This is a genomic window from Brevibacillus centrosporus (assembly GCF_003710815.1).
GTDB lineage: Bacteria > Bacillota > Bacilli > Brevibacillales > Brevibacillaceae > Brevibacillus > Brevibacillus centrosporus.
This window is the reverse complement of record NZ_RHHP01000026.1, coordinates 55661-143444: the sequence shown is the minus strand read 5'-3', so window position 1 is coordinate 143444 and position 87784 is coordinate 55661. Positions and strand designations below refer to the sequence as shown.

Annotated in this window: 81 protein-coding genes, 1 pseudogene and 3 riboswitches (1 of these 85 only partly in view); of the genes and pseudogenes, 51 read left to right on the top strand and 31 right to left on the bottom strand. The window is 50.9% G+C overall.

What is annotated here, in order from left to right; genetic code table 11:
- Positions 1-49 precede the first annotated feature (49 nt).
- From EDM55_RS20645 to EDM55_RS20635, 3 genes are read right to left on the bottom strand one after another with little or no spacing between them, the layout of a single operon-like run.
- Complete coding sequence (locus EDM55_RS20645) at positions 50-1222, bottom strand: Ger(x)C family spore germination protein (protein WP_122961264.1); 1173 nt, start codon at positions 1220-1222, stop codon at positions 50-52.
- Complete coding sequence (locus tag EDM55_RS20640) at positions 1219-2601, bottom strand: spore germination protein (RefSeq protein WP_122961263.1); 1383 nt, start codon at positions 2599-2601, stop codon at positions 1219-1221. Before EDM55_RS20640 ends, EDM55_RS20645 begins: the two co-directional genes overlap by 4 nt.
- On the bottom strand, positions 2591-3691 hold the full coding sequence (locus EDM55_RS20635) for a GerAB/ArcD/ProY family transporter (RefSeq protein WP_122961262.1): 1101 nt from the start codon (positions 3689-3691) through the stop codon (positions 2591-2593). The genes EDM55_RS20640 and EDM55_RS20635 overlap by 11 nt, the downstream gene beginning before the upstream one ends.
- A 146-nt stretch (positions 3692-3837) precedes the next feature.
- Here EDM55_RS20635 and EDM55_RS20630 point away from each other — a divergent pair, with 146 nt between their 5' ends.
- The 5 genes from EDM55_RS20630 (at position 3838) to EDM55_RS20610 (ending at position 8171) form a co-directional block, all read left to right on the top strand.
- On the top strand, positions 3838-4926 hold the full coding sequence (locus tag EDM55_RS20630) for a quinone-dependent dihydroorotate dehydrogenase (protein ID WP_092273063.1): 1089 nt from the start codon (positions 3838-3840) through the stop codon (positions 4924-4926).
- A 211-nt stretch (positions 4927-5137) separates the two neighbouring features.
- Positions 5138-5335, top strand: a riboswitch (cobalamin riboswitch).
- A 142-nt stretch (positions 5336-5477) separates the two neighbouring features.
- On the top strand, positions 5478-6239 hold the full coding sequence (locus EDM55_RS20625) for an energy-coupling factor ABC transporter permease (RefSeq protein WP_122961270.1): 762 nt from the start codon (positions 5478-5480) through the stop codon (positions 6237-6239).
- Positions 6236-6520 (top strand): cobalt ECF transporter S component CbiN, encoded by a 285-nt coding sequence (locus tag EDM55_RS20620; RefSeq protein WP_122961261.1) that lies wholly within the window; start codon positions 6236-6238, stop codon positions 6518-6520. The genes EDM55_RS20625 and EDM55_RS20620 overlap by 4 nt, the downstream gene beginning before the upstream one ends.
- Positions 6517-7320: a cobalt ECF transporter T component CbiQ gene (cbiQ, locus tag EDM55_RS20615; RefSeq protein WP_122961260.1), complete on the top strand. Its 804-nt coding sequence runs from the start codon at positions 6517-6519 to the stop codon at positions 7318-7320. Before EDM55_RS20620 ends, cbiQ begins: the two co-directional genes overlap by 4 nt.
- Positions 7317-8171 (top strand): energy-coupling factor ABC transporter ATP-binding protein, encoded by an 855-nt coding sequence (locus EDM55_RS20610; protein WP_373863356.1) that lies wholly within the window; start codon positions 7317-7319, stop codon positions 8169-8171. The genes cbiQ and EDM55_RS20610 overlap by 4 nt, the downstream gene beginning before the upstream one ends.
- 485 nt (positions 8172-8656) lie before the next feature.
- Here EDM55_RS20610 and EDM55_RS20605 read toward each other — a convergent pair whose 3' ends face one another.
- The gene (locus tag EDM55_RS20605) at positions 8657-10603 is read right to left on the bottom strand and encodes a sigma 54-interacting transcriptional regulator (protein ID WP_170184477.1); all 1947 of its coding nucleotides are present in this window, start codon (positions 10601-10603) and stop codon (positions 8657-8659) included.
- Between the two features lie 188 nt (positions 10604-10791).
- On the opposite strand from EDM55_RS20605, the gene EDM55_RS20600 reads away from it, so the two are divergent.
- From EDM55_RS20600 to EDM55_RS20565, 8 genes are read left to right on the top strand one after another with little or no spacing between them, the layout of a single operon-like run.
- Positions 10792-11427 carry an RraA family protein gene (locus EDM55_RS20600; RefSeq protein ID WP_092273083.1) on the top strand — a complete coding sequence of 212 codons (636 nt, stop codon included), beginning with the start codon at positions 10792-10794 and terminating at the stop codon, positions 11425-11427.
- Positions 11428-11460: 33 nt separating this feature from the next.
- Entirely contained in the window at positions 11461-13008 is a 1548-nt protein-coding gene (locus EDM55_RS20595) for a glutathione ABC transporter substrate-binding protein (protein ID WP_092273087.1), read from the top strand.
- 17 nt (positions 13009-13025) lie between these two features.
- Complete coding sequence (locus tag EDM55_RS20590; RefSeq protein WP_092273090.1) at positions 13026-13835, top strand: carbon-nitrogen hydrolase family protein; 810 nt, start codon at positions 13026-13028, stop codon at positions 13833-13835.
- A 50-nt stretch (positions 13836-13885) separates the two neighbouring features.
- Positions 13886-14806: a nickel ABC transporter permease gene (nikB, locus tag EDM55_RS20585; protein WP_092273093.1), complete on the top strand. Its 921-nt coding sequence runs from the start codon at positions 13886-13888 to the stop codon at positions 14804-14806.
- Positions 14807-14821: 15 nt separating this feature from the next.
- On the top strand, positions 14822-15724 hold the full coding sequence (gene nikC / locus EDM55_RS20580) for a nickel transporter permease (protein ID WP_092273096.1): 903 nt from the start codon (positions 14822-14824) through the stop codon (positions 15722-15724).
- A 16-nt stretch (positions 15725-15740) separates the two neighbouring features.
- A complete protein-coding gene (locus EDM55_RS20575) occupies positions 15741-16739 on the top strand; it encodes an ABC transporter ATP-binding protein (RefSeq protein ID WP_092273099.1) in 999 nt (332 codons plus the stop codon).
- The gene (locus tag EDM55_RS20570) at positions 16720-17685 is read left to right on the top strand and encodes an ABC transporter ATP-binding protein (protein ID WP_092273102.1); all 966 of its coding nucleotides are present in this window, start codon (positions 16720-16722) and stop codon (positions 17683-17685) included. Before EDM55_RS20575 ends, EDM55_RS20570 begins: the two co-directional genes overlap by 20 nt.
- 19 nt (positions 17686-17704) lie before the next feature.
- Positions 17705-18454 (top strand): creatininase family protein, encoded by a 750-nt coding sequence (locus tag EDM55_RS20565; RefSeq protein WP_218033714.1) that lies wholly within the window; start codon positions 17705-17707, stop codon positions 18452-18454.
- 56 nt (positions 18455-18510) lie between these two features.
- Here EDM55_RS20565 and EDM55_RS20560 read toward each other — a convergent pair whose 3' ends face one another.
- On the bottom strand, positions 18511-18906 hold the full coding sequence (locus tag EDM55_RS20560; protein WP_307723957.1) for a TetR/AcrR family transcriptional regulator: 396 nt from the start codon (positions 18904-18906) through the stop codon (positions 18511-18513).
- Between the two features lie 154 nt (positions 18907-19060).
- On the opposite strand from EDM55_RS20560, the gene EDM55_RS31130 reads away from it, so the two are divergent.
- Together EDM55_RS31130 and EDM55_RS31125 are read left to right on the top strand one after the other, a co-directional pair.
- The gene (locus EDM55_RS31130; protein ID WP_307723956.1) at positions 19061-19300 is read left to right on the top strand and encodes an SDR family NAD(P)-dependent oxidoreductase; all 240 of its coding nucleotides are present in this window, start codon (positions 19061-19063) and stop codon (positions 19298-19300) included.
- Positions 19239-19403: an SDR family oxidoreductase gene (locus EDM55_RS31125; RefSeq protein WP_258957810.1), complete on the top strand. Its 165-nt coding sequence runs from the start codon at positions 19239-19241 to the stop codon at positions 19401-19403. Before EDM55_RS31130 ends, EDM55_RS31125 begins: the two co-directional genes overlap by 62 nt.
- Before the next feature lie 1361 nt (positions 19404-20764).
- Here EDM55_RS31125 and EDM55_RS20550 read toward each other — a convergent pair.
- The gene (locus EDM55_RS20550) at positions 20765-21283 is read right to left on the bottom strand and encodes a DUF3231 family protein (RefSeq protein ID WP_122961257.1); all 519 of its coding nucleotides are present in this window, start codon (positions 21281-21283) and stop codon (positions 20765-20767) included.
- Between the two features lie 282 nt (positions 21284-21565).
- On the bottom strand, positions 21566-22984 hold the full coding sequence (glnA, locus tag EDM55_RS20545; protein ID WP_092273134.1) for a type I glutamate--ammonia ligase: 1419 nt from the start codon (positions 22982-22984) through the stop codon (positions 21566-21568).
- 225 nt (positions 22985-23209) lie between these two features.
- Between glnA and panE the strand changes: the two genes are divergently transcribed.
- Genes panE through EDM55_RS20530 form a run of 3 tightly spaced genes read left to right on the top strand, consistent with a single transcriptional unit; the run spans position 23210 to position 26354 of the window.
- Positions 23210-24139, top strand: coding sequence for a 2-dehydropantoate 2-reductase (panE, locus tag EDM55_RS20540; RefSeq protein ID WP_122961256.1), 930 nt, complete (start codon positions 23210-23212; stop codon positions 24137-24139).
- A 49-nt stretch (positions 24140-24188) separates the two neighbouring features.
- Positions 24189-25124, top strand: a complete 936-nt coding sequence (locus tag EDM55_RS20535) for a 4-hydroxy-3-methylbut-2-enyl diphosphate reductase (RefSeq protein WP_092273140.1) — start codon at positions 24189-24191, stop codon at positions 25122-25124.
- A 9-nt stretch (positions 25125-25133) separates the two neighbouring features.
- Complete coding sequence (locus tag EDM55_RS20530; RefSeq protein ID WP_092273143.1) at positions 25134-26354, top strand: MFS transporter; 1221 nt, start codon at positions 25134-25136, stop codon at positions 26352-26354.
- Here EDM55_RS20530 and EDM55_RS20525 read toward each other — a convergent pair.
- Entirely contained in the window at positions 26344-26733 is a 390-nt protein-coding gene (locus EDM55_RS20525) for a cupredoxin domain-containing protein (protein ID WP_092273146.1), read from the bottom strand. The genes EDM55_RS20530 and EDM55_RS20525 overlap by 11 nt on opposite strands.
- Positions 26734-27065: 332 nt before the next feature.
- Between EDM55_RS20525 and EDM55_RS20520 the strand changes: the two genes are divergently transcribed.
- Both EDM55_RS20520 and EDM55_RS20515 read left to right on the top strand, forming a co-directional pair.
- Entirely contained in the window at positions 27066-28124 is a 1059-nt protein-coding gene (locus EDM55_RS20520; RefSeq protein WP_092273149.1) for an LLM class flavin-dependent oxidoreductase, read from the top strand.
- A 48-nt stretch (positions 28125-28172) separates the two neighbouring features.
- Complete coding sequence (locus EDM55_RS20515) at positions 28173-29132, top strand: ATP-grasp domain-containing protein (protein WP_092273153.1); 960 nt, start codon at positions 28173-28175, stop codon at positions 29130-29132.
- Between the two features lie 661 nt (positions 29133-29793).
- Here the strand turns inward: EDM55_RS20515 and EDM55_RS20510 are convergent.
- The gene (locus tag EDM55_RS20510; RefSeq protein ID WP_122961255.1) at positions 29794-30834 is read right to left on the bottom strand and encodes a zinc metalloprotease; all 1041 of its coding nucleotides are present in this window, start codon (positions 30832-30834) and stop codon (positions 29794-29796) included.
- A 394-nt stretch (positions 30835-31228) separates the two neighbouring features.
- On the opposite strand from EDM55_RS20510, the gene EDM55_RS20505 reads away from it, so the two are divergent.
- From EDM55_RS20505 to EDM55_RS20475, 6 genes are all read left to right on the top strand, one after another.
- Positions 31229-31504: a hypothetical protein gene (locus EDM55_RS20505; RefSeq protein WP_092273159.1), complete on the top strand. Its 276-nt coding sequence runs from the start codon at positions 31229-31231 to the stop codon at positions 31502-31504.
- 762 nt (positions 31505-32266) lie between these two features.
- Positions 32267-32608 carry a PadR family transcriptional regulator gene (locus EDM55_RS20495; RefSeq protein WP_092273165.1) on the top strand — a complete coding sequence of 114 codons (342 nt, stop codon included), beginning with the start codon at positions 32267-32269 and terminating at the stop codon, positions 32606-32608.
- A gap of 6 nt (positions 32609-32614) precedes the next feature.
- A complete protein-coding gene (locus tag EDM55_RS20490) occupies positions 32615-33298 on the top strand; it encodes a permease prefix domain 1-containing protein (RefSeq protein ID WP_092273168.1) in 684 nt (227 codons plus the stop codon).
- Complete coding sequence (locus tag EDM55_RS20485; RefSeq protein WP_122961254.1) at positions 33282-33830, top strand: DUF4825 domain-containing protein; 549 nt, start codon at positions 33282-33284, stop codon at positions 33828-33830. The genes EDM55_RS20490 and EDM55_RS20485 overlap by 17 nt, the downstream gene beginning before the upstream one ends.
- Positions 33831-33968: 138 nt before the next feature.
- Positions 33969-35045 (top strand): M42 family metallopeptidase, encoded by a 1077-nt coding sequence (locus EDM55_RS20480; protein ID WP_122961253.1) that lies wholly within the window; start codon positions 33969-33971, stop codon positions 35043-35045.
- A gap of 6 nt (positions 35046-35051) precedes the next feature.
- Positions 35052-36308: a GNAT family N-acetyltransferase gene (locus EDM55_RS20475; RefSeq protein WP_122961252.1), complete on the top strand. Its 1257-nt coding sequence runs from the start codon at positions 35052-35054 to the stop codon at positions 36306-36308.
- A gap of 68 nt (positions 36309-36376) precedes the next feature.
- Here EDM55_RS20475 and EDM55_RS20470 read toward each other — a convergent pair whose 3' ends face one another.
- The 3 genes from EDM55_RS20470 to EDM55_RS20460 form a co-directional block, all read right to left on the bottom strand.
- Positions 36377-37384: an inorganic phosphate transporter gene (locus EDM55_RS20470; protein WP_092273180.1), complete on the bottom strand. Its 1008-nt coding sequence runs from the start codon at positions 37382-37384 to the stop codon at positions 36377-36379.
- Positions 37385-37403: 19 nt separating this feature from the next.
- Positions 37404-38021: a DUF47 domain-containing protein gene (locus EDM55_RS20465; protein ID WP_092273183.1), complete on the bottom strand. Its 618-nt coding sequence runs from the start codon at positions 38019-38021 to the stop codon at positions 37404-37406.
- 75 nt (positions 38022-38096) lie between these two features.
- Complete coding sequence (locus tag EDM55_RS20460; protein ID WP_092273186.1) at positions 38097-38711, bottom strand: LysE/ArgO family amino acid transporter; 615 nt, start codon at positions 38709-38711, stop codon at positions 38097-38099.
- Between the two features lie 130 nt (positions 38712-38841).
- On the opposite strand from EDM55_RS20460, the gene pdxR reads away from it, so the two are divergent.
- On the top strand, positions 38842-40284 hold the full coding sequence (gene pdxR / locus EDM55_RS20455) for a MocR-like pyridoxine biosynthesis transcription factor PdxR (RefSeq protein WP_122961251.1): 1443 nt from the start codon (positions 38842-38844) through the stop codon (positions 40282-40284).
- Between the two features lie 55 nt (positions 40285-40339).
- Here pdxR and EDM55_RS20450 read toward each other — a convergent pair whose 3' ends face one another.
- From EDM55_RS20450 to EDM55_RS20420, 7 genes are all read right to left on the bottom strand, one after another.
- Positions 40340-40672 carry a spore coat protein gene (locus tag EDM55_RS20450; RefSeq protein ID WP_122923637.1) on the bottom strand — a complete coding sequence of 111 codons (333 nt, stop codon included), beginning with the start codon at positions 40670-40672 and terminating at the stop codon, positions 40340-40342.
- 13 nt (positions 40673-40685) lie between these two features.
- The gene (locus tag EDM55_RS20445; protein WP_122923636.1) at positions 40686-40994 is read right to left on the bottom strand and encodes a ferritin-like domain-containing protein; all 309 of its coding nucleotides are present in this window, start codon (positions 40992-40994) and stop codon (positions 40686-40688) included.
- Positions 40995-41119: 125 nt separating this feature from the next.
- Positions 41120-41932 (bottom strand): hypothetical protein, encoded by an 813-nt coding sequence (locus EDM55_RS20440; protein ID WP_092273199.1) that lies wholly within the window; start codon positions 41930-41932, stop codon positions 41120-41122.
- A gap of 66 nt (positions 41933-41998) precedes the next feature.
- On the bottom strand, positions 41999-42841 hold the full coding sequence (proC, locus tag EDM55_RS20435) for a pyrroline-5-carboxylate reductase (protein ID WP_122961250.1): 843 nt from the start codon (positions 42839-42841) through the stop codon (positions 41999-42001).
- 21 nt (positions 42842-42862) lie between these two features.
- Positions 42863-44167, bottom strand: coding sequence for a glutamate-5-semialdehyde dehydrogenase (locus EDM55_RS20430; protein ID WP_259676101.1), 1305 nt, complete (start codon positions 44165-44167; stop codon positions 42863-42865).
- A gap of 37 nt (positions 44168-44204) precedes the next feature.
- Positions 44205-45305: a glutamate 5-kinase gene (gene proB / locus EDM55_RS20425; protein ID WP_092273208.1), complete on the bottom strand. Its 1101-nt coding sequence runs from the start codon at positions 45303-45305 to the stop codon at positions 44205-44207.
- A gap of 367 nt (positions 45306-45672) precedes the next feature.
- The gene (locus tag EDM55_RS20420) at positions 45673-46275 is read right to left on the bottom strand and encodes a hypothetical protein (RefSeq protein ID WP_092273211.1); all 603 of its coding nucleotides are present in this window, start codon (positions 46273-46275) and stop codon (positions 45673-45675) included.
- 208 nt (positions 46276-46483) lie between these two features.
- Between EDM55_RS20420 and EDM55_RS20415 the strand changes: the two genes are divergently transcribed.
- The 7 genes from EDM55_RS20415 to EDM55_RS20385 all read left to right on the top strand — a co-directional run bounded on the left by EDM55_RS20415 (position 46484) and on the right by EDM55_RS20385 (position 56724).
- The gene (locus EDM55_RS20415) at positions 46484-46900 is read left to right on the top strand and encodes a hypothetical protein (RefSeq protein ID WP_092273214.1); all 417 of its coding nucleotides are present in this window, start codon (positions 46484-46486) and stop codon (positions 46898-46900) included.
- 303 nt (positions 46901-47203) lie between these two features.
- Complete coding sequence (locus EDM55_RS20410; protein WP_092273217.1) at positions 47204-47929, top strand: ABC transporter ATP-binding protein; 726 nt, start codon at positions 47204-47206, stop codon at positions 47927-47929.
- The gene (locus EDM55_RS20405) at positions 47922-49589 is read left to right on the top strand and encodes a putative ABC transporter permease subunit (RefSeq protein ID WP_122961248.1); all 1668 of its coding nucleotides are present in this window, start codon (positions 47922-47924) and stop codon (positions 49587-49589) included. Before EDM55_RS20410 ends, EDM55_RS20405 begins: the two co-directional genes overlap by 8 nt.
- Positions 49590-49909: 320 nt before the next feature.
- A complete protein-coding gene (locus EDM55_RS20400) occupies positions 49910-51025 on the top strand; it encodes an S-layer homology domain-containing protein (RefSeq protein WP_122961247.1) in 1116 nt (371 codons plus the stop codon).
- 239 nt (positions 51026-51264) lie between these two features.
- Complete coding sequence (locus EDM55_RS20395) at positions 51265-53673, top strand: 3-hydroxyacyl-CoA dehydrogenase/enoyl-CoA hydratase family protein (RefSeq protein WP_122961246.1); 2409 nt, start codon at positions 51265-51267, stop codon at positions 53671-53673.
- Between the two features lie 48 nt (positions 53674-53721).
- Positions 53722-54900: an acetyl-CoA C-acyltransferase gene (locus EDM55_RS20390; RefSeq protein ID WP_092273229.1), complete on the top strand. Its 1179-nt coding sequence runs from the start codon at positions 53722-53724 to the stop codon at positions 54898-54900.
- 45 nt (positions 54901-54945) lie between these two features.
- Entirely contained in the window at positions 54946-56724 is a 1779-nt protein-coding gene (locus EDM55_RS20385; protein ID WP_092273232.1) for an acyl-CoA dehydrogenase FadE, read from the top strand.
- Between the two features lie 54 nt (positions 56725-56778).
- Here EDM55_RS20385 and EDM55_RS31120 read toward each other — a convergent pair whose 3' ends face one another.
- The 4 genes and pseudogenes from EDM55_RS31120 to EDM55_RS20370 all read right to left on the bottom strand — a co-directional run bounded on the left by EDM55_RS31120 (position 56779) and on the right by EDM55_RS20370 (position 59869).
- Positions 56779-57015 carry a Ger(x)C family spore germination C-terminal domain-containing protein gene (locus EDM55_RS31120; RefSeq protein ID WP_246071150.1) on the bottom strand — a complete coding sequence of 79 codons (237 nt, stop codon included), beginning with the start codon at positions 57013-57015 and terminating at the stop codon, positions 56779-56781.
- Positions 56964-57551 carry a Ger(x)C family spore germination protein gene (locus EDM55_RS20380; RefSeq protein WP_246071151.1) on the bottom strand — a complete coding sequence of 196 codons (588 nt, stop codon included), beginning with the start codon at positions 57549-57551 and terminating at the stop codon, positions 56964-56966. The genes EDM55_RS31120 and EDM55_RS20380 overlap by 52 nt, the downstream gene beginning before the upstream one ends.
- A 2-nt stretch (positions 57552-57553) precedes the next feature.
- Positions 57554-58698, bottom strand: a pseudogene (locus EDM55_RS20375) (spore germination protein).
- Positions 58699-59011: 313 nt separating this feature from the next.
- Positions 59012-59869 carry an endospore germination permease gene (locus EDM55_RS20370; RefSeq protein WP_170184534.1) on the bottom strand — a complete coding sequence of 286 codons (858 nt, stop codon included), beginning with the start codon at positions 59867-59869 and terminating at the stop codon, positions 59012-59014.
- Between the two features lie 159 nt (positions 59870-60028).
- Between EDM55_RS20370 and EDM55_RS20365 the strand changes: the two genes are divergently transcribed.
- The 3 genes from EDM55_RS20365 to EDM55_RS20355 are packed head-to-tail and all read left to right on the top strand — an operon-like array spanning position 60029 to position 63779.
- Positions 60029-61570 carry a spore germination protein gene (locus EDM55_RS20365; protein ID WP_092273494.1) on the top strand — a complete coding sequence of 514 codons (1542 nt, stop codon included), beginning with the start codon at positions 60029-60031 and terminating at the stop codon, positions 61568-61570.
- Positions 61567-62667 carry a GerAB/ArcD/ProY family transporter gene (locus tag EDM55_RS20360; RefSeq protein WP_092273235.1) on the top strand — a complete coding sequence of 367 codons (1101 nt, stop codon included), beginning with the start codon at positions 61567-61569 and terminating at the stop codon, positions 62665-62667. The genes EDM55_RS20365 and EDM55_RS20360 overlap by 4 nt, the downstream gene beginning before the upstream one ends.
- Positions 62664-63779 (top strand): Ger(x)C family spore germination protein, encoded by a 1116-nt coding sequence (locus tag EDM55_RS20355; RefSeq protein WP_122961245.1) that lies wholly within the window; start codon positions 62664-62666, stop codon positions 63777-63779. Before EDM55_RS20360 ends, EDM55_RS20355 begins: the two co-directional genes overlap by 4 nt.
- Positions 63780-63830: 51 nt before the next feature.
- Here EDM55_RS20355 and mtnD read toward each other — a convergent pair whose 3' ends face one another.
- The 4 genes from mtnD to EDM55_RS20335 are packed head-to-tail and all read right to left on the bottom strand — an operon-like array spanning position 63831 to position 66902.
- A complete protein-coding gene (gene mtnD, locus EDM55_RS20350) occupies positions 63831-64343 on the bottom strand; it encodes an acireductone dioxygenase (RefSeq protein ID WP_092273241.1) in 513 nt (170 codons plus the stop codon).
- 13 nt (positions 64344-64356) lie between these two features.
- Positions 64357-65013 carry a methylthioribulose 1-phosphate dehydratase gene (locus EDM55_RS20345; protein WP_122961244.1) on the bottom strand — a complete coding sequence of 219 codons (657 nt, stop codon included), beginning with the start codon at positions 65011-65013 and terminating at the stop codon, positions 64357-64359.
- A 3-nt stretch (positions 65014-65016) separates the two neighbouring features.
- Positions 65017-65691, bottom strand: a complete 675-nt coding sequence (locus tag EDM55_RS20340; RefSeq protein ID WP_122961243.1) for a 2-hydroxy-3-keto-5-methylthiopentenyl-1-phosphate phosphatase — start codon at positions 65689-65691, stop codon at positions 65017-65019.
- Entirely contained in the window at positions 65688-66902 is a 1215-nt protein-coding gene (locus EDM55_RS20335) for a 2,3-diketo-5-methylthiopentyl-1-phosphate enolase (RefSeq protein WP_092273251.1), read from the bottom strand. The genes EDM55_RS20340 and EDM55_RS20335 overlap by 4 nt, the downstream gene beginning before the upstream one ends.
- Positions 66903-67060: 158 nt before the next feature.
- Positions 67061-67165: riboswitch (SAM riboswitch) on the bottom strand.
- 195 nt (positions 67166-67360) lie between these two features.
- On the opposite strand from EDM55_RS20335, the gene EDM55_RS20330 reads away from it, so the two are divergent.
- The 11 genes from EDM55_RS20330 to EDM55_RS20280 all read left to right on the top strand — a co-directional run bounded on the left by EDM55_RS20330 (position 67361) and on the right by EDM55_RS20280 (position 80869).
- A complete protein-coding gene (locus EDM55_RS20330) occupies positions 67361-67852 on the top strand; it encodes a sigma-70 family RNA polymerase sigma factor (protein ID WP_122961242.1) in 492 nt (163 codons plus the stop codon).
- Positions 67833-69023, top strand: a complete 1191-nt coding sequence (locus EDM55_RS20325) for an anti-sigma factor (RefSeq protein ID WP_122961241.1) — start codon at positions 67833-67835, stop codon at positions 69021-69023. Before EDM55_RS20330 ends, EDM55_RS20325 begins: the two co-directional genes overlap by 20 nt.
- 94 nt (positions 69024-69117) lie before the next feature.
- Positions 69118-69262: riboswitch (SAM riboswitch) on the top strand.
- A 216-nt stretch (positions 69263-69478) separates the two neighbouring features.
- Positions 69479-70708: an S-methyl-5-thioribose kinase gene (mtnK, locus tag EDM55_RS20320; RefSeq protein ID WP_092273255.1), complete on the top strand. Its 1230-nt coding sequence runs from the start codon at positions 69479-69481 to the stop codon at positions 70706-70708.
- Entirely contained in the window at positions 70705-71745 is a 1041-nt protein-coding gene (gene mtnA / locus EDM55_RS20315; protein WP_122961240.1) for an S-methyl-5-thioribose-1-phosphate isomerase, read from the top strand. Before mtnK ends, mtnA begins: the two co-directional genes overlap by 4 nt.
- Before the next feature lie 214 nt (positions 71746-71959).
- A complete protein-coding gene (locus EDM55_RS20310; RefSeq protein WP_092273261.1) occupies positions 71960-72757 on the top strand; it encodes an ABC transporter substrate-binding protein in 798 nt (265 codons plus the stop codon).
- A 307-nt stretch (positions 72758-73064) separates the two neighbouring features.
- Positions 73065-73628 carry a GNAT family N-acetyltransferase gene (locus EDM55_RS20305; RefSeq protein ID WP_122961239.1) on the top strand — a complete coding sequence of 188 codons (564 nt, stop codon included), beginning with the start codon at positions 73065-73067 and terminating at the stop codon, positions 73626-73628.
- Positions 73629-73868: 240 nt separating this feature from the next.
- On the top strand, positions 73869-75611 hold the full coding sequence (locus EDM55_RS20295; protein WP_122961237.1) for an ABC transporter ATP-binding protein: 1743 nt from the start codon (positions 73869-73871) through the stop codon (positions 75609-75611).
- Between the two features lie 21 nt (positions 75612-75632).
- Positions 75633-77729 carry an ABC transporter ATP-binding protein gene (locus tag EDM55_RS20290; RefSeq protein WP_122961236.1) on the top strand — a complete coding sequence of 699 codons (2097 nt, stop codon included), beginning with the start codon at positions 75633-75635 and terminating at the stop codon, positions 77727-77729.
- A gap of 41 nt (positions 77730-77770) precedes the next feature.
- Positions 77771-78949: an MFS transporter gene (locus EDM55_RS20285; protein ID WP_122961235.1), complete on the top strand. Its 1179-nt coding sequence runs from the start codon at positions 77771-77773 to the stop codon at positions 78947-78949.
- 147 nt (positions 78950-79096) lie between these two features.
- A complete protein-coding gene (locus tag EDM55_RS30400) occupies positions 79097-79261 on the top strand; it encodes a hypothetical protein (RefSeq protein ID WP_170184516.1) in 165 nt (54 codons plus the stop codon).
- A 120-nt stretch (positions 79262-79381) separates the two neighbouring features.
- Positions 79382-80869, top strand: coding sequence for a class I adenylate-forming enzyme family protein (locus EDM55_RS20280; protein ID WP_122961234.1), 1488 nt, complete (start codon positions 79382-79384; stop codon positions 80867-80869).
- Between the two features lie 74 nt (positions 80870-80943).
- Here the strand turns inward: EDM55_RS20280 and EDM55_RS20275 are convergent, their stop codons facing one another.
- The 3 genes from EDM55_RS20275 to sppA all read right to left on the bottom strand — a co-directional run bounded on the left by EDM55_RS20275 (position 80944) and on the right by sppA (position 83582).
- Positions 80944-81948: a CAP domain-containing protein gene (locus EDM55_RS20275; protein ID WP_122961233.1), complete on the bottom strand. Its 1005-nt coding sequence runs from the start codon at positions 81946-81948 to the stop codon at positions 80944-80946.
- A 117-nt stretch (positions 81949-82065) separates the two neighbouring features.
- A complete protein-coding gene (locus EDM55_RS20270) occupies positions 82066-82557 on the bottom strand; it encodes an RDD family protein (RefSeq protein WP_122961232.1) in 492 nt (163 codons plus the stop codon).
- Positions 82558-82610: 53 nt separating this feature from the next.
- Positions 82611-83582: a signal peptide peptidase SppA gene (sppA, locus tag EDM55_RS20265; protein ID WP_122961231.1), complete on the bottom strand. Its 972-nt coding sequence runs from the start codon at positions 83580-83582 to the stop codon at positions 82611-82613.
- Positions 83583-83877: 295 nt separating this feature from the next.
- Here sppA and EDM55_RS20260 point away from each other — a divergent pair, with 295 nt between their 5' ends.
- Positions 83878-85797, top strand: coding sequence for a heavy metal translocating P-type ATPase (locus EDM55_RS20260; RefSeq protein ID WP_122961230.1), 1920 nt, complete (start codon positions 83878-83880; stop codon positions 85795-85797).
- A gap of 161 nt (positions 85798-85958) precedes the next feature.
- On the top strand, positions 85959-86690 hold the full coding sequence (locus EDM55_RS20255) for an amino acid ABC transporter ATP-binding protein (protein WP_122961229.1): 732 nt from the start codon (positions 85959-85961) through the stop codon (positions 86688-86690).
- An 85-nt stretch (positions 86691-86775) separates the two neighbouring features.
- On the opposite strand, the gene EDM55_RS20250 is transcribed toward EDM55_RS20255, so the two are convergent.
- Positions 86776-87477 (bottom strand): polysaccharide deacetylase family protein, encoded by a 702-nt coding sequence (locus EDM55_RS20250; protein ID WP_122961228.1) that lies wholly within the window; start codon positions 87475-87477, stop codon positions 86776-86778.
- 140 nt (positions 87478-87617) lie between these two features.
- On the opposite strand from EDM55_RS20250, the gene EDM55_RS20245 reads away from it, so the two are divergent.
- Positions 87618-87784, top strand: partial view of a DUF2797 domain-containing protein gene (locus EDM55_RS20245; RefSeq protein WP_092273295.1) — the beginning only. It continues 646 nt past the right edge of the window; the window shows 167 of its 813 coding nt (coding positions 1-167); it begins with the start codon at positions 87618-87620; the stop codon falls past the right edge of the window.

The following is an 87784-nucleotide window of genomic DNA, read 5'->3' as shown; positions in this document are numbered from 1 at the left end:
TTAAAGGGGAGCATATCAGAACGAGGGCGGGCTGTTTTTACGTGACTGGTCATTTGGGCAGAAGATCATCCGGGTAAAACCAATTTTGCTTCATCTTGCCTGAGTCACTCAGGTACAAGTGAACCGTTACCCCGTCGAGGGCTTCTGCTGATATTTTGTTTTCGTGATTTTTGGCAAACTGCTTCCACGCTTCCACATCTCTTTTGTACAGGGTTTCTTCAAATCCGAATAAGTCTACCCCGCGTTCGACTCCCTTCAAAAAGGTCCCCCGGACTTGTTCGATCACTTCTTTTTCCGCAATTCGCTTGATCTTTTCGTTGGAGATTTCCCCCATTACTTCCCGTACAAAAGCTTTCATGTAGATATGGATATGAAAGGTAGGCTTGACGCCTTTTCGAACGGGGTGAACATCGAGGCGCACATTTTTAATCCGCAGCGTTGCTTGAGGCTTCCCGTTTTCACGGATAATGACCCCGGCAAATTCTGTGTGCGGATTCATCCAGCGCAGACCGAGCAAATCCGTATTGGGGAAGAAGCCCTCCCATTTCCCGCGATGAATGGTATGGATCCCGTCTACCGAGAGCCGGGAAACAAACTTGTTATTTTCCTTCCAGGATCGCTCGTATATCGTAATGTTCGGCAAGGCGATCGTACTGCTAGGGTTCCAGAAGCGCTCGATAAATTTGAAGTATTGGATGGGCTCTATAAAAGAGCGTTGCTTATAGACCTCCTCGGGCTGGTGCAGCAGGGAAATCAAAGGAGAAAAGCCTGTCAAGGCATGGTTGCTGAGGACATCCTGGAGAGGCTCCCGCGTCCCGAATACCCATTTCGTATAGCGCACCAGACCGTATCGATTCAAAAAATCATAGGAAGGCAGGATGTTTCTTTTCAACAGCCGCTCGTGATAGATAATAGAGGAAATGAAGCCCGCAAACATCGGCACCTGGGAGTTCTTTTGCAGGTTGTCCAGTGCGTTTTGCAGCGTTTCCCCTCGGCCGATCGAGACTACGGCAGGAGGAGAGACTCCCGTCGCTGCCCCCTCTTGCTTGGCGACACTGGCCAGATCGGATGATTGGGCGTAGATGACGTATTCGTTGTCGACGAAATCGATCCCAAAGGCTGACAGGTAAATCATATCTTGAATGGACTTCTGATCCCAGCAGCCGCTAAGTAGGGTGAGCAAGCAGGTGAGAAGGACGCTGGTGATCCATTTGCTCCTCAATTGACATCCCTTCCTTTTTTGGAGCTTCGCTGAAAGATGCTGATGAGCGGTCGGAACAAAACGAGAAACAGGGTAGACAGAAAGTTGGAAGACTTCAATAGCAGATAGGGCCTGCCGATAGAGGTCAGCGTCGATAGATAGTAAATGATCATGAGAATGCTGACGACAAACCCGTAAGTGCCAACGACTGCGGATAGCAAAAAGACAAAAAAACGGGCTACGGACACAGCGCCGCTCAACGATTGGTTGATCAATGTAAAGGAGGCGACGACCGTAAGCGACCCGATGAAGAGCATCGAGGGCGACGTAAAGCCGGCTCGGATCGACGCATCCCCGATAATCAAGGCCCCAATGAGAGCCAAAGTCTGTCCGACAGTCTTCGGTAGTCTGGCTCCGGCTTCCCGTAAAAACTCAAAGATGAACAGTACGCTCAGCAATTCCATCGGCGCTGAAAAAGGCAGACCTTTTCGCCCTTGGGTAATCGTCGCCAGCAGCTGAAAAGGAAACTCCTCGATGTTGTAAGCGGACAAGGCAATCCAAAAGCCGGGCAGAAAAACAGAGATCCAAATGCCGCCGAGACGCAGGATGCGTTCTAGCCATACATACCCGACCGGATATTGATCATCCTCAGGCGACTTGATGAGTTCAAGCAAAGTAACAGGGGCAATGATGGCAACGGGTGACCCATCGACCAAGACCACGGCTTTCCCCTCCATCAACATGAAGACCACAAAATCAGGGCGGCCGGAGTAGTCGACAAGAGGAAAGAGGGAGTAGGCCTGATCGCTGAGCTTTTGTTCCAAAATGGCACTGTTAATGACTTTTTTCGAACTGGAGCTAATCAGGCGGTCGCGGATTGTCTCTACGATGTCCGGTGGAGTTCCGTCCTTCATGTAGAGGAGTGCCACTTCCGATCGGGAACGAGTGCCGAGCGTCAAAAACTCACAGGCAAGAGAGAGTGTCCGCAGTCGTTTTCGGATGAGTGCGATGTTCGAGGAGAGGTCCTCGATAAAGCCATCGCGTGGTCCTTTGATAGACACCTCTGTATTTGCGTCTTCGGTCGAGCGTTGGGGACGGCTGGAGATATCCCAGGCAAAAGGAGGCAATTCACCTAGAAAAAGCAGCAGAACCCCGGCAAATAAACGATCTACCCATATATCCACATCACTGCTGAGAAAAGAAATGGGGAGCGCGCGCAGATCACCTTCCGACAAGCGGCTGTCGAGCTGCGGAATGACAACCTCCTGCATGTGATGAAGATCGACAAGTCCCTGGCAGTACACGAGGAGCATGGGTTGATTTTCTGCGGTTATGAAGCGAGTAATTATGACATCGCCACAGTGAGAAAACAGTCTCTCCAGGTGTTCCTCACGCGTCATGGTCAGCATTCCCCTCTCTTTTGCGATTCCACAAGGCAATGCCAGCGATTACGAGTGTAATAAGTACAGTGATGAGAAAGAAGAGAGGGTAGTACACTTTGGTTAAAAAAGTAACGAATTGCATGTCGCTAAAGGGGAGGCTGGTAAAGATAATCATGCTGATTCCTAATAGGACCAGCACGATGGCTCGAGCTTTAGGTGTATGTACCTCCAAAATCTCTGTCAGCAGCATCAGGCAGAGTGAAATGCGGACGAAGGAGCCCGACAGCCACTGAAAAATCGCAAAAAATTCCATGTTCTCGATGTCTTTGCCAATCGAGAGCAGACGCCATTGTTCAAAGGCAGGGAAGCGCTGCCGTGATGATTCGATTGGACCAAACTCAGCGATGGCTCCGGTAAGTGGGCTCAGCGTAAGGATAATGACGATGGCGATCATCGTGACGTAATGGCCGAGTCGCAGCGGCTTCCTCACGTGGTGCTGCAGCAAAAGAAGAAGGATTAGCTCAGAGAATCCTCCACCCGCATAGAGCATCCCATGCAGAATCGGGATAAAGCCGTCTTGAAAGACAGGCAGCAGCAAAGTGTAATCTTTTTTTGCCACGTTGCCGAAAGCAACGAAAAAGCCCAGCATTGCCACGAAAGGCAGCAGGATGGATGCAGTAATGCCTAGCGGCGCGATTCCTCCAAAGGCAGCGAGGATACAGATGCCCATTAAGACGAGAGCGGTAAACCACTCTGGAGTCCGTGGCAAATAATTTACCGTTGTCCACGTTTGCGTATCGATAAGATGTACGAGTGCCATCCCGTAAAGACAAATCAATAGGGGAATGAGAATGAGGTAGCTGACGAGCTTTCCACTCGTACGTCTAAGCCAATGATGCAAGGAGTGCTGGTGAAGACGTGTGTTTATGAAGGCGAGGATGCATGCCCACGCAGCAAAGGGAATGGAGGCGAGCAGGACACTCAGCCACGAATCACGTTTGGCAGCGCTGAGCATAAGCGGAATGACAGTGACGTGGTTGGTGATTCCAATCGTCAGCATCATCGTCATGATCGCCTGTTTGATTCCGATTTTCCCATCGACTCTCATATCGTTTCTTCTACACCTCCATAATGGGGGTACTGCTAGGATTTGCCTGCCCACTTGGAAATATGTATCACGGATAAAGGTTACCCCCCCTATGAAAATGTGGTATTCTACTATGAGGAAAAAACGGAGCGAGGAGTGCTACAACGATGTATCAGCTTATACGCCAGTATCTGTTTCAGCAGGACCCTGAAGAAATTCATGAAAAGACGATTCACGCCCTGAAGCTGGCAGAGGAATCCGCTCCAGGTAAAGCGCTCTTGAGAATGATCTATCAGCTGCGAGACAAACGACTGGAAACCAATCTGTGGGGACTGAAATTTCCCAACCCTGTTGGTCTGGCAGCAGGCTTTGACAAAAATGCAGAAGTCTATCACGCTCTCGGAGCACTTGGCTTCGGCTTTGTGGAGGTAGGAACCATTACCCCGCAGGGACAGCCGGGCAATCCAAGACCGAGGCTGTTCCGTCTGCCGGAGCATCAGGCTGTCATCAACCGAATGGGCTTTAACAATCATGGTGCCTACCATGCCTCTCAGCATTTGGTCGACTTCGCTTACTCAGATGTTCCGATCGGCATTAACATAGGAAAGAATAAGGTCACACCGAATGAAGAAGCTGCGAGTGACTACAGCAAATGCATGGACATGCTGTACGCGTACGGCCATTACTTCGTCATCAACATCAGCTCGCCGAATACACCGAATCTGCGCGACCTGCAGGAAACGGAAAGCTTGCGTGTGCTCGTGCGTGCCGTTCGGGAAAAGGCGGCGGAGCTGGAAGCGAGAGGCGTAAAGAAAAAGCCGGTGCTGTTGAAAGTGGCGCCCGATATGTCGGATGAGCAAATGCACGACGTCGTACATGCCGCGGTCGAAGAGGGGATTTCCGGCATCATCGCGACGAATACGACGCTGTCTCGTGAAGCGGTTATCAACCATCCGAACGCGGAGGAAGCAGGCGGCTTGAGTGGAAGACCGTTGACCGAGCGTTCTACGGCCTGGGTGAAGCAGATCTATCAGGAAATCGGAGACAAAGTACCGATCATTGGCGTTGGCGGCATTTACAACGGGGAAGATGCCTACAACAAGATTCGCGCCGGCGCAAGCCTCGTGCAGGTGTATACCGGGATGATTTATCAAGGGCCTGGCATCGCCAAGCAAATCAATAAGCAGCTGCTGAAGCTGATGGCGCGAGATGGATTTACGCATATCAGTGAAGTGGTCGGGGTAGATGCTAAATAAAAGTCTTTCTTTTACAAGGCAATCGGTGGTCCTCTCATAGGGGGCGCCGATTTTTTTGTTCAGATACCTAACCAGTAGTCGTACAATATGGCAGGAGTCGACTCTGTGGGTGCGAGGGCTTTAGCCAGGTGATCGAATCCATTGCCAATAGTTCTCTTTTTCAGTCACTTGCAGTATAATGTTGGTGGACATCTTGGTCATGTCCAGGAATTTCATATTGTCGGCATGAGGTGCCTGTATGTGCAAACACACATACGGGGTAACAGGGAATCGGGTGAAAGTCCCGAGCGGTCCCGCCACTGTAACCAAGGAGTTCTCTTCGATTAGAATCCACTCATAGAATGATGGGGAAGGACGAAGAGAGCAAGGATCTGGAAGCCAGGAGACCTACCTTACAGCCACACCCAGAAACCTTCGCGGAAAGGAGAGGTGAATACGAGGCAATAGGACTGCCAGGTCAGTCTATTGTTTTGTGTACGCGGATCTCGTCCACTTTGGGGATGAGTTTTTTTTTGCCAAAAAAGGATTGGAAAAAGGAGGGAAGTGTCATCATGAAACGTTCCAGGTTGGTTTCAAGCTGCTTGCTGATTGCTGGATTTATTCTTTACTTCATGTTCAATGAACCGCAGACCGGACACGCGATGCACATTATGGAGGGGTATTTGCCACTGTCTTGGGCCTTATTCTGGTGGGGCGTATTCCTGCCGTTTTTCATTTTCGGTTTGCGTTCGATCAATCGAATCGTAAAAGAGCATCCACAGATGAAGCTTTTGCTGGGGGTATCCGGAGCGTTTGCGTTTGTGCTGTCCGCACTGAAAATCCCGTCGGTGACGGGAAGCAGCTCTCATCCGACAGGAACAGGGCTTGGCGCGATCTTGTTCGGACCTTTGGCAATGACTGTGCTGGGCAGTATGGTTTTGCTGTTCCAAGCTTTGCTGCTGGCTCATGGTGGCTTAACGACACTAGGAGCAAATGCAGTCTCGATGGCGGTTGTGGGACCGATGGTGGCCTACGGAATCTATCGGCTGATTGCACGAAGCGGCAAGCAGCGTCTTGCCGTATTTGCAGCGGCGGCTTTGGCTGATTTGTCTACCTATGTAGTGACTTCGATTCAGCTTGCACTGGCGTTTCCTGCTGAATCGGGCGGTGTACTCGCTTCGTTTGCCAAGTTCGCAGGCATTTTTGCTGTGACTCAGGTGCCGCTTGCGATTAGTGAAGGCTTGCTTACCGTGCTTGTATGGAACTGGCTGCAAGCGTACAACGCAAAAGAGCTCGTGCAATTACGCTTATTGAAAGGGGAGGAATCACTGTGAAAAAAGGGATGAACTGGGTGCTGCTCCTCGGAGTAGTGGTATTGGCGGTGCTGCCGCTTCTGTTCATTAAAGATTCCGAGTTTGGGGGAGCGGACGGAGCAGCCGAAGAGGCGATCAAGGAAATCGCTCCAAACTATGAGCCGTGGTTCCAGCCGTTTATTGAACCGCCTGGAGGAGAAACGGAGAGCCTTTTGTTCGCGGTACAAGCTGCATTGGGGGCGGGGGTCGTTGGCTATGCAGTCGGTGTCTTTAAAGGGCGCACAGAAAATGGAAAGAAATGAACTGGCAGCAGCTTGATACCTTGTCCTACCAAAACAGGCTGAGGGATCTATCGCCTGAGCATAAGCTCCTGTTCGGGGGCGTGCTGCTTCTCCTAGTATTGACGGGACATGCACTGGTTCAGCTACTGGTCTTTCTGTGGATGGGCGTGTGGGTCATCGGTTATGCCCGCATCCCCGTGAAGGCCCATCTCCTGTTTCTGATCCTTCCGCTCTCTTTTTTTATCGCGGGTCTGCCTGCCATCCTGTTCGATCTGACGCAAAACAGGACAGGGGCTCCACCGGCAGATGCCGTGCTATCGTGGGAGGTTGGCTCCTATGTAATCTATGTGGGGCAAGCGTCTGTCAGTCGGGCTTTGGAGCTGTTCTATCGGGTTTTGGGCAGTCTCGCCTGTTTTTCGTTTTTGCTTTTCACGGTTCCTTTCGCGGAAATTTTGCAGGTCTTCCGCCGAATCGGTATGCCGGAGCTGGTTACGGATCTGCTGATGATCATGTATCGGTTTATTTTTGCCCTGCTGGACGCTTCCTTTCAGCTGTGGGTAGCGCAGCGGTCCCGTGGTGGGCACAGAGGATTTCGCGCGCTGGTGCGTGATGTCGGGATGGTGGCTACTCAGCTTTTTGTGAGGGCGATGAGAAAATACCAGTCTCTGTCCATGGGAATGGTAGCGAGAGGCTATTCTGACAGCTTCCACGTACAAAGCCTGCGCATACACACACGCTCGCCGCGCTACGAATGGGAGTCTATTCTCGGGTGCATCGCATTGGTGCTGCTAGAGTGTCTGACGGGAGGTTGGCGGTTTTGAAACGGTTATTGGAGTTTTCCAATCTGCAATACACCTATCCAGGTGGCCAGAAGCCGGTGCTGAACGGGGTGAGCTTTGGGATTCCGGCCGGGAAAAAATGTGCGCTGCTCGGACGAAACGGCTGTGGGAAATCCACGTTGTTTCTGCACGCAAACGGCATTCTTCAGCCCCAGCAAGGGCAACTATTCTGGAAGGGCACTCCGTTTGTGTACAAACGGTCCTTTTTGCAGGAAATGACGCAAAAGGTAGGGCTGGTTTTTCAAGACCCAGAGCATCAGCTGATTGCGAGCACCGTCACAGAGGACATTTCCTACGGCTTGTTTAATCGGAAGCTGCCCCTTGAGGTGATTCGGGAAAAGGTCGCGGGGGCGCTCGAGTCATTCAGATTGACCGAGCTTGCCGATGTTCCCATTCATCACTTGAGTCTGGGGCAAAAACGCCGACTCGCTTTGGCGGGAGTGATGGTCCTGGAGCCGGAGCTGCTGCTGCTCGATGAACCGACAGCCTATCTCGACCGCTATCAAACGAAAAACCTCATGCGCGAGCTGGATCAGATCCACAGAAGCGGTACGACGGTGTTGATGGCTACGCACGATATGGATATCGCTTTTGAATGGGCGGAATGGATTTGTGTGATGGATGGGGGCAGGCTCGTTTTTGCGGGAGAGCCGCAGGAGGTCTTGTCCCAAAAAGAGCTGCTGGAAAGCCTGCATCTCGGAATTCCCTTGGTCGCCGAAGTATGGGAGCTATTGCCCGCGTACTTGAAAAACGAGCTGGGAGCGGGAATCCCGCAATCCGTAGAGGAATTGAAAAGAAGACTGGAAGCCAAGCAGGAGGTCGCCTCGGTATAGAGGGCCTCCTGCTTTTTGATTGTCCGCGACCGTTTCAAAGCAGTGAACCAAAAAGATATGCTGCTTCCAGAAAGTTCAACCACATGACGGTGAGATCATATCGGCCGACTGTGGTGTGGGTTATGGTACTGTAATACCGAGAATCAAAAACTATAAAGGCTTCTAACGATGAAAGCGGTTCTCCATTTTTTCTAGTAATGAAAATAGGAAAGCACGTAGAAATAGTAAAGGCTAGCTCAGGAAAAGGGAGAAAACAGCGAGGGCATTAGGGACACAGCCCAGGCGGAATGGAAAAAACGGAACCTGCTTTTAGCGTCCACTTCTGAACATGCCTCTCTGAAACGACCACTTTGGACGCGAGTTCCGTTTTTGGAATGGAGCCGAACAGGGATGACCCCCATGCAAGTGTCCCTACTAACGGAGCGTTTTCTCCCTTTTCCGCCACTCCACCACAGCTTCATAAAACAGAGTATCCGTTCTGGAGATTAATACGAGATCCCCAGCTCCTTCAGCTTCCGATAAAAAGTAGTTCGCCCCATCCCCAGCTTGGAAGCGAGCATAGTCTTATCCCCATAATATTTATCGATGTACTGGGTCATGATGACGCGTTCTGCCGCGATCAAGCTCTCCCGATAGCTTTCATGCAGGTCAAACTCCAGCTTCTGGTCGCTCCCCCCAAGATCTGTAGAGCGGTCCTCCATGCACTCCCAGATGATCTCTCGACAGGTCTCATAATCCTGTACCTTCTGTGGCTCGCACAGGATAGAGAAGCGCTCCAAAATATTGTAAAGCTCGCGAATGTTCCCCGGATAGGTATACTTCTGCAGCTCTGCACACAACTTCTCGATGCAGGGCTCGATGTGATGATAGAGCTCCATGTTTTGATAGCGCAAAAACTGCTTGGTCAAAAGCGGGATATCCTCCAACCGATCGCGCAGCGGGGGAATTCGGAGCTTCAAAACGTTTAGCCGATAGTAGAGATCCGCCCGAAATTTCCCAGCTTTTACGAGAGGGAGCAGGTCCTCATTGGTAGCAGCGACGACCCGGATGTTAATCGGGATGACCTTGTACCCACCGACACGGACCACTTCCTTTTCCTGCAGAACGCGCAGCAGCCGGGCTTGAAAATGCAAGGAAATCGAGTTGATTTCATCGAGGAATACGGTCCCATTATGCGCGATCTCAAAAAGTCCCTTTTTCCCGTTTTTAGAAGCGCCCGTAAATGCTCCATCCTCGTAGCCAAACAGCTGACTTTCCAAGAGGGTTTCTGGCAGGGCCGCACAATTGATGGCGACGAAGGGCTGTGGTTTTCGGTCGCTGTGGTTGTGAATGCTCTGGGTAAGCAGCTCCTTTCCTGTTCCGGTTTCTCCGATGATCAGGATCGTAGAGTCGCTCAACGAGAACCTTTTTGCGCGCTCCAGGGTTTGTCTCATGATAGGTGTGGCACTGATGATATCGGCAAAATGCGCTCTGGCTACCTGGCCCTTGGCTTCATTCTCGAGCCGGTACTTTTGCTCGATATTTTGGATGTGTGTCATGTCTTGAAAGGTGAGGACGTTGCCGATTTTGACTTCCTTTTGATAGATACCACTTTTCGTCGTATTCAGCCGGGTTTGCTTGAATTTGATGATCTTGTCCTGAAATTCTTCCTCAGAGGCAAGCTCCTGCAGGGAAAGGGGAGAGACAGCGTCGGTTAAATCCTTGCCTACTAGATTTTCAGCAGGGAGCTGGAGGAGCTGGCGGGCGGAGTCATTGACGATCGTGATCTCGTCGCGACTATCCGTTGCGATGATCCCGTCACGTACGGAATTGATGATGGCCAGGAAGGCTTGATTGCGTTTTTCCTCTTCCCGTTTGAAATGGATGATTTCCAAAGCGCGCTCGATGGACTCGACTATGCTGTTCTCGGTGTAGATCAGCGTTCCGTGCATGCCGTATTGCTTGGCGTACCGGACCGCTAGTCCTGTACCAATCACGGAGCCTTCTTTTTCGGAAAATTCCCTTATTTTGAGCTGCAGCTCTGGCGGGGTGTTGTAGTTGATATATTCCAGCTTGATATTCAAAAGATCCTGCAGGGTAGAGAAGTCATAGCGTAAATCCGCAAGCTCTGCCATCGCGATCGCGATCCGGTGCGAATAAGGAATGGCTTGGTTGACGGCAGCCAGGATGTCGGAGGGCGTCAAATGCAAGTGAATGATCGGGATGCTGGTTTTGCCTACGAGCAGGGCTTCGATAAAGCGGCCGGTGATGATGATGTCAGTGTCGATCTTTTCGATCAAAGACAGGATGGAAGGCACTAAGCCTGGGGTATCGGCCTGATTGATTTCCAACAACTGCAAATGAACATTCAATTTGTGGGCGAGCTTCGCAGTGACACGCTTGGCGAGGTTAATAAAGTCTCCTTGTCCCACTATGGCGATCTTGGTTGTCATGCTGTTCCCTCCTGGTAGGAGATATGGCATTTGCAAATGTCTAATTGTACCTATTTTAGTACGTTTGTATCAAATATGGAACGGATCTGTCGCACTTATAAGAGAGTAAATAATATTTTCTGAATATTTAGGCCGCTGGCATGTTAGTTGCATTCCTCGATTCTAGCAAACGAAAGGGGGAGCTTATCTTGTTTACGGTAAAACCAAGAGTACAAGGGGTAACGAAAGAGGTTCTCGATCTTTATGAAACGGTCAGTCCATCGACGATCGGACATTTCACCGATTTTGGATTTCTGAATGGACTTACTCCACTGTTTCGCCCTATCCATTTGGTGGGCAATGCCGTGACGGTGCGAATTCCGCATATGGATGCGACAGCCATTCGGCATGCGCTGGATCTGGTAGAGCCGGGAGATGTCCTCGTGATCGATATGTCCGGTGACGAGAAGCGCGCATGCTGGGGGGAGTTTATGACGTATGCCGCGATGACCAAAAAAGTGGCGGGAGCCATCATCGCAGGGTGCGTAACAGATGTCCGCCCGATTATGGAATTAGGCTTCCCGGTCTTTTCGCTCGGGGTAAGTGCACTCACGACCCGTTCATTGGGAATTGAGGGAGAGGTCAATACGACGGTAAGTATTTGCGGGGTGGCCGTTCATCCGGGTGATTTGATCGTAGCCGATGACGATGGGGTATTTGTCGTCGGTCCCGAAAAGGCAAAAGAGTACGGCGAGCGGGCATTGGAAAAGCAGCAGAAGGAAGTGCAGATGCGAACAGAGCGAGGGTACGACAATCTTTTTACCTCACGAACAGCACGGACGTAAGCGCCATTCAAGATAAAAGGGGGAGATCTGGAGATGAAACAAAAGCGGTTTGGAAAATGGGCTGCACCTCTCGTATTGGCTGTCTCGCTATTGGTATCCGCCTGCGGCACGAGCGAAACATCCTCAGTCGGAGCGGAGGTAGAAGCGAAGGATTTGGTAGTAGGGCTGACGGGAGATCCGGTGAGTCTGGATCCGCATAATGCGACCGACACGATTTCCAGTCTGATTAACTATCAAATTCTGGATACGTTAGTGGCCTTCAACGACAAGATGGAGATCGTGCCCCGCCTGGCGGAGAGCTGGACGGTGTCAGAGGACGGGAAAACCTGGACGTTCAAGCTCAGACAGGGTGTTACTTTCCAGGACGGGACTCCTTTCAATGCCGAAGCGGTAAAAACGAACTTCGAACGACTAGCGGATAAAAGCAAGAAGCTGAGTCGGCGGGTTCTGATCGGCCAATTCATCGACAAAATCACGACCAATGGTGATTACGAGGTCGTCTTTCAGCTGAATACCCCGCAAGGACCTTTCTTAAATAACTTGGCAGTGACAGCAAGCGGAATCCTCAGTCCGAAATCGATCAAAGAAAACGAACAAGGAATCGCGAAAAACCCGGTAGGAACCGGTCCGTTCACTTTCAAGGAGTGGACGCCAGGAAACCAGGTGGTGCTGGAAGCAAACCAGCAGTATTGGGGCGGAAAGCCAGGAGTGAAATCCGTCACCTTTAAACCGGTTCCGGAAAATGCGGCACGCGTCATTATGCTGGAAACCGGCGAAGCTGACGTGATTGAGAAAGTACCCGCTTCGGAATTCGAGCGACTGAAGTCCAATGACGAGGTACAGGTCATCTCCAGACCGACCAACCGGGTGCTGTACATCGGGATCAATACGACCGTGGCTCCTTTTGACCAGGTAAAGGTACGTCAGGCTCTGAACTACGCGATTGACCGCGAGACATTGGTCAACAAGCTCTACGAAGGCCGAGTGAAGCTGGCAACAGCGTCCGTGGCTGCCCAAACGTTTGGCTACAGTGATGTCGGTGCCTATGCGTATGACGTGGAGAAGGCCAAACAGCTGCTGCAGGAAGCGGGTGTCAAGGAAGGAACCAAGCTCCGATTAATTCTGGCTGCAAACGTGATTCAGGACCGTCCGGCTGCCGAGTTCGTTCAAAACAGCTTGCAAAAAGTAGGCTTTGACGCAGAGCTGAAGATTCTCGAGTTGGGGTCCTATCTGGAAACGCTGAAGGATCCATCGACATATGAACTGTTTGTCCGCGGTGCGGCTGCTTCGACTGGAGATGCGGATTCCGTGCTGAGCGACGGTCTGTTATCCACGAGTGCCACCAACTACTCGCATTACGCCAATCCAAAGGTCGATGAATGGATCAAAGCAGGCTCGGCACAGACAAAGCCGGAGGAACGCCAAAAATCGTACGCTGAAGCGCTCAAGCTGATCAAGGAAGAAGCGCCGTGGATTTCCCTTCACGAGGATGTGGGGTATGTCGGCATACGGAAAAACGTAGAGGGCGTCGAGGTTCAGCCTACGTACATCTGGGACTTGCGCAAAGTGGTGAAAAAATAAGAGGAGAGTGAGCATTCATGTCCTTTCAAATCGTGATGGCCCAGCTGGGCTCGACGGATGACAAGCAGGTCAATCTGGAGAAGGCAGAAAAGGCGTTGAAAGAAGCGAAAGAGGTATACGGGGCAGATATGGTGGTCTTCCCCGAGGCGTATATGAGCTACTTCATCGTGGGTACGCCGCGAGAGGTGAAGCTAAACGACGCCGAGGCGATTGACGGACCTTTTGTAAACGCGATGTGCGAGCTGGCGCACAAGTACAGCGTGTGGATCGTCTTTGGCATGAGAGAGCGATCAGAAGACCCGGAGGATGACAGGGTGTATAACTCTGTCGTCCTGGCTGATTCGACGGGGAAGGTGGTCAGTACGTATCGGAAAACGCATTTGTACGATGCCTTCGGAGCAAAGGAGTCGTCCTCAATCAAGCCGGGGGACGCCTTGTTTCAGCCAGTGGAAACGCCTTTTGGCAAACTCGGCCTCTTGGTCTGCTACGAGCTGCGCTTTCCGGAAATTTCCCGCTATCAAGCCTTGCATGGTGCAGATATCCTGATCGTTCCTTCGGGTTGGGTGAAAGGACCAGTCAAGGAAAGGCATTGGGAGAGCCTGGTCACTGTGCGGGCATTGGAAAATACGGCGTATGTCGTCGCGTGCAATCAGGTAAACGAGCATTATATCGGGCAAAGTCTCGTCGTTGATCCGATGGGCGTAGTGCTGGCTCGCGGAGTGGAAACGGAAGGGCTGATCCCTTGTCGCGTCGATCTGGAAAGGGTGCAGGAGGTACGTGCGAAGCTGCCTTCCCATTTGCACCGTCAGCCGGAATTGTACGTCTGACGCACGGCTTGCTGTAAGAAGACCGAATCGAGAGAAAAGGAGGCGTCGAGTTGCTGGGCTATATCGCAAAACGTCTGCTGCAAATGATTCCAACCTTGATCGGTGTATCGATCCTCTGTTTTATCATCATTCATTCGGTGCCTGGTGATCCAGCCAATTTGATTGCAGGGGTGGATGCGACAGCGGAAGAGATCCAGATCGTAAAGGAACGCCTGGGGCTCGACCGCCCTTTGTATGAACAGTACGGAAGCTACGTGATGGGGCTGCTCCAAGGGGATATGGGCAAATCGCTGCGCTCGGATCGACCTGTAGCAGAAGAACTATTGACTCGTTTTCCCAGCACGATCATGCTGACGATGCTTTCTGTCGTCGTCATGGTCCTCGTCGGCCTTTTCGCAGGAATCATGTCTGCGATCAGGCCGAACAGCATGCGGGATAATGCGACGATGATGGTTTCTTTGTTCGGGATATCGATGCCGGTATTCTGGTCAGGAATCATGCTGATTCTGGTGTTTTCCTATTACCTGCAATGGTTGCCCTCGGGCGGCAGCACGCAGCTCAAGCATTACATCCTTCCGGCAATCGCGCTGGGCTTGTCTTCCTCCGCCGTTTTAGCGCGTTTGACTCGCTCCAGTATTCTGGAGGTCATTCATCAGGACTTTATTCGAACGGCACGTGCCAAAGGCGTCAGGGAAAAGCTGATCATCTACAAGCACACCTTGAAAAATGCGCTGATTCCCATCATCACGATTGTGGGTCTGGAGTTCGGACACCTGTTGGGTGGAGCTGTTTTGACAGAGACGGTATTTTCCATGAACGGAATCGGCCGCTACATCATCCAATCGATTCAGTTTCGGGATTATCCAGCCATACAAGGAAGCATTTTGTTCGTCGCTGCGATCTTCGTCATCGTGAACCTCGTAGTCGACTTATGCTATGGCGCGGTAGATCCACGGATTCGATACGATTAGAAGGAGGCAAAAGCGATGAGCGATACGGATGTCAGTGTACAGGTAGCTACCCAAGCAGCAGAAGTGTCCTATCAGCGGCGTTCGCCATGGGCCTCCATGCTGCGCCGATTTCGAAAAAACAAACGAGCACTCGTCGGTTTTTGGATGGTCGTGGTCTTTGTCGGGATTGCCGTTTTTGCACAAGCGATTGCCCCTTACGACCCGATCGAACAAAACATGGACGTGATCCTGCAGCCTCCTTCCGCCGACCATCTTTTTGGGACGGATGAATACGGTCGTGACATTTTGTCGCGGATTATTTATGGCTCGCAAATCTCGTTGATGATCGGGATTGTCGGCGTATTGATTTCCGTCGTCATTGGCGTAGGGCTGGGAACGGTCTCCGGCTATTTTGGCGGACGGACAGATATGTTCATCATGAGGATCATGGATATTTTCATGGCGTTTCCCAGCTTTCTTCTGGCGCTGGCTATCGTAAGCGTACTCGGACCGGGCATGGTGAATGTCATGATCGCCATCGGGATATTCTCGGTACCGACCTTCGCGCGGATTTCCCGCAGTGCGGTCATCTCGGTAAAGAACAAGGAGTTCATCGAAGCGGCCAAATCCATGGGAGCGAGCCATGCGAGAGTGATCTTTAAGCACGTGCTGCCAAATAGCGTGGCACCGATCATCGTCTTGTCTACCATGCGGATTGCAACCGCGATTCTTACAGCCTCGGGTCTCAGCTTTCTCGGAATGGGGGCACAGCCGCCGACACCCGAATGGGGAGCCATGCTCAGCACAGGTCGAGAGTATTTGCGAACAGCACCTCACGTGAGCACGATACCTGGATTGGCGATTATGTTCATGGTGCTCGCTTTCAATATGCTGGGAGACGGTCTGCGCGATGCGCTGGATCCGAAGATGAAGCTGTGAGGAGGGGGGATCAGCATTGGAGCGCAAACTGCTAGAGATCAAAGGTCTGAAGACGTACTTTTATACGGATGAAGGGGTAGTGGCTGCAGTCGATGGCGTGGACATCAGCATTCGCGCGGGAGAGACGGTAGGGATCGTGGGCGAGTCTGGCTCCGGTAAAAGCGTAACCTCCTTAACAGCGATGCGATTGACGCCGGGTAAGGTAGTGGAAGGTTCGATTACGTTTGACGGGAAAGAAATCCTGGGCTTGTCGGAAGAAGAGATGAGAGAGATTCGGGGAAACGAGATGGCCATGATTTTTCAAGAGCCGATGACTTCTCTGAACCCCGTATTTACGATAGGAGATCAGATCGGGGAAGCGGTCCGTATCCACCGGAACTACAGCAAAGCACAGGCACGAGCGCGGGCTGTGGAAATGCTCAAGCTTGTAGGGATTCCGCGGGCGGAGCAAATCGTCGACGAATACCCGCATCGTTTGTCAGGCGGGATGAGGCAGAGGGTAATGATTGCCATGGCGATGGCATGCGATCCCAAGCTGTTGATCGCAGATGAGCCTACAACGGCTTTGGATGTAACGATCCAGGCGCAAATCCTCGATTTGATGAGTGAACTGAAAGCCTCGAAGGGAACCGCGATTCTGCTCATTACACACGATCTGGGTGTCGTCGCGGAGATGTGTGACCGGGTGGTGGTCATGTACGACGGGAGAGTGGTGGAGGAGAGCGATGTCGTCACGCTGTTCACCCATCCGCGTCATCCGTACACGCAAGGTCTGATGAAGTCCATGCCTACGCTCGACTCAGAGGAGAAGCGGCTTTACTCCATCAAAGGAAGTGTCCCTGCCCAAGGAAGCCTGCGAATCGGGTGCAGCTTTGCTCCCCGTTGCGAGCACGCGATGGCCATTTGTCGGGAGCAGTCTCCTCCTCTGCAAGAGATCGAGCTGGGCCATTTTAGCCGTTGCTTTCTGCATGCATCAGCGGAGGGGAGGACAGGGCATGAACCAGCCGTTCATTGAAGTGAAGAATCTAAAAAAGTACTTCCCGATTAAAAAGGGCGTTTTCAGCCGTACTGCCGGGCATGTAAAGGCGGTAGACGGTGTCGATTTTTCTATTTACAAAGGGGAGACCCTCGGGTTGGTCGGAGAAAGCGGCTGCGGCAAATCAACGACGGGGAGATTGCTTCTGCAGCTTCTAGCGCCGACAGAAGGCGAGGTCAGATACGAGGGGAAAAACCTGGTAGGGATGAATACTTCTGAGCTGCGGAAAATGCGCAGGGATATGCAGATGGTTTTTCAGGACCCGTACGCCTCCCTCGATCCTCGGCTGACCGTAGGCGATATTATTGCCGAGCCGTTGGAGATTCATCAGATGGCGAGGGGAAAGGAAAAGGACCGCCGGATCGACGAGCTGTTGAATGTCGTAGGCCTTAGCAGCTACCATGCGAAGCGGTACAGCCACGAATTCAGCGGAGGCCAACGCCAAAGGATCGGGATCGCCCGTGCGCTGGCACTCAACCCCAAGCTGATTGTGGCAGATGAACCGGTCTCTGCATTGGACGTATCCATCCAGTCGCAGGTCATCAATCTGATGCAGGATCTACAGGAGCAGTTTGACTTGACCTATTTGTTCATCGCGCACGATCTCAGCGTCGTGAAGCACATCAGCAACCGGATCGGTGTGATGTATCTGGGGAGGATTGTGGAGCTGGCAGACAAACGCGAGCTGTTTGATTCCCCGCAGCATCCCTATACGCAGGCATTGCTATCGGCTGTGCCCACTCCCAATCCGTTAGCCAAGAAAGAGCGAATCGTTCTTCGCGGAGATGTGCCAAGCCCGGCCAATCCACCTGCGGGGTGCACGTTTCATCCGCGCTGCCCGGCAGTCATGGATAGATGCAAAACCGTGAAGCCAGTGTTTCAAAATCGGGACGGCCGCTTTGTCGCCTGTCACTTGTATGAATAGCAATAGGGGGAGATCTATCATGGCTGTTGCAACGAATCGAATGAAAGAAATGAGCTGGACGACGTTTCTGGAGCGTAAAAAGCAAACAGACTTGGTCATCATCCCAACAGGAGCTTGTGAGGTGTACGGCCCGCATTTGCCGATGGGCTCGGATATGCTTGTCGCCACGAAGCTTGCAGAGCTCGTCGCTGAGCGCGTGCACGCAATCATCGGACCCTCTTTGGAGGTAGGAGATTCTTCTGCGCTCGATGACTTTCCAGGGACGATTACGATTACACCAGATAGCTTCAAAGGCTATCTGAAAGATGTGGTAGACAGCCTGGTCAAATGGGGCTTTACTAACTTCCTGTTTATCAACGGGCATGCAGGGAATGTGGCGATGGTGAATCACGTCTCCCAAACGCTGAGGGGACGCCCTGAGCTGCGATGCGCGCAGATTGACTGCTGGCGTTTTATCAAGGCACAGGATCAAGGGATCGTAGAGTCGGGAGAAGTCGCGCACGGCCACGCCGGGGAAGCGGGAACGTCCGTCCTGCTTTACCTGTATCCGGAGCTAGTCGATCTGGTGCAGGCGGTAGATGAAGTGCCGAAGCAGAAGGATTCGTTCCCCGATGTGATCAAATACGCCCGGTACGGTACAAAGACAGAATTAGGGACGATTGGCTATCCCAGTCTGGCGAGTCGTGAAAAGGGAGAGGCGCTGATTCAGAGGTCAGTCGATCGCATTTCTCTTTTCTTGCATGAAACGTGGAATGTCTCTTACAAATGATGAGTGGAAAACAGAGAGCAGCCGTTTCTCGGGAACGAAACCGAGAGACGGCTGCTCTATTTAATAAACGGATTATCCGCATATGGCCCCAGAATAGCCACCCGCAAGAGCTGCGTAGCCATGTATTTGGACGTGTACGGCATGTCCTTTTCAGACAGAAAGACCTTGTACAGCTTGGCATTCTGCGAAATATGCTCAAACAGGTAGACAAAATTGTCGTGCGGCTGTTCGCTGTGAATGTCAAACGTCTCTTCCTTGGAATAGGAGAGGTTCATACTCTCCACGAGATCCAGCAGGATTTCCTGTGAGCTTTGCTCCAGCAGATCGAGTTTGTCGCGATAGTGCAGGTAAAAGGTGGCGCGATTTTGCGTCGCTCTTTTTGCAATGTCCTGAACGGTAATCTTTTCATAGCCTTGCTCATGAATCAATTCCACCAGCGCATCTCGGAGCATTTGCCGAGTACGCATCACGCATTTCGTCGACACAAACCTGCGATGTGACGATAAAACAACGGAATGCAGAGACGTGTTGGTTGCCTGAAAGTAGCCGATTGCTCTAATTATATGAACAAATGCAGGTATTTCTAGTCCGAACACCATTGCCATCATGGAGATGTCCGAGTGGAATAAAGTCACGGATATCAACCTCAACGGCTGCGTGATCGGGATGAAGTACGTGTTTTCGGAAATGCAAAAAGCGGGCGGCGGCTCTATCATGGCCGGGACCAGTCCGTATACGGCAGCCAAAGGTGCCCTGCGCGTCCTGTCCAAATCGGCTGCCGTCGATGGAGGAAGGAGGCGCGATTCCGTATTATCAAGCGCACACCCAGCTCCCTTATTTCGGTGAGCCGGAAGATATTGCGTATGGAGCCCTCTATTTGGCGTCCGACGAATCTCGCTTTATGACGGGTGCAGAGCTGGTGATCGATGGCGGCTGGACTGCCCTGTAAATAAAACGGATAGAACCGTTCCAGTTGAAAAAAGTTAATCCTTCCGATGTGGAAAGGATTGGCTTTCTGTATACGTTCGAGTAAAGCTGTGTTTTTCTTCATGAGAAACCACCCCTCCCTATATCTTCCAATATGGACAGTATAGGAGGAAGTGGAATCGAAGGGCAACCAATGCTTACGTATTTCATGTTGCTACAGGGAGATATTTTTGTGGATGAATTTCTTTTCATTTCTACTTAAAGAGGCTTCCCAGAAAATAAACCGGTACGTTTTTCTTGAGTACGTGGATGCTCCGCATATTGATCCCATTGTTTCGTACCGCAATTCGCACAGCGATATCTTCGGCGGTGTACCTGAACCATCAAGGTGTTGTTGTTTATGTAGTCTTGATAGGTATACACTCTCCTCTCATCCTTATGAAACTTTTGACACCCGCATGAATAGCATTGCGAGGGAGGGATAATACGTGGAACGGAATGCTCCATGACAAGTCATCTCCTCAGAATGGTACATATTATTTGTGAAATAAGTGCAAGTGTTATATTAATATCGTTAGTATAGCGCGGTAAAGTGTTAAATGTTTGAAAAGGTAAGGTGAAGCCGGAGCCTGGATTTCAGGCTTGGCCTTTGATGCACACGGATGAAAGACGATCCCAGCACTTATTATGAAAAAAATAGGTACCTGAGCACCCATGCAGTGCTATTTTTGCAAACAAATTCAATAGGTGGTGGTGATGCATTCAAGAGTATGATCCATATACATCAAAGAATCTTATTGGGAAGTGAAGGTATCGGCGCGTGACGGATTTTTTTGATATGTGGTGTCACACGAGACTACGAATCTCATCACAGGGTTGTTGGGAATAAACGACCCACCTTGTAGGGTTGCTACGAAGGTGGGTGTGGGGTTCGTTACTCCGTCTACGGCTCACTCTTCAGGGATTCAATCCAATCCGCATGACAGGAATCACACAAAAGTTCGTCGCGATCCTGTTTACCTTGGAAAAACGTGATTTGGCGGACGCTGTCTGTTTCTTGTTCACAGTAAAAACAGCGATATTTCACCAATTCAATCCCTCCTCGAATCGTTTCAAGAGTAACGATAGATATCTTCTCCATCTATATTGTTGCGTAATACATAAGGGTAATATTTGGTGGGTAACGCTTCCATTGCTCAACTACGAAGAAGTTCCTAAGCGCTATGAGGATGGAACGTGTAGAGCTACAGCAAAAGCATCATATGAATTATTATAAAAAACTTGGCCAGGCTCAGGTTCGATTTGTTGCTAACTTCCTTTCCTTTCGTGGAAATTCAAACCCCCCTCTAAGGAAGTGGGTCTTAGAGGGGGGAAGCCCTTAACTCAAGCGTGAACGAGCTCGGGGGTTTGTAAATGAAGTGGCGGTGGCACTAACCATCCTTTTTCCTTATTGATTCTTAGAAGTCTACCACCAAACTGAGCTTTTGCCGTGTGGAATTGACCAAACATCATCCCGATATCTTCTCGGATGGCTTGCCCCATGATTTGGCTACACGTTATCAAGCCAGCTGCAATATCTCTGGAAACACCAGCTGCAATTTCTGGGTCATTGAACCGGGCGCCAACCGGTATGCTCTCTAGGTTCGCGACAGGGCGTTCAGGTGGGGATGGAGGTAATCCAACGCTGTTAACCTTCAGAAGATCCTCTACCTGACGGATTTCCTGCCTCATACTTTGGGTAAGGTCTTCCAAAAAGTTTTTCAAGTCCTTATCACCAGTATGGTTGATGAACGTCTGATAACCTACAAGCAAGCCTTTCGTGGTAGAAAGATAACTCCATATACCGAAGACTTCACCGTAATGCATGGGTTCATTTTGAGGATTGCCACTTAAAATTCCCATTAACGTCCTCCCAGAATTCATTAATGTTGTAAGGTCCATGAGTTCTCCTTGCTTTTCATTTTGACCCATCTATCATTGTTCGTCGGGAGAAGAGAATTTAGTAAGGGAATTTCAAGCAACGTTTTCGTAAAAAAGTCAAGCGAGGGGCAAAAAAAGAAGCCAACTCTTCCATGGGAGAAGAGATTGGCTTTTTCCAATTGGAAAATTCTATATAGATGGAGGATGGAAACTTACTTCAGAACTGCCGCCGGCTAGAAGAAACCGGATGATACTGCTTGCTTCTTACAGATCGTAGTACAGCTCGTATTCTTTCGGATTCACGGTGCGCTCCACTTGTTGGATTTCTCCGCGCTTCAGAGAGATCCAGCCTTCGATCAGTTCTTTCGTGAATACGCCGCCTTCCAAGAGGAACTCATGGTCAGCTTCCAGAGCGAGCAATGCTTCTTCCAGAGAGCCTGGGGCGCTCTTGATTTCGTGCTTCTCAGCATCGGACAGGTCGTAGATGTTTTTATCCATAGGACCAAAGCCCATTTCGCGTGGGTCGAGCTTGCGCTTGATTCCGTCCAGACCAGCCATCAGCATGGCAGCGAATGCCAGGTAAGGGTTAGCAGTAGAGTCAGGCGTACGGAACTCGATACGGGATGCTTTTGGTGTAACAGCAGCTACCGGGATGCGGACTGCAGCAGAACGGTTACCTTTGGAGAAGACCAGATTTACTGGAGCTTCATAGCCAGGAACCAGACGTTTGAAAGAGTTGGTGCTTGGGTTGGTCAAAGCGATCAGGGCAGGTGCGTGGTGCAGAATGCCTCCGATGTAGTGCAGAGCAGTTTCGCTCAGGTTTGCGTAACCACCTTGCTCGTAGAAGAGAGGGGTGTCGCCGTTAAACAAGCTTTGGTGAACGTGCATGCCGGAACCGTTGTCGCCAACGATTGGCTTTGGCATGAAAGTAGCCGTTTTGCCATGTTTGGCAGCTACGTTGCGCACGATGTATTTGAACAGCAAGAGATTGTCAGCAGTACGAGTCAAAGTGTCGAAGCGGAAGTTGATCTCGCCTTGACCAGCAGTAGCTACTTCATGGTGATGACGCTCAACATACATACCCGCCTGGGTCATCAGGGTGCACATTTCGTTGCGGATGTCTGCTTGCGTATCTGTAGGCTGTACAGGGAAGTAACCGCCTTTGTTGCGAACTTTGTAGCCGAGGTTTTGTCCTTCTTTCCCTGTGTTCCAGAAAGCTTCCTCCGAATCGATATGGAAGAAGGAGCCGGATGGACCGGAATCATAGCGTACGGAGTCAAACAGGAAGAACTCGGACTCAGGACCAAAGTAAGCCGCTGTAGCTACACCCAGTTGTTGCAGATAAGCTTCTGCTTTCAGCGCGATGCCGCGTGGGTCGCGATCGTATGGAGTATAGTCAGGGTTTACGATGTTACATACGATGTTCAGCGTTTTCGCTTCTACGAAAGGATCGATGAAGGCAGTTGCCGGATCAGGCATCGCCACCATGTCGCTCTCTTCGATGGATTTGTAGCCAGTCAAGCTGGAGCCGTCGAAAGCAACACCGTTGCGGAAAGTTCCTTCGTCAACTGCGTAGGCAGGGACGGTGACGTGATGCTGGCGGCCGAGCATGTCGACGATGCGGAAGTCAACGTATTCGACTTTTTCAGTGTCAATGGTGGACAAGACAGATTTCATATCCAAGAGAAAACACTCCATTCACGAATTATTTTTATTTGAAGAAAAGTAAAGTTCGTTTTTTAATGTTATTTTATATTTGGAATTATACCGACTACCGACATCGTTCGTCAAGAGGTTTTCTAACGTTTTGTGTTAGAATTTCTAACATTATATTGCGGGGTTCAGAAAAGAGTTCCGTTTTTGTAGAATATAGACGAACTGTTTGATTAATAGTGGAGGGGATAGCGAATGAAAGTACTGGTCTTGGGCGCAGGTGGAATCGGGGGCTATTTCGGAGGAAGACTGGCAGAAAAAGGAGTAGATGTAACCTTTCTCGTTCGGGAGCGTAGATACAAGCAACTTGCGGAAAACGGACTTCGCCTCCAGAGCATCCATGGAGATTTCCATCTGGAGCGGCCGCAGTTAATGAAGTCAGGTGAGGAAGGTGGACCGTTTGATGTAGTCTTGTTATCCAACAAAGCCTATCACCTCGAAGAAAGCATCAACGACATCGCTCCTTACATCGGAGAGAAGACCGTAGTGATACCGCTCCTGAACGGAATAGCCCACATGGAACTGTTGTGGGAGCGCTTTGGCCGCGAGCGTGTACTGGGTGGCTTGTGCTTTATTGAAACGACTTTGAATGCGGATGGCGATGTCGTGCAGACGAGCGCAACCCACGAAACCGTCTTTGGGGAGTGGGAGGGTGGACTGAGCGAGCGTGTGGAGCAAATCGCGGAGGCGTTCAGTGGCATCAACGGTTCCATGCGGGCCAGTACCAACATCCAGCGCGACGCCTGGCAGAAATATTTGTTCATTACGACGATGTCCGGCATCACGACCTTGATGAATTCCGCTGTCGGTCCGATCCGCGATTCCTTATATGGAATGGAATTGACGCGCCAGCTGGCAGAGGAATGTGCCTCGGTCATTCGTGCGCTGGAAGCTCCGATCCGTCCAGACATCGTCGACAAGCAGATGGAGACGTTCCAAAAGCAGGGAGCTGCCATGAAGTCATCTATGCTCCGGGATATGGAGAAAGGCTTGGCGGTCGAAGGGGATCATTTGCAAGGCTATCTTTTGGAGCATGCAGAAAAACGGGGCTTGTCCACACCTCTGCTGAAGGTTGTTTACAATAATTTGAAGGTATATGAACAGAAGCGGAGTGCAGGCAAATAAGGTATAATAAGTGGGCATGACGTCATTTGAAAAATTAGGAGGGGTATAGATGGAAGTCATCAAGATTTCCCCCCGCGGATATTGCTACGGTGTCGTAGATGCCATGGTCTTGGCACTTCGGACAGCGCAAAACTTTGACCTTCCACGCCCGATTCACATTCTGGGCATGATCGTTCACAATGCTCATGTTGTGGAGGCGTTTGAAAAACAAGGAATCAAGACCTTGGATGGAGAGGACCGGCTCGCCCTGCTCGATCAGGTGAACGAGGGTACTATCATTTTTACGGCACACGGTGTTTCACCGGAGGTACGCAAAAAAGCGCGCGACAAGGGACTGACTGTCGTGGACGCGACTTGCCCGGACGTGACGAAAACACATGATCTGATACGTGAGAAAGTGGCAGACGGCTATCATGTCCTATACATTGGGAAAAAAGGACATCCCGAGCCAGAGGGAGCGATCGGCATCGCACCGGAAAAGGTTCACTTGGTGCAAAAGCTGGAGGATCTGGACGCTTTGGAGGTACCCACTGACAAGGTCATCGTGACCAACCAGACGACGATGAGTCAATGGGACGTGAAGCATCTCATGGATGCGATCGTCAAACGTTTTCCTCGCGTAGAGGTGCACAACGAAATTTGCCTGGCCACGCAGGTGCGCCAAGAAGCTGTCGCGGAGCAGGTAGGAGAAGCGCAGCTGTGCATCGTGGTCGGGGATCCGCGAAGCAACAACTCGAACCGCCTCGCGCAAGTGTCCGAGGAAATTGCCAGCGTGCCTTCCTATCGCATTGCGGATCTTTCGGAGCTGGATGTCGAGTGGTTGAAAGGCAAGCAGCGCGTAGCCGTTACTTCGGGAGCTTCCACACCTACGCCATTGACCAAGGAAGTCATTGCGTATTTGGAGCAGTTTGATGAAAGCAATCCGGAAACATGGGAGAAGAAACGTACCGTTAACATGGCGAAAATATTGCCGGCGGTGAAATAGGGGAGCGAAATGTCAGAATCTCTTTCTGGAAGATTTCTGGGTGGCGCTGGAGGCAGATACGTCAGCTTCTGCGCCCTCTACCTCTTTATTTACTACGGGTTCGGGGCGTTTTCTCCGCTCATTACCCAGTATTACAAATCCATTCATCTAACGGGTACCCAAATCGGAATGATCAGTGCGGTTGCACCTGTCGTTTCTATTGTTGCCCAGCCGATGTGGGGGATGATTTGTGACCGCTTCCAAATACGGAAGGCGGTTCTTTTGGGTACTCTCCTTGCTTCTGGCTTGGTGGGGCTTTTATTCACCGCTGTATCCACTTATGCTTTTGTCTTTCTTTTGTACATCCTGCTTTCCTTTTTTCAAAGTGCTATTATTCCGGTCTCGGACAGCTTGACCTTAAATTATACGAAAAAGCATCAGCTTCAATTTGGTGACATTCGGATGTGGGGAGCTGTTGGCTTCGCTCTTGCAGCTTTTGTTACCGGCCTTTTCGTGGAGCGGTGGGGGCCCTCTGTTCTGTTTATCTCGTATTGTCTGGCGCTGATCACGGCGCTTTTGTTTTTGATGCGTTTGCCGGGAGAAGTGACCGAATCTTCCCGCTTTACAGTCAGCATTTTTAAAGGCATGAAGCAGCTGCTGCGCATTCCACGGTTTTTGCTCTTCCTGCTGGCGTCTTTTTGCATGTTTGGTGCGGTCAATGCGAATAACATCTGGTTTTCTCTGTACTACCAGGAGATCGGTGGGACGGTGGCGGGTGTAGGCCTGGCTTTCCTGCTGTTTGCGGGGAGTGAAGCTCCGTTCATGAAGCTGGCGGGCTACTTTGTCCGAAGGTGGGGGATTGAAACGACCCTGCTGGGGGCTGCGATCTTTTCCGCCATTCGCTGGTTCTGGTACAGCTCAGCTCCCAGTACGACAGCTGTTCTGTTGATCTTTTTTATTCAAGGTGTTTCGGTGGGCTTCTACCTGGCGACAGCGGCGCAATTCGTGAGAGAAAACACGCCCGCTTCCCTACAGGTAACAGCACTCGCCGTTTTTTTCTCTGTGGGAAGCGGTTTGGGAACGATGCTCTGTAATCTCTTGGCGGGGTGGATCAAGGACGAGTTTTCCACGCTGGCCATCTACCTGTTTTTCGGAGTGGTGACCACGCTTGGCATCCTTCCGCTCCTCGTGATTCGCTTTGGTCCATGGAAACGGGTAGAGCAAGACGAAGGCGTGAGTGCTACTCAATGATCAGCTTGCCTTGATAGCCGGTCTCTGGATAGCCGGGGGAGTCGGACACAAAGGAATACTCCCCTTTTTTCTCCGCAGAAAATTGAAGCATGGTAGACTGAGTGGGCTTAAGCTCGGTCGAGGTGACATTGAGATCGCGGATCGCGAGGTTATGCGGGCGTGTGTCGGTGTTGACGATCATCAAAGAGACATGCTCTCCCTCTCGCACGGCGATCTGATTGGGTAAGAAGCCGGCACTGGAGATCGTCACGGTTTGTGTACGCTGTGCTGCTGCATAGGAAGTATGTAGTCGATATTCATGGTGTGTCCCGAGTAGCAAGATCGTCACCGCCAAAGCGATGAGGGGGTAACGCAACTGCCGGAACCGCAGACGAGACATAGTACTTCAGCTCCTTTTGCGGGCTATATTCCTGGGTGAATTATCTATTATCCTGTCCTCGTAAGGTTTTGGATAAACTGGAAAAATGCGCCGGCGCACTTTTGCCTTGTCAGAGGGAACGGGAAATAAAGAATAGAAAGTATAAAGAGAGTATATTGAAGTAATCCGCTTTTTATAGTAGGATTACTTTACTTTTACAGATAGGAATTATAAGATTCCTATCCAGTATAAGAGCAACTACGGCTCCGCCATAAGCTTGGCGCAGCCAAGTTTTCTAACTTTTTTACACAATATTCTCTGTTTTTACCCCGACGACAAAGGAGAAGAGGGCTATGAAGTACGGCTTTTGGTTACCGATTTTTGGTGGATGGCTCCGAAATGTAGAAGATGAAAAAATGCCGCCGACGTTTGAATACGCCAAGACGGTCATTCAAGCGGCAGAGCGATGGGGATACGATACGACTCTGATTGCGGAACTATACTTGAACGATATAAAAGGACCCGAGGCGGACTCGCTGGAAGCCTGGTCGACTGCTGCGGCATTGGCTGCAGTTACGGAAAAAATCGAAATCATGACAGCGGTACGCCCTGGATTTCACAATCCGGCAGTCGCTGCAAAAATGGCAGCTAACATCGATCGCATCAGCAATGGACGCTTCACTTTGAACGTCGTATCTGCATGGTGGGAAGAGGAAGCCCGTCAATACGGTGGCATTTTCACCGAGCACGATGAGCGCTATGAACGCACCATGGAATTCCTCGATGTGCTAAAAGGGCTGTGGACGGAGGAAACCTTCAGCTACCACGGCAAGTTCTACGATATTCAGGATGCCAAACTGGCGCCGAAGCCGGTTCAGCGCCCAAATCCGATCCTGTACGCAGGTGGAGAAAGCGAGCGCGGCAAGCAGGTCATTTCCGCTACATGCGACGCGTATGTGATGCATGGCGGGACTACGGAAGAAGTCGAACGCAAGATTCAAGACATGAAAGCGCGCCGCGAGCAGACGGACAAAGCGCCGTTCTCTTCTTTTGGGATGGCCGCCTACGTCATTTGCCGTCCGACCGAGGAAGAAGCGATGGAAGAGCTGGCACGTATCACGGATGTTAAAGAAAACAGCGGCTATGCAGGCTACCAGGACTTCATCAACAAGTCGCAGCTTGAGCAGCAGATTCAATTGCGTGATTATTCGGTATCGAACCGCGGCTTGCGTCCAAACCTGGTTGGTACACCACAGCAAATCGCTGAACGCATTTTGGCGTATGAAAAAGCGGGTGTAGACCTGCTGCTGCTCCAGTTCTCTCCACAGCTGGAAGAGATGGAGCGCTTCTCCAAAGAAGTCATGCCAGTAGTTGAAAGCTTGCGTGCCGAGGCAGCAGCTACTTTATCCTAGTCCATCCCGCCAGACGGGCAGTGAAACAGAAAAGAGGAGAAACGAACGATGAAAAAGATCTACGTCATCCATGAAAACAGCGAATGGACCGTTCATTTGACCAAGCGTCTGCAAGAGCTGGGATTGCCTTATGAGGAATGGCATCTGGACGAAGGCTCCGTTGATTTGACGGCAGAACCGCCAACTGGTGTGTTTTACAGCCGGATGAGTGCTTCGTCACATACACGCGACCACCGCTATGCACCTGAGTTGACCTCTGCTGTTTTGAACTGGCTGGAAAGCCATGGCCGCAAAGTGTTTAATGGGACGAGCGCTCTTCGTCTGGAAGTGAGCAAAGTTGCCCAATACCTCGCTTTGACAGGTCATGGAATCCGCACCCCTCGCACAATCGCGACGGTAGGCAAAGAGCAGCTGCTGAAAGCGGCAAAAGCATTTGAAGGACAATCCTTCATTACAAAGCACAATCGCGCCGGAAAAGGACTTGGCGTGCAGCTGTTCCACTCCCTGCAAGGGCTGGAGTCTTACGTGAACGGGCCGACCTTTGATGAGCCGGTGGATGGTATCACCCTCATTCAGGAATACATTTCTGCACCGCAGCCATTTATTACTCGCTGTGAGTTTGTAGGCGGGAAGTTCGTGTACGCTGTGCAAGTCGATACCTCCGAAGGCTTCGAGCTTTGCCCGGCGGACGCTTGCCAGATCGGCGACCTGTTCTGCCCAGTAGGAGAAGAGGTGCCGACCAAGCCGAAATTCCAGATCGTGAAAGACTTCCAGGATCCGATCATCGAGAAATATGAGAGCTTCCTGGCTGCGAATGGCATTCAGGTAGCAGGGATCGAGTTCATCCGCAACCAATCAGGCGAGATCTTTACGTATGACATCAACACCAACACCAACTACAATTCGGACGCAGAGGCTGCCGCTGGAATCTACGGCATGCTGGAAGTAGCCAAATTCCTGGGCCGCGAGCTGGCGAGTGTAGAGGAAGCGGAAAAGGTCGAGGCGTAAAAAATAGGAGAAGCACGGAAAGTCCCCTGAAATCAGAAATGAGCAGGGGGCTTTTTCTATAGATATGAATACCCTCTATCCTTTCAAATACTCGTCCGATAAAGAATATAGCTACAGTAAGAAAAAAGGATGAAAAGTCGATGGCATATCTTGTAGGAGTCCTCTTGTGGGTCGGGCTTATAGGTTTTTGCATTTATAACTGGTATTCAATTAATCCAAATAGCTTCATGTTTGAAATAGCTTACTTTTCCACCTGATTACAATGAACGAGAAAGTCACAGTAAACTGAATAACCTTTTTTTGTTTTCAAACCAGCGTTCGTGATTATACTACCTGCATCTATCCATAATGGATGTTCTCAGCAGAATCAAAACTAAAAAACCACCCATTTAAGCGAAATGGCATAGCAACTGACAAAAGTTTGCTATGCCATTTTTCCTTATTAAATAAGTCTTTATGCCTTTTGTTTCTGGAATTGGCAACTGAAGTGACACTAAAATAAAATTTCCATAGATTTATGGAAAATATAAATCTGTGCCGAATCAAAGTCTTTTTCGCGTCAATATTCATGTGTTTCGGGTGCAAAATTTGCACCCGAAAACCGAACCTGTTACATTTAAGGGTGGTTTTAATTTTGATGCTTTCTCTCCTGAAAAGTATATTAGTCTACTTTAATGCTTTTCTCGATGTCTTCTTCGTCAAAAAATCCGAAACTAACATGGCTATATTCTTCTGAGTTTTTCTTGTTCTCGAATAAGACGCCCTGGTCTCCGTTAATTGTATAATAATTGCCACTCTCGCCTTCTTTTAAATATAAGTAAATTTCCTGTTTTGCTGTAAATTCAGCTACTTCATCAGAATAAACCCTGTATCCATTAACTTCTCCAATGTCCTGATTAACCATAATCTCTTCATTTTTTAGCGCCTTGTTTCCTTTTAATACATCTTTCACCTTAAATGTTGTACTTGTTAATACATATTTTCGGTCTTCTTCATTAGTTAGTTTTGATTTGTTTTTAACTACTTTTGCTTTTACAACTAGATCAGCCTCTTCTGATAATTCGGTCAAATCGTCATATGTATTGGCCCAAGAATAATCAATCTCTGTTTCAACGTCTAATTCATCCCCAAGATATTCTTGTGGTACATTATACAACAATTTATACCTTGCATTTAATGGTTTAGTGTCAACACTTTGCGGAGAACTTGTCCGTTCTTGTCTGTCAACTACGGTTTCAGGGACCATTACAGAAAACTGCTGGGTTACCGTATTGTTGTGTTTGAGACCTAAACCGTGTCCAATCTCATGAGTTGCAACACCTAATTTACGACCGCTTGGGTAACTATCTGTAAAACTAGTATTTAAAAAAACTTCTGCACTGACAATGTAGCCTCTTGAATTTTTTCTTGTATAGCAAATCCCATCGTATGATGCACCCGTTTTATAAACCGTACCAGCATAGAATTTCCCTAGCTTGGATGTACTACTGATGGATAAGTTAGATAGTCGATCCCATTGATTTAAAGCATCAGTATAGATTTGGTCATAAGTTGAATCTCCAGTACTTACTGATATCTTCAAACTATCACTTCTCCAACTTCCATTAATAGGTGTGTCAGCGGCAAAAGCAGCATTGGAAACTGTGGTCAATATTAATAGAAACGTTCCACTTGTGATAACTGGTTTTAGTACCTTTAACATAAACACAACTCCTCTTGTATATGGGATTTTTTACAAATATTGTTATAATATATATTATTAAACAATAGTTGTCATTTTTTTATTTCTATATCTTGAATAGGCTACTGACGAAATTAATCAATTGACGGTTATGTTGCACGGTTGCACGGGAAACTTAGTTAGTATAAATCAAATATAGAAGTCATTTTTTGTACGAACTGAAGTGCAAAGGCCGTTGTTTTTACAATGAATTAATATTGAATAGCCACTTTTTTTATTTCTCCGTTATAAGAGGACTAATATACGATTATTCATAATTTTAACAGTTGAGCTAACATTTGTTAATTTTATGTATTTCTTGAAACATTAGCGAATTTCATCCGTCAAATGATTACAATGTTTGGAGGCGAAAATAATGAAGCTAACGTACAAGTTTTGGTTGCTCTTTATTATCATTACATGTTTCGCTTTCCTAATGTTTCCAGTTTTTAAGGTAACAGAAGAACAAGCTATTCAAATGGTAAAGGACGAATATGAGGATGTTCATTACGGACCAATTATCATTTCGTCCGTTAATCAAAAAGGCGCTTATTACGAAATTAAATGGACTCGTGAAAGTAACTGCGAAGGGGGGACTGTTAAAATTCATATCCTAACTCGCCAATTGGAAGCCGAGCATCGTATTTGTTAGAAAAGATGTGACGGTTAGAACTGCTTGGCGTAATAGTGAACGGGATCCTTGGTAGCTCGCTTCATTGGGTTATTTCGTTCTCGTATTTTAGTATAAAGAAAAGTTCAAACCTATGTTCATTACACTCGGCATACTTGTGTTGCTGTGTTTCGTTCTTGCGTATCCGCTGTTGTGATAAGTATCAGGTTGAGAATAAGAGTAGAGACCTTGATAGGTATAGTGTGCTTAGAGGTGATTGTGTGTCATGGTTAACATTCCACCGTTGTTAAAGATTTTCATGCTTAACTTCGTGGCTGGTATCGCGATTCAGATCGTAATCCCCATTTCCTATATACTCGTCTTTGGCTTTGGGGGTCCGGTATTAACATTATCTCCAGCAGAAGAACCCCCGTTTCGTCCGGAAACACCACCTCTACCTCCTATTGAGACGCAAGCAATTGGAATTTTTATAGTTATCTTGTATATCTGTTTACTCATTTTTGGGAACAGGTTGTTAATCTCTGACTCCCCGTATAAATTCGAATATCGTTTTGTTGCGATTATAGGCTTCGCAATAGGGTTTTTACTTTTCTTTGGGTACGTTACATAAATTTCAGTAGCAGGAGCGGTTCTTTGCTTCCGCTCCACCACCGTAGCTTCATAGACCCCTTAACAAACGACGCGGATGATTTTCCGCGTTATTTATTTGCTAGTTAAATTGTCACAAGCAGTACATTGTCACACATAGTAATATGTGATAAATTGAACCCAGAGGTGAACATGATGGGGGAAAGCAGTATCAGCAGTGACATGATACGCGGACATCTCGATGCGATCATTTTGCGCGTGTTGTCCGAAGGGGATAATTACGGCTACGAAATCATTAAGGCGATCGCCAAAAACAGCGATGGTCAGTACGAGCTGAAGGAACCGTCGCTCTATACCAGCTTGAAGCGGCTGGAAGCCCAAAAGCTGATCTCCTCCTACTGGGGGGACGAGACACAAGGGGGCAGGCGCAAATACTACAGGCTCACTGGGGAGGGCGCTGAGGCTTATGAAAAAGCACTTGCGGCCTGGAAAGTAGCCAGAGCGTTGATCGATCAACTCATGGAAAGGCAGGAATGAGTACATATGGACAAAATACAGCAGCATGTGGACCGCCTGTTTCGTCCTTATAAAGGAAGCAAGCAAGCTCAAGAGCTCAAGCAGGAGATTTTGAGCAATCTCCAGGCGCGGGTCGCTGATATGACGATGAGTGGAGTGAGCAGGGAAGCGGCAATAAGCAGCGCCATTGCCAATATCCCTTCTATTGCTCATCTGCTAGATGAAAAGCCGCGTGTTTTTCTGTATCGATTTTGGGTGGAGTGGGTTCAGCGAGTGCTCCTGTTTACTCTGATTGCATGGATCGTGACCATGCCGTTTCGGTTCGTAGGCAATGGGACGGGCAGCAACACGCTGCTTATGTTCATCGCCCTTGGAATCGGGATCGTATATGGGGGACTCCTGCTGCTCAAACGATACGATAGGAAAACAGGAGGGATGAACGTACAGGCGGCTTTGCGACTAAGAAAAATCGGTTGGCTGCTCTGGGTGCTTTTGATGGGGGTATCGCTGTTTTACACGACAGCTCTGCACTTTGGCAGCAATCTGTGGTTTTCTCGACCCATCCACATTTCGGGACCGTATCAATTTGCCAATGTCGCAATCGATTACTTGAAGCCTTTCGTCACCCTCCTGATTCCGCTTGCTCTTCACATGGTGCCAAAGCTGTTGATGAAATACGAAGTGGGGGAAGAGGATGGCTGCACGGAATAAAGTCATTGTGGCACTCGCGATGGTAGGCGTTCTGCTGCTCGTCTACATCCATTGCGTGCTCATACCAAACAAGCTGGAAAGAGAGCGCCGCTACGAGCTAGAACAGCAAAGCCCGCTGACTCATGATGTCAGCACCATTCTGCCCTACAAGAGCCAGTACATGGGGGACGCGTCCAATCTGACGAACCTCTATGCACACCTTCCGCTCAACGGGGTAAAAAGAACGTTTCAGCTGTATCCAGATGATTTGACGCTGGAGATCAACTATTTGGAGAAGGCCGCTGATGTCGGGGAGGAGCAGGTGAGCTCTGCGTTGCTCTACAACTCGATCGCTGCCTTTGCGTTGATCGATAATCTGCAGACGATTCGCTACCGTTTTCCTGATGCGATCTATCAGTTAACACGCGGGGATATGAATCAGCTCCTTCACGTAGATCTTGCAGCAGACCTCTTGGAACAGCAAACGTGGAAAAAAGAAGTGCAGGGACGAATTAAAGAATGGACGAAGGAGAGCTCTCGCTTTTGGCAGTGAGGGCTCTTTTTGCTTTCATTCACGATAGGGATTTACTTTTATCGATAAAAATATTTTGAAAAAGGAATCCTAGACAGTGTATAATGAATTTAGAAAATTCTAACCAATCTATGTGCAGGTAAGAAAGGGAGGATTTATTTGGATCAGCAGACCGCAATGATGAAGAAGCTGTCGGAGGTAGATGGGGTTGCAGGCGATGAATACGCCGTACGCGAGGTCATGAATCAATATTTGGAGGGAATCTCGGAGGAAATCGTGACCGATCATTTAGGCAGCGTGCTCGGGGTAAAAAAAGGGGTGGAAAACGGACCGAAAATTCTCCTTGCCGGTCACATGGACGAAGTAGGCTTTATGGTTTCCAGGATTACCAAGCAGGGCTTCCTCAAATTTCAACAGCTAGGGGGCTGGTGGCCGCATACACTGCTTTCCCAACGCGTAAAGATTCGGACGAAAAATGGCGATGTCATGGGTATTATCGGTTCAAAGCCACCTCATATTCTCACACCGGAGGAAAGGGAAAAAGTAATACCGCTCAAGGACTTGTATATCGATATTGGCGCGAAAGACAAGGAAGAAGCGGAGGAAATGGGCGTTCTGCCGGGTGATAGCATCGTGCCTTGCTCGGAATTTTTCACCATGGGAAAAGGAGATTTGTGGGTAGGAAAAGCCATCGACAACCGCATCGGGTGCGCGTTGGCCATTGAAGTGCTGGCTGATTTGCAGGACAAAGCGCATCCGAATGTGATCTATGCCGGGGCAACCGTCCAGGAAGAAGTCGGCTTGCGGGGAGCAGCGACGATGGCGAATCTGGTGGAGCCCGACATTGCCTTTGCCTTGGATGTAGGAGTCGCTTACGATACACCGGGGCTGGAGAGCCATGAAGGCCCGAGGGTGGGAGAAGGTCCGACTGTGGTGCTGCTCGACTCTTCCATGGTATCCCATGTCGGCTTGAGACGCTTAGTTGTAGAAACTGCCAAAGAAATCGGCGTTCCGCTGCAATTTGAAATATCGATGGGCGGAGGTACGGACGCAGGAAAATTTCATGTAAACGGGAAGGGGTGCCCATCCCTAGCGATTGGGTTTGCTACCCGTTACATTCACTCGCATCAGGCTGTAGCTTCCCGTTCCGATTTTATGGCTGCGAAAAAACTGCTGCTGGCGGTTATTGAAAAGCTGGACTGGGAAACCGTACGGAAGCTGCAAACGAAGGGGTAATTTCTGATGAATCGGAAGGTTATTCCAGTACCCGAAGCCGACTTTGACTCTCTTGTCACCCTGATTGGAAATGCCTACCCTGGTCTGAAGCTAAATACGGCGGACAGCATCCGGAGCTTTAAAGAAAGAATGCTAAAAACGTTGGCAGACGACTCTGGCTCGCGTATTTACGGCGTGTATGAAGAAGAGCAATTGTTGGGCACCATGCGCCTTTATGATTTTCAAATGAATCTGTTTGGGGTGTCGCTGCTCGCCGGAGGAGTCGGCATGGTGGCAGTAGACATGCTGCATAAAAAAGAAAAGGTAGCAAAGGACCTCGTCGAATCCTATCTCCGCCATTATTTGGACAAGGGGGCAGCGATGGCGCTCCTGTATCCGTTTCGCACCGACTTTTATAAAAAGATGGGCTTTGGCATGGGGACAAAAATGAGCAAGTATCGTATTCCCCCGGGTAATTTCCCGAAAGGCGCGGGGAAGGCCCATTTGTTCTTTGCCAAACCGGATGATAGTGGGGAGATCGCGGCTTGCTATCAGCGCTTTATGCGCACGGTAAACGGTCTTATAGAAAGATCGCGGGAGGAGCTCTCCCGGCTGGTGGAGCATCCAGATCACAGGACCGTCTGCTTTCGGAAGGACGGCAAGGTTCTGGGGTATATGGTGTACACATTCAAAAACATCAACGAAGAAAACATCATGCAAAACGATTTGATCATCAAGGAGTGGGTATACGAGACACCAGAAGCGCTGCAGGAAATGTGCAGCTTTCTGCACTCGCAATCCGATCAAATCAATCGCGTCGTCTTTTACACGCAGGACGAATACTTTCACTTTTTGTTTGATGATCCCCGCAATGAGACTTATCGAGTCCTGCCTCATGTTTATTTGGAAAGCAATACGCAAGGGGTCGGGGTCATGTATCGGATCTTATCCGTCAAGCGATTCTTTCAACAGGTTGCCCATCACTGCTTCGGGGGCCAGACACTGACGCTTGCGCTTACGGTGAGGGATACGTTTTTGCGGGAGAATCACGGCAGTCTGACGATTCGCTTTGAGGAGGGCTATCCGGTTATCACGGATGACGCTGCAGGCGATGTTGTGATGGAGGTGGATATCGCCGAGCTGTCGTCCCTGGTTATGGGAGCCGTTACTTTGAAAGGACTGCTCAAGCATGGTCTGGTGACGCTCTCGGACATGGCTTATGCGGATCAGCTGCATCAGCTGTTCCTCACCTCGGAAAAACCGATGTGCATGACGGCGTTTTAGAAGCGGGCAGGAGAAGAAAAAAGCACCGGATTCTTCATGAATCTGGTGCTTTTCTATGACGCTGCGTGTTAAAAGAACAGCTGCAAAATACTGTAGATGATCGCTGAGATCACAGCAGAGATCGGGAGGGTGATGAACCAGGTAATGACAATCCGTTTGGCGATTCCCCAGTTGACTCCCTTTAACCGCTTGGCTGCACCGACTCCCATGATCGCGGATGATATGACATGCGTGGAGCTTACCGGCAGGCCCAGCTGCGTAAACGTAAAGATGATGGAAGAAGAGGTAATGTCGGCTGTTGCTCCGTTAATGGGCTCGATTTTGGTGATTTTGCCGCCTACCGTTTTAATAATCCTCCAGCCGCCTACGGAGGTGCCCAGCCCCATGGAGATGGCACAGATGAGCTGAACCCAAAAGGGGATCGTATTCGCATCCGATTGAATATCGGCGGCTACCAGTGCAAAGACGATGATGCCCATCGCCTTTTGTGCGTCGTTTGTTCCGTGTGTGAAAGATTGGAGGGCAGCTGTGAGGATCTGAAAGTAACGGAAGCGTCGGTTGACCTTGGATGGAGGCGTCGGAATTTTACGGAACAGGAAGTAAAAGATATTCATAAGCAAGTAGCCACCAAGTAATGCGATGACCGGGGATAGAATGAGTGCCTCGAAGATTTCTCGAAAACCGCTCCAATTGATCGTGCTTCCACCCGCCGATATGAAAACGGCTCCGACAACAGAACCGATGAGCGCATGAGAGGAGCTGCTGGGAATCCCGTACCACCAGGTGACGAGATTCCAAAAGATCGAGGCCAGCAAAGCAGCGATTACGATCAGCACGCCGTATTCCAGCTTGGCTGGATCAGCGATTTTGCCCCCGATCGTCTTAGCGACACCTGTGAAGGCTAGCGCACCGATGAAGTTCATGACAGCTGCCATGACGATGGCGATGCGGGGTGGCAGCGCCTTGGTAGATACGGTCGTCGCAATCGCATTCGCCGTGTCATGAAAGCCGTTGATAAAGTCAAAGGAAACGGCTAACACAACGACGGCGACGATGAAGGGAAGGCTCGTGTGCATGGGCAGTGTCTCCTTGGATTTATGTATTGCTCATGATGACTGTCTCCATCGCGTCAGCGACGTCTTCACAGTGGTCCATGACTCCTTCCAGCACCTCGTAGATCTCTTTGAGCTGGATGATGTGAATGGGATCTGTAGAGGAATGGAAAAGCTCGCGAATGCTCCGGCGTACCAGCTCGTCTCCCGTACTTTCCAGATCGTTGATGCGGATGATGTACTCCCGCATCTCCGACAGCTTCTGATGACGCAGCAGATCCATGGCAAGCAAAATTTGCTGGGAAGAGTCTTCAATGATTTGTCCGAATTTCACCATCGTTTCGTCCGGCTCCATGATGTCGTACATGTACAGGCGGGACGAGCAGGTCTCCAATCCGTCCAGCACATCGTCGAGACGAACGGCCAGCTCCATGACATCTTCGCGTTCGATTGCGGTAATAAACGTTTTGTTGATTCGGATGATGATCTCGTGAATCAGCTTGTCTCCTTTGGACTCGTAATCCTTCATGGTCTCGGAAAAGGTCTTCAGCGTCTCCATGGACGAGATCTTATATTCATTGAAATAAACGGCTGATTCATGTACATTCTTGGCGATTTCATATAGGTCTTCCAGCAAGGCATCTGTCTTGGTAAAAAGCATGGCAAACCTCCGCTTATAAATCCAACTAGGAGTATTTTGTTTGGAGGAGGTGCGGATTATTCACCAGACAGACGTTTAGAAGAAAAAGATCGACCATGCCATGTAGAGGGCAACCGCCCACATGATGATGGCAGACACCTTGTTCAGGACACCCAGCAGCCTTCCGGAAGGATCCAAACGACCTGCCATGCGCCCGGCAAGACACAGGCTGCAGAACCAGAGGCACGAAACCATTATGCACGCGAGCGTAAATCCCCATTTATCCGCTCCGCTGTAAGAAAGAGAGCTGGTACCGATGACGCCGATTGTATCGAGGATCGCATGAGGGTTGAGCAGCGATACGGATGCGGCGAACATCACCTGGCGTTTGGGAGAAAAGCGCTTAGCCTCCCTGGAATCCACAGCGGGGCGAGTGCGCCATGTCAAATAGCCCATGTACAGCAAAAAGCACACCCCGACGATATAAAGAACCATTTTCAGCCATGCCACGCCCAGCACAACGAGCGAGACGCCAAATACGGCGAGTAAAATCAAAAGGGAATCACAGACAGCGGCAGTGACCACGACAGGCAGGGCGCGCCACAGCGAGGGCTGCATCGCTCCTTGATTGAACACAAATACATTTTGAGCGCCAAGCGGCAAAATAAGTCCGAACGAAAGGACCAGTCCATGCAAAATCGCTTCCAACACGTGATGTTCCTCCTTGATTCAATTCGCTTCGTTCATTATGACGGGGTCAAAGGAAAATGTCTTCAGCCAATTGGTTTACTCCTAGGCCAACCAATTTTGTACAATGGGGAAAAGGAAGGGGAGGAATAGCGTGCTGACGATGGATTGGAAGCCGGACAAAGCCGTAGACATCCCGATCTATTTGCAGATTGTGGCTTATATGAAAGGGAAAATCGCTTCAGGCGACTGGCCTGTTCACAGTAAATTACCGACGCAAAGAGCGCTCGCTTTGGCATTTGAAGTCAATCGCAGTACCGTTGTGACCGCGCTGGAGGAGCTGAAGGCAGAGGGATTGATTGAGTCGACTGTGGGCAGCGGGACGAGGGTGAGCAACAATACATGGTCGCTCCTAAAGCCTACGCCTCCTCCTGACTGGCTAGGCTACGTCAAGGCCAGCAGCCACCCGTCCAATACTCCGACGATTCAGGACATCAATCGATATGAGTCAGATCCAAGCTACATCCGCCTGGGTACAGGGGAGCTTTCCCCTCAGCTGCTGCCAATGGCGCAAATGGAAGAGATCCTGGCGAGTATGCGAGGGGAAATGGCCCAGCTCGGCTATGCAGAGCCAAAAGGGCTTTTGCCGCTGCGTCAGGAAATCAGCAAGTACTTGCGAACGCGAGGAATAGAGGCATCGCCAGCGTCGATCCTCGTGGTCTCAGGTGCGCTGCAGGCCCTGCAATTACTCTCGCAAGGAATCCTGCAGCAAGGCTCCACGATTCTGGTGGAACAGCCATCGTATTTGTACTCGCTTCCGCTGTTTCAGTCTTCCGGCATGCGACTGGTGGGGGTACAGATGGACCAAGAGGGGATTCGAAGGGACGCATTGGCCAAACAAAAGCATAACCACCATGCGGCGCTGCTTTACACGATTCCGACTTATCACAATCCTACGGGGATACTCATGACACAGCGCAGGAGAGAAGAAGTTCTGGCTGCCTGTATTCGGGAGCGCTTGCCGATTTTGGAGGACGATGTGTACGGGGAGCTGTGGTTCGATGAGCTGGGTCCGCTTCCGCTGAAATCGATGGATTCCAACGGTCAGGTGCTTTATTTGGGCAGCTTGTCCAAAACGCTGAGTCCGGGGCTTCGGATCGGCTGGATCGTCGGGCCAGAACCCGTCATTGAGCGCTTGGCAGATGTAAAAATGCAAACGGATTACGGGGCGAGCAGCCTGTCCGCTTGGGTAGCAGCCAAATGGCTATCTTCAGGGAAATACGCAGCGCATATGACGGCTATACGCCAAGCCCTGCGAGGCAGGAGAGATCATGTTCTCGAACTTTTGAATCGGTGGTTCTCCGAGCTGGCTGACTGGCAAGTTCCGACAGGGGGATTTTATATTTGGCTGCGCCTGCGCCGTCCCGGGTCGATGCGCGCGCTGTTCAACAAAGCACTCGCAGCAGGGATACTGCTCAACCCAGGCTATGTATACGATCAGTCCGACAGCCACCATTTGCGCCTATCTTACGCGTATGCAGATGAGGATCAGCTGGAACAGGCTCTGTTTATACTGGCGCGTTTGCTGCAAGAGTAAGTCAAGGGGCATCCAGTTTCGGATGCCCCTTGACTTACCGTGCCTCTGCTTTTGATCAATGATACGGAAACTGTGTAGAGTAACCGCTAAACTGCTGATAAGCCTGCTGCAGCTTTTGCTGCTCGGCTGCTTCCAGCTTGTACCAGCCCTTGCGGAACATCAGCTCGTAGGTTTCCCGGGCACTTTGATGCGTTTCATTCAGGATCTGCAGGAAATCCTGGTGCAGCTGCTGATGGCTCGCTTCCCACGCGGCAATATTTAGGCCGTCCGCCAAATATTTGCACGTAGCAAGACAATCGTTGAGATAGTCCCGGTCATTCATCTGCGGACCTTTTACTTGTGGCAGCTGCCCTGACTGCGGATTGGCGATCTGGTTTTGATTTGGCATCCGGATTCCTCCCTTATTGCATTTGGGGTTGCTGCTGCTGGGATTGGGTCTGTGGAATGGTCGACATGATCGTGGCGTTGTTGTTTTGCAAATGGGTCAGCAATTTTTGGTAGTGCATCTGGTGCATGCGTCCCACTTTGTCCAGGCATTGCTTGGCTTCTGGGTCCGTTGCCATCTGGGCAAAGGCATGCAGCTTTTTAAAGGCATCCAGCTCCCATGACAAGGCGTCCTTTATATAGCTCATGTCCTTTGTCGTAATGACTCGTGGCGGCTCGGGAATCGGAACTTGCTTCAAAGGCGCGGAAGACATGATGGTTTGCATCAGACTTCTCCTTTCATGTGGGGGATACACGTTTAGGATGATCAAGAGTCGCGGAAGTAACCGCTGTGGATTACAGGCAAAAAAAAAGACCCGGCTTTTTTGAGGCCCGATCGAAAGGATTCCTTTTATACACTGGCAAATTCCAGACCCGCAATCTTCAGGTCAATGCTTGCTGGTGCGATGTTGAGGCAGTAGCTGGCCTCATTGTACAAGGCTTGCTGGATGTCTTTGGCTAAAGCGGGGATGTCTGTTCCATAAGAGAGCTTTAGTGAAAGAGTCACTTGCAGGCGAGGCAAATCCTCAAAGGTGTACTCTGTCTTTTGAATGTGGTGGACCTCCTTAAAATACGTGCAGGTGCCTTCGACAATCTTGCGCAGAACCTGTGGGTGAATGACGATGCGACCACCTGTAAAAGGGGGATGCACCACGGTCGTTTCCCCGATGACTTCTTTTTTGGAAGAAAAAATTTGTTGAGCAGAAGCGACAAGACGCTGCAAGAAATCTTTTTCCACCTCAACGCGAGGGATGGGGATCACGTGCTTGCCCATCGTTTCCCGCACGTAACGGGCAGCCTCGATCTCTTGCGGAGGCTTGATGGACTCAATCGGAATATATTCGATGGGCGAAGTCAATTCCAGGGCTTCCACGATGCGTTCAATCATTCGGCGCGAAGTACCGAGGATGAGAATGCGATTGGGAAGGAGCTGCTGAAGCATGCGGCGAACGTCAGTAGCATGCTCCTCGTAATGGAAAATAGCCCGTTTCACTGCCTGGATTTTGGTCTTTTCGTATTTGGCGGAGGTCCCGGCCACCTTGCGACCTTGGTAAATAAGGATTCCGTCGTCAATGATGGCATCGATGTTCATTCGGTGAGCCAGCTCCAGAGCGCTGGAGCTTTTCCCTGTTCCGCTAGTTCCGTACAAGGCGTAGATTTCCATGGGATACCTCCTTCGTAGATGCAGTCCTGTCCTCCTAGTATACATGACGGGCTGGTCTGCAAAAAGCTATCGGTATTCGGCACCCATTTCCCGTGAACGTTCAGAAGCGCGGAGGATGGCGGAAGTAACAGCTTCCTGGAAGCGATACGATTCCAGCACTTCCATTCCAGCTTGGGTCGTCCCGCCAGGACTGGTTACTTTTTTGCGCAGGATAGCGGGATCTTCACGGGTGTCCATCAGCATGTGAGCTGCACCAAGCACCGTTTGCAGCGTCAGCTGACGAGTCATTTCACGATCCAGACCCGCTGTCGCGCCAGCGCCCATCATCGCCTCTACGAGGTAGTAGACATAAGCAGGGCCGCTACCGGATAGTCCTGTGACGATATCCAGCTCTTCTTCTGCGACGGAATAGACGGTACCGATCGCCTCAAAGAGATGGGTGGCGAGCTGAAGCTGTTCTTCTGTGACGGAATGGTTGGCCGCGATCCCCGTTGCAGACAAGCCGACTGCCGAGGAAGTATTGGGCATGGTTCGAATGATTGGGCAGTTGACGCCGAGCCATTCTGCGATCAGGGTGGTGGAGACGCCTGCGATGACGGAGATCACCAATTGACCTTCGTGGACGGCGCCGCGCAGTTCTTTGAGTGCTTCACCCGAATCTTTCGGTTTCATCGCCAGAATCAAGATGTCCGATGCGGAGATGACTTCAAATTTATCATGTGTCGTGTTCACGCCATATGTCCCGGCGAGGTGTTCCAGCCGCTCGGAGTTGCTCCGATTGGTCACATAGATGCGGTCAGAGGAGAGAAGCCCTTTTTTCAAGATACCGGACAGCATGGCCTCCACAATAGAGCCCGCGCCGAGAAAGCCAATCCGTCCTTCAATGGAACATGCTGCTTGTGTATTCATGGTTGATTCCCTCCTGTTGGACTAGCGGATCTGTCCGGTTCCACGTACGACGTATTTATACGAGGTCAAAGCAGGCAGGCCCATAGGACCACGAGCATGCAGCTTCTGGGTGCTGATGCCGATTTCTGCCCCAAACCCAAATTCACCACCATCAGTAAAGCGAGTCGAAGCATTGTGATAGACAGTAGTCGCGTCGACAGCCGCCAAAAAGCGCGACGCCGATTCACTGTCCTCGGTGATGATGGCCTCGGAATGTCCGGTACTGTGGCGGGCGATGTGTTCCAGAGCGTCCGTCAAGCTGCCGACCGTACGCACGGCCATGATGAGAGAAGAGTATTCCGTATCCCAATCCTGTTCGACTGCTTCTTTCAGCTCAGAAGCCAGCTCTGCATGTGCGGCTCTCGTCTGATCGCAGGCACGCAATTCTACGCCAGCTGCGAGCAGCTTTTGGAGCAGCGCCTTTTGCTCGGCAAGGGGCCAATTCCGATGCAGAAGCAGGGTCTCAGCGGCATTGCATACAGCTGGACGAGTCGTTTTGGCGTTGATCACGATCGCTTCTGCCATGTCGTACACAGCGTTGTAATCGACGAAGATGTGGCAGTTGCCGATGCCCGTTTCGAGTACAGGAACGCTGGATTTCTGCAGGACACGCTGGATGAGTCCAGCTCCTCCGCGAGGGATGATGACATCAATCAGACCGGTTGCTGTACACAAGATATCGACGGAAGCATGCTCTTCGTAAGGGAGGTATTGAACCGCCTCGAGGGGCAGATCACTTGCGGCCAAGGCTGTGCGAATACTGGCGGTCAGAGCCAGGTTGCTCTGAACAGCGCTGTAGCTGCCGCGAAGTACAATACTGTTTCCTGTTTTCAAAGCAATGGCAGCTGCATCGATCGTGACATTGGGACGAGCTTCGTAGACCATTCCGATGACGCCGAGAGGAACGCGGATTTGCTCCATGACGAGACCGTTTGGACGGGTCCAGCGATCCATGAGCTGACCGACTGGGTCGTCGAGCTTTATCAGCTGATGCAGCCCGCTGGCCAATTCCCCAATCCGTGCAGGTGTCAGGCGCAGGCGATCGAGGTAAGACTCAGGCTGACCATCGGCCACAGCTTTGGCGATGTCTTTTTCGTTTGCGGTGAGGATAGCGGACTGATCCGCCAGAAGCTGCTCTGCGATCAGGGAGAGAGCGTTGTCTTTTTCTGCGCGGCTCAGCATGGCCATTTGTCGAGAGGCCTGCTTTGCCAGTGATATTTGTTCCAGCACTTTTGTTTTCAAGCTTTCCATGGTTTCCCCAGCTCCTTTATTTTTTTCTTTCTGTATTACGCCTGGATCCAGCCAGGTCTCTCGTGTGTTTTCTTCAGATTGTCTCCGTCCATTGATCGCGGTGGATTACAGTACCGCTGCGTCGCGGTGAGCCAGCAGGCGATAAGTAATCGAGCAGCTCTTCTGCAGCAAAACGGCTGACCCCGCGACCGATTAAGGAACCGTCGCAGTACACCTCGATGACCTCGTTTTGTTCAAAGTCCCCAGCGACATCCCGCACACCGGCTAGGAGCAGGCTGCTTCTTTTTTTCAAAACGGCTTCCGCTGCGCCGCTGTCGATGGTGATTGAACCGCGGATCGGGGAGTGAAGAGCAATCCATTGCTTGCGCGTTGGCAAACCGCTGGCCGCTGGTGCTTCCGGGGAGTAACTGACATAGGTTCCGTTGCCCCCTCCATGGAGTACCTCGAGCAGATCGGAGGGTTGATTCAATTTTCCGATAAAGCTTGGGATCCCCAAGCCTTGTGCAGTCCTTGCGGCGATCAGCTTGGAGCGCATGCCGCCTGTTCCGAGCTGGGAGGCTCCGCCCGCGAGTGCTTCGACTTCCTCTGTCACTTCCGACAGCCAGGAAATGCGTTTGGCATCGGGATTGCATCGCGGATCCTTGTCATACAACCCGTCTGTGTCTGTGAGGATCAGATAGAGGTCGGCGTGAACGAGTCCAGCCACCAATGCGCCTAGCATATCGTTGTCCCCAAAGGTCAGCTCGGCTACGGAAACCGTGTCATTCTCGTTGATGATCGGCAGGATGTTTTTATCCAGCAGAAGCGACAGTGTTTGAAAAGCGTGCTGATAACGCTCGCGATGAGAAAAGTCGCTCCGGGTCAGGAGGATTTGTGCCACGCTGAAGCGGTGAGCAGCAAACATTTGGGTATAGGTTTGCATCAACAGACTTTGCCCGATGGCTGCAGCCGCTTGCTTGGCAGCGAGGGTACGGGGTCGTTGCTGATAGCCGAGACTTTGGTATCCGCTGGCGACAGCGCCCGAAGAGACCAGCACCACTTGATGTCCCGCTTCCCGAAGCGCACTCACAGCCGAAACGAGCAGTGTCATCTTGTTTCGATCGACACCGCCTTCTGTAGCTGCCAGAGAGCTGCTTCCCACTTTTACGACCAACCGCATTTTGCCCTTTTTCATTTCTCGTTCCTCCTGATTCGCAGACATTCATCGTTACAAAATAAAAAAAGCCCTTTCGTCTCTTTGATAAGGACGAAAGGGCATAGACCTCCGCGGTACCACCTTACTTGACGTTACAGGCGTGGATGCAAGCTCCAGCCATTGAACGTCCGGCTTTCTTTCTTTGATAACAGGTGAAAGAAACCTGTCCAGGTCGTCCCTGGATGCTCTGGGGTGGGTTCAAACCGATTCATGCGCGAAACCTCTCAGCCGGTGGATTTCACTCTCTGGACCTGAAGGGCGGTTTTACTGTTCCCCGTCATTGCCGATCACTATGTGCTTATTAATTTAATATTATTCGCTTGTTGCCACGGAAATGTCAAGGGGATTATTGAAATTGTTCACTGCCATATGCACCTGCTCTGGATTTGATCTCGTAGCGCTTTGTTTTCTCGTCGCGAACCAGCTGGTAGCGCAGAATGCGATCCGTCGCAAAGGCGGCAGGAGCCACATCCTCGATCGTGACTCGCAGCACGCCGTTCGTCTTTTCGACCGTCGTATTGCGGACAGAGATCAGGACGGGATAATCGGTTTTCGGGATCGCTACGTAGACTTTGTCTTTGGCGAGCTTGGTGGACATGTTATCATACATCGCTTCCGCAAGCGGCTTGCTCCAGAACTTGGAGAAATAGCCGACGATCTTGTCTTTGCTGTCAAAGCGTTTCGGCAGCTCCCGGTACGTGATGCCGTCTTCGTGGACAGCTTTTCCCTTGGCGTTGTCTGCGGCTGCGTAATAGACTTCCTCAAGTGCATGCTCTGCGCGATTCAAAAAGAGAACGACATCCATTTTGTTGTCACCCAGCTTTTGAATGGCGGATTGCTTGGGGGGCTTGCTCTGTGTTTTTGCCTTTTCCTCTTTGGAAGGCGAGGAGCATCCGACGAGAAGGCAAAGACACGAAAGAAGGTATATCCATTTTTTCCAGCTGTTCATAGGTGCATCCCCTTTTGTAACTGGCTTTTCCTTTAGCGTGCGTGCGATTGCCCAGGGATAGACGTGTAAACATTTTCCGCATCCAATAAGCGAAGCCGCTGCCTGATCGGGACAGGAAAAAAGGAAAGAGGATAGGGGTTGTCTCTGCGTGCGATTATGTCTATCATGAAGAGAGTTGTGCAGACCGAAATAATCGAGGTGGAAATATATGTTTGGATTTGGAAAAAAGGCAAAAAAGCCGGATGGAATTGATATCTTGATCATCAAGGCGGATGAAGCAAAAAACCGCAATATTTACCAGGTTGCATTTCCCAGCATTGTAGCGAACGACGTGCTCTCCATGCTGCAAAAATTGGAAAAATCAAAAGTGAACAAACCGGAGCTGTTGGGAGAGATTGGCGGTTTCCGCATCATTACGCATCTGGAAGCACTGACCAGCTTTGACGTTTTAGACGATGCCGACATTGAAGCACATCCTGTGCAAATCCAAGATTTTGCCAACACGCTGCTTCGTAGATTGGAAGCGTTGGATGAAAATGGAAGCATCGGCGACTCCGACGATCTCGCCTTTATTATGGGGGAGCTGACGATGCTGCGTGATGGCAGCTTTGTCCCGCAAACGTAGGAGAAGAACAGATTTAAGCTGAGCCAAATGAGCTGTCGGGAGATACCGGCGGCTCTTTTTTAACGTATAGGAATTTATAAACGATTACATTTATGAATTCCGGAGCGCATGAAAACTTTCCGCTAAAACGCGGTCGCTCCTCCTTGAACAAGCCTCGATAGAAGTTTTCTTATAACGCCCAGTGGTCCTGCTACCATCGAGCCGCGCGCAACCTTTCCTAGCTTTTGACCGTATAGTTAGAGGAATGCATGGAAGCATAAGGAAAAAGTCGATAAGCAGCCAAAGCTACAAAGGAGGGACAGGATGATTCAACTGCGAGGTGTGACGAAAAGCTACAACGGAACGATCAAAGCGGTCGATCAATTGAATTTGGACGTCCCAAAAGGAGAGATTTTTGGCTTTCTGGGGCCAAATGGAGCTGGAAAAACGACGACAATCAAAATGGTGACGGGGATCATTCGGCCGGATGCCGGTGAGATCACGATCAATGGCAAAAATATCGCGACAGATACCTTGGAGGCCAAACGGCAATTTGGCTATGTGCCCGACAGTCCAGATCTGTTTTTACGGTTAAAAGGGCTGGAGTACCTCAGATTCATGGCGGATATTTACGAAGTGCCGCAGCAGCTCCGAAAAGAACGGATTCAACAGCTGGCCAAGCGCTTTGACATGTCGGATGCGCTAGGTGATACGATCCAAAGCTACTCGCATGGCATGCGGCAAAAAATCATGATCATGGGTGTGCTGGTTCATCATCCGGAGGTCTGGATTTTGGATGAACCGCTGACAGGGCTGGATCCCAAGTCGTCCTTTACGTTAAAAGAAATGATGCGTGAACATGCGGATAGTGGGAGAACGGTCTTCTTTTCTACGCACGTTTTGGAGGTAGCGGAGAAGCTGTGCGACCGGGTCGCCATTATCAACAAAGGGAAGATTTTGTTCTGTGGAACGTTTCCAGAAATGCAGCAACATTTTCAGTCCAATCATTCTTTGGAAAGCTTGTTCCTGGAGTTGACCAAACATGAATAAAGTTCTGCTTCTCACCAAAATCATGCTGAAAAACGCGGGTTCCTCTTTGGGGTCCAAAAAGGGAAGCGGATGGAAGACCCTCCTGATCCTTCTGGCGATCGGGGTCGGCCTGATTCCGTTAATGGCGGCTTTGGTCGTCTTTGTAGCAGGTCTGTATGATGGATTGGCGCAGATCGGCCAGGAGGGGGCATTGCTCGGACTCGGCATAGCGGGCACCTCGCTTGCCATATTTCTGCTGGGCATTGTTTATGTCTTGAGCGTCTTTTACTTTTCACAGGATGTGGAGCATTTTCTACCAATGCCGATAGCTCCTGGAGAAATTCTCGGTGCGAAGTTTCTGGTCGCCCTCCTTTACGAGTATTTGACAGCGCTCACGATGATCGCACCTATCTTCATCACCTATGGAGTAAAAAGCGGCGGAGGCTTTCTCTACTATCTTTTCGCGCTGCTCGTATTCGTGGCGCTGCCAGTCATTCCGCTCACGCTTGCCATTTTGCTTGTCATGGTATTCATGCGCTATACGAATATCGGCAAATACAAGGATCGTTTTCGTTTGCTGGGCGGGCTCATCGCCATAGCGGGGGGACTCGGGTTTCAGGCTTTCGTTCAGCGTCAGACCAGTGGCACAGATAGCAGCGTCGAGCAGCTCCAGCAAATGATCGCAGCGGGAGAGCAAGGTCTATTGGGGATCGTGACAAAGCTTTTTCCAGCTAGCAAGCTGGGGGCACTCGCTATTCTGGAGAGCAGCACCTGGAGCGGCTTCGCTAATCTTCTCGGCTTTTTCGCCATAGCCGTCGCTGGACTGCTCTTGTTTTTATGGGTGGGAAATCGCCTGTATTTCTCGGGTGTGATGGGTATCAGCGAGTCAAGGGCAAAACGCAAGAAAATCGATGAAGCGGCGTTTCAAAAAGGGATCAGACCTAGATCGATGTGGCTGGCGTATGCGGATAAAGAATGGAAAGTTCTCTGGCGGACACCCGCATTTTTCATGAACTGTGCGCTGTCCAGCATTTTCTTTCCGCTATTCGGTTTAGTCCCTTTGCTCAGCCGTCAAGACAGTGCGGAACTTCTGGCATCACTGAGTGGTTGGCTGCAAGGCGGGCATATGGGGGGAATCAGCTTGGTCGTCGCTTTTTCGGCCTTTGTCGTAATGGCCAGCACGAATAGCACCTCGATCACGGCTATCACGCGGGAAGGGCAAGGCATCTTTCTGAGCAAAACCTTGCCGATTCCAGCCGGGCAGCTGCTCGTAGCCAAACTGATTCCGGGAACGCTGCTCAGTGTGATTAGCATGGCGCTCCTGGTGGCAGAGGCGGCGTGGTTTATCCAGCTGCCTTCGCTTTTTATCATTCTGGCTGTGGTCGTAGGTATTCCCGGTATCCTGTTTGTCAACTTGCTAGGGCTGATCCTCGATTTGCAAATGCCCAAGCTGGAGTGGGGCTCTGAGCAGGAAGCGGTCAAGCAAAACCTAAATCCGCTATTCTCCATGCTGATGGGGATGGTGACTGCAGCGCTTTGCATCGTGCTGGCCTTTTCGCTAGAAGCGTCCTTGCTTCAAATGGGCGTGGGACTTTTCGTCCTTTTCGTGCTGGCGGATCTCTTTCTGTTCCGGCTTTTGCTGAGAAAGGGTCCATCCTGGCTGGAAAAAATGGAGGGGTAAAAAAGACAGGTAGCTTGTAAGAAGCCGCTCTTCGCAACGAAGGGCGGTTTTTTGTACAGTAAGAATTTATAAGATTCTCAGCCAGTATAAGTGCAACTATGGCTCCACCGCAAAGCTTGGCGGAGCCAAGTTTTCTAATTTGCGAAAGGCTAAAACACAGGCTCTTTCCTTCCGATACAAAATAGGGGTGCAGGGTGAAAAAGGATCTGTGAAGAAAGAAATTAAGGATGGATTTGGAAGTTCATATTTGGCAGAATGAAGTGAATAGACTAAAAGGGAGCCAAATAAGAGGTCACTAGGGGAAGGAGTTAACCGCGGATATGAGAAAACATATCGTCATTGGAATTCTCATGGTTGTGCTACTGGCACAGAGTATGTTTGTAGGCAATGCGTCAGCGGCAACGGTGTTCACCGACATCAACGGCCACTGGGCGAAATCGTCTATCCAGGAGTTAGCGAGCATAGGCATCGTGAAAGGGAACGCGAAGCAGCTGTTTTACCCCAATAGCCCCATCTCACGTGGCGAGGCTATCGCGATGATGAATCGGGTTTACGAGTATGTCTACGGCCCGATCGCAAAGCCGGCTCGCAAACCCAACATCGATTACCGGTATCATCCGCGCTGGGAAATCGAGCAGCTGCTGACCAACATGAGTGCACAGCTGCAGATTGAGAGGGGAATAACCGGCGATTACGATCCAGGAGACAGAATGCTGTATTATCTGTACCTCTCCTCTCAGGGACAGCTGATCAAAAAGCCGGAGAAGCAAAACCAGGATTGGTGGCTCTCTGCTTCCGCACTCCAGCAGCCAATGTCTCGGGAAGAAGCGAGCGTCATTCTCTTCCACATGCTTACACCGCAAATTTACCGGTCTGCCAACATCCGTCCACAGGATGCAGCTTCATTCTTCACCAGCTACTATGAATGGAAGCAGGACAGCTACTACCGGGATACATACTCACCTTATGCCACAGCGATTCGCGGCTTCAACCTGTTCGCGTCACAGTCGGCATTCCAGCCTGAGAAAGCCCTGACGCGCGCAGAGTATGCGGTCGTCATGAAGCGCCTGCTCGACTATTACAAAACGCAGGCACTGCTTCAATTTGAGGCAAAAGGCAACCCGCAGCAGAAAGTGGCGACAACCTTCTTGCGGGCAGCAAATCTCGCCTTTGAAACCAAAAATCAAGCCAAACTGCTCAAATTCTACACGCCTGCCGCACTCACTAGCATGGGTAAGCTGCAGCGAGTACCTGCGATCGAAGAGCTCGTCAATGTGTCCGTCAAGTCTGATGATACGGACGCAAGAAAGCTTTGGCTAACAGCAGAGTATAAATACGGCTTGAACGGAAGCTATCAGGTCGAGTATCGACTGGATCCGGATCCGACGAGTACGTACGGTAGAAAAATAGCAGCAGTTGGAGCTGTTCAAAAGTAACGAGGGAGGGCATCCGCCAAGCGGGTGTCCTTTTTTCCGCGTCCACATAATTGCAAATGACAGAATTTTCGATTACAATAAAAATGAACCCCCACTGAATGAGCATTCATTCAATTGAATACATGAGACTCTGCTGACAGGAATATCTATGGAAAGGGAGAAGTTATAAGAATACTCTGCCTGTCTGAAAATTGGGTATATGCAGAAGCACTATTTTTTGTATGGAGGAGGATATGGAGATGGAACGCAAAATTCGCAAGGCGGCCGTTTTGGGTTCTGGCGTGATGGGAGCAGGCATTGCAGCGCACCTAGCCAACGTCGGGATTCCTACTTATTTGCTGGACATCGTACCGCGTGAATTGACGGCTGATGAGAGTAAAAAGGGGCTGGCACTGACAGACCCGGTTGTGAAAAACCGCATCGCCCAATCTGGCAAGGATCGGCTTTTGAAGGATAAACCGACCCCGTTCTACGATAAAAAGAGTCTCGATCTGATTACAGTAGGAAACTTCGAAGACCATTTGCCGCTCTTAGCCGAGGTGGATTGGATCATTGAAGTCGTGGTAGAAAACCTGGAAGTGAAGAAAAGTGTGTTCGCTCAGGTGGAAGCCCATCGAAAGCCAGGCACGATTATCACCTCCAATACGTCTGGAGTCTCCATCAATGAGATGGCAGCAGGCAGATCGGACGATTTTCGCAAGCACTTTTGCGGTACCCATTTCTTCAATCCGCCGCGTTATCTGAAGCTTTTGGAAATTATCCCGGGCGATGAGACAGACCCAGCCGTTGTGGATTTCCTGATGAGCTTTGGTGAGCGCGTTCTCGGAAAAGGGACCGTACTGTGTAAAGATACCCCCAATTTCATCGCCAATCGCATCGGTACATACGGGCTTCAAGTCTCGATTCACGAGCTCGTTCGCCTGGGGTTGGGCGTTGATGAGGTGGATGCTCTCACCGGCCCTGTGATTGGACGTCCGAAGAGCGCGACCTTCCGTACCTTGGATGTCGTCGGACTCGACACCTATGTGCATGTGGCAAACAATGTGAAGAACAAAAGCAGCGACGAGCAAGAAAGGGCAGTATTTGAAGTACCGCCGTTCGTCTTGCAAATGGTGGAGAAGCGCTGGATCGGTCAAAAAGCGGGCCAAGGCTTTTTCAAGCAAGTCAAGTCTGCGCAGGGCAAAGAAATTCAGGCGCTGGACATCCAAACGCTGGAGTATCGGCCCAGTGTCAAGCCGAAGTTCCCATCCCTCGATGCGGCGAAAACAGCCAAATCGCTGCCGGATAAGCTGAAGACGCTGGCGTACGGCAAGGACAAAGGCAGTGAATTCGTCTGGAACGTATTCAAAAAGGTCTTGCTGTACTCCGCAGAAAAAGCACATGAAATCGCAGATGACATCGTGGCAGTCGACCAAGCGATGAAATGGGGTTTTGGCTGGGAGTTGGGTCCGTTTGAAACGTGGGATGCGATCGGGGTAGAGAAATCGGTCGCCCGCATGAGAGAAGAAGGCGAGCAGATTCCGGCTCTCGTAGAAGAGCTGCTTGCGAGCGGCAAAACTTCCTTCTATCAAAAGAACGAGGGACGACTGGCAGCGTTCTTTGTTGGAGGCGTTTACAAAGATATCCCGCAGAAAAAAGAAGTCATTGACCTCGCGGCGCTGAAGGAGCAGGGCAAGCTCATTCGGAAAAATGCCGGGGCTGCGCTGGTGGATTTGGGAGACGGCGTGGCTTGCCTGGAATTCACCTCTCCGAACAATGCGCTTGGCATGGATGTTTTGCAAATGGCACATATCGCAGCAGAAGAAGTGCAGAAAAACTTCCTCGGCCTCGTCATCGCGAACCAAGGGAAAAACTTCTGCGTCGGGATGAATCTGGCGATGGCTCTGATGGAAGCACAGGACGAAAACTGGCTGGAGCTTGATATGCTGGTAACCAATTTCCACAAGGCAGCTCGCTCTCTGCGCTACATGCACCGTCCTGTAGTAGCCGCTCCCTATGCGATGACCTTGGGCGGCGGTGTAGAAGTGGTCTATCTGGCAGACAGAGTGCAGGCATCTGCGGAGACCTACCTCGGTTTGGTAGAGGTAGGAGTAGGGCTCTTGCCAGGAGGTGGCGGAACGAAGGAGATGCTGTTCCGCGCCATGGAAAACGTACCAGAGGGTGGCAGCATAGCAGTGGATTCTTTCCCGTTTGTCGCAAAAGCATTTGAAACCATTGCGATGGCAAAAGTATCGACCAGCGGCCAGGATGCGATCAACCTGGGCTATTTGCGACCAACGGATCGAATCAGCATCAATCCGGATCATCTGCTGTACGACGCCAAGCAGCTCGTGCTCGAGATGGATCGCGAAGGCTATACACCACCATCCCCACGCAAGATTCGCGTCATCGGGGAAACGGGCTACGCGACCCTTCGTCAGAACATTTACGCCATGAAAAAGAGTGGATATCTGTCCGACCACGATGAGTTGATCCTGAGCAAGATCGCGTATGTCATGTCTGGAGGCAGCTTGCCTGCGGGTACAGAAGTGACGGAGGACTATATTTTGGGGCTGGAAAAGCAGGCGTTTTTGGAATTGATCAAAACGCAAAAATCCCAGCAGCGGATGCAGCACATGCTGACCAAAAACAAACCTTTGCGCAACTAATCCCGGATAGGGCAGGTAGTTTGATAAGGCTGAAGGAGGCAAAATACGATGCGAGAAGCAGTGATCGTTGCAGGTGCCCGCACTGCCATTGGCAGAGCAAAGCGGGGCAGCTTAAAGGACGTACATCCGGTAGATATGGGGGGAGCGGTCGTCAGCGACTTGCTGCGCCGCGTTCCCCAGGTGAAGGCGGAGGATATCGAGGACGTCATCATGGGAACGGCTACACCGGAAGCAGAGCTAGGCATGAATATGGCGCGTCTCGTCAGTCTACGCGCAGGTCTGCCGACAAGTGTACCGGGTATTACCATCAACCGGTTTTGCTCATCCGGGTTGCAAAGTATTGCCTATGCCGCCCAGCAGATCATTTCCGGCGGTGCAGATATACTGGTGGCTGGTGGGATCGAAAGCATGAGTCTGATCCCGATGGTCGGGCACAAGGTCGCGCTCAATCCTACGTTGGTGGAGATGATGCCGGAAGCATACATGGGTATGGGCCATACGGCTGAGGAAGTAGCCAAACGGTACAACGTAACCAGAGAAGATCAGGATGCTTTTTCGGTGGTCAGCCATCAGCGAGCAGCGGCGGCGATTGCTTCTGGCAAGTTCCAGGAGGAGATCGTCCCGCTTACCGTTAAGCAGCATTCCTTTGATGCAGCAGGCAACCTGCAAATAAAAGAAAGCGTATTTCAGATCGACGAAGGTCCTCGCCCGGATACGTCCGTGGAAGCGCTGGCGAAGCTGAAGCCAGTGTTTCACGTCCAAGGGTCCGTAACGGCAGGAAACTCTTCGCAAACGAGTGACGGAGCTGCCGCGGTGCTGGTCATGTCCGCCGAGAAGGCTGAAGAGCTGGGAGCTTCGCCGATTGCCAAGTTCCGCTCCTTCACAGTAGGGGGAGTGGACCCTGACGTGATGGGAATTGGCCCGATCGTGGCGATCCCGAAAGCCCTGAAAATGGCTGGCCTCCGCCTCGAGGATATTGATCTCTTTGAACTGAACGAAGCGTTTGCTTCTCAGGCTGTAGCAGTCATTCGCGAGCTGGGGCTGGATCCGGAGAAGGTCAATGTCAATGGAGGAGCAATCGCTCTGGGTCATCCGATGGGGTGCACGGGAACGAAGCTGACGATCTCCATCTTGAACGAACTGAAGCGTCGGGGCGGCAAATACGGTGTCGTCACCATGTGTGTCGGCGGCGGTATGGGTGCGGCAGGCGTTTTCGAAATGCTGTAAATGATTCAATTACCCTAACATTTCATAAAGGAGCGGTCTTTGCAAATGGCAGATACAAAAGAATTGATCCGTGGTGGAAGCTTTCTGATTGATGCAGGTTCGGCAGATGATGTGTTTGTTCCAGAAGAGTATACCGAAGAGCAAAAGATGATCGCCAAGACGACTGAGGACTTCATCCACAACGAAGTGCGCCCGCATCTGGAAGAGCTGGAGAACCACCATTTTGATATCTCTGTACGTCTGTTGAAGGAAGCAGGAGAGCTGGGACTTTTAGCGGGCGATGTGCCTGAGAAATACGAGGGGCTCGGACTGGATAAGGTGAGCACCGCATTGGTGACGGAGAAGTTCGCGCTGGCTCGTGGATTTGCACTCAGCTATGGGGCGCACGTCGGAATTGGTTCTTTGCCGATCGTTTACTTCGGGAATGACGATCAAAAGCGGCGCTATCTGCCAGACCTCGCTTCTGGTGCTCGCATCGCTGCGTATTGCCTGACAGAGCCAGGCTCCGGCTCGGACGCTCTGGGGGCAAAAACGACGGCGACTCTGTCGGCTGACGGCACGCATTACCTTCTCAACGGTGAGAAGCAGTGGATTACGAATGCAGGCTTCGCGGACGTGTTCATCGTGTATGCGAAAGTCGATGGGGAGAAATTTACTGCCTTTATCGTAGAGCGGACATTCCCGGGTGTTTCCTTTGGTGCCGAAGAAAAGAAAATGGGAATCAAGAGCTCCTCGACCCGCACGGTTATTTTGCAAGACGTAGCCGTTCCAGTGGAAAACGTGCTGGGTGAAGTAGGCAGAGGTCATGTCATCGCTTTTAACATCTTGAACGTAGGACGCTACAAGCTGGCGGTCGGTGCAGTTGGTTCGGCGAAGCATGCTTTGAGCATCGCGACGAGCTATGCAAAAGATCGCAAGCAGTTCAAGACTCCGATCGCCAACTTTACCTTGATCAAAAACAAGCTGGCGAACATGGCGCTGAAAACCTATGCGGCGGAAAGCTCCGTATACCGCACTGTAGGGATGTTCGACACCGCTTTGAGCCGGTTGGGGGAAAAGGTAGACGAAGGCCAGGAAGTAGCGAAGGCGATCGCTGATTATGCGATTGAGTGCTCTATCAACAAAGTGTTCGCTACAGAGGTGCTGGACTACTGCGTGGATGAGGGCGTCCAGATCCACGGTGGATACGGCTTCATGTCCGAGTATGAAATTGAAAACATGTATCGCGATTCCCGGATTAACCGCATTTTCGAAGGAACCAATGAAATCAACCGCCTGCTGATCCCAGATACGCTGGTGAAAAAGGCGATGAAGGGCGAGCTGCCACTGCTGCAAGCGGCGGCGACTCTGCAGCAGGAGCTGATGAGCTATTATCCGCAGGAAATCGAGGATGCGCCATTGGCTGCCGAGAAGCACCTGCTCGATATGACGCGCAAAATCATCCTGATGGTGGCAGGCTCTGCGCTGATGAAGTACCAGCAAGCGATCTCCAAAGAGCAGGAGCTGCTGGCATTCGCGGCAGACATGCTGATCGAGCTGTACGCAATGGACAGCGTCGTGAAGCGTACGGAAAAAGCAATTGCAGCGGGCGGGCTGGAAAACGAACAGCAAAAGCTGGATCTGACTGTCGGGTATGTACAGGAGGCGTTTGATCGCGTAGAGGCTTGGGCAAAAGAAGCACTTGCCGCTATGGAAGAAGGAGACGACCTGCGTCTGCGACTGTCTATTTTGAAAAAGCTGACACGACGCACGCCAGTCAATACTGTACATCTGAAACGGGCGATTGCGGACCGCGTCATTGAAGCGGGCGGTTACGTCCTGTAGGCAGATGTAGTTGTGCAAAAGGAGCGGGGGACTATTCCCTCGCTCCTTCTTTAATTATTTTTGTTTGCGCTTTTGCTTGACCTTAGCCAGGCCGCCATTTTCGATCGAGACGTTGACGATCACTGATTCCAGGGATGCGGGCGTGAGTGGCAGGCGGTCTTGAACGGCGTATCGCTTCCATACCTGTGGATTCTTCCGGTAGAGGGTATGACCGAGCTGCAGCGTGTCGATGTTTTGCTTCAGCCCTTTCTCAAAAAGGCTTTTGATGTCCGTCGCGATCGTTTTTTCCACTTCTCTAGCGATTTCTTCCACAGGTCCGGTTTGGCCGAAATGTCCCCTGGATCGGTTAATTGCGAGTAGAGGACGGAAATGTGAAAAAGCGGTTTGGCATGGAAAAGCTCAACCATCGCTTCGTGTGTAGAGTAGGCCCACAGGGTGTAGCGAAACTCGTAGTAGCGGTCCATTTCATCCAAGACTTGATCCACCAGACCATGGCGGATCGCCTCCTCCGTAAACACGAGTGCCCTCATATGGCTCCAGGTCAAGCGTTGCTGGGAGGAGGGGTAAATCTGAAATACGGCAGTCAAAAAATTCTCTCCCTCTCCCTTTACGGTAGCCACTGTTTCCGGTGTTTGCTGCCCGCCTGCCTCCATTTTGGCGATATTGGTAAAGCTGAGGATTTGGGCGTGGACGATGACTTTGTTGTTTACATAGTCCACGCCGAGCGCATTGATGTAATTCATCGTCTCGATTTCCCGCGCATTCCAGCAGCCGCCCATAAGAAACGATGATAGCAATAGGACAATGACCAGGCGCAGGGGAAGCATGCCTATTCCTGCACCTCGTTTCGAGCAGGATCATCCAGCATTTGGGGGCGGCTTTCTACCTTGCGCCAAGGCGTACGAAATAGCATCCGAAGCAGGTCGGACCAGTAGGTTGGGGTGATCGGGCTCAAATAATACAAGCCAAAGGAACGCTTGTTCACGAAGTACAGAACAGTCCCCAAAAGAGCCATCATGTAGCCAAACATGCCGAGCAGCGAACAAATAAGGAGGATGATGATCCGCAAGATGCTGATCGTACCAACGACATGCTGGTTCGTCAGGGTAAAAGTAGCCATGACGGAGAGAGCGACGATCACGAGGCTTCCCGATGAGGTCAGTCCTGCAGAAATCGCTGCCTGACCGACAATGAGTCCGCCGACTACAGAGAGTGTTTGCCCGATCGCAAGCGGCAGGCGCAGCCCGGCTTCTTTAAACAGATCAAACAAGAGCACCATCAGCAGAACCTCCAGAGCAGCTGGCAGCGGAACGCCTTGGCGCGACATGATGATCGTCGCGATGAGCGTATACGGGAGCTGGTCGTGGTGGTAGTAACGAGCGCTACCCAGAAGCCAGGCAAGAACAAGGCCATGACTACGCTCACCATGCGAATGATACGAACAAACACGACCGTAAATACGGAGGTATTCGTGTCCTCTGCGGCGTTCAGCAGCATAGAGAAGTTGACGGGCCCGACCAGGGCGGTGGGAGAGCCGTCGATTAACACGGCAAACCGACCTTTGAGCAGAGCCGTGCATACGTAATCCGGTCTGCCTGTGTACTGGTATTCAGGGAGCAGTGTAAACGGGGTGCTTGATAGCTGTTCCTCCGCTTGAAGCCCGCTGATAATTCCTTTGCTGTGCAGCGAATCAATCTTGTCTTTGATTTCCTCCAAGAGCAGCGGGTCGATTTGATCCTTGAGATATAAAAGTCCGACACAAGTATGTGTATGGGTACCGATGATATACGGCACATATTTTAGCTGATACGTCTTCAAACGCTTGCGAATCAAAGCGAGATTGGTGCTGACTTCTTCCGTAAAGCCGTCGCGCGGACCGCGTATGGATACGTCGGAATTCGGTTCCTCAGGCTCGCGTTTGGGGGCACTGCCAGTCTCAATATAGTAGACAGCTTGGAGATTCTCAAAGAACAAAAGCAAATTTGGAGAGCTCGTCTATTTCCGTGGGATCCTTTGACCCCGAAACTGCTGGAGAGACCCCTTTCACCTTTTGAAATCTAGGATTCTTCATGATGTTTCCTCCTGTGAGCGAGGGCTGTCAGAAAAGCGAGCACGATGGAAAGAAACAAAGCGATCATGAATAAAGTGGGCAGAAAATAAGAAGAAAGCAGACGATAAAAAAGGATGTCACTCAACGGGAGCACAGTAATGACCGTAGAGAGGCTGAACAGGCCGAAGAGCCACCATTTGCGTCGTGGACCCTGGGGTATCATGAGCAATTCGACAATCAGGTAGTGAAAGAGCGATACACGAATAAACGCACCGCTGAACCACTGGAAAATACTGAGGAAATCCTAATGCTCGATATACAGTCCGATATTGACCAGTCGCCACTCTTCGTATGCGGGATAGCGCAATTTCGCAGCTTCCATAGGTCCGAACTCCACAACGGCGCCAATGGTAGCCCCAGTGTTAGCCCGATCATCGTAACTCCGAGCAGAATGATCTGCAGATAAGAAATTTTCGTCTTCAAATGGTGCTGCAGAAGAAGGAATAAAATCAGTTCAGCAAAGCCGCCTCCCGCGTAGAGCATGCCTTGTGACACCGGAGAGAAGCCATTTTCCATGATCGGCAAAAGGAAGCTGTAATCTTTGTGCTGGAAATTGGTGGTCATGACGAAAAAGCCCAAAACGACCACTACCGGCAGAAGGATGCTGGACATCATGGCAATGGACCGAATGTCCAGCAAGGCGTTCACTAGACAGAGGCTCGCAAAAATAATGGAGTGGACAAAAATGGGTGTCTCCGGAGCAAACGACAGGCTAATCCACGTTACCGTATCCTCCATCGTCACGGTGGCATTCAAAAAGCAATAGAGCGAGAGCAGAAGAGCAATCGGCACGTACACGACGGATCCAAATCGGTCCTTTATCCAACGTAGAAGGTGATCCTTCTGCGTTTTTTGATAGACAAAATAGAGGATTCCGATCCAGAGCAGATAAAGCGCACCTGACAGAAGGACAGAAATCCACGCGTCCCTTTTGGCTACATCTAGCATCATAGGGATGACGATGAAATGATTCATAAGACCGTTTGAGAGCATGAGGATGACGACCACTTGTGCGAAAGAAAAACCGTTTTTCATAATTCTCCTAGGTACCTGTTCATTTCCCTGACAGTATTTGCTTTGTCAAGAAAACTATGCAATATCTGCTGGAGGAGAGCACAGGCGGAATGCATATTATTGGGAAAAAACACCCACGATAACGAGAGCAAATCCAAATATCGCGAGGATCGTGGATACATGAGTCTGAAAGGATGGCTGGGCAGGAAACGGGCATTGGCTATGTTGGGAAAACGTCCAATCACGGGCTCCATCCAACCGATCTCTGACCGATTGGATGAGAATATTGCCATGCTCCAAACGATTTTTACGTTGACTCCAGATTTGATCATACGCACATTTGAGAGTAATTTCGCCGAGGGGCGAGTGGCGCTAGTATACTTGTCAGGTCTAGTCGACAAAAATTCCATCAACAATAACATGCTTCGCCCTCTACTGAATCCGACGTCAAACGCAGATACGAGCATTGTAGATTTACTTTCCGTAGGTGCGATATCAAATGCCTACGATATGGAAACAGTGGAAGCTGAGATTTTGCAGGGGAGCAGCGTTCTGCTGATCGAGGGGCGGACCGAAGCCTGTGTGGTAGAGACGCATGGTTGGCCACAGCGGGCAGTAGAAGACCCGCAGATGGAGGCGTCGCTAAAAGGGGCACACCAAGGTTTTGTTGAGACGGACATACAAAATATCGCCCTGATACGACGCTATCTCCCGAATCGGGAGCTGAAGATCAAGCAGCTCCGCGTGGGGGAGCGGGGGAAAACGAAGTTATCTATCATGTACATGGAAGACATCGCCAGCCCGGATGTTCTGAAGGAAATGGAGGATCGTATCAAGCTGCTGAACATCGATGCAGTCATCAATACAGGAGAACTGGCAGAGTTGATTGAGGACAACCCTTTTTCTCCTTTTCCGCAGCTTGTTACCACAGAGAGACCAGACTCCGTGGCGTCCCATTTGCTGCAAGGGCGAATTGCCGTTGTCGTAGACCGTTCTCCGAGTGTTTTAGTTGGTCCCGCCACTTTTGCCTCGTTTTTTCAAACGGTGGACGATTACAGTACAAGATGGCCAGTGGCAACCTTTATACGCTTGCTGCGGTATTTGGCCTTTCTGGTTGCTACTTTCTTGCCTGCTGTTTATATCGCTCTTGTTTCGTTCAACTACGAGGTCATACCTATTGATTTGATTTTGTCTGTGGGAGAGTCTAGAGAGCGTGTGCCTTTTCCGCCACTATTGGAGGCGATGCTGATGGAGCTGACGCTGGAAATGCTCAGAGAAGCGGGAGTACGGCTGCCGGCACCCATTGGCCAGACAGTCGGAATTGTCGGCGGTATCGTCATTGGTCAAGCAGTCGTTCAAGCAGGGGTCGTCAGCAATATCATGGTGATCGTTGTGGCGTTTACTGCGATCGCCTCGTTTATCATCCCGAACTATGATATGGCATCGGCATTGCGCTTGCTTCGCTTCGTGATGATGGGGCTGGCGGGTATGTTTGGGATTGTAGGAATTGTGATCGGCTTGATGACGATGATGGGACATATGATTTCACTGGAGTCTTTGGGTGTTCCTTATGGTAGTCCCCTGGCACCCACTCGTTACTCCGATTGGAAGGATCTGTTTGTCAGAGTGCCGCTTTGGAATATGAAAAACAGGCCGGTTAGCGCCAGAGCTCGCCAATTGAAGCGGCAGGGAGAGAATCGTCCCGAGGGGGATGGTAAATGAAAAAGTATGCGTATAACGAAATCACCGTCATGCAGTATATCTTTTTGATACATGGGGCGCAGGTAGGAATCGGAGTTTTAACTCTGCCGAGGGATCTAGCGAATATCGTCGGAACCGATGGGTGGATGTCTATCATACTTGGCTGGGCTGTGTCCGTGATGGTCAGTTTAATCCTGACCAAAGCGATGAGCAGATATCCGGAAATGACGATTATCGAGATTCTACAGCTGCTGTTAGGGAAATGGCTGGGAAAAGCAGTAGTCTTTTTGATCGTCCTGTACTGTATTCTCGCCTCTATGACTGTTTTTACTTATGCCGTCGCTCTGATTAATAATTGGCTGCTTCCTCAGACCCCAGCGTATATTGTGGTGCTGCTGTTCATTATACCGGCGCATCAAGTGATTCAAAGCGGCGTGCGCGTGCTTGGACGTTACTCCGAATTAGTCTTTTACTTTACTTTGTGGATGCCGCTTGTCCTATTGACGATGTGGAGAAATATGCACTGGCTCCACTTGCTGCCCGTTTTGAGAGAGGGCTGGGCACCCATTTTTCAAGGGGTCCCATCAACGATCCTGTCTTTTGTCGGCTTTGAGCTGTCTTTCTTTTTGTATCCTTTTTTGCAAAAAAAGCAGTATGCTGCCCTGGGGATCGTGACGGCAAATACTTTGTCCATGCTGGTGTATTTGTCAGTAACCCTCTTTTGCTTCGGGTTTTACAGCCCTGATGAAATCACTCAGTTCACCTGGCCTACTCTCGGTTTATGGAAGATCGTTGAATTTCGATTCCTCGAGCGGGTCGATATCCTTTTCTTAGCATCGTACATGTTTATCCTATCCACGACGGGTTTGCCGTACATGCTGTTCACTGTGTTTACCACCTCACAATTACTAGGAAAACAAGACCACAGAAAGCATCTCTATATCTTTTTGTTCCTCATCATCGTAGTTAGCTTTATTTATATGCCATCGTTCAGTGATATGCAGAAGCTGGTTAAGCTGTGGGGCAAGGTCGGCTTGGTGGTCGCGTATGCCTTCCCGGTAGTTCTAGCGGCTGCCGTGATGTTTATACGAAAAAAGCCTAAGGAGCAGGAAGCATGAGGAAGGTCCTGAACATTGGATTGGCGCTCTTTCTGTTACTTTCCTTGCCAGGATGTATGGATCGAATTGATCTGGAGGATGCTACGCTGACTTTGATGATTGGTTTGGATGTGAATGAAAAGAACGAGCTATTGTTTTACGCCTCCAGTCCGGTTTTCAGCAGGGAGGCACAGGTGAAGTCGGAAGAAAACGGTGTCAAAGCCCACTCGTTAAGGGAATCTCGGCAGCGGTTTGACGAAATGGTTTCCGGGGTGACCCTCTCGGGAAAAGTACAGTTGTTTGTCGTTGGCAGACGCCTTTTGCAAACGACGGATTGGTTTCAGCTCATGGATGTGGTCTATCGAGATGCTCGATTTAGTGTAAATGCCCGAATGATTGCCTATGACGGACCCGTACATGAACTGTTTCACATGCAGACAAAAGCGAAACCGCGAGTCGCTCTGCATTTGTTAAAGCTGGTAGATACCGCCAACCGCAGGAATATTACGGTGAAAACAAGTGTGCAGGAGCTTCATCGCCAAATTTACGAAAAAGGACTCACTCCAAGCATTACAAAGCTGAACAAGGTAAAAGAGGTACAGGTGGAAGGAACGGCATTATTGACGGAGAAAGGGGGATTTGCCACCGCTTTAACGGGCAGGGAGACTGCTTTTCTGCAGATGCTCCTGCAAGGGAAGAGAGGTGAAATCTCGATTAGCCTTCCTTATCCAGATTCTGATGGAGCAGAGAAGACCATTCAAAGACGCATCAGCTTCTTCGTCAAAGGATTATCGAAGAAGGTCAAAACCAGCTTTGTAGATGGCAGATTCCATTTTAATGTGGATATGAAATTAAGAGTATCGATCTCTGAGCGGATTTTCCCTTTTGATATGGACGAGGATTATAAAAAGATGGGAACAGTGTTGGAAAAAGAAATTCAGGCAGAGTATCAGGATCTGCTCCTCAAGTGTCAGAAACTGAAAATTGACCCCTTCGGCTTTGGACTGCATGCCCGCGCCTATGAGTATGACGAGTGGAAAAAAGTCCAGAATGAATGGACGCAGGCTTTTTCCCAGGCCAAGGTCAACATTGTCACGCACGTAGATATCAAAGGTAATGGAAACATCAAATAAGCATGAAAAAATCACCCCGGTCAAATGACAACGGGGTGATTTCCCTTTTTCTTAATAGATCGCTTCCCAGCCAGCTGGAGTCACGAACAGGCGGATGGCCTTGATTTTGCGATCGTCCATCAGGGTGAAGTAGTGACGGAAGTTTGGCGGAACGGAGATGAGATCACCTGGCGAAAGCTCAACGTCGAAGTATCGTCCGTCCTTCCCTTTGATCGCGAAGATGCCGTGACCGTCTACGCAGAAGCGGCACTCGTCGTCCGTATGATGGTGCTCGCCTTTAAATTTGACCAGAAGCTCGTCGAGATTAGGGGTCAAATCAGACAGGACGATGATGTCAGCAGTCAGGTAGCCGCGGCGCTCGCTGATTGCGTCGATCTGCGGCTTGAAGGTATCGAGGATTTCCTGTTTCTCCTCGTCAGTCGGGCTGTAGTTGTCGCGGTGCTTCGGATCCAGATTATCCAGTGCCCATTTTTCATAGATGATTTCTTGCGTATTCAGGAAGGAGATGACTTCCTCTGGAGCGCTGATGCGATCGTTGTTGTCGTGGAAACGAATTTGTGCCATTTTTAATTCCTCCTTAATTGTTGGGGGTATGGGACACGACTGCTTGTCGCAGCTGCAGCAAGCGGGCGTGGTACTCAAACAAGAATTCAAAGGCTTCCAGATGGCGTTTGGCTTCAAAGTCATTGCCGCCCCATGCGTATATGCCATGGTTGCGAATCAGGACGCCGGGTACATCAGGAGTGATGACCTTCTCGATAGCAGCAGCAAGGGTCGGAATATCAGCAAAGTTCTCAACAATCGGAACGGTGATGCTCGCATTTTCCGCCCAGATGCCGAGACCTTTGATCAGCTCCTGGCCCTGGATGGAGAAAGCACGCTGTCCAAAGTACAGCTCGGAAATCAGGTTGTTCCACACCGTATGAACGTGGAAGCAGGCACCTGCCTGTGGAAACTTCTTGTACACAACCGCGTGGATCAATGTCTCAGCGGAAGGCTTGAGTGAGGTCTCATCGACTGGTCGGGAATCGCTGTCCACGATCAAGTAGTCTTCCGGGGAGAGCTTGGTTTTGTCCTTGCCGCTGGCTGTTACGGCAAATTGCAGCGGGTCATTGGCAACCTTGATTGAAAGGTTGCCGCTCGTGCCCGGGAACCAGTCCCGGCGAGCAAATGTCAGCTTGGCGTCGTCCAAACGGCGAAAAGCGTCCAAGCGTTGTTCAAAAGTAGCAGACATGTTTCAGCTGACCTCCTGTTGATGTTTCAAATCTTGTAGGATGGCAATCACATCATGGAATGTGGCAAACGTGCGGTGTGGCAGATTCAGCTCCTCCGCCCTCTGGGCGAGGAACGAACGGGCAATTACAAAGTCGGCGATCTTGGCGCCAGCCAAATCGGTGATTGAATCCCCGATCACCACGCGGTAGTAGTCGGCAGGATCGTAGCGGCGAATGATCGTCGTTTTGCACATGCCACATCCATTGGAGCAGTGATCGTCACAGGAGTGCGGCCAGGTGATCGTGATCTTGTCGCCGGAAAAATCACTTCCGTTGCAATAGATCGGTACATCCTTCAGATCAAACGGAGCGAGGATCGGATCGACGAAGAAGTCGATGCCGCCGCTGGTCACCAGCCATTCGATGCCCTCTTCGCGGCAAAAGCGGACGAAATCCGCAAAGCCAGGGCGAATCGATGCTTCGCTGACGATGAAGTCAATAATTTCCTCGCGCAGAGAGGAGGGGAGCAGCTGGAACAGCTTTCCGACCCCTTCCTGCACGCTGATTTTTTGCGAAAGGATTTGTTCGGTCAAGGCTTCCCACTCGGGTGGAGCAAACTTGCGGACAATCGCCACGATGTTGTCTTTTTCCGTGATGGTTCCGTCAAAATCGCAGAAGAGAACGAGCTTTTTACTCATCGTCCGCCACCCCACTTTTCGAGCGCGACAGCCAGCTCAGAGGAACCCTCGGCCGCTTCCTGCAGCGTTTTACCAGCGGTCACTGCCAGGGTGGCGGCAACAAAAGCTTTTGCCCCTGCAGTCGCACCACCTGGGTGACCGTGAATTCCGCCACCTGCATTGACGATCTGATCGAGACCAAAGTCAGCGAACAGCTGCGGCACGAGTCCCGGATGAATACCGGCAGATGGGACTGGGAACGAACGACGGATGCCTTCGAGAGGTGCCGTCAAGTTTTCAGCCAGCTGCAGCGCCTCTGTCTTGTTCAGCGCAACGTTTCCGTATGGAGATGGGAAGAGCACTAGGTCAGCGCCAGCAATCCGCATCAGCTTCCCGAGCAAAAGCGGAGTCGCAATCCCGTAATCCGGCGATGGATAGTAAGCACCAGCCAAAGCTGGATGCGCCATGATCGGAACGTGTACATCTGGATCAGCTGCCAGGCGGTGCAAAGCGTCGAAGCCAAAAGCCAGGACATTGAACAGGAGGCAGTCGGCTCCAGCGTCAATGGCGCGCTTAGCTTTTTCATTCAGCTCGTTTACCGGACCTGTCAGGTTGGCCGCGTAGAGCACAGGCTTGCCGATTTCTGCTTCCGTTTCGATCGCGATCTGTTTAAACGCCTTGATTCTCTCCAGGAACGGAGCGCGTTCATCCGCAAAGAAAATTTCGTCATCTTTGACCAGATCTACGCCGCCCAATGCTTGTGCGCGAAACTGGGTTTTCAGATCATCAAAAGGCAGTCCCAGGCAGGACTTGAAAATGCTCATCAAGAGCGGACGGTTGTGGGCGTCCAGGCGATTGCGCAGCCCGTCAATGCCGTATTTTGGACCAGGGAACGTTCCCAAAAATGACTCAGGAAAGCCGACATCGACCAGCTTAATCTTGCCATCCATGGAGAGCTTCCCAAAAATGCCTGTCAACAAGGAAGGAATGTCGTTGGTAAAGTTGCGAGTCGGATAGCTGACGGTAATCAGGCCGCGCGTTTCTCCGTTCTCCAAGGTTTCCAGCGGAGTTGCGCTTACTGCTTCGCCCAGATATGGCTTTAGCTCGGCTTGTTTGGCCGCAGGCAATTCCGTCCAGGAACCGACAGTCATACCGACTGCGATCGATTCTGCTTTTTTGTTCAAGTCTTTGGCTTGTGTCAAATAGGTGACGAGGATACGGTGCTCACTCATTGCTAGGACTAATCCTCCTTAAAAACGGTGATGTGAGAAAATAAAAAGAGCCTCCCCAGCGATCAGGGAGGCGGTTGTCGACTATCAGAACGTCTTCGTCTCCTCTCATCTCTCGGGTTCGTAGTCGAGGCAAAGGAAAACAATATCCTAAATCTCGACTCTTATCCGTTGGAATTAGCACCGTTTCGCTTTCTAGTAAACATAGAATAGCGCCGGTTGCCGGGCATCATAGGGCCAGTCCCTCAGCCAGCTCGCGATAAGAGTTATGAGGCTACACGCTAGAACAGCATGTGCGATAGCTTTATGATAAGGCGATCAGATGCGGTAGTCAAATTATTTTTTGCCGAGTTTGCATATCGGATATAGGTATTTTGAAAGCGGGATGAAACTTTTTCCAACGAAATGCGTGGTAAGTAACGAAAGGGTGTGGAAGGGTTGGGAAAGTAGGCTTGGAGGACGTGTACGGCCTGCACGTAAACGATATATATCGCTATCTTTTCCGGCTGACACGGGATGCGAGGCAGGCAGAGGATTTGACGCAGGATACTTTTTTCCGTGCCTTTTCGTCACTGGACGAATTTCGCTCGGAAAAAGTAAGGCCGTGGCTGTTTAAAGTAGCGTATCACGCCTTTGTAGATTGGCATCGCAAGCAGGTCAAGCGGCCGCTTTACTTTGTTGAGCAAATGCCGGAACAAATGGATCAGTCGGCAGTCGATCCGGCAGATTCGCTGGTAAACAAGGAAATGTGGGAGGTTGCCCATCTCTTTTTGGAGCGGTTACCGGAAAAGCAGAAGCAGGCAATCTTGCTGTCTGCCATGCAGTTTTCCTATGCCGAAATTGCCGAGGTGCTGGGAATCGATACGACCGATGTGAAGCGTTCGCTGTTCCGTGGGCGGCAAAAGATGCGCAGGATGTGGAGGGATGAGGTCGATGACGAACAAATTCGATGAAGATAGCAGAGAACGAATGCTGCTGGCCTATTTGCGAGGAGAACTCGATGAGCAAGACGTACGGAATCTCCGTAATGAGGTGACAGATGACGAGGAATATGCGGAGCGGCTCGAACACCTTCTGTTGGGAGTGCCGGACAAAGGACAAGAGACGCCTGCCCCCTTTTCCTTAACAGAAAAACAGCAGCGGGCTATTCTTACCCGGGGAAAGTGGAAAATGCGTTTTACCAACTCTGCTTTTACGTTTGTCATCTTTTTCCTGATAGGGGCGCTCTTGCTCCTGGTCAATGGCTGGGTCGGAATGTGGGTGTATAAAGATCAATTCAAGGTCACAGAAGACATCATCAATTTTACCCAGCCAGGAGTCAGCACGGGTAGCAGCGGTTCTCAGGTTGGGTTGCTCTATGGTCAGATTCAGATGGAGCTGCGTGAACAAGTAGGGGCTGAACAGCAAAATGTTGGTTATGTGGAGAGTACAAACTTCTTGTGGAGCGTCCGAGCGGAGCCGAAATGGGCAAATGGAGTCAGGGAAACGAAGCTGTTTTTCCGCTATCCGACTGAGGAGGCGATGACACGTGAAGATACAGATTACCTGCGCGCACCTGCCTGGAATACGATGAGCAAGCTGCACGAGGGAACGGTGAGTCAGCTGGCAATATCCTTTGATCGACCGATGACATACGAGGAGTACATCAAGCTGATTTCGAAGCACGTACCCGAGTACAATCTGGATACCCTTTGGTTCGCGGTAGATACAGGAGTAGAGGCAAAAGAACGTGAGCAGGACGGAAATCTTTTGCTCTCGGCAGGGGAGGTTTGGGGGTATGCAGAGCGCGGGCTGGATTACGGCAATGCTCCCATTCAGGTGAATGGAGAGGGAGACCGACGAGCAGCAGCGTATCTTGCGGAGATGAAGTATCTATCCGAGCATGGGAGTTTGGCGCGTGAGATCGGCCGGGGAATCCTTTCTCGCAGTGATCCGAAAGTGGAAGAGCGCTATGCCTATCTCAAGGAAAAAGGGGTTCGGATTTACGGGGCCGTCGTAACCGGACCAACGAAAGAATTGCTTAAGCTTGAGGCAGAGAAAGCGATAACCGCTGCATTTCTCGGGAAAGTGGATTGGTGGAATTGGGAACGGCCTGCTGCATCGGGGACACAGCTTAACTGGTGAAGGCTGGAAGCATATTTTGCTGAAAAAGGGTGTTGACAGCATCAGGTAGAGGAATGTATGATTCAAACTAAATTCAAAACTGCATACGTTGGATACCTTATCCAGAGAAGGTGGAGGGACTGGCCCGATGATACCCGGCAACCGACACGACGCTTTTCAGACGTTCGAGACGACTGATGCATAGGCGACGTGCACGGTGCTAATTCCTGCAGAAACAAAAGTAGTCTGGAAGATAAGGGGGACAAGGGCACGTTTCTCTATACGTGACGATCGCGACCTCTTTTCTTCGGGAAAAGAGGTCTTTTTGTACAGTAAGAATTTATAAGATTCTTAGCCAGTATAAGTGCAACTATGGCTCCACCGCAAAGCTTGGCGGAGCCAAGTTTTCTAATATGACATCGCTTGGACCAGCCTACTGGAAATAGACAAAAATCGGCAAAGGGGAGACAGGAATCATGGCATACCGTGCATTGACAGAACAGGAAGCAGTGGAGTACGTGAAAGCATTGCCAGGGCTTTTTACCGAGGGAGCTACGCTAGTCAGCAGTGAGATTGGTGACGGCAACCTCAATCTGGTGTTTGACATTCGAGAGGAAGCGACAGGAAAAAGCGTGATCGTGAAGCAAGCTCTTCCTTATGCTCGCGTGGTAGGGGAGTCCTGGCCACTGACGGTAGACCGTGCGCGCATCGAGAGCGAGGCACTCCGTCTCCAGCACAAATACGTACCGGATCTCGTACCGGAAGTGTATCACTTTGACCAAGAGCTGGCGTTGACCGTCATGGAAAACGTGGGTGACCATATCATCATGCGCAAAGGCTTGATCGAGGGCAATCGCTACCCGCTGTTCGCCAAGCAGATTGGGAAATTCCTCGCGCACACGCTATTCTACACCTCTGATTTGGGGGCCAGCCCGTACGATAAAAAAGCGCTCGTCGGAACATTCTTGAATCCGGAATTGTGCAAAATTACGGAAGATCTGGTGTTTACTGATCCTTATGAAAATGCGCCAACGAACGACTTCAATCCTTTGATTCAAAAGGAAGTCGAAGCAATCTGGGAAAACAAGCCGCTCAAGCTGGAAATCGCAAAGCTGAAATTTGACTTCCTCACTCGAGCAGAAGCGCTGCTGCACGGAGACCTGCATACCGGCAGCATCTTCATCACACCGACCAGCATGAAAGCGATCGACCCTGAGTTTGCTTACTACGGACCGATCGGCTTTGACATCGGTGCAGTCATTGCCAACCTGCTGCTCAACTACGCAGGTCAGCACGGATTGCAAAAAGACCAAGGAGAACGCGAATCGTATCGCGAATACTTGCTGACAACGGTGGAGGATGTCTGGAATGAATTCGTCTCCCAGTTTGTGCAGCTTTGGCACAAGCAGGCAAAAGAGCGCAGCGCACATGTGGAAGGCCTGTGGCAAAGCTATGTGAACCGTCTGATCCAGGATACCGCAGGCTTTGCAGGCTGCAAAATTTTGCGCCGCGTGATCGGATTGGCTGGTGTCGCTGACTTGAACAGCATCGAGGACGTTCAAGTTCGTGCCGAAGCTGAGCGCTTGGCACTCGCTATCGGGGAAGCACTGATCCTCGGACGCCACAATCTGGAGGAGTCCACGGACATTACGGACCTCGTCCGCACCGTAACAGCAAGATTTTATCAGGAGGCAACGACCGTATGACAACAAGTACACAACTCGCGCCAGTCAAATGGGAGGATGATGCTCTCGTCCTGCTCGACCAGACGCGATTGCCTGTAGAAACCGTTTATTTGACACTGACTACTGCAGAAGAAGTATGGGCATCCATTCGCCACCTGCAGGTACGCGGAGCGCCTGCGATCGGCATGGCTGCAGCTTATGGACTGTACCTTGGTGTTCGGGGCAGCGAAGCGGCTACGAGCGAAGCGTTTGCCAAGGATTTGTTGGCAACGGCAGAATATTTGGGAACGTCTCGCCCGACTGCGGTCAACCTGTTTTGGGCACTTGACCGCATCAAGGCGCGGATCCAGCAAGAAGGCGACAAGGCGACCCACGAGCTGAAGGCGGCGGTTCTCGATGAGGCACTGGCGATCCAGCGCGAAGATGCGGAAGTATGCCGGACGATCGGTGAGCATTTGCTGACCTTGCTGCATGATGGCATGGGCATTCTCACACACTGCAATCCTGGTGCGCTGGCAACAGCTGCATACGGAACGGCGACTGCGCCATTCTATTTGGCAAAAGAGCGCGGATGGGATCTGAAAGTATACGCGGATGAGACTCGCCCGGTTCTCCAAGGTGCTCGTCTCACGGCATTCGAGCTGCAGCAGGCAGGAATCGATGTCACGCTGATCTGCGACAACATGGCGGCGATGGTAATGGCACAAGGAAAAGTGGAAGCCGTTATCGTCGGAACTGACCGTGTGGCGGCGAACGGGGACGTGGCAAACAAGATCGGGACCTATGGCGTTGCTGTTTTGGCGAAAGCGCATGGCATTCCGTTTTACGTGGCAGCCCCACTTTCCTCGGTAGATCTGGAAACCGCAACAGGTGCGGATATTCCGATCGAGGAGCGTCCAGCCGAAGAAATTACCCACGGCTTGGGCAAACAGGTAGCTCCGGACAACATCAAAGTGTACAATCCGGCATTTGATGTGACGCCGGCCGAATACATTACGGCAATCGTGACCGAAACCGGCATATTCAAGCCGCAGGAAATCGGCAACAGCAAAAAATAGCTTCAATAGAGAGACACCTACTTCCATGCATGGAGGTAGGTGTTTTTGTTGCAAAGGAGTAGCGAAGCTCGGTTTGCGAATAGATTAAGGAAGTGATTGACATTGCGGATATCTGTATTATAGTAGTATCAAAGATTAAATCCGATTAATTACATATGATTAATTTGATTAAAGATAAAGATACAAATAGCAAACATACAGGGGGAAGACAGGGATGAAAAAGTTGCTACAGCCAGTAGTTGCCGTACTTGTTTCTTTAACAGTAATGGTGAGCGGATGCTCCTCTTCCGGGGAAACAGCCAAGCCAGCTTCAACCGATCAAAAGCCAGCGGAGGAAAAATCCAGCGCCAAAATGGTCAGCATCGGTGTTTTTAATCCGCCGATCTCTTTTAATCCCCTGATCAGCTCCCGGGACTTGTCTTCGGCAGAGCTGGGTACTTTGCTATTTGAACCCTTGATCAATCGGATCGAGCCACTGCAATTTTTGCCGCAGCTTGCCGAGTCCTTTGATACGACAGATAAGCAAACCTATACGGTCAAGCTGAATCCGAATGCCAAGTGGACGGATGGCACTGCTGTTACGACGGAGGACGTGGCTTATACACTTGCGCTGATCGCCAACCCGAAGGTCGAGTCTACGCTTGGCTCATCGATTGCTTTTCTAGAGGGAGTCGGACCAGACGGGAAGCTGCCAGAGGGGCAGACGGAAATATCGGGCTTGAAGATCGTCGATGCGCAAACCTTTGAGCTGCGTGCCAAAAACCCAACGGATCCGAACATGATCAAGGAGCAGTTCGGTATGAAGTTCAAGGCACTGCCCAAGCACGTTCTCAAGGATGTGAAGCCTGAGGAGCTGGTGAAGCATCCCTTTATGCAAAACCCGAACGTAACCAACGGAGCCTTCACACTCGTGAAATATGAAAAGGATCAGTACGTCGAATTCGCAGCCAACAAAGCGTTGCCCGGTGGCCGCTTCCTTGAAAGCAGCGATCATCCCGCATGTCTTTATTAATGGAAGTGAAATTCCGGAGCCGCAAAGCACGGAGCAAGAGGAACTGCCAGAGGCATAAGAGACAGATGAATAAGAAGCGGCTATCGTAGACTTGTAGATAAAGTCTGAGATAGCCGCTTTTTATTGCCCGTCGCCGCGGTACTGACCGTAGCTCTTTACTTGCGGAATGTCAGGTTTTTCTTGTCATAGGAGTCTTTATCATATGCACACGCAGAATCTTGCCAAACGAATGGCCCTGTCCCATAATCGAGCGTAAGAACAAAAGACAGAATCGACCGAATAAAGAGACGGGCTAGGAGGGGAGCATATGAGACGAATTCGTATGACAGAGGATGCAGTGCTCAGACAACTGGAATTGGCAGATGCTGAGGAGATGTTTTGGCTGACAGATACCAATCGTCCCTATTTACGGGAATGGCTGCCATGGCTGGATTATACGAAGCGCGTCGAGGATACGGCGCAGTTTATCCAGATGACGATCAACCAGCACAACAACAATCAAGGAACACACTATGGCATCTGGTACAAAGGACGCTTGGCGGGGACGTTGGGTGTTCATAATATCGACTGGATCAATAAAAAGACAACGCTTGGCTACTGGCTGGGTGCACAATTCCAAGGAAACGGCTTAATGACGACGGCAGTTGCCGCTTATACGGATCAGCTCGTTTTCACCTCGTGGGGTCTGGAAAAAATCACGATCATGGCCGCTACCGAAAATTACAAAAGCAGATCCATTCCAGAAAGGCTGGGGTTTCAGCTGGAGGGCGTTCTGCGTAGAAACGAGTATTTGTACGATCATTTCGTCGATCATGCGGTCTACAGCTTGCTGCGCTCTGAATGGAAGAATCTTGCCCAGAAAAAAAGCTAGATTGACAAGGAAAATTCAGTAAATTACGATGGAGAAAGGAAGAGGGGTTGTCGTAAAAGCAGCCCCCTTTTTTCTACGTGTAGGAATTTATAAGCGTAATGCTTATGAATTCTGGAGCGCATGGAAACTTTCCGCTAAAACGCGGTCGCTCCTCCTTGAACAGGCCTCGATAGAGGTTTTCTTACGTAGCGGAAAAGAGGCAATCGATGCAGAGGTTGCTTGCGAGAAGAGGTGAAAGACGTGCGGACACTGCGGCAATTATCTTGGTTTTTTAAGGCTCATTGGAAGCGATATGCATTTGGTATCGCCTTTTTGTTTCTCATTGACATTCTTGTTCTCCTGCCGCCGCGATTGATCGGAAATACGGTGGACTCCATTCGGAACAGTACGTTGACGGGCACTGAATTGACGAAAACAGTCTTCATCTTATTGGGACTGGGCGTTCTACTGTACGGGATGCGCTACATGTGGCGGTATCTTTTGAATGGCGGGGCGTTAATCTTGGAAAAGACATTGCGGGAGAGGCTCTTCTCACATCTGACCCGAATGACGCCTTCTTTTTACAACCGAAAGCGGAGCGGTGACCTGATGGCGGTAGCCACCAACGACATACCCAATATTGAACAGACTGCGAGTACTGGCGTGCTGACGCTGGTAGATTCGCTGTTTATGACGCTTTTGACACTCGTTGTGATGCTGACCGCCATCGACTGGAAGCTCACGCTGGCAGCCTTGATTCCGATGCCTTTTTTGGCTTGGTCGACTGCTTATTACGGCAGGCTTTTGCATGAGCGCTTTTACTTGGCGCAGGAAGCATTTGGTGAAATGAATGACCACGTCCAGCAGGCAGTTTCCGGAGTACGGGTACTGCGTGCCTTTGTTCAGGAGAAAGCGGACGTGGAAGCCTATCGCCGTGTGAGCGAAAAAACGCTGGAACGAAACGTGAGCGTCTCGAGGATCGACGCCTTGTTCGAGCCAACCATCGCCATCATAATTGGCTTCAGCTTTTTGATCGGGCTGGGCTATGGAACGTATCTCGTCATTACCAGTGCCATTTCCCTCGGTGACCTAGTAGCGTTTAATTTGTACCTAGGGCTTTTGATCTGGCCGATGTTTGCCTTTGGCTGGCTGGTCAATGTGCTTCAGCGTGGGGGAGCATCCATGAAGCGTCTGTCGGAGCTGTTCGTGGAGGAGCCTGATGTCGCGGAGCAAGAGCACCCGGTCACCTCGGTGGTGTCCAATACCGTCGAGGCGCGCCATTTTTCCTTTACCTACCAAGGGACGGATAAACCAGCACTGCGTGACGTGACCTTTACGCTTCGAGAAGGAGAGACACTCGGCATTGTCGGACGCACAGGCAGCGGGAAATCAACGCTTTGCCGCTCGCTCCTGCATCAATATCAGATGGAGGCAGGCTCGCTTTTCATCGGCGGAGTGCCGATTGAGTCCATGTCCTTAACTGCCCTGCGGGAGAAGATCGGCTATGTTCCACAGGAGCACTTGCTCTTTTCGCGCAGTATCGCGGCAAACGTGGCGTTTGGCAAACCAGGGGCTACCAAAGAGGAGCTGTTGAATGCGCTGAAGCTGGCAGAGATGGGAAGCGACCTGTTGCAGTTCAGGGACGGCGTGGAAACGATGGTTGGGGAAAAGGGAGTGACGCTATCTGGCGGGCAAAAACAGCGGATCTCCATTGCCAGAGCTTTGCTATTGAATGCAGATATTTTGATTTTGGATGATTCCCTGTCGGCAGTCGATGCGCGAACAGAAGAAAGCATCCTGCGTCACTTGCGTCAGGAGAGAGCCGGTAAAACAACCATCATCACGGCGCACAGACTCTCAGCGGTTCAGCATGCCCAACTCATTCTCGTGCTGGACGAGGGGAAAATCATCGAAAGAGGTACCCACGAAGAGCTGATGCAAATTAACGGCTGGTATGCAGAGCAGTTCAGACGTCAGCAGATGGAGCAGGATGTCGCCGGTTAGGGACAGGGAGGAGAGCCGTTCATGAGCGGGCAAAAGGTAGGGAAACGGCTGGTTGATTTTGCGAAACCGTTTCGGAAACAGATTTTCGGTGCGCTGCTTTTGCTCTTGCTTGGCACCAGTGCAGAGCTGGCGGGCCCATTTTTGGCGAAGGTGCTGATCGACAATCACATTCTCGCGATACAAAAGCCTTGGTATGAATACGGAGAGCTTCCAAAGGCCGCTGCGAATGTAGCGGTTTCGGTGGACGGCAAGTACTACGTACGGCAGGATTTGCTCCAAGAGGCAGGTGTGAGCCCACAAGCTACACAGGCGAAACCGGTGAGCATACTGGCGGAAGGAACCACCTATTATCTCGTACATGGGGCTGTGAACCCCAATGCGGAGAAGAAGATGACAGCTTTACCTGCAGAAAATGGTCGTGAACGAGTAGAAGTAGTCACAAACGATGGAACAGAAGGAACGGGCACGACTTTGACAGGGGTTCGTCTGACAGCTGAGGAAGTAAAGTCGATGTATCAAAGCGAGTTTTCGCCGATTATTTGGCTGTCTGTAAGCTACGGCGTGCTCATTTTGCTCTCGGCCGGGTTTAACTACGTTCAGATTTTAGCGCTGCAAACGATCGCACAGCGCATCATTCAGCAGATGCGGATGAAGCTGTTCATCCATTTGCAAAAGCTGCCGGTTTCCTTTTTTGACAAGACGCCGGTTGGTTCGCTCGTCTCCCGTGTCAGCAATGATACCGAGGCGATTCGCGAGCTGTACGTCAGCGTGCTGGCTACCTTTGTACAAAACGGCATTTACTTGGTCGGGATTCTCGTGGCACTATACATTTTGCAGCCCGAGCTTGCCTTGATCAGCTTTTTGACCGTGCCTGTGCTGGTGGTGCTTGTCATGGTCTACCATAGATACAGCTCTCGCTATTACGCGATTATTCGTGCAAGGCTCAGCGACATGAATGCGACGATTAACGAGATGATCCAGAATATGGCGATTGTTCAAGCGTTCCGACGGGAAAAAGGCGTCCAGCAGGAGTTTGCGGATGTGAACGAAGAGTATTTCAAGGTGAAGCTGAAGGAGAACAACATCGAGTCGCTGCTGCTCAGACCTGCCGTCGATCTGATTTGGAAGGTAACACTGACACTGATCGTCTGGTATTACGGATCGACCTCTTTCCACAGCGCCATTTCCTTTGGGGCCTTATTCGCTTTCGTCGATTACATGGGACGTTTCTTCGAGCCAATCAATATGATCATGAACCGGCTCTCGCAGCTACAGCAAGCCACGATCTCGGCAAAACGTGTATTCGACATCCTCGATACGGAGCAGGAGATACAAAAAGGTACACCCAATCAGCCCATTGAACGGCCAAAGGGAGAAGTCGTCTTTGATCAAGTATCGTTTGCCTACACAGGGGACGAATACGTGCTGAAGAACGTCTCGTTCACGGCGAAGCCTGGGCAGACGATTGCTTTGGTTGGCCATACGGGCTCGGGGAAAAGCTCGTTGATGAACCTGCTGCTCGGTTTTTATGCCGTCACGAATGGCAAGATTTTGATCGATGGCAAGGACATGAGCGAGATTGATACGCAGGCATTGCGACAGCATGTGGGACTGGTGCTGCAGGACCCGTTTTTATTTACGGGCAGCATCGGCTTTAATATTCGCATGTACAACGAGGCCATCACAGACGAGGTCGTTCGAAATGCAGCAGAGGCTGTGCGGGCCGACGAGTTTATCCGCCAGCTTCCGGGCGGGTATGACGAGCCAGTGGTAGAACGAGGCATGACCCTCTCGGCAGGTCAGCGTCAGCTCATCTCCTTTGCCCGGGCCTTGGCAGCGGATCCAGCCATTTTGATCCTGGATGAGGCGACTGCGAGCATCGACAGCGAGACGGAGTCGGCGATTCAGGAGGCCTTGCATGTCCTGTCGCGCGGACGTACGACTTTTATCATCGCCCATCGCTTGTCGACGATCCAGCATGCGGATCAGATCCTGGTGCTGTCTCGAGGAGAGGTCGTTGAGCGGGGAACGCATGAAGAACTGATGGCACAGGATGGCTTGTATCAAAAAATGTACCAGCTACAGCTGGGCCATGCATCCGTTACAATGAAGGGATAGGGAACGGAGAGCGATTACAGATAGAGAGGAGATCAACACCGATGTCAGCCTCGCGATACACCTTTTGGGTGTTGATTTTAGTGGTAGCGATTGCTGGATTGAGCCAGGGATTATCGATTCCACTACTGGCAGTATTGCTAGAACAACAGGGCATCTCTTCCCTGGTAAACGGGCTCAATGCAGCAGCCCTGTATATCGGGATGGTTTTGATTTCGCCATTTATGGAGATTCCGCTACGAAAGCTTGGCTATCGTACAACGATTATTTGTGGTCTGGTCTTGGTGACCATAGCGACTGCGCTGATCCCGCTTTTTTCTCACTTGGCGGTTTGGTTTGTGCTTCGTTTTCTGATGGGGGTAGGCGACTCTGCCTTGCACTACTCCAGCCAAATGTGGGTTACGAAAATATCTTCCCCAGAAACCCGTGGACGCGATCTCTCCGCTTATGGATTGGCGTACGGGGTAGGCTTCAGCGCAGGGCCTCTGGGCTTGAATCTGCTGCCGCTTGGACTGTGGGTGCCGTTTGGAATGCTGCTCATCTTGTACGCGGTAGGTTTTTTCCTGCTCGCACGGATGAAAAACGATTATCCGGAAGTGATTATCCAGACGGAAAAGAAGGAAAACAAGTACGCAACCGTATTGCGAATCGGCTGGCTGGCCTTGATTCCATCCTTTTTATACGGGTTTATGGAGACATCCCTGAACGGCAGCTTTCCGGTTTACGCATTGCGCACGGGTATTTCCCTCGAGTGGGTATCGATTATCCTTCCATCCTTTGTCGTGGGAAGTATCTTGCTGCAAATGCCGTTGGGGACGCTGAGCGATCGACTGGGGCGCAAACGAGTCATGACCGTCTGTGCCATCATCGGGGGAATTGCCTTTTTCCTGTTCCCGTTGTCGGGCGAAAACGTATGGTTCATGATGCTGCTGCTCGCCATCGCGGGAGCGGCAGTCGGGTCCTTTTATTCACTGGGTCTGGCTTTTGCCGCTGACATTTTGCCGGCTTCCATGGTACCGACTGCAGGGATCATCGCAGCGATCAACTTTGGCACAGCAAGCATCCTCGCTCCCAACGTAAATGGTGTCTTGATGGAATGGTGGGAGCCGTGGACGATATTTTGGCTGATGGGAGCCTCTTTGCTGGTGTTTGCTGCCGCTTGTCTGGCGGCCAGCAGAGGCACAGCACAGAAGCAGCAGGTTCCATTGCCGCTGGAAAAGTAAAGGAACACGCAAGAGGGTGTCTTTCTCCCGGAGGAAGGCGCCTTTTTTGTAGAAAAGCTCGTCCTATTGCAAAAAAATAGCAGAAAAAAGGGGAAGAAAGAATAAACGGGCACAGGGGTGGGAAGCGTAAGAATAGGAATAGTAAGATTGCAAAGTTTGGAAGGGGTTGACCCGATGCTTACTCCGTCTGTTTTTAAGCGGGGTCTCGTTTGGATCTTGTTTTTCGTGATCAGTCTGGTGCTTATTCCGTTCTTTTCCGATGACAGCCCGACGCCGCCCGCTCCTGCTGGCACTAAAGTAACGGTGCAATAGACAAGGCAAAAAACTCTCCCGATGCTTGGGGGAGTTTTTTGTTGGGGCCAAGTTTTCTAGGCATGAAATCGGCACATAGTAAAGGAGAACATATCCGGATGGACGGTGGGAGGCAATGCAATGGGAACCCTGCACCAGTATTTAGAGGAGAGCGCCAAAAAATCGCCAGAGATCGAAGCCATTGTTTCGGCTTCCTGCACGTTTACGTATAAGGAGCTGGATGAACGCACCAATCAGCTAGCAGCCTTTATGGTGGCCGCAGGATTAAAAAAAGGAGATTTGGTCGGGATTCTGTGCAAGAACGATCATCCGTATCCGACGATCTTGCTTGCGATCATGAAAATCGGTGCGGTAGCGATCCCGTTGAACTGGCGGTTGACCGGCTTTGAGCTGGCGGGCATTTTGCAAATCGCGAAGCCCAAGCTCATGTTTTACGATCAAGACTTTGAAGAAGCCGTCGCATTGATCCGTGAGCAAGGGTTAGTCGAAAGGCTGGTCATAGCGGGAAATGGACTGGAAATGGCCAATGAATATGTTGAAATCTTCACGAGAGAGTCAATGGAGCCTTTGCCGAAGGTAGCTATGACAGGGGATGATCTCGCCGTCATTTTGTTCACATCAGGGACAACAGGGACGCCAAAAGGATGCATGATCTCTCACGGCTGCTACGATACGTATTTGAGCAGGAGTCGTGCGCGAACAGAGCATGCCCGTTTTTTGGCAGTGCATCCACTGTTTCATATGAGCAGCACGTCACTGATTTTTTACAATGTCTATAACGGAAACACGATGGTCATGCTCGCAGATGGGGATACCACATCGATTCTAAAGACGATTGAAGCGGAAAAGATTCAGTCGATGTTTGCCTTCCCGTCTGTCTACTCCTATTTGCTGGGGGAGCTGGAACGAAAGGAGTGGGACATCAGCTCCCTGAAATTCGTTTCCACGGGAGGGACAAAAGCTTCTCCTGCGCTGATTCGGAGGTTCCTGGAGCTGGGGATTCCTATGACCCAGGGATACGGCAGTACAGAAGCAGCGTTTGTGAGCGGCTGGCATCCGATCATGGGCATGGAGTACGTCGATTCTGTAGGGAGGCCGTTCCTCGATGTGCAGGTGAAGATTCTGGACCCCGAGACGGGGGAAGAAGTGCCAGCAGGGCAGGTAGGGGAAGTGGCGATCAAAAGTCCCTATCTTTTCAAAGGATATTTGCATAACCCGGAAGCGACAGCCAAAGTGCTGATCGATGGCTGGTATCACATGGGGGATGCAGGAAGATTGGATGAGGAAGGCTTTTTGTACATTTCCGGGCGCTATAAGGAAATGATCCTGGTCGGTGGGGACAACGTATATCCGATCGAAGTCGAGGATTTGATCGACCATATTCCGGATGTCATGGAAGTGGCTGTAGTAGGAGTCGCTCATGAAACGTTGGGAGAGGTCCCACGCGCCTATGTGGTCAAAAAGCAGGGAAGCCCTTTGACGGAAGAGGAGATCGTGGAAGCGTGCCGCCAGAAGCTGGCAGCTTATAAAATCCCTGAGGTCGTTTTTGTGAGCAGCTTGCCGGTCAATGGCCTTGGGAAGGTCATGAAGCACTTGCTAAAACAGTAGCGAAAAAAGAAGAGCCTGTCCGAAATGGCAATGCGTCCAATCGGAACAGGCTATTTTTCTTTTGGTAGGACCTTTTATCTGGATACAAAGTTTTGCGTGTAGAAGGGCTGTGTCCCCTTGTAGGAGATGCCGACTCCCAGCTGCTTGAAATGAGGATTCAGCAAATTTTGACGATGTCCGGCAGAGTTCATCCAGCCCATATGGACTTCGATGCCGTCCAGTTGTCCGTATGCGATGTTCTCCCCGGCGTAGCCAAACGAAATGCCTGCACGCTTCAGTCGATCAAATGGACTACCGGTCTTGGGGGACACATGATTGAAATAGTTGTTCTGTACCATATCCAGGCTGTGAGCACGAGCGACTGCTGCCACGCTTTCGTCCCAGGTAAGCAACGGCAGATTGGCTCTGGATCTGGCGATGTTGAGTAAGTCGAAATTTTCCTTTTCAACGCCGCGTGCCGCTTGCTTGCGCTGCTCGTCCGTCAATACAGGCTGAGTAGGGAGTGCCTTGTACGCAATCGGATACATCAACTCCATGGCAATGGTGGAGAAATGCTCCGGGGTAGAGATTCGCACACCTGCGACCTTATTGCCTCCCAGTTGATCGATCGAAAAGGTCACGATTTGATTGTTTTGCGCATAGGAAGGATGACTGATTGTGTTGTTGTTAATTTTCAGAGTAGGGGTAATATCCAACGAGCTTTTTGGGGCACCCCATGCCTTTTGCAAAGCATCTGTGCCAGCTCCGATGCCGATCCCTTTGAGATTGACCTGAAGGCCGTTGGAGAACAAAGTCACGACCTTGTCTTTTTGCATTCCTACTTGGATGTAGTGACGAAGATCTTTATTGTAGATCCACCATTCGACTCCGGTCGTACTTGGATCTTTGCGGACGGGATTCCCCAGGATCTTCGCTACCTGAGCGCTGCTCATCCCCAGCTGGATACCGTAGACGCTCATCGTACTGGCAACAGCCGTTGCGACGGGCGTTGCAGTCACAGTATGGACTGGCAGCAGAGGGCCGAATAGAGCGATAGAAAGGCTCACGGCGAGGATACTGGACGTACGTAATTTGCGCATCATGCTCCCTCCTCGAGTTGGCATTGCCATGGAGGTAATTGTAGGCGGTCAAGGTACCGTCCGACAATAGGGAGAAAGATTGGTTTGTCCAGTCGCTTAATAAGACCCTGGCCCCTTTCACATACGGCGTTCCCGGATTACAAAGGTTTTGGCCAGCAGGTCGTGCCAGCCTTGCTTCCGTTGGTTCCAGCCCACCCACATATACCCGAGTGAAAAGGGAAGAGACGAAAGAAATTTGCCGATGACCTCACGCAGGAAAACCTGCCCAAGTCCCAGATTCCCTCTTGTCTGGCGAGCGTTGATCACCCGAATGCCTAGGATGACTTTGCCCAGCGTCTGGCCTGTCCACCAGGTCAACAGAATCATATACAGGAGATCGATGATGATTTCGGTCAGGTCAATCATGGAAAAAAAGGCGTCGGATACACCAAAGGCCCTGCGGAGCGGATTGAAGACCAGCATGTTGAGTCCCACAAGGAAAAGGGAGTCCAGCAGAGTAGCCGCCACCCGAATCCAAAAACCCGCATAGTCATGGACGATAGGAGATTCAGTCTGATGATCGGTCTGTGAGATCACAACGGGTTGATAGTCAAAGGATGTTTCCTTCATGACAGAGCACCTCCCTTTACTTGTGTGTATACAGTCTGTGCACGCTTGAAAGCTTAAGGCATGAATTGATACAGCAGCTTGGGAGAGCCGTTTCGCTCCAGCACGCGTGTTAATCCCAGCGGATCTGGATTGGACCAGTACTGCTTCATGCTCAGCAGCAGCTTGCTGATCGACAGCTGGTCGGTATAACGAACCACCATAGCTTCGGGCGAGCCAGAGAGCGATAACGCATAGCGCGTAGCTTCCTCCAGATCACCAAATTGGTCAATGAGACCCAGCCTTTTTGCCTGTTCGCCGGAATAGACGCGTCCATCTGCGATTTCCAGGACGCGTTGACGGGAGAGGTTGCGTCCCTTGACAATCACGTCCACGAACACGAACTTGTTGTAGCTTTCGTTGACCAGTGTCTGAAAGATTTGCCGCTCGGGGTCCGTGAGCGGACGGGAAGGACTTCCGATGTCCTTGAAACGACCGCTTTTGATGGCAAACTGATGTACACCGAGCTTTTTGGCTGCGTCACTGTAGTTGAAGAGGTTGAAAATAACACCGAGACTTCCGGTCAAAGTATTGGGATTGGCAAAAATGCTGTCACCGGTTGTAGCCAAATAATAGCCCCCGGAGGCTGCAGTCGAACCCATGCTTACGACGACAGGAATATGGCGCAATTGCTTGAGATGCAAGATGCGAGTATGCAGCTCATCGGTCGAGACGACTTCTCCGCCGGGACTATCGATTCGCAGCACCAGAGCTTTGACGTTTTCGTCTTCTTCTACACGCCGCAGCTGCTCGGAAAGAAGCTCGCTCATGGACGGCATCCCGGTCGCGTTTTGTTCGCCTGAGATGACACCGGTCACAAACAGCTGGACGATTTTGTCCGTACCCGACCCGGATACGATATTTTCATCCCAGGAAAAGCCCGGACTTTCCGCCAATTCATCGTACGCTCCCGACACGAATTCCACACAGAGTCCTGCTGCAAATACAACTAGGACAATCAGTAGGGCCACCCATTTTTTTCGTTGCATGAAAACCACCTCGTTCTTTAGCATGAGCAGCAAACAGACGAGTTACGCATCAGAAGCCAGTTGGAAAAAATGGGATTGACGAAGGGAAGATACTAAATTAGAATAATTATAAAATTATTTCCTTCAGGCAAAAAAATTCGCCTAGGTAAAGATAGGGATAATCATTATCAATTAGGATGCTGTTGCCTTCGGGCAGCAGCTTCCACTGTTTTTACGGGGGAAATAAGTCTGATTCTCTTTCTCAACAACGAATGCCCGAAATGGAAAAGACGATAGAAAAAGGGAGATGAGCCGCATGCTGCAAAAGACGGCAATGATCGTGTCAGGTGCAGGACTGTTAGTCAGCTGGCTGTATGGAGAGATAGGAGGGCTGGACACTTCCTGGTTGGCCGTGTTACTGTGCGGGCTTCCGATTGCCTGGGCAGCGCTAAAAGAGCTGTTTATCGAAAAGACGATCAATAGCGATGTGCTGGTGACGATCGCGATCGTCGCTGCTGTAGCCATCGGTGAAATTTTTGCTGCTGGAGAAGTGGCACTGATCATGATGCTGGGGATGTGGCTGGAAAATCGGACGGTGGCAAAGGCAGCCTCTGCGCTGGAAGAGATGGTGCAGATGGCTCCGCAAACAGCGAGAATCAAACGGCAGGATGAATGGGTAGAGGTGGTGCTGGAACAGGTTGCTCGCGGTGATTTGATCCTAGTGAAGCCAGGGGAGAAGGTCCCTGTAGATGGGATTGTGGCGAGCGGTCAGGCTGCTGTCAATCAGGCAGCACTTACGGGAGAATCGCTGCCGGTCGAAAAACGATTGGGCGACGAAGTATTCATGGGTACGATCAATACAAATGGTTCGATCGAAGTAGTGGCGCAGCGGGTCGGGGAGGAAACCGCGTTTGCCAAAGTGACGCGACTGGTAGCAGAAGCGATGGAGCGTAAAGCGCCTGTACAGCGTTTGCTGGATAAATGGGCAGCGTGGATCGTGCCGAGCAGTCTCGCACTTGCTGCTTTGATGTTCTTCCTTACCGGAGATATGGTTCGGGCTGTGACGATTCTGATCGTCTTTTGCCCGTGTGCGCTCGTGCTTGCCACGCCTACGGCTATCATGGCTGGGATCGGCAGCGCCGCCAAGCACGGCATTTTGATCAAAAGTGGGGTAGCACTGGAACAGATCGGTTTGGTCAACGCCCTGTTGCTCGACAAGACCGGGACTCTCACGGAAGGCAAACTCCAAGTCACAGGTGTCGCTCGGCTGCGCAGCGTAAGACAAGAGGACGTCCTGCGCGTAGCTGCTGCACTGGAGCGTCATTCCGAGCATCCTTTGGCACAAGCCATCGTTGCTGCCGGCGAGGCACAGCGTTTGGAGCTGCCTGAGGTAGAATCGTTTCTGGTGCATCCGGGTAATGGCGTTTCCGGACGTATCGAAGGCAAGGAAGTGCTCGTAGGGAACCGGCGCTTCTTTGCGGAAATGGGTGTTTCCACCGATGAGCTGCGACAGCTGCAGGAAGAGCAGGAAAAAACGGGCCAAACCGCCGTTTTCGTAGCGAGCGAAGGCAAGCTGGTCGGGATGGTGTCGCTGGCAGACCGAGTTCGCATAGAGTCGCGTGAAACGGTGGGGCTGCTTCGCCTGCACGGAGTTGGGGAAATCGCCATGCTGACCGGCGATAACCAGGGAGCAGCCACGCATATTGCCCGCCAAGCCGGGGTAACCACTGTTTTCGCCGAGCAATTCCCCGAAGCCAAGTATCAGCGCGTGGAGGAATATCGGAAGCAGGGGCTGATCGTCGGGATGGTCGGGGACGGCATTAACGATGCACCCGCATTGACATCTGCCCACGTCGGCATCGCCATGGGGGCAGGGGGGACGCAGATCGCAGCCGAAGCGGCGGATATCGTCATCATGACCGATGATATTTCCAAGGTGGCGGATGCCGTAAAGCTGGGGCGCAAAACACTACAGGTCATTCGGGAAAACCTGATTGTTTCCAGCACGATCAATCTGGCGGCGGTCGGACTCGCGATGCTCGGAATATTGGGGCCGGTCGGAGGGGCATTCGTGCACAATGCAACCTCTGTGCTGGTCGTGCTCAACTCAGCTCGCCTGCTGCATTATCTATCGACTCAGAACAAACAAAAGCGGACGACACCGCCAGCGCACAGCTCCTGCGAATCGTGCACTTGTGCAAAAGGGTTCTGTGATCTAGGGACGTCCAAAGGCTGATCCAAGCTGCTTTTGCCAAAAGGAAGAGGACCGGACACCGTTTATGGGCTGCCCGGTCTTTTTCGCAAGAGGGCATGTTCGAAATTCATGCAATTTTTCTACTATTAAGGTAAACTATAAGAACGAGCGATAGTGAATAGACGGATATAGGGGGTCCAGACGTGATCATTCAAGTAACGGATCTGAAAAAAAACTATGGGGACTTACAGGTCCTAAAGGGCATTACGACACAGGTCGCTGAGCGGGAAGTAGTCTGTGTCATCGGGCCTTCCGGATCGGGGAAGAGCACGTTTTTGCGCTGTCTAAACCAGCTGGAGGCATCGACAAGTGGCCGAATCGTCATCAATGGCCACGATTTGAATGACCCCAAGGTAGATATCAATAAAGTGCGGGAAGATGTGGGAATGGTTTTTCAGCGCTTCAATCTGTTCCCTCATAAGACCGTTCTGGAAAACGTCATGCTCGCGCCAGTCAAGGTACGGAAAATCCCTCAGGAGCAGGCACGTGAGCGCGGACTTGCGCTGCTGAATAAAGTAGGGCTAAAAGACAAAGCTGACGTCTACCCGGACAAACTATCAGGCGGGCAAATGCAGCGCGTGGCAATCGCAAGGGCCTTGGCAATGAATCCAAAAGTCATGCTGTTCGACGAGCCGACCTCTGCCCTCGATCCGGAATTGGTTGGAGAGGTACTGGCGGTCATGAAGGATCTTGCCAAGGAAGGAATGACCATGATCGTCGTGACGCATGAAATGGGCTTCGCACGAGAGGTGGGCGACCGCGTCATCTTTATGGATCAGGGAATTATTATGGCAGAAGGCAAGCCAAAGGAAATTTTCGATGACACGCAAAACGAGCGCCTGCGTTCGTTCTTAGGAAAGGTCCTGGTGAAATGACCGGCAGCTGTTAGGAAAACAGAAGGCACCAGACGCCTCGTTATCGAGTGAGCGCTGGTGCTTTTCTACTGACTAGGCGTCGTGCTCATTTGGCTGCATCCAGCAGCTGGCTGACGGTGACAAACCGATATCCCTGTGAGCGCAAATCCGTAATGAGCTCTTGCAGGGCTGCTACAGTCTGACGCTGGTTCAGGCCGCCGTCATGAAAGAGGATGATATCGCCAGGGGAGACGTTGCTCTTTACACTTTTCGCGATGACGGAAGCGGTTCGGGCGAGGGACCAATCCCGTGGGTCAACGGACCAGTGAATGATATCGTAGCCGCTGGACTGGACAGCGTTCATCACGTCATGCGTCATGACACCTCCAGGAGGTCGGTAGTACTGCGCAAGAATGCCTGTCGTCCTCAAGATCGAGCGCTCACCGTGCCTGATGTCTTCGTAGACCTCATGCTCGGTCAGCTTGTTCAGATCCAAATGATGGTAGCCGTGATTCCCGATCTCGTGTCCAGCTTTGTAAATCCATTGCATGACCCGAGGATGCTTATCCACCTGAGAGCCTAGCACAAAAAAGGTAGCACGTATGTTGTTCTGATGGAGCACTTCCAGGATTTTCGGCGTGTACTTCGCATCAGGGCCGTCATCAAACGTAAGCGCAACGACCTTTTTCTGCGTGTGTATCCGGTGGATCGGTTCGTAAAACGGAGTAGAAGCGCCCGCCCAGACAGGCATGATGCCCCAGCCAAGAAGGCAGGCGACGAGACAAACGTAGATCGCGCGATGGCGCATGACGATCGCCTCCTTCGTTCAGATATGGCTTTAGGTTCACCCCCTGCAGGGAAAACATGCTGCCAAAAGAAAACAGCGTCCAGCAGGGGGAGGGGATATGGTAGAATGAGTTGACCGTACATAGGAGAGGAGAGAATTCGGTGGAACTCCGCGGTATTTTACATGGACTCACCCACGAGTATCACGGGAAGGACAAGCCTGTTGACTACTATTTGCAAATTGGCGAGGAGCGCATGCCATTGAACGAATGGCTGGGTAGCGAGCTGTCGATTACATTTTTAGGCGAAAAGAACTGCATCGCCTGTGG

Excerpts from the sequence above, each read along its gene's own strand:
- EDM55_RS31125 (WP_258957810.1), top strand. The coding sequence starts at position 19,239 with ATGGAGGAAGGAGGCGCGATTCCGTATTATCAAGCGCACACCCAGCTC.
- EDM55_RS20270 (WP_122961232.1), bottom strand. The coding sequence starts at position 82,557 with ATGAAGGAAACATCCTTTGACTATCAACCCGTTGTGATCTCACAGACC.
- EDM55_RS20325 (WP_122961241.1), top strand. The coding sequence starts at position 67,833 with ATGACGAACAAATTCGATGAAGATAGCAGAGAACGAATGCTGCTGGCC.
- EDM55_RS20335 (WP_092273251.1), bottom strand. The coding sequence starts at position 66,902 with ATGAGTGAGCACCGTATCCTCGTCACCTATTTGACACAAGCCAAAGAC.
- EDM55_RS20505 (WP_092273159.1), top strand. The coding sequence starts at position 31,229 with ATGAAGCTAACGTACAAGTTTTGGTTGCTCTTTATTATCATTACATGT.
- EDM55_RS20285 (WP_122961235.1), top strand. The coding sequence starts at position 77,771 with ATGTCAGCCTCGCGATACACCTTTTGGGTGTTGATTTTAGTGGTAGCG.
- EDM55_RS20400 (WP_122961247.1), top strand. The coding sequence starts at position 49,910 with ATGAGAAAACATATCGTCATTGGAATTCTCATGGTTGTGCTACTGGCA.
- EDM55_RS20490 (WP_092273168.1), top strand. The coding sequence starts at position 32,615 with ATGGACAAAATACAGCAGCATGTGGACCGCCTGTTTCGTCCTTATAAA.
- EDM55_RS20385 (WP_092273232.1), top strand. The coding sequence starts at position 54,946 with ATGGCAGATACAAAAGAATTGATCCGTGGTGGAAGCTTTCTGATTGAT.
- EDM55_RS20565 (WP_218033714.1), top strand. The coding sequence starts at position 17,705 with ATGGCTGTTGCAACGAATCGAATGAAAGAAATGAGCTGGACGACGTTT.
- EDM55_RS20590 (WP_092273090.1), top strand. The coding sequence starts at position 13,026 with ATGTCCTTTCAAATCGTGATGGCCCAGCTGGGCTCGACGGATGACAAG.
- EDM55_RS20290 (WP_122961236.1), top strand. The coding sequence starts at position 75,633 with ATGAGCGGGCAAAAGGTAGGGAAACGGCTGGTTGATTTTGCGAAACCG.
- EDM55_RS20345 (WP_122961244.1), bottom strand. The coding sequence starts at position 65,013 with ATGTCTGCTACTTTTGAACAACGCTTGGACGCTTTTCGCCGTTTGGAC.
- EDM55_RS20485 (WP_122961254.1), top strand. The coding sequence starts at position 33,282 with ATGGCTGCACGGAATAAAGTCATTGTGGCACTCGCGATGGTAGGCGTT.
- EDM55_RS20360 (WP_092273235.1), top strand. The coding sequence starts at position 61,567 with ATGAAAAAGTATGCGTATAACGAAATCACCGTCATGCAGTATATCTTT.
- EDM55_RS20570 (WP_092273102.1), top strand. The coding sequence starts at position 16,720 with ATGAACCAGCCGTTCATTGAAGTGAAGAATCTAAAAAAGTACTTCCCG.
- EDM55_RS20355 (WP_122961245.1), top strand. The coding sequence starts at position 62,664 with ATGAGGAAGGTCCTGAACATTGGATTGGCGCTCTTTCTGTTACTTTCC.
- EDM55_RS20605 (WP_170184477.1), bottom strand. The coding sequence starts at position 10,603 with ATGACAACCAAGATCGCCATAGTGGGACAAGGAGACTTTATTAACCTC.
- EDM55_RS20380 (WP_246071151.1), bottom strand. The coding sequence starts at position 57,551 with ATGCTTCCCCTGCGCCTGGTCATTGTCCTATTGCTATCATCGTTTCTT.
- EDM55_RS20520 (WP_092273149.1), top strand. The coding sequence starts at position 27,066 with ATGAAGTACGGCTTTTGGTTACCGATTTTTGGTGGATGGCTCCGAAAT.
- EDM55_RS20260 (WP_122961230.1), top strand. The coding sequence starts at position 83,878 with ATGCTGCAAAAGACGGCAATGATCGTGTCAGGTGCAGGACTGTTAGTC.
- EDM55_RS20450 (WP_122923637.1), bottom strand. The coding sequence starts at position 40,672 with ATGCCAAATCAAAACCAGATCGCCAATCCGCAGTCAGGGCAGCTGCCA.
- EDM55_RS20595 (WP_092273087.1), top strand. The coding sequence starts at position 11,461 with ATGAAACAAAAGCGGTTTGGAAAATGGGCTGCACCTCTCGTATTGGCT.
- EDM55_RS20530 (WP_092273143.1), top strand. The coding sequence starts at position 25,134 with ATGTCAGAATCTCTTTCTGGAAGATTTCTGGGTGGCGCTGGAGGCAGA.
- proB (WP_092273208.1), bottom strand. The coding sequence starts at position 45,305 with ATGAAAAAGGGCAAAATGCGGTTGGTCGTAAAAGTGGGAAGCAGCTCT.
- EDM55_RS20635 (WP_122961262.1), bottom strand. The coding sequence starts at position 3,691 with ATGAGAGTCGATGGGAAAATCGGAATCAAACAGGCGATCATGACGATG.
- EDM55_RS20525 (WP_092273146.1), bottom strand. The coding sequence starts at position 26,733 with ATGTCTCGTCTGCGGTTCCGGCAGTTGCGTTACCCCCTCATCGCTTTG.
- proC (WP_122961250.1), bottom strand. The coding sequence starts at position 42,841 with ATGAATACACAAGCAGCATGTTCCATTGAAGGACGGATTGGCTTTCTC.
- EDM55_RS20405 (WP_122961248.1), top strand. The coding sequence starts at position 47,922 with ATGAATAAAGTTCTGCTTCTCACCAAAATCATGCTGAAAAACGCGGGT.
- cbiQ (WP_122961260.1), top strand. The coding sequence starts at position 6,517 with ATGAACTGGCAGCAGCTTGATACCTTGTCCTACCAAAACAGGCTGAGG.
- EDM55_RS20340 (WP_122961243.1), bottom strand. The coding sequence starts at position 65,691 with ATGAGTAAAAAGCTCGTTCTCTTCTGCGATTTTGACGGAACCATCACG.
- EDM55_RS20640 (WP_122961263.1), bottom strand. The coding sequence starts at position 2,601 with ATGACGCGTGAGGAACACCTGGAGAGACTGTTTTCTCACTGTGGCGAT.
- EDM55_RS20410 (WP_092273217.1), top strand. The coding sequence starts at position 47,204 with ATGATTCAACTGCGAGGTGTGACGAAAAGCTACAACGGAACGATCAAA.
- EDM55_RS20395 (WP_122961246.1), top strand. The coding sequence starts at position 51,265 with ATGGAACGCAAAATTCGCAAGGCGGCCGTTTTGGGTTCTGGCGTGATG.
- EDM55_RS20625 (WP_122961270.1), top strand. The coding sequence starts at position 5,478 with ATGAAACGTTCCAGGTTGGTTTCAAGCTGCTTGCTGATTGCTGGATTT.
- EDM55_RS20390 (WP_092273229.1), top strand. The coding sequence starts at position 53,722 with ATGCGAGAAGCAGTGATCGTTGCAGGTGCCCGCACTGCCATTGGCAGA.
- EDM55_RS20535 (WP_092273140.1), top strand. The coding sequence starts at position 24,189 with ATGGAAGTCATCAAGATTTCCCCCCGCGGATATTGCTACGGTGTCGTA.
- EDM55_RS20275 (WP_122961233.1), bottom strand. The coding sequence starts at position 81,948 with ATGCGCAAATTACGTACGTCCAGTATCCTCGCCGTGAGCCTTTCTATC.
- EDM55_RS20560 (WP_307723957.1), bottom strand. The coding sequence starts at position 18,906 with ATGCTCCGAGATGCGCTGGTGGAATTGATTCATGAGCAAGGCTATGAA.
- EDM55_RS20365 (WP_092273494.1), top strand. The coding sequence starts at position 60,029 with ATGAGTCTGAAAGGATGGCTGGGCAGGAAACGGGCATTGGCTATGTTG.
- EDM55_RS20370 (WP_170184534.1), bottom strand. The coding sequence starts at position 59,869 with ATGAAAAACGGTTTTTCTTTCGCACAAGTGGTCGTCATCCTCATGCTC.
- EDM55_RS20440 (WP_092273199.1), bottom strand. The coding sequence starts at position 41,932 with ATGGAAATCTACGCCTTGTACGGAACTAGCGGAACAGGGAAAAGCTCC.
- EDM55_RS20415 (WP_092273214.1), top strand. The coding sequence starts at position 46,484 with ATGTTTGGATTTGGAAAAAAGGCAAAAAAGCCGGATGGAATTGATATC.
- mtnD (WP_092273241.1), bottom strand. The coding sequence starts at position 64,343 with ATGGCACAAATTCGTTTCCACGACAACAACGATCGCATCAGCGCTCCA.
- EDM55_RS20250 (WP_122961228.1), bottom strand. The coding sequence starts at position 87,477 with ATGCGCCATCGCGCGATCTACGTTTGTCTCGTCGCCTGCCTTCTTGGC.
- EDM55_RS20515 (WP_092273153.1), top strand. The coding sequence starts at position 28,173 with ATGAAAAAGATCTACGTCATCCATGAAAACAGCGAATGGACCGTTCAT.
- EDM55_RS20445 (WP_122923636.1), bottom strand. The coding sequence starts at position 40,994 with ATGCAAACCATCATGTCTTCCGCGCCTTTGAAGCAAGTTCCGATTCCC.
- EDM55_RS20280 (WP_122961234.1), top strand. The coding sequence starts at position 79,382 with ATGGGAACCCTGCACCAGTATTTAGAGGAGAGCGCCAAAAAATCGCCA.
- panE (WP_122961256.1), top strand. The coding sequence starts at position 23,210 with ATGAAAGTACTGGTCTTGGGCGCAGGTGGAATCGGGGGCTATTTCGGA.
- EDM55_RS31130 (WP_307723956.1), top strand. The coding sequence starts at position 19,061 with ATGGAGATGTCCGAGTGGAATAAAGTCACGGATATCAACCTCAACGGC.
- mtnK (WP_092273255.1), top strand. The coding sequence starts at position 69,479 with ATGGCATACCGTGCATTGACAGAACAGGAAGCAGTGGAGTACGTGAAA.
- EDM55_RS20475 (WP_122961252.1), top strand. The coding sequence starts at position 35,052 with ATGAATCGGAAGGTTATTCCAGTACCCGAAGCCGACTTTGACTCTCTT.
- EDM55_RS20550 (WP_122961257.1), bottom strand. The coding sequence starts at position 21,283 with ATGGGAATTTTAAGTGGCAATCCTCAAAATGAACCCATGCATTACGGT.
- EDM55_RS20305 (WP_122961239.1), top strand. The coding sequence starts at position 73,065 with ATGAGACGAATTCGTATGACAGAGGATGCAGTGCTCAGACAACTGGAA.
- EDM55_RS20630 (WP_092273063.1), top strand. The coding sequence starts at position 3,838 with ATGTATCAGCTTATACGCCAGTATCTGTTTCAGCAGGACCCTGAAGAA.
- EDM55_RS20495 (WP_092273165.1), top strand. The coding sequence starts at position 32,267 with ATGGGGGAAAGCAGTATCAGCAGTGACATGATACGCGGACATCTCGAT.
- EDM55_RS20420 (WP_092273211.1), bottom strand. The coding sequence starts at position 46,275 with ATGAACAGCTGGAAAAAATGGATATACCTTCTTTCGTGTCTTTGCCTT.
- EDM55_RS20465 (WP_092273183.1), bottom strand. The coding sequence starts at position 38,021 with ATGCTTTTTACCAAGACAGATGCCTTGCTGGAAGACCTATATGAAATC.
- nikC (WP_092273096.1), top strand. The coding sequence starts at position 14,822 with ATGAGCGATACGGATGTCAGTGTACAGGTAGCTACCCAAGCAGCAGAA.
- EDM55_RS20310 (WP_092273261.1), top strand. The coding sequence starts at position 71,960 with ATGAAAAAGTTGCTACAGCCAGTAGTTGCCGTACTTGTTTCTTTAACA.
- EDM55_RS20510 (WP_122961255.1), bottom strand. The coding sequence starts at position 30,834 with ATGTTAAAGGTACTAAAACCAGTTATCACAAGTGGAACGTTTCTATTA.
- mtnA (WP_122961240.1), top strand. The coding sequence starts at position 70,705 with ATGACAACAAGTACACAACTCGCGCCAGTCAAATGGGAGGATGATGCT.
- EDM55_RS20470 (WP_092273180.1), bottom strand. The coding sequence starts at position 37,384 with ATGCACACGAGCCTTCCCTTCATCGTCGCCGTCGTTGTGTTAGCCGTT.
- sppA (WP_122961231.1), bottom strand. The coding sequence starts at position 83,582 with ATGCAACGAAAAAAATGGGTGGCCCTACTGATTGTCCTAGTTGTATTT.